Origin of the sequence: Streptomyces sp. (assembly GCF_019510245.1) — a bacterium.
Classification (GTDB): Bacteria; Actinomycetota; Actinomycetes; order Streptomycetales; family Streptomycetaceae; genus Streptomyces.
On sequence record NZ_JAEKKT010000134.1, the window covers coordinates 112810 to 219654 of the forward strand.

Genomic DNA, 106845 nt, shown 5'->3' on the forward strand with positions numbered 1-106845 from the left:
CCGGCGGCGACCCAGACCACGTTCGGGGAGGAGGACGCGGCCCAGACCACCAGCGGGTCGTCGCAGTTCGCCACGATGACGGCCTTCGACCCGGCCAGCCCCTCCCGCCAGTTCTCGGCGAGCATGCGGGTCTCGGCGGCGCGGTCGAGCTGGTCCCGGGAGAGGTTGAGCAGGGCGATGCACTTCGGGTCGGTGTCCCGGGCCACCCCGGCCAGGTACTTCTCGTCGACCTCGATCACACCGAACTTGGACTCCGAGCCGCCCGCCAGGGCCGAGGTGATACCGGCCGGCATGTTGGCGCCCAGCGCGTTGGAGACGACCGGCCCCGCGGCCTTCAGGGCCTCGGCGATCAGCCTGGTGGTCGTCGTCTTGCCGTTCGTCGCCGAGACGAGGGTCACGTCCAGGTTCTGGGCGAGCCGGGCGAGTAGGTCGGGGTCGAGTTTGAGCGCCACCCGGCCACCGATCACGGATCCGCTGCCGCGCCCCGCCGCCCGGGACGCCGCCGCGACCGCCTTGCCCGCGGTCACGGCCAGCTTGGCCCGCGGCGTGAGCGGGTCCGAGTTGCCTGCCATCAGTTCTCGATCCTCCTTGCGTACGCGCCGCGCCTCAGCCATCCGGCAACGTGGTGTGCACCTCAGCCTATCGAGATCCATTCGCACACCCGAATTCCGGCCCATGCCTGCGCGGCGAGCAGGGGCCCACCCGAACCGTACCCTTGCGGCCATGCGACACGGTTCCATTCCGGGCGCCCACGGGCGGGTCCGGCCCCTCACCCTGCTCGGCGACCCCGTCCTGCACGCCCGCTGCGCGGAGGTCACCGACTACGGCCCCGAACTCTCCCGGCTGGTGGAGGACTTGTTCGCCACGATGTACGCGGCGGAGGGCGTGGGGCTGGCGGCGAACCAGGTGGGGGAGCCGCTGCGGGTGTTCGTCTTCGACTGCCCCGACGACGACGAGGTCCGCCACCTGGGCCACGTGGTGAACCCGCGCCTCGTGACGGCGGACGGCGTGACCCTCCGCGGCCCGGAGGGCTGCCTGTCCCTTCCGGGCCTGGAGGCGGGCACGGAACGGTACGACCACGCGGTGGTGGAGGGCTTCACGGCGACGGGGGAGCCGGTCACCATCCACGGAACCGGCTTCTTCGCCCGCTGCCTCCAGCACGAGACCGACCACCTGGACGGCCGCGTCTACGCCGACCACGTCACGGGCTGGCGCAAGCGCAGGCTGATGCGACAGGTGGCGAAGTCTTCTTGGCACCGGTGAGGTGACACACCCAGGGGCGCTGGGGGTGCCCCCGGCCGAAGGCTGGGGGAGGAACTGCGCGCTCACCCCCCAGGCGGTCAGCCGAAACTCAACCCATCAGAACCCCGGACCCCCCACCTTGTCCCCCGCGGCCGCCAGCCGCCCCCACAGGAGATCCGCCAAACTCTTCACCAGTTCCGCACGAGAACAGGGCCGTTCCCCCAGCCACCAGTCCCCTGCGGCATGCATCATCCCGACGATCCCGTGCCCCCACACCCGGGCCAGCTGCTGACTCGCGGGCCCCAGATCCAGCCGGTCCTCGATGACCTGCGCCAGCTCCTCGCCCATCCGCCGCAGCAGCGGAGCCGAGTGCTTCCCCACGTCGAACCCCTGGTCGGTCCCCGTGCTGCCCTCCGCGGGATGCATCAGGAACCGGTACACCTGGGGCCGTGCCTCGATCGCCGCGAGGTACGTGTCCAAGGTCGCCTCGACGCGCTCACGGCGCTCCGCGGGAGCGTCCAGCGCATCCCGCAACGAGTTCAGCAACGCGTCCGTGTGCCGCTTGGCCAGCGCCGCGTACAGCCCGCCCTTGTCGCCGAAGTGGCGGTAGAGGATGGGTTTGGTGATGCCCGCCTCCGCCGCGATGGCGTTCATGGAAGCCTGTGGGCCGTCGCGCAGCACCACCCGGTCGGCGGCCTCCAACAGCTCGCGCCGTCGGCGGTCGGCGGACCGTTGCTGTTCGGTCCGCTGCGTGGTGTCCATGTGCTCTCCCCACCCCGTGCTCTTTTCGGTGACGCCTGCGCAAACTAACACCTGACAGCCATCTGCTCTCGAACTGGCTGCCGATGTGACCTTGGGAGTTGACTTTTCCTACCGACGAGTAACAGACTCGAGTTACCGCTAGTAACACATTATGCGCCGCCGCTGGAGGGGTCATGGCCGAGTTCACCATGGAACTCAACGACGAACAGAAGGAGGTCCGGGACTGGCTGCACGGTTTCGCCGCAGACGTCATCCGTCCCGCGGCCGCCGAATGGGACGAGCGTGAGGAGACCCCCTGGCCGGTCATCCAGGAGGCCGCGAAGGTCGGCATCTACTCCCTCGACTTCTACGCCCAGCAGTACTTCGACCCCACCGGCCTCGGCATCCCGATGGCCATGGAGGAGCTGTTCTGGGGCGACGCGGGCATCGCCCTGTCCATCGTGGGCACGGGCCTCGCCGCCGTCGGCGTCCTCGCCAACGGCACCGAGGAGCAGATCGGCACCTGGATCCCCCAGATGTACGGCGACGCCAACGACGTCAAGGTCGCCGCGTTCTGCTCCTCCGAGCCCGACGCCGGCTCCGACGTGGGCTCCATGCGCACCCGGGCCGTCTACGACGAGGCCAAGGACGAGTGGGTGCTCAACGGCACGAAGACCTGGGCGACCAACGGCGGCATCGCCAACGTCCACGTCGTCGTCGCGGTCGTCGACCCGGAGCTCGGCTCCAAGGGCCATGCCTCCTTCATCGTCCCGCCGGGGACGCCCGGGCTGTCCCAGGGTCAGAAGTTCAAGAAGCACGGGATCCGCGCCTCGCACACCGCCGAGGTCGTGCTGGACAACGCCCGGGTGCCGGGGTCCTGCCTGCTCGGCGGCAAGGAGAAGCTGGACGAGCGGCTGGCCCGGGCCAGGGAGCGGGCGAAGTCGGGCGGCGAGCGCGTCAAGAACGCGGCGATGGCCACGTTCGAGGCGTCGCGGCCCGCCGTGGGTGCGATGGCCGTCGGTACGGCACGTGCCGCGTACGAGGTCGCCCTCGACTACGCCGTGACCCGTGAGCAGTTCGGGCGGCCGATCATCGACAACCAGGGGGTGGCGTTCCAGCTCGCGGACATGCGGACGTCCATCGACGCGGCCCGGCTGCTGGTGTGGCGGGCCTCCTGGATGGCGGTGAACGGGAAGCCGTTCACCGCGGCCGAGGGGTCGATGTCGAAGCTGTTCGCGAGCGAGACGGCGAAGAAGGTGACCGCCCAGGCGATCCAGATCCTGGGCGGGAACGGGTACACGCGGGAGTATCCGGTGGAACGGATGCACCGTGACGCGGCGATCTACACCATCTTCGAGGGGACGAGCGAGATCCAGCGGCTGGTGATCGCCCGTACCTTGTCGGGGGTGCCGATCCGGTAGCGCCGTTCGGGGTGCGGGTGCGGGTGCGGGTGCGGGTGCGTTGCGGGCCGGCCGTGCGTCGTGGCCGGCCGCGCAGTTCCTCCCCCAGCCTTCGGCTGGGGATACCCCCAGCGCCCCTGACGGGGCGCTCGACTCACCGGTGCTTCAAAGGTGTGAGTTGCTCGATGTCGTAGCGCTTGCGGAGGGCCTCGATCGCCTCGTGGTCCGGAGGGCCGCCGCTGCCGAGGATCTCCAGGAGCTCCTCGAAGTAGCGCTCGTGGTCGGGGGGCGGGGAGGCCTGGAAGAACATCCGCGCCGGGGTCTCGGTCGGGTTGGCGAAGGCGTGTGGGCAGCCGGGGGGCACGACGATCACCGTGCCGGGGGTCGCCCGTACCACCCTCTTGCCCGAGCTCGACTCCCACTTCTGCCAGTGGTCGGGGGTGCGGATGCGCGGCTCGAAGGCGAGGACGTCCAGTTCGCCTTCGAGGACGTAGAAAAGCTCCTCGCTGCGGGTGTGCACATGGGCGCCCACGTCGAAGCCCGGCGGGACCTCCACCTCGAAGGTGGAGGCCGCCCGCGAGTGCGTTCCGGTCACCTTGAAGGTGACCCGCTGGGCCGGCGTGTGGACGACGCGCCCGTGCCCCGGCGGCACGAGGAGTCCCTCGGTCCTGGTCATGGGCGGCTCCTCACCACGTCACCGGAAGTGCCTCGGGACCCCGGATCAAGGCGCCCTTCCTGAAGGGAACCTGTTCCGGAGGTACGGCGAGCCGCAGCCCGGGCAGCCGGTCGAGCAGGGCGTCGACGAGGAGTTCCTCCTCCAGCCTGCCGAGCTGGCCACCGGGGCAGTAGTGCGGGCCGAACCCGAAGGACACGTGCGGGTTGGGGCTGCGGGCGAAGTCGATCGTCTCGGGGTCCGGGAAGACGGCCGGGTCGCGGTTGGCGGCCAGGTACGAGATGTAGACCGCGTCGCCCGCTTGGATCCGGACGCCCTTGATCTCCACGTCCTGCGTGGCGATCCGGCACAGCCCGACAGCGCTGCGGTGCGGGATGTAACGCAGGAGCTCGTCGATCGCCCGGGGGCGGATCGCCGGCTCGGTGCGCAGCCGGTCGAGGAGGTCGGGGCGGGTCAGCAGCAGGTAGAACATCTGTCCGCTGTTGTTGGTGACCGCCTCGCCGCCGATCTGGAGGAGCACGGCCAGCCCGACGGCCTCCTCCAGAGCGACCTCGCCGCAGCCCACCGCGGCGCCCAGCAGCGAGCACACGTCCTCTCCCGTGCTGTTCGCCCGCAGCCCGATCAGGTCGGCGAAGTACGCGCGCATCTCGCGCTTGGCCTTCTCGCTGACCTCCTTGCCCTGGCGGGAGGACAGGATCAGCTGGGTCCAGATGTGCATGGTGTGCCGGTCGGCGGCCGGTACGCCCATCACCTCGCAGATCACCGCGATGGGGAACGGGCTGAGCACCGCCGCCGTGAGATCGGCGGGCGGGCCGTCCCGGACGAGCCCGTCGATGATCTCGTCCAGCATCAGGCGGGCCTTCTCCCGGACCCGCTCCACGCCCTTGGAGGTGAGCGCGGGGGCCACCGAGCGGCGCAGCCGCGTGTGGTCGGGCGGGTCCAGGAAGCCGACCGCGCCGCGGTCCGGGATGAAGTGCGGGGCGAGCCGGGTGACCGGCTGCTCCATCACCGCCTCACGGCTGAACCGGAGGTCGTTGGCCACCATCCGTACGTCGTCGTACCGGGTGACCAGCCACGCCCAGCCCTCGCCGTTGGGGAGCTGGATCCGGGTGACCGGCCCCTCCCGCATCAGCTCGGCCAGGGTGGGGTCGAAGTCCACCCCCGTCAGGTCCGGCACTTCCCAGTGCCGGACCGGACAGGTGGCCTCACCGGCGGCCTCCACGGCCACGGCCGCCCCGTCGGCGGGGTCGAGCGGTTCGGTGAGCGCCATCTCTATCGAGCCGCCTCTTCGCCCGAACGCCGCCAGCGACCCAGCGACATCTCCGCGGTGATACCGGGACCGAACCCGGCCAGCAGCCCGCGTGCCTGGTGCTCGGCACCGCCCTCGTCGAACATCCGGCGCAGTGCGTCCAGGACGACGGCGCTGGCGATGTTGCCGTACTCGGTGAGCGTGGACCGGCTGAACCGGAAGGCGTGCGGGTCGACCCGGAGGAACTTGCTCAGGTCGTCCAGGATGCGCGGCCCGCCCGCGTGGACTATGTAGAAGTCCAGGTCGGACGCGTCCCAGCCGTGCAGCCTCGCCAGGTCCTGGAGAGCCGGGGCCAGCGGCTCCATGGTCGCCGGGACCCGCTTGTCCAGCAGGAAGTGGAACCCGGTGGCCCGCACGTCGTACATGATCCACTCCTCGGTCTTCGGGATCAGGTACGAGCCGTTGCGTTCGAGTTCGACGCCCGTGCCGCCCTTGCCGCGGACCACGGCGGCGGCGATGCCGTCACCGAAGAGGCCGTTGGAGAGCAGCGAGCCGACGCCGAGGTCGGTCGGCTGGTAGCACAGCGAGCAGAACTCGCAGGCCACGATGAGGGCGTTGGCGTCCGGGTACGCCGAGCAGAAGTCGTGCGCCCGGTTGATCGCCGCTCCGCCGGCCGCGCAGCCGAGCTGCGCGATGGGGATCTGGCGGGTGGTGGAGTCGAAGTCCATCTCGTTGATCAGCCACGCGGTGAGCGAGGGCATCATGAAGCCCGTGCACGAGACGTAGATGATCACGTCGATGTCGGTGGTGAGCAGCTCGGCGTCGTCGAGCGCTCGCTGGATGACTGCGGGGACCCGGGCCTTGGCCTCGACCTCGTAGAGCTTGTTGCGGTCCTCGAAGCCGGGGTGCTTCAGGGTTTCCTCGATCGGCTGCACGATGTGCCGGGTGCGAACGCCCGTGTTCTCGATCAGTCTCAGCGCCAACGGCAGCTGCGGGTGGTTCTCGTGGTGGGAGCGCGCCAGTTCCAGCGTCTCCTCCATCGTGATCACGTACTCCGGGACCGACACTGAGGGTTTGCACAAAGTCGCCATGAACCGTGCCTGCTTTCAGCCTTCCGGCGGGTTTGCCCCGACCGGTCAGAGAGGTGGTTCACCTCAGGAGGTGGTCCCCTCACGATCACCCGAGAGGGCGACGATCTCGCGCCGGACTACTCCGAACCGGTGACCCCGTGTCAGGGTCGGATCAGCACAGAGGTATCCCGACGAGGAGGACGCGATGCCCGGCACGGCCGCGGAGATGCTGAGAAGGACCAGGTCAGAGCTGGCCCCGGACCCGAACGCCAATCCGCTGGTCCCCCTCGTCGCCGGCGGCCGGGCGAGCCGGGAGACCCTCGCCGTACTCGCCCTCGAACAACACCGGGTGATCCCCGCCGACCGGCGTGCGTTCCTGCATCTGGCGCAGCGCGCCGCCGAGGCCCCGGCGGCCGCAGGGTTCTTCACCATGCCGGCCGAGGGCGAGGAACTGGCGGCAGCGCGGCTGGGCGCGTTCGCCGAGGCGTGCGAGGTGGACGACGAGCGCAGGCAGGCGTACGAGCCCCTGCCGGGCTGCCAGGCGTACCCGGCGTACATCTCCTGGCTCGCTCTCAACGCCGATCCGGCGGACGCGGTCCTGGCCGTCACGGCCAACTTCGCGACGTGGGGGACGTACTGCGCGACCATCGCGCGTGGCCTGCGCGAGCACTACGGCTTCACCGACGAGGCCTGCGCCTTCTTCGACTTCTTCGCGGAACCGGCCCCGGAGCTGGACGCACAGGCGACGGCGGCGGTGGAGGCGGGACTGGAGTCAGGTCAGCTGGATGAGAGGCGGGTGTACACGTACGGCCGCCTGCTCCAGGCGTACGAGCAGATGTTCTGGACTTCGCTCAGCTGAACGCTTCCGGGGGCGCCGGGGGAGGAACTGCGCGACCAGCCCCCACTGCCCCGCACCCGCCGAACGACCGTCACTCCCCACTGCTGTGGGCGATACAAGCCACGTCGATCCGATCGGCGAGCTTCGCGAGCTCGATGGTCAGCGCGGCCACCGTGTCCTCGTCCAGCCCACCCTCGTCGGCCTCCACCAGACGCAGCCACCGTGCCCCCAACGTCCGCAACAACTTACTCACGTCGGCCGCGGCCACCTGCAAGGTCCCGCGGTTGTCGACGATCAGAGGCAGGGTCACTTCGCGGTTCACACTCGGGATCGTAGTCGTGCAACCCTCACGCACCCTGCCAAACGGTGGTGATGTTGCAGAACTCCCGGATTCCGTGCCCGGACAGCTCACGGCCGTACCCCGACCGCTTCACCCCGCCGAACGGAAACGCCGGGTGGGAGGCGGTCATGCCGTTGACGAACACGCCACCGGCCTCGAGGTCCCGTACGAACCGGTCCACCTCGGCGTCGTCCCGCGTCCACACGTTCGAACTCAGCCCGAAGGGCGAGTCGTTGGCGATGAGGATCGCCTCCTCCAGGTCCCCGGCCCGGTACAGCGTGGCCACCGGGCCGAACGCCTCCTCGCGGTGGATGCGCATGTCGCGGTGGATCCCGGCGAGGACGGTCGGCGGGTAGTACCAGCCCGGCCCGTCCGGCCGCTGCCCGCCGCACAGCACCTCCGCACCCGACCGCTTCGCGTCCTCGACCAGCTCCTCCAGGTCCTTGCGCCCCTGCTCGCTGGAGAGCGGCCCGACGTCCGTCTCCTCGTCCATCGGGTCGCCCGTCCGCAGCGCGGCCATGCCCGCCACGAACTTCTCGGCGAAGGCGTCGTAGACGTCGGTGTGCACGATGAACCGCTTCGCGGCGATGCACGACTGCCCGTTGTTCTGCACCCGCGCCGTCACCGCGATCTGCGCGGCCCGGTCGATGTCCGCCGAGGGCATCACCACGTAGGGGTCGCTGCCGCCCAGTTCCAGGACCGTCTTCTTGATCATCTCGCCGGCGGTGGCGGCGACCGCGCGTCCCGCGGGCTCGCTGCCGGTGAGCGTCGCCGCCCGCACCCGCTCGTCGCGCAGGATGTCGTCGACCGCGCCGGAGCCGATCAGCAGGGTCTGGAAGCAGCCCTCGGTGAAGCCGGCCCGGTGGAACAGGTCCTCCAGGTACAGGGCCGTCTGCGGGACGTTGGACGCGTGCTTGAGCAGTCCCACGTTGCCCGCCATCAGCGCGGGCGCGGCGAAGCGGACCACCTGCCAGAGCGGGAAGTTCCACGGCATCACGGCGAGCACCGGCCCCATGGGGCGGTAGCGCACCCGCACCCGGGAGGCGCCCGAGTCCTTCACGTCCGTCTCCGCCGGCTCCTCGTCGGCCAGCAGTTCCTCCGCGTGGTCGGCGTACCAGTGCATCGCCTTGGCGCACTTGGCGGCCTCCGCGCGGGCCTGCTTGACCGGCTTGCCCATCTCGGTGGTCATGGTGCGTGCGATGTCGTCCCGGTCCGCGTCCAGCAGGCCGGCGGCGGCGTGCAGCAGCCGGGCGCGCTCGGCGAAGGTGCTCGTGCGGTACGTGCGGAACGTCGCCTCGGCGAGTTCGAGCCGGCGTTCGAGCTCGTCCTCGTCCATGGCCTCGAAGGTTTCGAGTGTCTCGCCGTTCGCCGGGTTGACCGTCGCGATGGGCATGGCTGACCTCCCTGGGAGCGGGCTTGCTATGACCTTCCCGCGCGGCTCTCAGGACCGCAACGCGTAGGCACCTCTTCAGCCCGAGTGCTCCGCCAGCCGGTCGAGAAACGCGGCCTGTGCCTTGACGATCACCTCGCGGGCCCGGTCCGGGGTCAGCCAGGCCACCCGGTCCAGCTCCGGGAACTCCTGGATCCGGCCCGACCGCGGCGGCCACTCCATCACGAAGGTGCCGGGGTCGATGGCGGCCGGGTCCAGGTCCGCCTCGACCGCCCACGCCGTGACGATCTTGCCGTTGGTCTGCCGGACCTCGCCCAGCTCGATCGCCTCGCCGTCCGGGGGCGCCAGCCCCAGCTCCTCCTGGAACTCGCGGCGGGCCGCCTCCCAGGCCGGCTCGTCCGGCGCGTACTCGCCCTTGGGGACGGTCCAGGCGCCCGCGTCCTTCTTCGCGAAGAACGGCCCGCCCATATGGCCGAGCAACACCTCAAGACCTGCGCCGGTACGCCGGAACAACAGCAGTCCGGCGCTTCGCTTCGGCTCCGTCAACGCCGTACCTCCGGATGGGCGGCCAGCAGGGTCTCCACCGTATCGGCCTCCTCCGGCCGCTTGTCCTCGCGGTAGCGGACGACCCGCGCGAAGCGCAGGGTGACGCCGGCCGGGTAACGGGAGGAGCGTTGCAGGCCGTCGTAGGCGATCTCCACGACGAGTTCGGGGCGTACGGTCACCACCCAGCCGCTGTCCGAGACCTCCAGCTCCTTCAGCCGGGCGGTCTGCCACTCCAGCATCGCGTCGGTCATGCCCTTGAACGTCTTGCCGAGCATGGCGAAGGTGCCGTCCGGATTGCGGGCGCCGAGGTGGAGGTTGGAGAGCCTGCCGGTGCGGCGGCCGTGGCCCCACTCGGCGGCCAGCACGACCAGGTCCAGGGTGTGGACGGGCTTCACCTTCAGCCACGAGGCACCGCGGCGGCCGGCGCTGTAGGGGCCGTCCAGGGCCTTGACGACCACGCCCTCGTGACCCCGGGCGAGGGTGGCCGCGAGGAACTCCTCCGCGGCCGTCGCGTCGTCCGGCCCGGACACCAGCGCCCGGCGCACCCGCATCGGCTCGGGGACCAGCCGGGCCAGTTCCGCGTGCCGTTCGGTGAAGGGGAGGTCGAGCAGGTCGTGGCCGTCGACGGAGAGCGCGTCGAAGAAGACCGGGGAGACCGGGACCTCCCGGGCCGCCTTCGCCACGTCCGTCCGGGAGCCGACCCGGCCGGCCGTCTCCTGGAAGGAGCGGGGCCGGCCGTCCGCGTCGAAGGAGATCACCTCGCCGTCCAGGATGAAGCGGTCGCCGTTCAACCCGCGTGCGGCGGAGGTCACCTCGGGAAGGCGGTCGGCGATGTCGTCCAGGGTGCGGGTGAAGATCCGTACCGTGTCGCCGTCCCGGTGCACCTGGACCCGGATGCCGTCCAGCTTCTCCTCGACCGCCGAGCCGCCCAGTTTCGCCACCGCCTCGGCGACCGAGGAGGCGGTGTGCGCCAGCATGGGCAGCACCGGACGGCCGACGGTGAGCCGGAAACGGTCCAGGGCCGGCGGGCCGTCCGCCAGCAGCGCCTCGGCCACCGTCTGGAGGGAGCCGGCGAGCATCACCGCCCGGCGGACCGTGGCCGGTTCCGCCCCGGTCGCCTCTGCCAGGCCCTCGACGGCGACCGCGTCCAAGGCGCCCTGCCGTACCTCGCCGGTGATCAGCCCCAGCAGGAAGCGCTGCTCGTCCGCCGTCGCCGCGCCCATCAACTCGCCCACGATCCGCACCCGTTCGGCCTGCGAACCGGCCCCGGAGACCTTGCCGAGCTCGCTGAGCCGGGCGTCGACCTCGCGCACGGTGAGGGACGGTTCGCCGGCCGGCGGGACGGGCCGGCTCAGCACCTTCCAGCCGACGCCGAGGCGGCCCTGCGGGAGCCGGCCGGCCAGATACGGGATGACGACCGGTACGTCCTCGGGCGCCGTCTCCCGGAAGAGTTCGGCGAGCAGCGCCGTCTTGCGGGACCTGGCCGCGGTGGCGGCGACCTCCCGGGACACTTCGGCTAGCCGGGTCAGCAGCATGCAGCCATGGTGCAACGGGCGGGGCCGGACTACACCCGCACCGCCGCGTCCAGGTCTGCGAAGAGCAGCTCGCCGTTGATCGCCGCGCCGGCCCGGTAGCCGCGGCTCGCCGCGTTGATCACCTGCTCGGCGAATCCGCTCGCGTTGCCCGCCGCCCACAGTCCGGGCACGGTCGTCAGGCCCCGCTCGTCGATCACGGGGTAGGCGCCGAAGGGGGTCTCCGTCAGCTCCGCGCCCAGCCCGCGGAGCAGGTCGTTCTGCGGGACCGGGCGGGGGGCGACGAACAGCACCTCCCGCGCGTGCACGCTTCGGTCGGCGAGCCGTACACCCGTCAGCCGGTCGTCCTCGATCCGCAGCCCGGCGACCTCGCCCGGCACCACCCGCACCCCGGCCACGGCCAGCCGCCGCAGGTCGTCGTCGGTCAGCTCCGTCTCCTCCACCCGGTGCAGGAAGAGGGTCACGTCCTTGGACCACTGGGTGACCATCAGCGCCTGGTGCACGCTCATCGCCGTCGTGGCCAGCACCCCGAACGCCTGGTCGCGCACCTCCCAGCCGTGGCAGTACGGGCAGTGCAGCACGTCCCGGCCGAAGCGTTCTGCCGCTCCGGGGACGGGCGGCAGCTCGTCCCTCAGGCCGGTGGCGACGACCAGCTGCCTGGCCCGGACCGTGCGGCCGCCCGCCAGTGCCACCGTGAAGCCGTCCGCGCCGTCCTTCGCGGCGTCCACCGCCCGGTCCCGGACCAGCTCCACGCCGTACCGGGCGATCTCCTCCCGGCCCGCCGCCAGGAACTCCGCGGGCGGCATGCCGTCCCGGGACAGGAAGCCCTGCATGTGTGCCGCCGGGGCGTTGCGCGGCTCGCCCGCGTCGACGACCAGGGTGCGGCGCCGGGCCCGGCCCAGGACGAGGGCGGCGGACAGTCCGGCCGCGCCGCCTCCGACGACGACCACTTCGTACGCATCGGTCATGGTGACCACCTCCGCGGCCGAGGGTCGCCCGGCCGCTGCCGGATTGACAAACGTCTTTGCCGAAACTGCAATGCAGGCATGACTACGGACGACGTCCTCGCGGGCGTGGGACCCCGGCTGCGCCGACTCCGCAAGGAGCGGGAGGTCACCCTCGCCGCCCTCTCCGAGACCACCGGCATCTCGGTCAGCACCCTCTCCCGCCTGGAGTCCGGGCTGCGCAAGCCCAGCCTGGAGCTGCTGCTGCCGATCGCGCAGGCCCACCAGGTGCCCCTGGACGAACTGGTCGGCGCCCCGCCGGCCGACGACCCCCGGGTGCGGGCCAAACCGATGGAACGCCACGGCCGCACCTTCCTGCCGCTCACCCGGCAGCCGGGCGGCCTGCAGGCCTTCAAGGTGATCGAACCCAAGCGGAAACCCGAACCGGAACCGCGTACCCACGAGGGCTACGAGTGGTTGTACGTGCTGTCCGGGAAGCTGCGGCTGGTGCTCGGTGAGCACGACGTCGTGCTGGGGCCGGGGGAGGCGGCCGAGTTCGACACCCGGGTGCCGCACTGGTTCGGGTCGACGGGGGAGGGGCCGGTGGAGTTCCTCAGCCTGTTCGGGCCGCAGGGGGAGCGGATGCACGTGCGGGCGCGGCCGAAGCGGGCGTGACGAATCCGGCGTTCCCTCCGGGGGCTGTTCCCTCGATGGCAAGCGACCGCTTAGTATGCGGTGGACCCCGGTCAGACGACGCAGTCGACGCAGTCCCGTGGAGGCACCGCATGCAGGCATGGCAAGTGCACGAGAACGGCGAGCCGAGCGAGGTGATGCGGCTCCAGGAGGTGGAGCGGCCCACGCCCGGCGACGGCCAGGTGCTGCTCAGGGTGCGTGCCGCCAACATCAACTTCCCCGACGTCCTGATGTGCCGGGGGCACTACCAGGTGCGCCCGCCGCTGCCGTTCACCCCCGGGGTGGAGATCTGCGGCGAGACCGAGGACGGGCGCCGGGTGATCGCCAACCCCGCGCTGCCGTACGGGGGTTTCGCCGAGTACGCGGTCGCGGACGCCGCCGCGCTGCTGCCCGCCCCGGACTCGCTGGACGACGCCGAGGCCGCCGCACTGCACATCGGCTACCAGACGGGCTGGTTCGGACTGCACCGCCGGGCGGCCCTCCAGGCCGGCGAGACCCTGCTCGTGCACGCCGCCGCCGGCGGTGTCGGCAGCGCGGCCGTCCAGCTCGGCAAGGCGGCCGGGGCGCGGGTGATCGGCGTGGTCGGCGGCGCCGACAAGGCCGCCGTCGCCCGCGAGCAGGGCTGTGACGTCGTCGTCGACCGGCGTGCCGAGGACGTCGTCGCCGCCGTCAAGGAGGCCACCGGCGGCCGGGGTGCCGACGTGATCTACGACCCGGTCGGTGGCGAGGCCTACACGCAGTCCACCAAGGTCGTCGCCTTCGAGGGCCGGATCGTGGTCGTCGGCTTCGCCAGCGGCACCATCCCCAGCCCGGCGCTCAACCACGCCCTGGTCAAGAACTACTCCATCCAGGGCCTGCACTGGGGCCTGTACGCCACCAAGAACCCCGGGCTGATCCTGGACTGCCACCGGCAGCTCACCGAGCTGGCCGCCAAGGGCGCCATCAAGCCCCTGGTGAGCGAGCGGGTGCCGCTGTCCGAGGCAGCGGCGGCCGTGCAGCGGGTGGGCGACGGCGTCACCACCGGCCGGGTCACCGTCGTACCGAACGGAGCCGCAGCATGACCGACGCCGCCGAACTCACGCGCCGCACCGCCGAGTTGCTGGCCGCGTATCCGGTGGGAACCACCGATCGGCTCGACTTCCTCAAGGCCCGCTTCGACGCCGGCCTCGCCTGGGTGCACTACCCGGAGGGCCTCGGCGGCCTCGGCGCCCCGCGCTCCCTCCAGGCCGTCGTGGACGCCGGGCTGGAAGCCGCGGGCGCCCCCGACAACGACGCCCGCCGCAACGGCATCGGGCTGGGCATGGCCGCGCCGACCATCCTCAAGTACGGCACCGAGGAGCAGAAGCAGCGCTACCTGCGGCCGCTGTGGATCGGGGAGGAGGTCTGGTGCCAGCTGTTCAGCGAGCCGGGCGCCGGCTCCGACCTGGCCGCGCTGGGCACCCGCGCCGTCCGTGAGGGCGACGAATGGGTGGTGAACGGCCAGAAGGTGTGGACCTCCGGCGCGCACAACTCCCGCTGGGCCATCCTGATCGCCCGCACCGACCCGGACGTGCCCAAGCACGCCGGCATCACCTACTTCATCTGCGACATGACCGACCCGGGCGTGGACGTCCGCCCGCTGCGGCAGATCACCGGCGAGGCCGAGTTCAACGAGGTCTTCCTCACCGACGTCCGCATCCCCGACTCCCGCCGCCTCGGCGCGGTCGGCGACGGCTGGCGGGTCGCGCAGACCACCCTGAATAACGAGCGTGTCGCCATCGGCGGCATGCGGCTGCCCCGCGAGGGCGGCATGATCGGCCCGGTCGCGAAGACCTGGCGCGAACGCCCCGAGCTGCGCACCCACGACCTGCACCAGCGGCTGCTGAAGCTGTGGGTCGAGTCCGAGGCCGCCCGCCTCACCGCCGAGCGCCTGCGCCAGCAGCTCGTCGCCGGACAGCCCGGCCCCGAGGGCGCCGGCATGAAGCTCGCCTTCGCCCGCCTCAACCAGGAGATCAGCGGCCTGGAGGTCGAACTTCGCGGCGAGGAAGGCCTGTTGTACGACGACTGGACCATGCGCCGGCCCGAACTGGTGGACTTCACCGGCCGCGACGCCGGCTACCGCTACCTCCGTGCCAAGGGCAACAGCATCGAGGGCGGGACCAGCGAGGTCCTGCTGAACATCGTCGCCGAGCGCGTCCTGGGCCTGCCGGCCGAACCGCGCACCGACAAGGACGTCGCCTGGAAGGACCTTGCCCGATGAGCGCACAGCCCGATCTGCTGTACTCGGAGGAGGAAGAGGCGCTGCGGGCCGCGGTGCGGGACCTGCTCGCCGACCACTGCGACGCGCCGGGCGTGATCGCCCGCACCGAGTCGGACACCGCGCACGACGCGGCCGCCTGGAAGGCCCTCACCGAGGGCATGGGGCTCGCCGGGCTGCTGGTGCCCGAGGAGCTGGGCGGTCAGGGCGCCTCGCACCGCGAAGTCGCCGTCGTCCTGGAGGAGCTGGGGCGGGCCGTCGCGCCCGTGCCGTATCTGACCAGTGCCGTGGTGGCGACCGAGGCGCTGCTGGCCTGCGGCGACGGGCAGTTGCTCGGGAAGCTGGCCTCCGGGCGGACCGTCGGGGCGCTGGCGGTGGGGCTGCACGTCGCCCCGGGCGGCGCGTTCAGGACCGTACGCGTCGAAGACGGACTTCTGCACGGCGAGTTGACCGGGATCGCGGACGCGGTCGCGGCGGACGTGCTGCTGGTGCCCGGGGACGACGGCGGGCTGTACGCGGTCGAGGCGGGTGCCGTCACCGTCACCCCCCAGGTGTCCTTCGACCTGACCCGGCCGCTCGCCACCGTGACGCTGGACGGCGCGGCGGGGCGGCGCGTGGGCGACGCGGAGCCGGCGGTACGGCGTGCGCTGCGGGCCGGGGCCGGGCTGCTGGCCTCCGAGCAGTTCGGCGTCGCCGAGTGGGCCCTGACGGAGACCGTGCGGTACCTCAAGGAGCGCAAGCAGTTCAACCGGCCGGTCGGCGGGTTCCAGGCGATCAAGCACCGGCTGGCGCAGCTGTGGCTGGAGGTGGTGAACCTGCGAGCCGCTGCGCGGGGCGCCGCCGATGCGCTGGCCTCCGGCGAGGACGCCGACGTGTCGGTGGCCGTCGCGCAGGCCTACGCCGGGCCGGTCGCCGTGCACGCGGCCGAGGAGGCGCTGCAGTTGCATGCGGGGATCGGGATGACCTGGGAGCATCCCGTCCACCTTTATCTGAAGCGGGCCAAGTCCGATTCGATCGCCTTCGGTACGGCGGGGGCGCATCGGGAGGCCTTGGGCGCGCTGGTTGACTTGCAGGCGCCGTGAGGTAACGGGTTCGGGTGCGGGTGCGTGGGGGCTGGTCGCGCAGTTCCTCCCCCAGTCTTCGGCCGGGGGTGCCCCCCAGTCTTCGGCCGGGGTCCCCCCAGCGCCCCTTGCGGGGCGCCTGAAGTGAACCTGGGACGGCAGTCCAGCCAACTCCCCGTGGGGGTACACCAATTGGGCTCTGTTCGAACGCATACTCCCTTGGGTCACTCATGGCCCTACAAGGGAGGCAGAGCATGGCCCTCACCACCCGTCGCAGAGCCCTCACCGCCCTCGGTGCCGCCCTCGCCGGCGCCGTCGTACTGCCCGGCGCACAGGCCTGGGCGGGCGGCGGTCGCCGTGGCCGGCGGCCGCTGTGGCGTGCCCACGCCCACAACGACTACGAGCACACCCACCCGCTGTTCGACGCCCTCGGCCACCGCTTCGGGAGCGTCGAGGCCGACATCTTCCTCGTCGGCGACCAGCTCCTCATCGGCCACACCGAGGACGACCTCGATCCGAGCCGCACCCTCGAATCCCTCTACCTCGACCCGCTGGCCGCGATCGTCAAGGCCAACCACGGCTCCGTGTACCGGGGGTGGCGCAGGCCGCTGCAGCTGCTCATCGACATCAAGACCGAGGGTTCCTCGACCTATCTGGAGCTCGACCGGCATCTGCGGCGCTACCCGCACCTGTTCACCACCTACGCCCACGGCCGGGTGATCCCCGGTGCGGTCACCAACGTCATCTCCGGCGACCGTGCCGCCCGCACACCGATGGAGGCGCAGACCGCGCGCCGGGCCTTCTACGACGGCCGGCTCACCGACCTCGGCACCTCGGCGCCCGCCTCCTTCGTCCCGTTGATCAGCGACAACTGGCAGCTCAACTTCACCTGGCTGGGGGCGGGCGCGTTCCCGGACGCCGAGCGGCAGAAGCTGCGCGACATCATCGGCCAGGCGCACGCGCACGGCCAGACGGTGCGCTTCTGGAACACCCCCGACGCACCCGGCCCGGACCGTGACGCGCTGTGGGGCGAACTGCTCGCCGCCGGCATCGACTACTTCAACACCGACGACCTGGCAGGCCTGGAGACCTTCCTGGACGCCCGCGCGACGTCGTAACACCACTCGAACGGGGGCCGTGTCAACCGCACGGCCCCACCCTCCGCTACGCCACACTTGCGGCCGAACGCCCCGAAACGGGCGTGGCGGAGGAGGTTCGCGATGGCCGTTTCCATCTCTGTGGTGCTGCTGCTCCTGTTGCTGGCCGTGATCTTCATGCGCCAGGGCGCGCTGAAGATCTCGCACGCCCTGGTCTGCATGCTGTTCGGCTTCTTTCTGGCCAGCACCAGCATGGCGCCGACCATCACCAGCGGGCTCACCGCGACCGCCGACCTGGTCAGCAGTCTGCGGCCCTGAGCTGGCCGCTCAGGGGCCTCGTCAGGGTTTCCAGAAGACCCCGATCCCGTTCGCCACGGCACGCTCAGGGCTCTCGGTCGGGTGGTTGAGCACGCTCACCGTCTTCGCCCCCGCGGTGCGGGCCACCATCGTCGTGGAGCCGCCGCCGTCCAGGCTGAACGCGTCGACCGCCCCCAACTTCCGCATCTCGTCCGCCACTTCGGCGATGGTCAGGCCGCTGCGGTAGGCCACCGCGCCGTCCAGCGCGAGCAGCAGCAGTCTGCGTCCGCCGCTCGCGTAGCCCACGGCCGTGCGCACGGCCGCGGTGGTGGCGTTCAGCCCGGCCAGCGGCTCTCCGCCGCGCAGCACCGGGTAGCCGCCGACGGCGAAGCGGTACGGGATCCCGGAGGCGGACGCCACCAGGAACTCGCGTACGGCGACCCGTTCGCCCCTGGTGAGGGCGCGCAGTCTGTCCGCGCCCGCCTCCCGGCCCAGCAGGACGGTGGTGCCCGCGGTGATCGCACCGCTGCCCGGGGTGCCGGAAGTGGCGACGACCCTGCCACGGCGGATCCGCACCTCGTAGGTGTCCGTGCTGCACCCGGCGGCCCGGTTGGTGTCCGAGCCGCAGGTGGCGCGCTTGCGGGAGGCCGGGCCCCAGGCGGCGGTGTAGGCGCCGACGGAACCCTCCGCCAGTGCGTACTGGTTGAGCCCCCGCAGCGTGAGGGTGGCGTCCCGGGTGCGGACCGTGCCGGCGAGCGTCAGCCGGTCGAGCCGGGCCCGGCGGTCCATGCCGACGCCGAAGACGTCGGTGGTGTCGGTGCCGGGCGGCAGCGACGGGCCGAAGCGCTGGGCCGTCGGCACCGCCGACTTGAGCACCCCGCCGTGCGCGATCGCCGGGCCGACGCTCGCGCCGGTCGCCTCGACGCCCGGGTGCTGGGCCTCGGTGATGTTGAAGAAGTCGCCGTTCACGCCCGCGACCGCGCCCGCCGCGTCCGCCATCGCCGACACCGGCGACCGTGCGGCCACCGCGCCCGGCGAGAGCAGGTCCACATGGACGTGCGGGTCGGTCAGGTCGACGGTCAGCAGATGGGCGTGGGCGGTGCCCCTGGCCGTCGGGACGTCGAACTGCCGGTAGGTGACGCCGGACGCGATCCGGCCGGCGCCGGACGCGATCCGGCCGGCGCCGGACGTGATCCGGCCGGCGCCCGACGCGGCGCCGGCCGGTGCCGCCCCCGTGAGGGCCGCACCGGCCAGCACGCCGGTCGTGGTGAGAATCGTGCACAGAGTTCGGGTCTTCGCCGCAAGCCGTCTCCGACGATGCGTCACCGCACCCCCTGATGTCTCGTCAAGTTCTCCAGGACTCAGGGAAGTGCAGCAGACGGGAGTGACCGGCGGGGCGGCTAGCCGTCGACTACGCGAGAACGGGTGAGGAAACGCACCCCCTCGGGTGCCTCCAGCGAGAAACCGCTCCCCCGTCCGGGTACCACGTCCACGATCAGCCGGGTGTGGCTCCACACCTCGTACTGGCTGCGGGACATCCAGAAGGTGACCGGCTCCTCGACCCCGTCCACCGCCAGCTCGGCCAGCAGCACGTCCGAGCCGCCGGTGCGGAACTCGCCGTCCGGATAGCACATGGGCGCACTGCCGTCGCAGCAGCCGCCGGACTGGTGGAACATCAGCGGCCCGTGCTCGGCACGCAGCCGGCGCACCAGCTCGGCGGCGCTCGGGGTGAGTTCGACGCGCGCGGGCGCGGTCCTGTCGTCGTCCATGGGCACCGTCCTGGGCCGGGGGCGTCGGATCCCCTCAGTCTCACGCGGCGTCACAGGCGCGTCCAGGGTGCGGCGTCGACCGTTCGTGCGTCGTCTGTGGGTCGTCGACCGTTGCTCACGGTCGCGGCAGCAGGTCCTTGACGGTCCGTTCCAGGAAGGGCAGGGCGCGCTGGCTCCACACGGCCAGGGCGATCGAGGCGGCCACCGCGGTCAGGGCGACCGGGCCCAGCGGGGTGCAGCCGAAGAAGCGGCTGACTCCCGGGGTCTCGACGAGCGCGAGCAGGACGGCGGCCGAGCCGAGGGAGGCGAGGCGCACCAGTGCGCTGTCCCGGCGGTCCAGCAGGGTCTGGATGAGCTGGGTGCCGACCACCGCCATCAGCGCCATGGTGCTGGAGCGGCGGGCCGTGCCGGGGGTGCCGCGGCCGATGAGCCAGGCCATGAGCGCGCCGGCACTGGTCGTCAGCGCACGGTGCCGGATCTGCCGCAGGAGGGGGGCGCCGAGTACGTCCGAGGGCGACCCGGGGTCCGACTGCTCCGCCGTCCCCTTCGGGGTGACCGCCACCGCCATCGCCGGGAACAGGTCGGTGAAGAGGTTCACCAGCAGCATCTGACGGGTGGACAGCGGAGCCCTGCGGGACAGCAGGGTGCCGAGGACGCCGAAGCCGATCTCGCCCGCGTTGCCGCCGATGAGGATGGCGACGGCGTCCGCGACGCTGTGCCACAGCGACCGGCCCTCCCGGACGGCGTCGGCCAGTACCGTCAGGTCGTCGTCGGTGAGGACCAGGTCGGCGGCGTTGCGGGCGGCGGCGGAGCCGCGGGCGTTGATGCCCACGCCGATGTCGGCGGCGCGGATCGCCGCCGCGTCGTTGGCGCCGTCGCCGACCATGCCGACCACCCGGCCGGCGTCCCGCAGCGCCTCGACGACCTGGAGTTTCTGTTCCGGCGCCACCCGGGCCACGACACCCGCGTCCCGGAGCATCCGGGCCCTGCCCGTCCGGTCGGTACCGGCCAGCTCGTCGCCGGTCACCACGACGGTGTCGCCGGGCCAGCCCAGCTCGGCGGCGATCGACCGGGCGGTCTGCGGGTGGTCGCCGGTCAGCATCACCGGCCGGATGCCCTCCTCGTGCAGAGCCCGCACCAGCGTCCTGGAGGTCTCGCGCGGGGTGTCGGCGAAGCCGAGCAGGCCGAGGAACTCCAGGTGTTCCAGGGGGGCTTCGAGGACGCCGGAGGCCGTCCGGTCGTCGTCGTCCGTCCGGCGCCGGGCGACGGCCAGCACGCGCAGGCCCTCGGCCGCCAGTGTCCGCGCCGTCTCCGAGGCGGAGACGGCGGCGTCGGAGCAGGCGGGCAGTACGGTCTCCGGTGCTCCCTTCACCACCAGCAGGGGCGGTTCGTCGCCGGACCGGCCGACGGCCGCGGCGTATCCGCGGGCGGCCTCGAAGGCGAGACTCTCCGACTGCTCCCAGTCCGAGCCGGGTCCGGCCGCGGCGAGGACCGCCGCGTCGGTGGCGTGCTCCGGCGGGCCGTCACCGTCGTCGACCTGGGGGCAGGCCCGGGCCGCCACCCGCAGGATGCCGGCCGCCGCCTCGTCGTCCGGGGCATGGCCCTCCCCGTCGGCGTCGGCCACCGTCACCAGGCGCAGCGTGTTCTCGGTGAGGGTGCCCGTCTTGTCGAAGCAGACGGTGTCCATCCGGCCGAGCGCCTCCAGCGCACGGGGAGCCCTGACCAGCACACCGGCGCGGCTCAGCCGCCGGGCGGCGGCGAGCTGGGCCACCGTCGCCACCAGCGGCAGTCCCTCCGGCACCGCGGCGACGCCGACCGCGACACCACCGCTCACCGCCTCCCGGATGGGGGTTCCGCGCAGCAGTGCCAGGCCGGTGATCGCGGCGCCGCCGCCGAGCGTCAACGGCAGTGCCTTCGCGGTGAGTTCGTGCAACCGGGCCTGCACACCGGCGGCCGGGGGCGTCCGCGCGGCCAGGTGTACGGCGCGGGCCGCCTCGGTGCGCTCGCCGGTGTCCACCACGACCGCCCGTGCGTGACCGGCGGCCACCGTCGTGCCCTCGAAGACCATGGAGTGCCGGTCGGCCACCGGCACGTGCGGGGTGGCGGCGGTGTGCTTCTCGGTCGGCACCGACTCGCCGGTCAGCGCGGACTCGTCGACCTCCAGGCCGTCCTCGGAGAGCACCCGGGCATCGGCCGGCACCACGTCGTCGGTGTGCAGGTCGATCACGTCGCCGGGCGCCAGGCGTGCCGCGTCCACGGTGTGCGTGTCCGGTTCCTCGGTGGAGTCGGCCACCCGGGCCTGCCGTTTCTGTTCGGCGAGCAGCCCGGACACGGCCTGTTCGGCCCGCAGCCGCTGGATACCGCCGATCAGCGCGTTCAGGTCGAGCGCGCCGACCACCAGCAGGGCGTCCACGGCCGAGCCGACGATCGCGGACGCGGCCGAGCCGACCGCCAGCACCGGGGTCAGCGGGTCGTGCAGCTCGCTCCGGACGGCCTGGGCGAGCCGCCGCGTCCACCGCACCGGCACGAGCAGCGGGTTCCGCGACGGCTCGGCGGACCGCTCCGGCGCACCGGGCGGTTCGCTCTCCCGCTCGTGCTCCAGCCGCTCCAGGGTTTCCCGCGGCCCGAGTTCGTGCCAGTGCACCCGCGCCCTGGGCCGCGGGGGCTCGGTCCTCGCCACTCGCAGGGCCGCCACGGTCGCGGACAGCAGCGCGGTCGCGGCGGCGCCGTCCACCGGTGCGTGCCGCAGGCCGGGCAGCGCGATCCGTGCACCGCCGCGCGCGCTCCTCGACTCGCCCACGGCCACCAGCAGGCCGGAGAGCGCGGCACCCGACCTGGCCAGGGTCTGCGAGCGCCGGCCCACCCGGCGCGCGGCCGGTATCGCGGACAGCAGCCGCCACACGTCGGGCAGCCCGTGCAGGGCGAGGGCGTCGGCGCTCCAGACGACCGCGCTGCCGTCGTCGGTGAGCGCGAGCGCGATGTCCCCGGTGAGCAGCCCGGAGAGCACCCCGTTGTCCTTGCCCGACCACAGCCGGGCCACCGTGATCACCGCGCCCGAGTCCTCGGGCAGGGAGCACACGACGTCGTCCAACGGCCGCCGGGCGTCCACCACCTGGTCGGCGAGGCCGGTGAAGTCCTCCAGGGCCGGGTCGTCCACGAGCACCACCCGCAGCCCGGCGCGCCGGGCCGCGTCCAGCACCGGCTCGGTCCAGGGGTCGGGCTCCCCCTCGGCGGTACACACCGCGCTCGGATGCAGCACGATCGTGCCGGTGAGCTCCAGGGCCCGCAGCCTTTCCGGGGCGCGGACCAGCAGCCCCGAGCGGGCCAGGACGGCGCCGAGCACCGACTCGAAGGCGGTCGGTCCGTACCGGGCGGCCTTGGGGGAGCCCGCGAGCACCGCCTCCGCCGCCTCGGCGACGTCGTGCTTGACCAGCAGGGTGGCGGCCGCGCCCAGCACGCTGCCGGCGAAGGCGTGCGTGGCGTACTCCTGAGCCGGGGTGGTGCGCGGGGCCGGGCGGGGATGGCCGCCGTCGCCTACGCTCGGCCGGTCCGGGCTGCACAGTTCGTCGTGGAAGAGCTCGAAGGCGGCCGCCCGCGCCATGGTGTCGGCGAGTTGGCAGCCCCTCAGCCCCGCGTCGAGCAGCAGTGCGGCGGGCGTCTGCCCGGCCGCGTGAGCCGCCGCGTTAGCACAGGCCAGCAGCAGGTCCATGGCGTCGGCGCCCAGGCGGGCACGGATCACGCCGCGGACGCGGGGGTTCTCCCGGAGCACCGTCACCACCGCGGTGACCGCACGCGGGGACGGCGGCAGCCGCAGGGCGTACGCGGCGACGCCGACACCGGTGCCGACCAGGTCGACCGCGAAGGTCGCGAGAGCGGCCCGGATGCCGTCCGGATCGGCGGGATGCGTGACCTCCTCTGCGCCGTCGAGGTCCGCGACGAGACCGTGCCGGGCGGCGAGGTCGGCGGCGTGCCGGACCACCTCGTCGGTGACCGCCTCCTCGGCCGCGGCCACCACCAGGCGGCCGAGTCCCTCGTCCCAGTAGGCGAACAGGACGTCGGGGTGTTCCGTCAGCGCCTCGGCGACATGCCCGGCGATCCGCCGCAGGCCACCCGCGGCCCGCGCCTGCCCGGGGTCGGCCGCCTGCAGCGCGAGGTGCGCCCGGGCACCGGACCGCCACTGCCGCCGGTCGCCGACCAGTGCGGTGCGCGCCGCCCGCGTCATACGGGCGGCCGTGTCCAGGCTCCTGACGCCGGCCCGCGCGGTGCCGGCCGCCGCCCCCGCGACCGCACCGACTCCCGGCGCGGCCACCCGGGCGAGCAGCCGGGGCGCCTCGGACAGGACCGACGGCAACCCGAGCGCCATCGCGCGTCACCCCCGGCCGCTCAGCTGGTGGGCGGTGGGGGCGGATCGGCGAGCGGCGGTTCCTTGTCGCCGGGTGCCGAACCCGGGGCGGCGGGTGGCGCCATCGGGTCGGTGTGCGTCGCGTCCGGGCCGGCGGTCGGTGGCGTGGCCGGTGGGGCGGCCGGTGGGGTGGTGGGTGCGGCCGGGTCGGCGGCCGGTCCGGCGGACGGCGGGGCGATGGGTGTGTCCGGGTCGGCGGTCGGCCCGGCGGCCGGTGGAGTGGTGGGTGCGGCCGGACCCGTGGCCGGTGCTGCCGCCCCGCTCGGCCGTGTCCAGGCGCCGCCCGGCAACTCGTCCTCCAGCATCGGGCCGGGAGCGGCGGCGGCCTGGCCCGGGCCCGACGTGGCCGCGGCGTCGCCCATGGCCACGTAGGCGCCGTGGCCCGCAGCGCCGGTCATGTCACCACCGGCCGCCTCCGGGCGGGTGGTCTCCCCGTCGTGGTGCGGGCGTGGCTGGGTGAGCCAGGCCACCGCCGCACCGGTCAGCGCGACGGGCCACTCGACCAGTCCCGCCGCCCCGAGCACGCCCGCCCCTGCGTACACGGCCATCCGACGGCCCCGGGGCGAGACGGCCCCGATCCTGTCCAGGGTTTCCTCCGCGGCCTTCGTCACCGCTCCGGCGCCGGGCAGCTTGCGCACCGCCGAGGCAGCGTTCCGCAGGGGCGCGGCGAGGGCCGAGGACGACTTCTGCTCAGCCATGACAACTCCTCGTCAATGCCAGAACCACGTTGTCTGCCTAGCTGAGTGCCCCTCCACGAGAGGGCCATCCGGGATTTACCGGATAAATCGGAAAGTTGTCGCCCAAATCGGAAGGTGCCGTCGTGTGGTTCCCCGAACCCACCCCATTGACCGCAGGGCGTCCGCATCCATAGCCTCCATCTCCGTATGTAGATGGTTCTCGGCAGTAAGGACGCTCCTCCATGAGTCAGCCCGTCGTCACCCGCTTCTCCGTGTATCCGGTGGCAGGCCGGGACTCCATGCTGCTCAACCTCTCCGGCGCGCACGCCCCGTACTTCACCCGCAACGTCGTGGTCGTCGAGGACTCCGAGGGCCGCACCGGGCTCGGTGAGGTGCCCGGTGGGGAGGCGATCACCCGGACCCTGCGGGATGCCGCGTCCCTGGTCGTCGGCTCCCGGCCGGGGGACTACAAGCGGGTGCTGCGTGCCGTGGGCGAGGAGTTCGCGGGCCGGGACGCCGGCGGTCGCGGTGTGCAGACCTTCGACCTGCGCACCACCGTGCACGCCGTCACCGCCGTGGAGTCCGCGCTCCTCGACCTGCTCGGCCAGCACCTGGAGGTACCCGTCGCCGCCCTGCTCGGCGACGGCAAGCAGCGCGACTCGGTACGCGTCCTCGGCTATCTCTTCTACGTCGGCGACCCGGACCGCACCGACCTCGACTACCTCCGCGAACCCGACTCGGACGTGCCCTGGTACCGGATCCGCCGCGAGGAGGCCCTCACCCCGGAGGCGGTCGTCCGGCAGGCGGAGGCGGCCTACGACCGCTACGGCTTCCGTGACTTCAAGCTCAAGGGCGGTGTGCTGGAGGGGGCCGAGGAGGTCAGGGCCGTCCGGGCGCTGAAGGACCGCTTCCCGGAGGCGCGGATCACCCTCGACCCCAACGGCGCCTGGTCCCTGCGCGAGGCCGTCGAGCTGTGCCGCCCGCTGCTCGGCACACTCGCCTACGCCGAGGACCCCTGCGGGGCCGAGGGCGGCTACTCCGGGCGCGAGATCCTCGCCGAGTTCCGCCGGGCCACCGGGCTGCCCACCGCCACCAACATGATCGCCACCGACTGGCGGCAGCTCACCCACGCCCTCGCCCTGCAGTCGGTGTCGATCCCGCTGGCGGACCCGCACTTCTGGACCATGCAGGGTTCGGTGCGGGTGGCGCAGCTGTGCCATGAGACGGGGCTGACCTGGGGCTGCCACTCCAACAACCACTTCGACATCTCGCTCGCGATGATGGCGCACTGCGGTGCCGCGGCCCCCGGCGAGTACAACGCCCTGGACACCCACTGGATCTGGCAGGAGGGACAGGAGCGGCTCACGGTCGAGCCGCCGAGGATCTCCGGCGGGGAGGTCGCCGTCACCGACGCCCCAGGGCTCGGCGTCCGGCTCGACATGGACCGGCTGCTCGCGGCCCACGCCCGCCACGAGGAGCTGGACCTCGCGGCGGGCCGGGACGACGCGGCCGGGATGCAGTACCTCGTGGCGGGCTGGAGCTTCGACGCCAAACGGCCCTGCCTGGTGCGGTGAGCCGTCAGACGCCCTGCGCGGCCGAGGACTTCCCGGCCGTGGTGTGCCCGGCCGCCCGGAGCGTGCGCTGCTGCCTGGGTGCGCGCAGCAGGACCACCGCGACCAGGGCGGCCAGCAGCGTCAGGCTCCCCGCCGTGATCAGGCACAGGCGCATTCCGTCCAGGAAGGAGTCGCCGAGCGCGCCCATCGTCGGGCCGGTGCGGGCGCCCAGGTCCAGGTCGGCGACCGCGCCGAGGCCGTCGGTCTGCGCGGTCGTGACGATGCGCTCCTGCGCCGCGCCGGTGACGCCCGCGCCCGTGAGGTGACCGGGCAGCGCGTCGAGCGCCCGGCTGGTGAGCAGCGCGCCCAGGACCGCCGGGCCGAGGGCGCCGCCGACCTGCCGGAACGCGTTGTTGCCCGCGGCGGCCATGCCGGCCAGGTGGTACGGCACGGAGGCCACCGCGGTCGCGGTCATCGCGGTCATGACGAAGCCCATGCCGAGGCCCAGCAGGGCGAGCCGCCAGGCGGCCGAGCCGAACGAGGTGCCGGCGGCCAGACCGGTCAGCGCGAACAGGGCGGCGGTGACCACCAGCAGACCGCCGGTGATCATCACCCGGGGCGAAATCCGGTGCATCAGCCGCCCGGCCGGCCCGCCGGCCAGCAGGGACGCCCCGGTGACCATCAGCAGCCGCCACGCGGCCTGCATGGTGTCGAGTTGCTGCACCATGCCGAAGTAGAGGCTGAGCACGAAGAAGAACCCGATGAGCGCCAGGAAACTCGTGGTCGCGACCAGCGTGGTGGCGGTGAGGGCGGGGCTGCGGAACAGGGTCAGGTCCAGCATCGGGCTGTCGCTGCGCCGCTCCGCCAGCACGAAACCGGCGCCGGCGACCACGGCCGTGAACAGCGCCACCATCACCTTGACGTCGGTGAACGAGCTCGCCCCGCCCTCGATCACGCCGTAGACCAGCGCGGTGACCGCGAGCGTCGCGGTGAGCTGGCCGGGCCAGTCCAGACGGCGCCCGTGCGGTGCCCGCGAGTCGGCCAGCTGCCGGGTCGCGGCGGCGACGGTCAGGAGCGCGACGGGGACGGTCGGGAGGTAGATCCAGCGCCAGGAGAAGTGCTGGACGATCACACCGGCGAGCAGCGGGCCGACCGCCAGGGCCGCCGTCAGGCAGGTGGCCCAGATGCCGATGAACTTGCCGCGCTCCCGGTGGTCCGGCACCGCGTGGCTGATCAGGGCCAGCGTGGTGGGCAGCAGTGCGGCCGCGCCGACGCCGGCCAGGGCCTGTCCGGCCCAGACGGTTTCGACCGAGTGCGCGCACAGGGCGGTGACCGCGCCCGCAGCGGAGAACAGCAGGCCCGCCTGGAACACCTTCTTGCGCCCGTGGACGTCCCCGAAGACGCCCGCGGTCAGGATGAACGCGGCCATCGGCAGCACGAACGCGTCCTGCACCCACGACAGCTGGGCGGTCGAGGCGTTCAGCGCGGCCTGCAGGGCGGGCAGGCTCACGGCGACCGTGGTGACCGGAAGATAGGCGACGAAGACGCCCAGGCAGGCCATGACGATCGTGGCCGCCCGCCGCTCGACCGGCCCGCTCGCCGGTGTCGTGACGTTCACGGAGATACTCCTTCGCGGCGCACCGCACCGCGGTCGAGGGCCACCGGCGTCTCCGGTGGCCCGTGTCGAACGGGCTTCCGAGGGGAAACCCGCCGCCACAGCATCCGGTCCCATGCGCGCAACCACCAAGCGGACCCGCTCTCCGCCGCAGAATCCTCCAGATCACCGATATGCATGGCACACTTCCACCATGCTTGACGAGGTGGACCGAAAGATCCTCCGCGCCCTCCAGTGCGCGCCGCGGCTGCCCTTCCGGCGGATCGGGGAGGTGGCCGGAGTCTCCGAGCAGACCGCTGCCCGCCGTTACCAGGCGCTGCGCCGCGCCGGGGCGCTGCGGGTGGTGGGTCTGGTCAGTCCCCGGGTGTACGGGGCCGCGCAGTGGGTCACCCGCATCCGCTGCCGACCCGACCGGGTCGACCCGCTCGCCGACAGCCTCGCCCGGCGCCCCGACATCTCCTGGGCCCACCTGGCCTCGGGCGGCTCGGAGATCATCTGTGTCATGCGCTCACCGCTCGACGTGCCGCGCGAGGACGTGCTGCTCCGGCAACTGCCCAGGTCCGCCTCGGTCCTGGACGTCAGCATCGAGCTGATCATCCACGGCTACGACGCTCCCGGCACCGCCGACTGGACCGGTTACGGCGCCAGCCTCGACGCCGGGCAGGTCCGGCAGCTGACCTCGGAACGGCCGCCGCACGCCCCCGGGCCGCCGCCCCCGCCGGCCGCCGAGGACGCCCCGCTGCTCGACGCCCTCGCCCAGGACGGCCGTACCACGCACACCCGGCTCGCCGAACTGACCGGCTGGTCGCTGTCCCGGGTGGCCCGCCGGCTGGAGTCGCTGGAGGGCTCCGGAACCCTGGAGTACGAGGTCGAACTGCTCCCGGAGCGGCTGGGGTTCCGGCTCAACGCCATCCTCTGGCTGCGGGTCGCCCCCGCTCACCTGGAGCGGGTCGGCACGGAGACCGCCCGGCTCGGTCAGCGTCATCACCCGCGACCCCGAGGACTTCTACCGCTTCCTGACCACCCGCATCGCCGCGACCCCGGGCATCGACGGCTACGCCGTCAGCATCAGCCTCCGCCACCTCAAGAAGGCCGCATCCCTCATCTCCCGGGGCCGACTGGTACCGCCGGCTTCCGTCTAGGCGGCTTCTACGGCTTCTACGGCATCGCCGACATCCCCGGCGCCGCCACGCCCCCGGCCTCGGCCGGCGATCGCGGCGAGCGCCCGGGAGCACGGTCAGCGGTCGTGGTGGGCCCGGCGGGCCTCCAGCAGCAGCGGCAGCAGGGAGAGTACGACGACCGCGCCGACCAGCGGCAGCAGGTAGCGGTCGATGTGGGAGACCGAGGAGCCCAGGGCGTACCCGGCGAGGACGAAGGTCTGGGACCAGAGGACTCCGCCGACCGACTGCCAGACGGTGAACGGCCGTACCGGCACCCCGAGCGCCCCCGCCGCCGGGTGCAGCACCGACCGGAGCATCGGCACGAAACGGCCGATCACCAGCGCCTTGCCGTACCCGTAGCGGGCGAGCAGCTGCTCCGCCCGGGCGGCGCCCTCGCGTACCCGCGGCCGGGAGGTACGGGCGAGCAGCGGCCGCCCGCCGTGCCGGCCGATCAGATAACCCACCTGCCCTCCCGCCACCGCACCGACGGCCGCGCACACCAGCACCTGCCACAACTCCAGCCGGGGCCCCCGGTCCGCGGTGGCCGCGCACAGCACACCGGCCGGGAAGAGCAGCGTGTCGCCCGGCAGGAAGAAACCGACGACCAGCAGACCCGACTCGGCGAAGATCACCGCCAGGACGCCCAGCGCGCCGAAGGCAGCGAGCAGCGAGCCGCTGTCCGTCGGATTGACGGCGATCACCACGCTCGCCTCCCCGCCCCGCTCGCCGGCCGTCTCCCTCAAGTGTCGCGTGACGGCGGCCGCGGACCCGCCTGCAACACCGCGCGTCCGGACGCCTCCCCGCGGCGACCGGGCATCAGGCGTTCGGCGACCCGAGGAAGCCTCCGCCTCCGGTACGGCGATCCCGGCCGGGATCGCCGGCGGGACCTGGCGGTTCATCTGCCCCAGATTTTCCGGTAGGCCTCGCGATAGCCCGGTGGGTCCCAGGTCGTGGCCCCGGCGCTGTTGGCGGCCGTCGAGACGTGGGTGGGGGCGACATAGCCGCTGGCGGGACGGCCGGAGAAGGCGCGGTTGAACTCGTCGACGATCTGCCACCCCTGCTGAGACAGCGGCTCGGGAACGGTGGCGGCCTGGTACTGCCTGCTGTTGATGCGCTGGAAGGCGGACGGGTCGCCGTCCCCGGCCCCGATGTTGAAGGGCGGACCGGTCCCCTTGCGGCCGGCCGCGCGGAAGGCGGGGGCGGCGTCGGCGAAGTACAGGTCGTTGATGGCGACGGAGTGCGTCCACGTGTCCGGGAAGCGCGAGAGCAGCGAGGCGATCTCGCGCGGGGTGCGGCTGCCCGCGTCCGGGATCGGGATGTTCTCGGTCGCGAGCAGCCGCACCCCGGCGCAGGTGGCGAGTCCCGCCCTGATCAGGTCGGACTTCGTCCTCGCGAACGGGACCGAGGCGTCGGTGAACAGGACCACTCCGGCCCGGCCGCCGGAGTGCGCGATGATCCACTGCGCGCTGATGCCGGCCACGTCCTCGACCCGGGTGGTGACGTTGGTGAAGAGCGGGGGCCGTCTGCTGGGGCCCGGGGCGACGACCGCGTGCCAGCCGACGAGCGGGATGCCGGCCGCGTCCGCCTCGGCGACCTGCTGTGCGGTCGAGCCGGGGTCGAAGCCGCCGATGACGATGCCCGCGGGCCGCAGGGCCACGGCCTCGCTCATGGCCGCCTCGATGCCGGCGGGGCTGCCGGCTCCGTCGATCACCCGGACGTCCCAGCCGATGACGTGGCCGGCCTCCCGCAGACCGTTCGCGACGCCCGCGACGCCCGGATTCGTCATGGTCTCCGCGACGAAGACGACCGTCCTGCCGGACACCGCCCCGGGACCGGTGGTCGGTCCGTTCCAGGCGGGGGCGGTCCGCTCCGCCAGGGCGACGGCGGCCCCGGCCGAGACCTGGACGGCGGGACAGCCGCCGGGGCCGGTGGTGGAGACCGCGGGGCCTTTCGACGAGCCGCGCTCGCAGCCCGTCACGGCGGCTGCCGCGGCCAACAGCGCGAGGGCGGCGGCCCGGGCCACGCCGATCCGGGCAGCGGTGGCCTTCCGGGTGCGGGAGGCGCTCCTGGGGCTCATGGCGCGGTTCCGGCGGTGCCGCCCCCGGACGCCGCCGTCGGCGGGCCCGGCGCGGTGGCCGGTGCGTCGTGGGCCGCGCCGGCCCCGGTGCGCAGCCGGCGGGCGGAGTAGCCGGCCAGGCCCACGGCGAGCAGCAGCGTGCCGCCGTAGAACAGGGGGACCGTCCAGAACGCGGCGCCCAGCTGGCCGATGCCGGTGAGGCCGACGGCGAGCACGGCGACGGCGACGAGCGTGCCGAAGGCGTTGGGACGGCCGGGCCTGATCGCGGTGGAGCCGAGGAGCGCGCCGACGAACGCGGGCAGCAGGTAGTCGAGACCGACGCTGGGGTTGCCGATCTGCTGCTGAGCCGCCAGCAGCACCCCGGCGAAGCCGACGATCAGCCCCGAGGCGGCGAACGCGTCGACGGTGTACCTGCGGGTCGGAATGCCGACCAGTTCGGCGGCGCGCGGGTTGGCGCCGATGACGTACAGGAACCGGCCGAGCGGCAGCCGCTCCAGCAGCACCCAGAGGACGACGGCGAGGGCGAGGACGTAGAACGCGGGCAGCGGCAGGCCGAGGAGCGTGGAGTCGTAGAGGTCGGTGAAGCCGGCCGGCAGACCGGCCGGCCCCGGGACGATCCTGCCGCCACCGGTGACCCAGCCGGTCACGGCGTACAGCATGCTGCCGGTCCCGAGGGTGGCGATGAACGAGTCGATCCGGCCGAACTCCACGACCACGCCGTTGAGAACCCCCACCACTCCGCCGCCGGCGATCACCGCGAGGCAGGCCCAGGGCCAGGGCCAGGCGGCGTCGACGACGAGCCGCAGCACCATGACGTGGGCCAGGCCGAGACCGTAGCCGAGGGAGAGGTCGAAGGAGCCGGTCACGACGGGGACCATGGCGGCGAGCGCGAGCACGGCCGGGATCGACTGGGTGGACAGGACCGAGTCGAGGGTGTCCCGCGTGGGGAACGTGTGCGGCAGCGCGAGGGAGAAGACCACGACGAGCAGCGCGGTGAGGACCAGCAGACCGTAGGCGCCCGCGACATGCCGGGCCGAGGCCCGCCGGAGCGGCCGGGAGCGTGGGGCGGAGGGCGGGGGCGCGGCGGTCATGAGTCCGTGGTGGTTCCGGGGGCCGGCAGGGCCGAGGCCGCGCGGGCGAGCCCGGTGACCGTGAGGTCCGCGCCGCTCAGTTCGGTGGTCACGCGGCCGCGGACGAACACCAGGGCGCGTCGGCACACGCGGGCCACCTCCTCGAAGTCGGTCGAGACGAGCAGGACCGCGAGACCGCCGGCCAGCGCCTCGTCGAGCAGACGGTGGACCGCGGCCTTGGCTCCGACGTCCACGCTCGCGGTCGGCTCCTCCAGGACCAGCAGCCGCAGATCCACGCCGAGCCAGCGGCCGATCAGGACCTTCTGCTGGTTGCCGCCGGACAGGGTGGCGAGGGGAGCCTCGCCGTCGCGGGGCCGTACGGCGAACCGTTCGAGCAGCTCCGCGGCCCGGGCACGTTCGCGGCGCGGACCGCTCCAGCGCAGCGCGGGCAGCCCGGCCGCCCGGGGGTTGGCCAGCAGGTTCTCGCGCACGGTCAGCCCCATGGCACAGCCCTCACGCTGCCTGTCGCCGGGCACGAGGCCGACCCCGGCCGCCACGGCGTCCGCGACCGTGCGGGGCCAGTAGGGCCGCCCGCCCAGGAGGACCCGGCCGCCGAGGAAGGGCCGGGCGCCGGCCAGCGCGCGGCCCAGCTCCGGGTGCCCGGCGCCCGAGAGGCCGACCAGTCCCAGCGCCTCCCCGGCCCGCAGCTCCAGGTCGAGCGGCGCCGTGCCTGCGGTCCGGACGCCGTCGAGGACCAGGACGGCGGGGCCGCCCGCGGTGCCGCTCGGGGGAGTGGCGGCGTGGCCGGCGGCGGGGAGCGGGCGGCCCGGTTCGCCGCCCTTGACGCCGCTGGCCGGTTCCCCGCCCTCGATGCCGCTGGCCGGTTCCCCGCCCTCGATGCCGCTGGCCGGTTCCCCGCCCTCGATGCCGCGGGCCGGTTCCGCCCCGGCGGTACCGCGGGCCGGTTCTGGGCCGACGATGTCGCGGACCAGCCGGGCCGGGTCGTGGCCCGCCAGCCGGCCGTGACTGACCAGCCGGCCGTCGCGCAGGACGGCGAAGGCGTCAGCCACCCGGTACACCTCGTCCATGCGGTGGGTGACGTAGAGGATGCCGTGTCCCCGGTCCCGCATGGTGTGCAGCACGCGGAAGAGCCGGTCGCAGTCCGGGGCGGGCAGGCGGGCGGTCGGCTCGTCGAGCACGACGAGGCGCGCGTGGGCCGCCAGCGCCCGGCCGACGGCGACCAGCGAACGCTCCGCGGGACCGAGCCGCGCGACCGGCGTGTCCGGATCGAGGTGCCCGGCGATCGTCTCGAGGGCCTCGACGCAGCGCTCCCGGGTCCGCCGCCAGGAGATCAGTCCGGCGCGGCGCGGATATCCGGTCGTCAGGGCGATGTTCTCGGCGACGGTCATCCACTCCACGAGCCCGAGGTCCTGGTGGATGAAGGACATGGTGCGGGCGGCGGCCTGGCTTGCGAGCGGGTGCCCGGCCACCGTGACCGACCCCGCGTCGGCCTGATGGACCCCGGCGAGCACCTTGATGAGCGTGGACTTCCCGGCACCGTTGGGGCCGAGGAGGGCGAGGACGCTGCCGGCCCGGACGTCGAGATCGACCCCGTCCAGCGCGCGGGTCCCGCCGAACCGCTTGGCGAGCCCGCGGATCCGTAGCAGCGGGTCGGGAGGCTCGTGCACGGACAGCTCCGGGGGTCGGCCTGACGTCTTCTTCCCGACTCTCCCCGGTGATACTAGTGGGACAAATCGGTGTTACTCCTGATTTCCGCGCCGGAATGCCGGAGAGGATGCCGGATTCGAGGCCTGTGATGGGACCGACGGGTCAGGCACGTGGGCCCCGTCGGCGGCCCACGCGTCGACGGGCTCAGGCGGCCTCGAGCCCGCACTCGGCCCAGATGACCTTGCCCTGCCGGATGTAGCGGGTGCCCCAGCTCTGCGCCAGCTGGGCCACCAGGAACAGGCCGCGGCCGCCCTCGTCGGTGGTGGCCGCCCGGCGCAGGTGCGGGGCGGTGTTGCTGTGGTCGGAGACCTCGCAGATCAGGGTCCGGCCGTGCAGCAGGCGTACCCGGACCGGGCCGGAGCCGTGCCGGATGGCGTTGGTGACCAGTTCGCTCAGCACCAGCTCCGCGGCGAACCCGGCCTCCTCGAGACCCCAGTCGGCCAGCCGCCGCAGCGCCGAGGCGCGGACCTCGCTGACGAGGGAGGGGTCGGCGGGCAGGTCCCAGGTGGCGATCCGGTGCTCGGGCAGCGCGTGGGTACGGGCGACGAGCAGCGCGATGTCGTCGCAGGGGTGGACCGGGGCCACCGTGTCCAGAAGCGTCTCGCAGATCTCCTCGGGCGTGCGGTCCCGGTGCGCGAGGGAGCACCGCAGCCGGTCGAGGACCAGGTCCACGTCGCGGTCGCGGCCCTCGATGAGCCCGTCGGTGTAGAGGACCAGCCGGCTGTCCGCGGGGAGGTCGATGTCGACGGCTTCGAAGGGCAGGCCGCCGAGGCCCAGCGGGGGACCGGCGGGCAGGTCCGGGAGGGTGACCGTGCCGTCGGGGCGGACGAGCGCGGGAGGGGGATGCCCGGCGCGGGCCATGCTGCACTGCTGCGTGGTCGGGTCGTAGACGGCGTACAGGCAGGTCGCGCCGAAGATGCCCGTGTCGCCCGCGGCGGGTGCCTCCCGGTCGAGGCGTCCCACCAGGTTGTCCAGGTGGGTGAGGACCTCGTCCGGGGAGAAGTCGAGTTCGGCGAAGCTGCGGGCGGCGGTCCGCAGCCGTCCCATGGTGGCCGCCGAGAACATGCCGTGGCCCACGACGTCACCGACCAGGAGGCCGACCCGGGTGCCGGAGAGCGGGATGACGTCGTACCAGTCCCCGCCCACGTCCGACTCCGCGGGCAGGTAGCGGTGCGCCACGTCGACGGCGTCCTGGTCGGGCAGCCCCTGGGGCAGCAGGCTGCGCTGCAGGGTCAGGACCATGGTGCGCTCGCGCGTGTAGCGCCGGGCGTTGTCGATGGACAGGGCGGCGCGGCCGGCGAGTTCCTGGACCAGCGAGCGGTCGTCGTCGTCGAAGGGGGCGGGGTGCCGGCCGCGGTAGAACGCGGCGATGCCGAGGACGACGCCGCGGGCCACCAGCGGGACGGCGACGAGCGAGTGCACGTGGGCCAGCATCACCTCGGTGCGCGGTGGGTCGTGGGCGAGCCAGCCCATGGCGGCCCTCAGGTCCGGTTCCAGCACGGCCTGCCCGCTCGTCAGGCAGCGCAGGTGCGGCGTGGCCGGGCCGTAGTCGACGCGCTTGCCGACCGGGTGGAACGGACAGTCGTCGGCGATGCCGTGGACCACGGTGCGGTACAGGTCGGTGCAGGGATCGGCGGCCTCCTCGCCCCGCAGCACGGCCTCCGGCAGGTCGATCGTGACGTAGTCGGCCAGCCGTGGCACCGCCGTCTCGGCGAGTTCCTCGGCGGTGCGCCGCACGTCCAGGGTGGTCCCGATGCGCGTGCTGGCGTCGGTCAGCAGCTCCAGGCGACGGCGGGCGGCGAGGGCGTACCGCCCCACATGCGGCTCTCCCACCAGCACGAGCCCTCTGGCCGGGGGCTCCGCCGGGGGCGGCGAGCCGCTACGGCCGCCGGCCGCGGCGCCGGGGCGGGCTCCCGATCCGGCTCCGTCTCCCGTCCGGACGGAGCCGCCCGCTGTGCGGCGGTCCCCGTCCGTCGCGCCGCCCGGACCGTCCGTCCATGCGCCCGCGCCGCCCGTATCGGCTCGGAGGGGTACGAGGCCAGGGGCAGCGGTTCCCGGCACGGCCGCGGGCGCCACCGAGACGGGGAGCACCGCGGTCGGCGGGACGGCGAGGACGACGGACGTCGCCTGGACCACGGCGCCGGGCACGGCGGACGCGGCGGGTCCGGCGGACCCGCCGCTGCCGTGGGCGAAGTCGGGGGTGACGAGGGTGGGGCGCCGCGGCTCCTCGGCCGGCCACGGGCCGAGGAGCGGCTCGTGCGGTGCGGGGCCGGGCAGGACGGCCTCGATGACGAAGCCCTCCTCGCCGGTGGCGGTCGTCGTCGGGCGGCTGACCAGCGTGACCCGCCGGCCGTCGGACAGGGTCACGTGGACGGCGGCCCGCTGCGCCCAGGTGATCAGCTCGACGGCCTTCTCCATGAGGATCGCCCGGTCGCAGGGGCGCACTCCGAGGGCCGGCTCGCCGAGCCCCAGGCGGTGGTGCGGTCCGGCGGCGGCCTCGGCTCCGGTGTCCAGGTACGCCCGCAGCAGGGCCCGCTCGCGTTCGGAACTCTGTCCGAGCAGCCGCCTCTCGATGGCGTGGGCCGCCCGGCGGATCACGGTGGCCAGTGCCGGGTCCTCGGCGCTGCGCGGGTAGCCGAGGCACAGGACGCCCTCGATGCGGCCGCTGACCGGGTCGCGGACGGGCAGCGCCCGGCAGGCGTTGCCCTGCGCGCGCTCGGCGAAGTGCTCGGCTCCGTAGACCTGGACGAGCTGACGCTCCGCCAGTGCGAGCCCGATCCCGTTGGTGCCGGCGTACCGCTCGGCGAACACGAACCCGGGGACGCGCTGGAAGGCCGGGAGGCTTCTGGCCAGCGACGCCTCTCCGAAACGACGCAGCAGGACGGTCCCGTTGGCGTCCGCGACGGAGATGTTCATCCTGCTGCCCGCGAACCAGGACTGCAGCCGGTCGAGCACCGGGACGGCCGCGCGGACGATTCGGGCATCATGCTCGAAGTCGTCCCGGAAGGGGAGCCCGGGCTGGTCGGGGGAGAGCCCCAGGGCCCGGCAGCGCTGCCAGGAGTGCGAGATGGGAGGGCGTACGCCGGCCCCGACCGCCTCGCCCTGGAGGAAACGCTCACGCGAGCGGGCGGGCCCCTTGCCGTCCGTCGCACGCCCCGCCGCTGCCGCTTTCCCGCCGCCCCGAACCACGCTTCGCCTCACTCGCGTCCGCAGAGTCCGTGTCGCTACAACTTCGTCACTCGCTTCAACTTCGCTACACCAATTTTTACTACAACATTAGGATATACGTGAGATTACGGATATGTCGCACCCGACGTCAGAGGACGGCGACCGGGTTGACCGGCGAGCCCGTCCCGCCCGGGATGTTCAGCGGTGCCACCACGAGCAGGAACTCGTACCGCCCGGCCCGGGCCGTCGCGGCCGACAGGGCCTCCAGGTCGAGGTTGTCCAGCAGCGGCACCCCCATCGCCGCCACGACGAGGGCGTGGACGGGCGAGTGCACACCGTCCACCGGGGAGGGGCGCACGTCACTGTCGCCGTCACCGCCGAGCAGGGCGATGCCGCGCTCGGCCAGCACGGGTACGGCGTCCACGTGGAGGCCCGCGCAGGCCGTGCCCGGGTCCCAGGCGCCGAGTTCCCTGCTGCGGCGGGTCCGCCCCGAGCGCAGCAGCACCGCGTCCCCCTCGGCGATCCGCACGTCGAGTGCCCGCTCCGCGGCGCGGACGTCCTCCGCGTGCACCGCCACTCCCGGCTCCAGCCAGCGGACCCCGAACGCGGCGGGGAGGTCGAGGAGCACGCCCCGGGTGACGAGGGGGCCGAGCGCCGACACCGCTCCGAAACGCGCGCCCGCCGCGCCGACGGCGTCCTTCGCCGTCCGGCCGTCGTAGAGCCGCCCGCGGTAGGAGACGTGGCACAGGGCGTCGAGATGGGTGACTGCCTTGCCGTGGTAGTCGGCGGCGATGAAGTCCTTGTGGGTGGCGGGCTCCGGGCTCTCCACGTCGCCGAGATCGGTCATGTGGTGCAGGGCGGGCCTCGGGTTGTCGGGGCCGGGCACGGTGTTCCAGGGCAGCCCGAGCGGTACGACCCGGCCGGACCGCACGGCGGCCGCAGCCCCCCGTACCCGCTCCCCGGTCACCCGGTTCCAGGCGCCGCGGTCGGCCGGACTCCAGCGGCCCCAGGCACGGACCTCCTCGAAGAGCGCGTCGAAGTCCCGGCGGGAGACGGCGGGGCCGTTCCGGCCACCGGCGGCACCGGGGTCCGGGCCGTCCGCGGGGCTCGCGCTCATCCGTACTCACCGCTTTCCGCGTCGACACACCGAGCCGGCCCGGCGGCCGGGCAGCGCTCCGGCGGCCGTAGGCGTCGCACGGGCCCGGCGGCCCCTCGCGGGCCGGCCGCCCGGAATCCCAGCCTGGCACGGCCCGCGCCGACCCGCCGGGTGCACGCGTCCGGGCGCTGGGACAGGCCCACCGGCAGGGCGGCCCGGCCCGGTCCGCGGGGCCGCACGGCGGGCAGAGGCGCAGGGCGGACCGTAGATTGAGGTGGGAGCCGTTGAGGCGGGAAGGAGCGTCAGCGGTGGCATCGCGGGTTGATCACACGGCGCTGTTCGCCGCGACGCCGAGCCCGTATCTGGTGCTCGGTCCTGACCTGGTCATCGTCGATGTGAACCGGGCCTATCTGGCGGCCACCGGACGCACCCGGGAGGACCTGCTCGGGCGGCACATCTTCACCGCGTTCCCGGACAACCCCGCCGACCCGGACGCCGACGGGGTCCGCAACCTCGGCGCGTCCCTGCACCGGGTCCTCGCCTCCGGCCGGCCCGACACGATGGCGCTGCAGAAGTACGACATCCCCGTCGTCAGCCGTCCCGGGGTCTTCGAGGAGCGATGGTGGTCCCCGGTGAACACCCCCGTGCTCGGCCCGGAAGGAGAGGTGACGTACATCATCCACCGGGTGGAGGACGTCACCGCGTTCGTCATCGAGTACCGGGCCACCCACCCCCACGGCGCCCTGGAGGGGCAGCGGCTGAAGGAGGCGCAGGCTCTGGAGGCGGAACTGTACGCCCGGGCGCGGGAGTTGCAACGGCTGAACGAGGAACTGCGGCAGGCGCACACCCGCGAGCGCGAGGTCGCCGTCATCCTGCAGGAAGCCATGCTGCACGTCCCCGACCTGGCCCACCACCGCGACATCGCGGTGCGCTACCTGCCCGCCACCGGCTCGCTCAACGTCTGCGGCGACTGGTACGACGTCGTCGACATCGCGCCGGACCGGCTCGCCGTCGCGGTCGGCGACGTCATCGGCCACGGTCTGGAGGCGGCGGCCGTCATGGGCATGCTGCGCAGCGCCCTGTCCGCCGCCATCCGGGCCCTGGAGCGTCCCGCCCAGGCCCTGGAGGTGCTCGGCCTGTACGCCAGGTCCGTCGAGGGGGCCCTGGGCACCACCGTCGTCAAGGCGGTCGTCGACATGCGCAGCCGCCTGATCACCTACAGCAGCGCCGGCCACCCGCCGCCGATGCTCATCCACCCCGACGGCAGCTGCGAACTGCTGGACCAGGCCACCGACCCACCGCTCGGCGCCCGTCCGCAGCACGTCCCCCGACCGCAGGCGAGCCTGCCGTACCGGCCGGGCGACACCCTCGTCCTGTACACCGACGGGCTCATCGAGCGGCGGTACCAGGACATCGACGTCGGCCTGGGGCAACTGGCCGATATCCTCGGCGAGTTCATCAACCAGAACACCGAACAGCTCGCCGACACCGTGCTGGCCCGCCTGGGCGTCGCCAGCGGCGGCCGGGACGACATCGCGCTCATCGTCGTACGGCTCTGAGCCGCGCGCCGCCGCCGAGGGCCGGAACTCCCGGCCTCCGGAACTCCTAGCGGCCGGCGCGTACCCCGTCCAGGGCGATGCCGAGGACGCGGTCGCGCTGGGCGTCGTCCTCGAAGGCCGTCGCGGTGATGCCGGAGACCATGCGGAGCAGGTCGCCGATCTCCATGTCGGTGCGGACCACGCCCGCCTTCTGGGCCCGCTCCAGCAGCGGGCCGCCGGCCGCGTACATCGAGTCACGGCAGGCCTGGAAGATCTCCGACTCGTCGTTGAGGGCCTCGCGCACCGCCCGCTTGGTGACCATGTAGCCGGTGAAGCGGTCCAGCCACGAGGTCAGTGCCTCCCACGGCTCCAGTCCGGCCAGGTCCACGGCGGCCCGGCACAGCGCGTTGACCTCGTCCGCGTAGACGCTCTCGAAGAGGTCGCGGCGGGTCGGGAAGTTCCGGTAGAGGGTGCCGATCCCGACCCCCGCGCGGCGGGCGACGTCCTCCAGGGAGACGTCCGCGCCCCGCTCGGCGAACGCCTCGCGGGCGGCCGCGACCAGCGCGTCGTAGTTGCGGGCCGCGTCCTTACGGTGCGGTCTGCGGGACGCGACGATCTCACTGACGGGGAACGTACTGTCCGGCACTGCTGCCTCCCGTGCGACGAGGGTGAACCGGAGGGTTTCCTCGACTTCGGTTGAAGCGGAGGGTCGCCTCCAGTAGAGTGGAGGAGTACCTCCACTTTAGCAGTGCGGAGCGGTACCGCCATGGCCGGACGCGGCCCGGTCCCTCCTCCGCCCTCCCTCTCTTCCTGTCTTCCTCCTTTCCTTCCCTCCGTTCCGATTTCGGAGAGGCCCTTCATGCCCCGGAAGTCCACCCGCCTCACCTTCGCGGTCCTCGCGACCGGTGCCGGCGTGTTCTCCATGCTCCAGTCGCTGGTCGCCCCGGCCCTGCCGACCGTCCAGCACGCCCTGCACACCTCCCAGTCCACCGCGACCTGGGTGATGACGGCCTATCTGCTGTCCGCCTCGGTCTTCACCCCGATACTCGGCCGGGCCGGCGACCTGATCGGCAAGAAACGCACCCTCGTCGCCGTCCTGCTGGCCGTCCTCGCCGGCTGCCTGGTCGCCGCCCTCGCGCCGAACATCGGCGTGCTGATCATCGCCCGGGTCGTCCAGGGCATCGGCGGCGCTCTGTTCCCGCTCTCCTTCGGCATCATCCGCGACGAGTTCACCCCGGCCGAGGTCAGCGGCAGCATCAGCAACCTGTCCGCGGTGATCGCGGCCGGCGGGGGCGTCGGCATCGTGGCCGCGGGACCGATCGTCTCGGCGCTCGACTACCGCTGGCTGTTCTGGATCCCGGTCGGCGTGGTCGCGGCCACCGTCCTGATCGCCGCCCGCTACGTCCCCGAGTCGCCCAAGCGGGCCGAGGGCAGCGTCAGCTGGCTCGGTGCCGGGCTGCTCTCCGCCTGGCTGGTGGCGCTGCTGCTGCCGCTGAGCCAGGCCGGTCAGTGGGGCTGGGGCTCGGCCAGAGTGCTCGGTCTGTTCGGCACGGCCGTCGTCCTGTTCGCCGTCTGGCTGCTCACCGAGTCCCGCTCCGCCACCCCGCTCATCGACCTGCGCGTGATGCGGCTGCCCGCCGTCTGGACCACCAACACCGCCGCCCTCCTCTTCGGCGCCGGCATGTACGCGATCTGGTCCTTCCTGCCCGGCTTCGTCCAGACCCCCGCCTCGGCCGGCTACGGCTTCGGCGCCACCGTCACCGAGTCCGGCCTGCTCATGCTGCCGATGCTCATCGCCATGTTCCTCTCGGGCGTCGTCGGCGGCCGCCTCGAACCCCGCGTGGGCGCCAAGGCGCAGCTCACCGCGGGGGCCGCGCTCGGCGCGCTGGCCTGCGGCTTCCTCACCCTCTGGCACGACGCGCAGTGGCAGATCGGCGTCGTCGCGGGCCTGTTCGGCCTCGGCATCGGGCTGGCCTTCGCCTCGATGGCCAACCTCATCGTCGGCAGCGTGCCGCCCGAGCAGACCGGCGCCGCGACCGGCATGAACGCCAACATCCGCACCATCGGCGGCTCGATCGGCGCCGCGCTCACCAGCGTCCTGGTCACCGGCCGGCTCCAGCCCTCCGGACTGCCGTACGCCTCCGGCTACGCCCACGCCTGGGCCCTGCTCGCACTGTTCTGCCTGACCGCGGCCGGCGCCGCCCTCCTCGTCCCGGTCCGCCGGGCGAGCCGCGTCGCCGGCCCGGTCACGGAGCGGCCGGCGGCAGCACCCGTACGCGTGCGGTAGTGTTGACCTGCGTGATCACGCGGCATCCACCGCGTGACCCCGCAACGGGACGTGGCGCAGCTTGGTAGCGCACTTGACTGGGGGTCAAGGGGTCGCAGGTTCAAATCCTGTCGTCCCGACTTGCGAAAGTCGCAGCTCAGGGGCCGTTTCAGAGGAGATCTGAAACGGCCCCCGACCTTTTTGGGGCCCGCCTTGACTCGGTCAAGGTGGGCCGTACCACCCGCCATGGGCGTCGAGAACGGGTAGGCGAGCGTGCTGACCTGATCGGCCGTCAGGGCATCGGCATACACCTGGACGCCGCGCAAGGAACCGTTTGCCCGTCCGCCCTGCCCCTGTCCGAAAGGCGCGTTCCTTGTCCTCGACGCTCCATCGAGTGCGCGAGTCCTTTCCTGGCGCGGCGGCGCGCCAGCGCGGGCGCGGGCGATCGCGCACGCCCTGGCCGACGGGACCTCTGGCCCCACGCTCCGATGTCCCCGCGCTCCGATGGCTCAGCGGGCGGTGCCGAAGTCCTGGGTCCAGTAGCTGTCGGGCTGGGCGAGACCGACGCCGATCTCCTTGAACGTGCAGTTGAGGATGTTGGCCTTGTGGCCGGGGCTGGCCATCCAGGCCGCCATGACCTGCTCGGGAGAGGCGTAACCGTAGGCCACGTTCTCGCCGTAGGCGCTCCAGGTGTACCCGGCAGCGGTGATCCGGTCTCCGGGGGAGGAGCCGTCGGACCCGGTGTGTGACATGTTCCGGTGGAGAGCCATGTCCGCGCTGTGGGCCTGCGCGACCTTGGTCAGGGTCGAGTTCAGGGTCAGGGCCGAGCAGCCGACCTTGCCGCGCTCGGCATTGACGAGTTCCAGGATGCGAGCGACGACTCCGGACGCCGTGGCGGTGGCCTTCGGGCTGCTCGACGGCTTGGGGGCCGTGGAAGCGGCGGCGGTGGTGGTCTTGTGGGGGCTGGGCGACGCGGTGGTGCTGGGCCTGGGGGCGGTGGTGCGTGCGGTGTGCCAGGACGTCGAGGCCTTCGGCCTGGGCGCGGTCGTCTTCTTCGCGCTCGCAAGGGGAGTCTTCGTGGCGCCGGGCGCCGCCGTCGCCGTCCCCGAGGGCTCGCCGGCCTGGCCGGCGTCCCAGGGGCGGCCCCAGTTCGCGTCGTTCCACCAGCCCTTCTTGCTCCACGAGTCCTTCGTCGTGCTGCTCCCGGCGCTGTCGGACCGGTGTCCGCCGGTGCCGGGCCAGTTGGTACAGGCCATCGCGGCGGACGGTATCCCCACGGTGCCCACTGCGACGGCAGCGATGACTATCCGCCGGTAATGCGTGTTCTTACGATGCTTTGCCATGTGTAACCCGCTCCTGAGCTGCGGCGGCGTCCTGCGGGTCGTCATTCTTAGGACGTCTTCACATGGAGCGCAAAGGGCCTCGCTACTAGCTCGCTTCGTAGGATTTTGCGGCCCTCGCCAGGGGAGTGGGGTGCACCGGTCTGCTTTCCGTGACCGCTGGGGAGTTCTGGCGCCTCGTCAGATCCCGTATGTGCGAGCGCAACGGAGGAAAGCGCTCGCGGGGAGAGAGGGTGCGCATCCGAGCGCGACGCATGGGTGCCTTAAACAGGACAAATCCCATTTGTCGACTGAGGGGTCTCTACTATCCGGCACGCCTAGATCCGGAACCGTTGTGGCGGATGTCACGGAGTCGTGGTCCGGCCTGGCCGCGATGGGGCGCGCTTCGGCGGCGTCAGGCGACGCGACCGGCATGCATAGCTTGCGCCCCCGGGTACGGCGCCGGACCCCCCGCTCCGACGTAGCGTGAGCCCGTCGCCGTATGCCCGCCCCGCACCACCGGGAGTCCCAGGTGGCCCGCTCCGAAGCCCGCGTCCCCGCCGACCGCCCCGCCCGCTACGCCAAGCAGCTCGCCTCGCACCTGGGCCGCCGCTCGCAGACCAGCTGGGACGAGGAGACCGGCACCGGCGGCATCGTGTTCCAGAACGGCACCGGCACCCTCACCGCGGCCGAGGACGCCCTGCTGCTCACCGTGGAGACCGACCCCGAGAACCTCGAGGTCCTGGAGGGTGTCGTCGGCCGGCACCTGGTCCGCTTCGGCACCCGTGACGAACTCGTCGTCGCCTGGCACCGCGACAACGGCGAACCGGGCGCCGTCCAGCGCAACGCCGAGGATCCCGCCCCCCACGCCCACTGACCTAGTCGAACTGGCTCGGCAGCGGTGCCGGGGTCTTGCCGGACAGCACGTCCTTGAGGCGCGCGGCGCCGTTCTGCAGGGCCAGGGCGGTGCTGTCGTGGTCGACGCCCGAGAGGCCGCCGTTGGTGACCGCGGCTCCGGAGGCGCCGACGCGCAGCGCCGCGACGTCGAGGGTGGTCGTGGCGGGCTGCCCGTTCGAGGTGCCCTGGACGGTGACCGTGAGCGCCGCCAACTCGTCGCCCACCTTGGGTGGTTCCTTGTACTCGACGACCTGCACCGTCCGCTTGCTGCCGTCCGAGGCGGTGGCCGAGAACTGGTTGCACTCCGTGGGGAGGTTCTTCAGCCACTTGATGGTGGCCTCCATGGTCGCCTGGCCGTAGTCGCCGACCTGGTACAGCAGCCGGGAGTCCTCCGAGGTGAAGCCGCGCAGCCCGGAGGCGCCGGTGGCGCGGCCCAGCAGGGTGTCGGAGTAGAGGCCGTCCAGCAGCCGCTGGCAGTCGGCGGCGTCCGACTTGGCGCCGAGGAACTCGGCGACGTCGACCTTCCCGACCAGCATCTGGTTGCGCCAGGTGGCCGCGTCGTTGGCCAGCTGCCAGTCGTCCTCGATGTCGGCGGGTGTGATCAGCGCGGCCTGCGCCCCGGGGCCGGTGAGGGCGGGGGTCCGCGACGGGGTCGGGGAGCGTTCGGCGGCGAGCGAGACGGCCGCGGCCTCGGGGGAGCCGCTGCCGTCCGAACAGGCCGCCGTGGCGAGCAGGGTCCCCGCCGCCAGGGCCGTGGCGAGCACACGCGCGGGTCGGGACGGACGGGTCATCGCGACTGCCTCCTCGGGAACGCGGTACGTCACGCGGCGGACGGCGCCGGTGCGCCCCGTGCGCCGGACGACGCCGGACGACGTCGCTGCGTCCCTCCACGCCACCACCGGCCGCCTGCGCCGACCACCCGCACGTGGCCATTCGGGTGAGCGCCGTGATCATGTCGCCGTGATCCGCACCCGCCTGCTGCCGCAGCGTGGGCACACCGCGTCCGTGAGCGGCGACGGCACGGCCCGCCCGGCCTCGTCGACGTACTCCAGGGTGCTCTGCAGCTCCGGGTCGGCGAGCGGGTCGGTGAAGAACACCGCCTGGAAGGCCGCCGTCCAGGCGTGCCCGCACCGCCCGCAGCGGAAAGCGAAGGTCTCGGGCACGGCGCCCGGCACCGGCCCGGGACCCGGGGGCTCGGTCATCGGCTCCGGCTCCTGTCACTCGGCCTCCGCCACCAGCGCACCGCCCCGGCCGGCCGGCGGCAAGCCGGGGCCGGGTGTCCCAGGCGTGGACGCCCCCTTGACGCCGGACGGAGGCCGATCGACACTCCAGGTGGGAATCCTAGTGAAAAGGTAGGGAAAGATGGGTCGCCTGCGCACGCTCACCGGCAGACACCGCCGTGAGAGCCCCGCGCCCCGGACGGCGCCCCTGCTCACCTCCCGCCGCCACATCGACCTGCTGCGGATGTGCGGCGCCACCGGCCGCAGAGGCTGAGCGCGCCCGATCCCGGCCACAGGAGCCGGGCGCCCACCCGCCGGTCATCGCCACGGCCCTCATCGCCACGGCCCACCGCCGAACCACCGACGAACGCTTCCGCCGCGCGTACGTCCGCGCGCCCGCCCGCCCCCGGGGAGACGCATGTCCATCACACCACTCGCCGCCCTGCCGTCCGTCCGCACCGCCCCCGCCTTCCGGGGCCGCATCGGCCGCGACGCACGCAGCGGCCACTACGCCGTGCCGCGCCGCTACCGGCTGCACCTGTCCACCGCCTGTCCCGACGGCCTCCGGATCGCCGTCGGGCACAGCCTGCTGGCCCTGGACGACTGTTGTCCCGTCACCTTCCTGTCCGCCGTCCCGGACTGTCCCGACGGCAGCCACGCCGTGCTGCGCCCGTTGTACGAGGCCAGCGCGCACCGCTACTCGGGACCGGCCCTGGCGCCGGTGTTCAGCGACGGCTGGTCCGGCAGGATCGTCAGCACCCACGGCCGGGACATCCTGCGCGACCTGGACCGGCACTTCGGTGACGGCGTCGCCCGGCTCTACCCGTGCGGCGCCGAAGCCGAGATCGAGGCCGTCGAGCGGCTGTGCTCGGAGGGCATCGAGCAGGCCGCCCAGCATGCCGGGCGCGCCGGCGGCGACCCGGAGGCGCTGGAGGTGCTGCTCGCCACCCTGCACGAGCTGGAACTTCGGCTGACCGGGGTGGAGTTCCTGGTCGGCGGGCAACTCACGGCAGCCGACGTCGAGTTGTGGGTGGCCCTGGTGCAACTCGACACCGTGCACCGCAACCACCTGGACGCCGCCGCCGTGCACGCCGTCGCCGGCCATCCGGTGGTGTGGGCCTACGCCCGCCGGCTGGCCGCCCACCCGGCCTTCGGCGCCCACCTCGACCTCGACGGCATCGCCCGCCGCCACCACGGCCGTTGCCAGGGCCTGGAAGCCGCCGGCGCGGCCGTCCAGATCCTGGACTGGGCCGGCCACGCGGCAGACGCTCCCCGCGGTTCCCGCAGGTGAGAGCGGCCCGAACCGTTTCGCCAGTCGGACAGGCGTTGACATTCGTTCGGGCAACTGCGTTACTTACGGACCAGAACGGTCAAGAGCGTCAGCATCAAGCCCTGGCTTGCTGACCGGCAACCCTCGCATCGCGGTGGGGTGCCCCAGGTGACGACCGGACCGACGACGTTTCGGCAAGCGACGATTCGGTAAGCGCGAGTGCCCCTCGGGGCCGGCACGACAGTGACAGGTGACGGACATGTACGCAGCTTCCAGGACGGCCCAGCGCCGCGCCGACGGCTGCGTACGCCCGTACCCGAGCCCGCTCGTCGCCGACCGCGCCGTCGACCTGCTCCGTGTCAACAGCGCCCTGTGTAGCGCGTGTACCGCACCGGGCCGTGCCCGCTGTCGGGTCTGACCAGGCTTCTCCGCCGCCTCCCCGCAGCCTCGCACCCCAGCGTTCCCGTCGGCACACCGGCCGCCCGGTGTGCCGCCGTCCGCCCAGCCCCCGTGCCCGCGCGCCCCCGCGCACCGATCCGTGCCCGAACACGGCCCGGTGCGCGGCCCCCGCCGTGGGACACGTGGGTGTCCGACTCCGCCGGAGCCCGCCATGAGTGAACCCCCAGGCGCCACGATCGCCGCCCCCGAGGCACCACCCGCCGCCGACGAACCGTCAGAACCCCTCGCCGCACAGCGCGTTCTGCCGCTGCGCAGGCCGGGACGGCGGATCGCCACCGCCGTCGCCCTGGTCCTCGTCGCCCAGTTCGCCCACGGACTGGTGACCAACCCCTTCTACCAGTGGGACCGCTTCGGCTACTGGTTCCTGCGCCCGACCATCCTCGACGGACTGGTCATCACCCTCGAAGTCACCGCCTACAGCGCGGTCCTGGGCCTCCTCGGCGGCATCCTGCTCGCTCTGGCCCGGCTCTCGAAGAGCCCGGTCCTGCGCGCGGTGAGCTGGACCTACGTGTGGGCGCTGCGCTCCGTCCCGCTCATCGTGGTCCTGCTCTTCCTCTACAACTTCAGCGCCCTGTACAAGACGTTGAGCATCGGCGTCCCCTTCGGTCCCGCCTTCTTCTCCTTCGACGAGTCGAAGCTCGCCACCGACATGGCCGTCGCCGTCGTCGGCCTCAGCCTCAACGAGGCCGCCTACGCGGCCGAGGTGGTGCGCGGCGGCATCCTCTCCGTGGACCAGGGCCAGCACGAGGCCGCCGCCGCGCTCGGCCTGCCCAAGGGCTACCAGTTCCGGAAGATCGTGTTCCCGCAGGCCCTCCGGTCCATCACCCCGAACTACGTCAACCAGCTGATCGGCCTGATCAAGAGCACCTCGCTGGTCTTCTACGTCTCGCTGCTCGACCTGTTCGGCTCCGCGCAGAGCATGGGCTCCACCTACCCCGGCGACATCGTGCCGCTGCTCCTGGTGGTGACCGTCTGGTACCTGATCCTGACCAGCATCGTCTCCGTGATCCAGTTCTACGTCGAGCGGCACTACGCCCGCGGCGCCACCCGCACACTGCCCCCGACCCCCTTCCAGAAGCTGCGCACCGGCCTCACCGACCTGCGCGCCCGCATCCGCCGGGAGGCCGCGGTATGACCGTCACCGACACCCTGGAGACGGCGCCCGCCGCCCTGGAGATCCACGGCGTCCACAAGTGGTACGGCGCCCACCGCGTCCTCGGCGGCATCGACCTGACCATCCGTCCCGGCGAGGTCACCGTCGTCCTCGGCCCGTCCGGCTCCGGCAAGTCCACCCTCCTGCGGGTCATCAACCACCTGGAGAAGCCCGAGCGCGGGCACGTCAGCATCAACGGCGAGCCGATCGGCGTGAAGCGGCACGGGGAGCAGCTGAAGGAACTGAGCGAGCGCGCCATCCTGGCCCAGCGCGGCCGGATCGGCTTCGTCTTCCAGAACTTCAACCTCTTCCCGCACCTGACCGTGCTGGACAACGTGGCCGCCGCCCCGGTCGCCACCGGAAAGCTCACGAAGCCCGAGTCACAGGCCCTGGCCAAGGAACTCCTGGAACGGGTCGGCCTCGGCGAGCGCATCGGCGCCTACCCCCGGCAGCTCTCCGGCGGCCAGCAGCAGCGCGTCGCCATCGCCCGCGCCCTCGCCCTGCGCCCCGGCGTCATCCTCTTCGACGAGCCCACCTCCGCCCTGGACCCCGAACTCGTCGGTGAGGTCCTCGCCGTCATCAAGGACCTGGCGACCAGCGGCACCACCCTCGTCATCGTCACCCACGAGATCGGCTTCGCCCGCGAGATCGCCGACCGGGTCGTCTTCATCGACGGCGGCCGGATCGTCGAGCAGGGCCCGCCCTCCGAGGTCCTCGACAACCCGCAGCACGAGCGGACCAGGGACTTCCTCAGCAAGGTCCTCTGAACCCCTTTCACCCACCCCTTTCCCACCCCGTTCACGCAACACGAAGGATTACAGCCATGCCCACGCTCCTCACCCGACGCAGCCTGATCAGAGGCATCACCGCGGCGACCGCGGTCGCCACCCTCGCCACCGGGCTCGCCGCCTGCGGGGGCGACAGCGACGCGGCCACCACCACCTCCGCCGCGAAGAGCGGCGAGGTCGTCATAGGGCAGGTCTCCAACGGCGCCGCCACCCAGACCACGATCAAGGTCGCCGAGGTCAAGTCCATCAGCGCCGAACTGCCCGCCTCCGTCAAGAAGAGCGGCAAGCTGGTCATCGCCGAGGGCGCGCTGCCCGCCGGGTTCCCGCCGCTGGCCTTCGTGGGCAGCGACCAGAAGACCCTCACCGGCTCCGAGCCCGACCTCGGCCGTCTGGTCGCCGCGGTCTTCGGCCTCAAGCCCGAGATCAGGAACGCCACCTGGGAGAACATGTTCGTCGGTATCGACAGCGGCAAGGTCGACGTGGCCTTCTCCAACGTCACCGACACCGAAGAGCGCAAGAAGAAGTACGAGTTCGCCTCCTACCGGCAGGACAACCTCGCCTTCACCGTGCCGAAGAAGAGCACCTGGAACTTCGACGGCAACTACCAGAACCTGGCGGGCAAGACCGTCTCCGTGAGCGCCGGCACCAACCAGGAGAAGATCCTCCTGGAGTGGAAGAAGAAGCTGGAGAGCGAGGGCAAGAAGCTCACCGTCAAGTACTTCCAGGACAGCAACAGCGTCTACCTGGCCCTGTCCAGCGGCAAGATCGACGCCTACCTCGGCCCCAACCCCGGCATCGCGTACCACAACAAGCAGACCGCGGACACGCCCAACGCCACCCGCACCGCCGGCACCTCCTCCGGCGCCGGCGCGAGCCTGCAGGGCCTGATCGCGGCCACCGCGAAGAAGGACAGCGGGCTGGCCAAGCCGCTCGCCGACGCCATCAACTACCTGATCAAGAACGGCCAGTACGCCAAGTGGCTCAAGGCCTACAACCTCTCCAACGAAGCGGTCGCCAAGTCCGAGGTCAACCCGCCCGGACTGCCGCTCGACAACTCGTGACCACCCGCACCGGCACGCCCGTCGACCTGGGAAGGACTCCGCCTCCGTGACCGTCCAGACCGACTTCCGCGGAGGCGGAGCCCCTCTCACCCCCGACACCACCCCCCTCGACAACGCCGTCTGGTCCGCTCTCACCGGACCGCACGCCCGTCTCGCGGAGAGGTTCGGCCGAGCGGCCCGCTATCCCGACGACATCTACGCCTACGCGGCTCTCGCCGATGCCTCCGACCCGGCCGCCTGGGCCGACCTGCACACGCTCGTCGGCCCCGGGACGACGGTGAAGATCAAGCCCGTCGAACAGGCACCGCCGCCCGGCTGGGAGGTGGTCGGCGGCGGGACCGGCGTCCAGTTCGTCGACACGGCACTGCGGGCCGAGCCCGCCCCCGAGGCGGTTCGGCTCGGGCCGGACGACGTGCCCGAGATACTTGAGCTGGTCGCCCGCACCGAGCCCGGCCCGTTCCGCACCCGGACCGTCGAGATGGGCACCTATCTCGGCATCCGGCACCACGGCCGGCTGATCGCCATGGCCGGGGAGAGGTTGCGTGTTCCCGGCTGGACGGAGATCAGTGCCGTCTGCGCCGACCCGGAGTACCGGGGCAGGGGGCTTGCCACCCGCCTCGTCCGCGCGGTCGCCGCCGGTATCCGGGAGCGCGGCGACACCCCGTTCCTGCACGCGGCCCCCAGCAACGCGAACGCCATCCGGCTCTACGAGTCGATCGGCTTCACAGAACGGCTGCGCGGCCGGACCCTGCTGGTGCGCAGCCAGGGAACAACCACGGGCGCCGGTCTGTTGTGAGTCACGACGAGATGCACACCGAGCAGGCCGGGAGGTGCGGGACGTGACACGTGTCCTCAGCCCCGGCCGCCGTACCGTCCTGCACTCCCGGCCGCACATCGACCTGCTGCGCGTGGCCGGCGCGCTCTGTTGTTCCTGACTTTCCTCCGCCGCGCCCCATCCTCCGGCGCGCCCTCGTACGGACCTCAGGAAGGCACCACTGTGTCCTCATCTCCCGCTTCCCACCTGCACCTCGCCGTCGCCCTGGACGGCACCGGCTGGCACCCCGCCTCCTGGCGCGAGCCGGTGGCCCGCCCCGGCGACCTGCTCACCGCCGGCTACTGGGCCGACCTGGTGGCCGAGGCCGAGCGCGGCCTCATCGACTTCGTCACCATCGAGGACGGCCTCGGCCTGCAGTCCTCGCACTACGGCGAGCCGGACGGCCGCACCGACCAGGTCCGCGGCCGCCTCGACGCCGTCCTGATCGCGTCCCGTATCGCGCCCCTGACCAGCCACATCGGCCTGGTGCCGACGGTGATCGCCACCCACACCGAGCCGTTCCACATCTCGAAGGCGATCGCCACCCTGGACTACGTCAGCACCGGCCGGGCGGGACTGCGGGTGCAGATCTCGGCCCGCCCGAACGAGGCGGACCACTTCGGCCGGCGCACGTTCCCGCCGATCGACCTGGCGGGCCTGCGTTCCCCGGCCGGACAGGAGCGGCTCGCCGAGCACTTCGACGAGGCCGCCGACTACGTCGAGGTCGTGCGCAGGCTCTGGGACAGCTGGGAGGACGACGCCGAGATCCGGGACGCCGCCACCGGCCGCTTCATCGACCGCGACAAGCTGCACTACATCGACTTCGAGGGCAGCAGGTTCAGCGTCAAGGGCCCCTCCATCACCCCGCGCCCGCCGCAGGGACAGCCGCTGGTCACCGCGCTCGGTCACCAGACCGTGCCCTACCGGCTGATCGCCCGCCAGGCCGACGTCGGCTACGTCACCCCGCAGGACGGCGCCGACGCCCGCGCGATCCTCGCCGAGATCCGCGCCGAGCAGGCGGCCGCCGGACGGTCCGGTGACACCGTGCACGTCTTCGGCGACCTCGTGGTCCTCCTGGACGACGACGCGGCCACGGCCGAGGCCCGCAAGGACCGCCTCGACGCCCTCGACGGCGGCGCGCTGACGAGCGACGCCCGGATCTTCGCCGGTACGGCCGCCCGACTCGCGGATCTCCTCGAGGAGTTCGCGGCCGAGGGACTCACCGGTTTCCGGCTCCGACCCGCCGTCCTCGGTCACGACCTGCCGCGCATCACCCGGGACCTGGTCCCCGAACTCCAGCGCCGCGACCGCTTCCGCACCGCCTACGAGGCCGACACCCTGCGCGGTCTGCTCGGGCTCGCCCGCCCCGCCAACCGCTACGCCGCCACCGCCTGAGCCGGAAGGACCGCACCCCGTCATGAGCAAGCCGCTGAAGCAGATCCATCTGGCCGCCCACTTCCCGGGCGTCAACAACACCACGGTGTGGAGCGACCCGGCCGCCGGCAGCCACATCGAGTTCAGCTCCTTCGCACACTTCGCGCAGACCGCCGAACGCGCCAAGTTCGACTTCCTGTTCCTCGCCGAGGGTCTTCGCCTGCGCGAACAGGGCGGCAAGATATACGACCTGGACGTCGTCGGCCGCCCGGACACCTTCACGGTCCTCGCCGCCCTGGCCGCCGTCACCGAGCGCCTCGGGCTGACCGGCACCATCAACTCCACCTTCAACGAGCCCTACGAGGTGGCCCGCCAGTTCGCCAGCCTCGACCACCTCTCCGGCGGCCGGGCCGCGTGGAACGTGGTCACCTCCTGGGACGCCTTCACCAGCGAGAACTTCCGGCGCGGCGGCTTCCTGCCGCAGGACGAGCGCTACAGCCGCGCCAAGGAGTTCCTCGCCACCGCCAACGAGCTCTTCGACTCCTGGCACGGCGACGAGATCCTCGCCGACCAGGCGACCGGCGCCTTCCTCCGCGACGCGGGCGCGGGCTCCTTCGTGCACAAGGGCCCCCAGTTCGACATCCACGGCCAGTTCAACGTGCCGCGCTCCCCGCAGGGCCGTCCGGTGATCTTCCAGGCCGGCGAGTCCGACGAGGGCCGCGAGTTCGCCGCCTCCAGTGCCGACGCGATCTTCAGCCGGTACGCCACCCTCGACGCCGGCCAGGCCTTCTACACCGACGTGAAGTCCCGCCTCGCCAAGTACGGCCGCCGCCCCGAGGACCTGCTGATCCTGCCCGCCGCCAGCTTCGTCCTCGGCGACACCGACGCGGAGGCCGAGGAGATCGCCCACCAGGTGCGCCGCCAGCAGGTCAGCGGCGCGACCGCCATCAAGCACCTGGAGTTCGTCTGGAACCGGGACCTGTCGTCGTACGACCCGGAGGGCCCGCTCCCCGACGTCGACCCGCTGGTGACCGAGGAGCACATCTCCCGGGGCCGCGCCCAGGTGCGGATGTACCGCGACCCGGTCGCCATCGCCCAGGAGTGGCGCGAGCTCGCCGATGCCAACAAGTGGTCCATCCGCGACCTCGTGATCAACACGGGCAACCGGCAGACCTTCGTCGGCTCCCCCGCCACCGTCGCCCGCACCATCAACGACTTCGTGCAGGCCGACGTCTCCGACGGCTTCATCCTGGTCCCGCACATCACCCCCGGCGGCCTCGACACCTTCGCCGACACGGTCGTCCCGCTCCTCCAGGAACAGGGCGTCTTCCGCACCGAGTACGAGGGCACCACCCTGCGCGACCACCTCGGCCTCGCGCACCCCGACCAGCCACGTGGCGAGCGGGCCGCGTCGTGAAGTTCCTCGCGATCACCCTGATCGTGCACCGCCCGGACCCGGTCACGGGCCTCCACAAGTCCACGCACGACCGGTTCCGCGAGGTCCTCGACAACGCCGTGCTCGCCGAGGAGCTGGGCTTCGACGGCTTCGGGGTGGGGGAGCGGCACGAGCGCCCGTTCATCTCCTCCTCGCCGACCGTGGTGCTCAGCCATGTCGCCGCACTCACCCGGCGTATCCGGCTCTTCACCGCGGTGACCACGCTGAGCCTGCTGGACCCCGTCCGGGCGTACGAGGACTACGCGACCCTCGACCACCTCTCCGGGGGCCGCCTCGACCTGATCATCGGCAAGGGCAACGGCTCCGCCCAGCGCGAGTTGTTCCACGTCACGCCCGAGGACCAGTGGGACCGCAACGCCGAGAGCCACCAGGTGTTCCGGCAGCTGTGGCGGCAGGACAAGGTGACGGCGAAGACGCGGTTCCGGCCGGAGCTGACGGACGCCGAGGTCTGGCCGCGCCCCTACCAGCGGCCAGTCCGGGTCTGGCACGGCAGTGCCACCAGCAAGGAGTCCGTCGACCTCGCGGCCCGCCACGGCGACCCGCTGTTCTCCGCGAACGTCACCAACCCCATCGAGCCGTACGCCGAGTTGATCCGGTACTACCGGGAACGCTGGGAGCACTACGGCCACGACCCGGCGGACATCGCCGTCGGCGCCGGCTCGGCGGGCACCTGTGTCGCCCCCACCTCTCAGGAGGCGCTCGCCGCCTACCGCCCGGTCTTCGAATCCAACCTGGCCTTCTTCAACAAGGCCGGGCTGCCGGTGGTCTTCGAGACGCTGGAGGACTTCGTCGAGCGCAGCTCGGCCCTGATCGGCAGCCCACAGCAGGTCATCGACAAGGTGCACCGCTACCACGAGCAGTTCGGGCACACCGTGGTCCATCTGCACGCGGACGCAAGCGGCCTCACCGACACCCAGCACCGCGACTCCCTGGAACTCTTCCAGTCGGCGGTCGCCCCGACCCTGCGCAAGGACATCCCCGACCCGCCTTTCGACTGGGGCCCGGTCCTGCCCGCCGAGGAGGCGACCCGTGTCTGACATCCCCCTCGGCGTCCTCGGCCCCGTCCCGGTCTCCTCCGGTTCGACGGCCGCCGACGGGGCCCCACGTCCCCGGTTTCCGCAGCCCTCGCGGCGTGGTCGCGGCACGTATCCCTCCCCCGAAGGTTACGTGCCGCGACCGCTTCCCCCGGCGCCGGACAGTGGTCCGACCTCCGCGTCGCGGCCGTGCTGTCACCAGCACATGACCGCTGTCTCCCCCGACCCCCACGTGGAATGGAGACGGACGCGGACGGCATAGCGGCGGCCCTTGACGAGCCTGACCGTGATCCGGGTGTTGTGCGGGGTGCCTCCGTCGTCGTGGCCGGCGAGGTAGCGCGGTTCCCCGTCGCGCTCCTCGAAGACCACGACGACGGAGTCGCTCTGCCCGAAGGTGCCCACGCTGTAGACGCGGGTCTCCGGCGGCTCCACGGCGAAGTCGGCCTGTCCGCCCGGCCCCAGGCTGAGCGGCGCCGAGCGGAACGGCACCAGCACGTCCGGCGGCTCGGCGGGCGGGTACCAGCGGAGCACGAACTCCTTGTCTGCCGGGGACAGCGACCCCGGCGGGTACAGGCCGTTGTGGTACTGCTCCGGCTCCAGGACCAGCCCCGGACCGAAGGGGAACTGCATCACGGACTGCGGGTCCCACACCGAACCGTTGGCCTCGGCCGGATCCAGCGTGCGCAGGATGTTGAAGTGGGTCCGGTCCCGGTTCCAGTGGTTCGGCGGTCCCGCGAGGCCGGCGTAGACCGCCTCGTCGTCCCAGTGGACGCCCGCGAACGGGCTCTGGTGCTCGTGCTGCATCCCGAGCGCGTGCCCGATCTCGTGCAGCGCCGTCCAGCGCCCGTCGGACCCGGTCAGGTCCCAGCCCAGGTTCATGGTGCGCTCGCCCGCGCCCACCGAGAGCGCGTCCCGGCCCACCGCCGACCAGGACCCGTCCCCCGGCTGGAAGCCGATCCGCAGCTCCGCCTCGCACCGGTCGAAGACCTCGGCGAAGGTCACCCCGATGCCCAGGTCCTGCCATTCCCGGAAGCACTCGCGGACCACGTCCCGCTGCTCCTTGGCACCGGTCCACGGCACCCGGCGGGTCTCCCCGGTCCCCGGGACCGGGATCACCGAGGCGTCCGTGTCGGCGTCGAAGAAGTAGTAGTGCAGAGCCGTGCCGTTGACCCACATCCGCCGCCCGCCGACGAGCGCGCCGAGCCGCTCGGCGGCCAGTCCCGGCGCGAACGCCGGGGCCGACTGCTGCGGAAGCGAGCAGTAGCGTCGGGTCATGCGCCCAGACTGCCGTTCGACCCGGCCGCACGCCTGAGTCGGGAGCTACTCAAGTCCCCCTGTATCAGAGCTGAGTAACGCGACTCATACTCACGTGACGACTTACGAACGGGATGCGCGAACCCTCGAACTGCCCTGGCCCTTCACCGGCAGGGAGGACGAACTGGAGCTGGTCAGGCGGTCGTCGGTGGCCGGACGGCAGGGCGTCGTGGTGACCGGCCCGGCCGGCATCGGCAAGACCCGGCTGATCACCGAGGCCGTCCGGGGCACCGACTGCGTCCGGGTCACCGGCACCCCCGAGACCAGCGCCCTCCCGTTCGCGGCCTTCGCCCACCTGCTCTCCGACGGCGTCTCCCTGCCCCGCGCGGTCCGGCACCTGTCCGGGGTGCGGCTGCTGGTCGTCGACGACGCCCACCTCCTCGACGAGGCCTCGGCCGCCCTCGTCCACCAGCTCGCCGTGCACGGCCGCACCCGGCTGGTGGTGGCCGCCACCGCCACCGGCACCGCACCCGTCCCCGGCGCGGTCGCCCGGCTGTGGACCGGGGAACTCCTCACCCACCTCGCGCTGGAACCGCTGCCGTACGACGAGACGGCCGCGCTGCTCGCCGGCGGCGGCCTGGAACCGCTCACCGTGCGCCGGCTGCACCGGGTGTGCCGGGGTGATCTGCGGCTGCTGCGCGACCTGCTCGGCGCGCTGCGCGAGTCCGGCCCGCTGAGCCGGGTCCCGGACACCGGCGAGTGGGCCTGGCGCGGTCCGCTGCCCCTCACCGCGACGGTACGGGACCGGATCGCCCCCCTGCTGGACCGTCAGGGCCCGCAGGAGCGCGACACGCTCGAACGCCTCGCCTTCGCCGAGCCGTTGCCGCTCCACCTCGACGACGACCTGGACCTGGCCGCTCTCGAACGGCTGGAGACCGACGGCCTCGTCCACGTCGACGACCGGGGCGCCGTCCGTCTCGCCCACCCCCTGCACGGACCCGCGCTGCGCGCCTCGGCGGGCCGCCTGCGGGCCCGGCGCCTGGCCCGCACCCCCGAGCAGTGCGCGCCCGCCCTGCAGGACGAACAGGAACGACTCGTGGAACGCATCGAGCAGTTGGACGTACGGGAGGTGCCGGCCCCGGTGGGGGAGTGGCTGGCAGCGGGAGACCTGCCCGTACCGGCCGGGTACGCGGCCGTGCGTGCCCGGTACTCGTGGCTTCGGGGGGAGCTGCGAGAGGCGGCGGCGTGGGCGAGGGAGGGACTGCGGGCGGCGCCGGGGGACGCCTCCTGCCGTACCGAACTCGCCCGTGCCGCCGCCGAGTGGGGGGAGGGCGCCGTAGTGCGCGGGGACGGGGGTCTCGCGCACTACGGCGCCGTACGGCCAGGGGATCCGGAGCGCGTCGCGGGGCGGCTGGACGGCGTGCTCGCCCAGCACGCGGAGGCGCTCGTCCGCGGTGACGGGCCCGCCCTGGACCGGGCGGCCGAGGCGCTGGCGGCGCGCGGCCTGCTGCTGTTCGCGGCCGAGGCCCACGCCCACGCGGCCCGCGCCCACCGCGACCCGCGCGCCGCCCGGACGTCCCGCACCCGCGCGGTCGCCCTCGCCCGCCGCTGCCAGGGCGCCCGCACCCGGGCCCTGTCCGGCCTCGTCCTCGGCGAACTCACCGCCCGCCAGCGCCAGATCGTCGGCCTCGCCGCCGCGGGCCTCAGCAACCGGCAGATCGCCGAGCAACTCACCCTGTCCGTGCGGACGGTGGGCAACCACCTCTACAGCGCCTACACCCGCCTCGGTGCGAACGACCGCACGGCGCTCCCGTGGCTGGTGACACAGCCGGACCGGCAGTCGGCCTAGCAGGGACCGTCGGTCGAGGAACCCGCTCGCGGCGGTGAGGCTGCCCCAGAGGGCGGCCTCGCCGTGGGAGGCGAGAGCGGTGATGACCGCCGGGGAGACGGCGAGGCCGAAGCCCGTTGACAGCTGGAAGCGGGCCAGGGCGCGTCCCACGGCATGGGCCGGGGCGAGGGTCGCCACGAGCGCGGTGGCGCTGCCGACGTAGATGATCTCGCCGACGCGGCCGATCTGCCGGCGCTGGGGGCCGATTTGCCGGCGGCCGTACTGCGCTGAGCGGCTTCGCCGGCCCCGGCGCCCCGTTCAGGCCGCCCCGAACGCGGCGAACGCCCAGCCCGTCGCCTGGTGGAGCGCGTCGTTCGGCAGGGCGGCCCGGGCGTCGCGCAGCGCCTCCGCCAGCGACAGCCCTGCGCCCAGCCCCTTGTGCAGGGCCAGCATCAGCGGGACCACGGCCGCGTCGTTGACAGGGGCGCTGCTCGCCACCACCCCGGCCGTGCCCAGCGGCAGCAACGCGGTGACCAGGCCGAGAAGTTCGTCGGCACCGACCGAGGCGAGCCGGGCCGTGTCGCAGCTGGAGAGGATGATCCGGTAGGGGCTGCGGGCGAGGCGCTCGAAGTCGTGCACGATCAGCGGGCCGTCCGCCATCCGCAGCGAGGAGAAGAGCGGGCTGTCCGCGCGGAACGTGCCGTGCGCGGCGATGTGGGCGAGCGCGGCGCCGTCCAACTCCTCCAGCACCCTGGGGACCTGGGCCTCGTCGTGCTCCAGGATCCGCGCCGCCGCGTACCGCCCCGCCACCTCGGGCACCTCCGCGCCCCCGGTCGCCAGCCCCGGCCCCCGGACCAGTACATGGCGGCCGCCCGGCGGCGGCTCGGTCTCCCGGGCCCGCAGCCAGCTCGACGCCGACGGCGACACGCTGAGCACCCGCTCCCGGAGGGAGGGCAGCAGGGCCCAGGGCACCCGGTGCAGCGCACCCGGCGGGACGATCACCACCGGCCCGGAGCCGAGCTGGTCCGCGGCCGCGCCCAGGAGCAGCTCCTCAAGGCGCCGCCCGGCGGCCTCCACCACCGGCAGCCGCGCCTCCGCCCCGGGGTGGGCGAGCCGCCGCAGCCCCGCCTGGACGTGCTCCGCCTCGGCGACCGCCTCCGCCAGCAGGCCGCCCGCGAACCGCCGCACCCGGCCCTGACCGCACAGCAGGATGTGCACCCGGCCGTCCAGGACGGCGAGTTCGACCAGCCGGGCCTCACCGAGCCGCTCCAGGAGCCGCGCCGGGTCGAAACGGTCGCCGCCGCCGGGGGCGTCGCCGCGCGTGTGGTGGGTGCGGGCGCGGATCTCCCGTTCCAGGCGCCGCTGTTCCCGCTCCAGGGCGGGCACCGGACGCCTCTCCCGGCGGGCCTCCTCCGCGCGGGAGGCGATCTCCCGGAACGCGGTGAGCGAAGCCAGCAGAGCGGGGTCGGCGGGCGGCCGGGTCGGGGGAGTGGACAGCACCGTGGCCCGCCAGCGCTCGCTCCACTCCAGGAGCCGGCGCGGGCCGCCGTGCGCGAGGCTCGCCTGCTGGGCCAGCGCGGCCAGTTCGGCTCCCTGTGCGGTGGCGCGGGCCCGCAGCTCCGAGGCGCCGAGGGTCATCCGGTGGTCGTCCAGGACGTCGAGGCCGCGCCGGCAGGCCTCCAGGACGCCACGGCGCGAACCGGCCGCCCGGGCCCGCAGCGCCTGTGCGGCCCAGCCGGTCATCCGGGCCAGCGGCGGTCCGACGTGCCTGCTGCGCGCGGCCACCGCCAGATGCCGCTCCGCGTCCGCCGTCCAGCCCAGCGCCAGCGCGATCCGCCCGGCGAGCAGCGAGGCCTCCGGCGCGGCCGGCGCACCGAAGGAGGCCAGCCGGTCGGCGACCGCCGCCGCGTCCTGCACCAGCCGCCCCGACGCGGCCCCGCCCGCCACCCGCGCCTCGATCAGCGCCAGCCGCGCATGCGTCTCCCACCAGCTCCGCCGCTGCCCCGAGAACAGCCGTACGGCGACGGCGGCCCGGGCGATCGCGGTCTGCGGGTCCCCGGTCGACAGCGCCGACCGGGCGGCGGTGAGCAGCAGTTCGGCCTTGCGGGTGGACTGCCCGCCGATCCGGTCCAGGGCCGCGATCGCCGCGTCCGCCTCGGCCAGCGCCTCCGGGGCCAGTCCGGCCGCCATCAGAACGTCGCAGCGCGCGATGTACAGCATGAACGAGGGCGTGCCCAGCCCGTCGTACCGCTCCTTGGCCTCGGCCAGCAGCCGCAGCGCCGCCGGGATGTCCCCGGACCGGTACGCGGCCAGGCCCCGGTTCTCCACGGCGACCGCCTTGTCGTGCTCCTGGCCCGTCGTCTCCCACAGCAGCTCCGCCGCCGTGAAGTCCGCGTCGGCCCGCTCCACCGCGCCCATCGCCAGATGCACGGTGGCCCGCACGCTCAGGGCCCGCGCGGTCCAGATGACGTCGTCGGCCTGCCGCAGCACCGGTATCGCCCGACGCAGGTCCTCCAGGGCCTCCTTGTGCCGGCCCAGCACCCACCCGGCGAACGCCCGCCGGTACAGCACCCGCGCCCGCGTGTGCCCGTTGCCCCGGGCCACCCCGCGGTCCAGCGCGGCCAGTCCCTGCCGGGTGCGCCCCGCGTGCACCAGGGCGACCCCGAGGGTGGCGAGAACGTCCGCCTCCCGGTCCGCCGAGTCCGCGCGCGCCGCCCAGTCCCGGGCGCGCCGCAGATGGTCGAGGGCCACGGCCAGGTCCCCGAAGTCCCGCTGCCAGATGCCGATGACCTGGTGCGCGACGGACGCGTCGAGCGGCGACGGATCGGACCGAAGGACGCTCTCCGCCCGCGCCAGGGCCTCGCCGGGGGCGGCGAACACCATCGGCAGGAGCTCCGTAACCGAATCGCTTCGCGCAGTCACCCCTCGGATGGTAGTGGCCTGGGCATACATGCCCCACAGGTTTGACGCTGTATCAAGCGGAGGCCTGGCGAGTCTGACTGAAGAACGCCGTTTTCTGGGGGAGGAGACAGGCCATGGCACCTCAGCGATTCCATGAGCAGTTCGATCAGATCCAGCGCTCCATGCCGGACGTTCCACTGGCGATGGGGCCCGACGACGCGGCCGAGTTCCTGTACGAGAAGGGGGTCGTCCTCGCCCGCGACGGCGCGGAGGCCCGGGTCGTCGAGGACACCGTGCGCGCCCACTTCACCGCCACCGCCGGCCTGGTCGCCGACCACGTGCGCAGGGCGGGACCGGAGACCAACCGCACCGGGGTCACCCGCATCCGGGTCGGCGACCCGAACCACGGCGACCGCACCGGCGACCGGGCCGTCGGCCACGCGCTGCGCGCCCTGCGGGAGGCGGAGGGCCGCGCCGGGCGCCGCCTGGTCAGCCGCAACCACATCGTGTCCACCACCGGGAACGCCAACTCCTGCAACCCCTGTGAACCGCTCCCCGCGCTGCTCACCCAGTCCCCCAACCCGCAGGCCGTGGAGGGGAGCTACGACCCGGACACCGCCGTCAGCGTCCTGGTGATGGACACCGGTCTGGTGCACGACTACCGCTCCTACCCGCTCCTCGCCCGCGTCCAGGGCGACCTGCAGATCGCCGAGACCGACGCCGAGGGCATCCTCCAGCAGTACGTGGGCCACGGCACGTTCATCGCCGGACTGATCGCCGCCCTCGCCCCCAACGCCGACATCACCGTCACCAACACCCTCAACGACGCGGGCGCCATCCTGGAGTCCGAGTTCGGAGCCAAGCTCTTCGAGGCGGTCGACCAGCACGGCTGGCCCGACATCATCAGCCTCTCCGCCGGCACCTCCAACGGCAGCGCGGACGGACTGCTCGCCGTCGAGGCCTTCATGGACGCCCTGCGCGACCAGTCCACGCTGCTCGTCGCCGCCGCCGGCAACAACGGCAGCGCCACCCAGTTCTGGCCCGCCGCCTGCGCCGACCTGACCGGCTACGAGGACACGGTCCTCTCGGTCGGCGCGCTGCGCAGCGACGGCGAGTACGGCGCCTGCTTCACCAACCACGGCAGCTGGGTCAAGGTCTACGCCCCCGGGGAGCAGCTCATCGGGGCCATGGCCGGCTTCGACGCACCCGTGCCGTACGTGTACCAGCACACCACCTATGACGCCTGCCGGTTCGGCTTCACCTACGCCTGCACCTGCCAGTACCCGCGCCACACCGGCGTGTTGACCGACACCGGGACGACCGGCCCCGGCAAACCCGACCAAGTGATGTTCGAAGGGTTCGCACAGTGGAGCGGAACATCGTTCGCCACCCCCATCGTGGCCGGCCTCGTCGCCGACCGGATGACCACGCTCAAGGAGACCGACCCGCGCACGGCGCGCGCACAACTCCTGGCGACCATCACGGAGTACGCCGAGGTGCGCGGAGCCCACGTACCGGCGCTCCGCCCGGCCACCTGGCAGCCGGTCCCGGTCGTCAGGCCGGCCGCGACGGCCTGAGTTCCGGAACACTCCCCTCCACGGCGTACCATGACTTGCCGTACACGAGGGGTGGGACCGTGGACCGAGCAGAGGTCGGTGCGCTGGTCCGGGCCGCCGTCGACGGTGACGCCGCGGCCTGGAAGGCGCTCGTGGAAGGGCTGAGCCCACTGGTGTGGTCCGTGGTGCGCGCGCACCGGCTCTCCGACGCCGACGGGCACGAGGTGTACCAGACCGTGTGGTTCCGGTTCGCCCAGCACCTGGGCCGCATCCGGGAGCCCGACAAGGCGGGCTCCTGGCTGGCCAGCACGGCACGCAACGAGTGCCTGAAGGTGATCCGGGGGCTGACCCGGCTGCTGCCGACGGACGATCCCCAGGTCCTGGACCGGATCAGCGAGGACCGCACGCCCGAACAGTCCCTGATCGACGCGGAGGACCAGGCGGACGAGGCCGAACGGATCCGCCTGCTGTGGCAGGAGTTCGAGGAACTCGGCGACCGCTGCAGGCAGTTGCTGCGCGTCCTGATGGCCTCGCCGCCGCCCAGCTACGTCGAGGTGTCCGTCGCGCTGGGCATCGCCGTGGGCAGCATCGGTCCGCTGCGCCAGCGCTGTCTGCGCCGGCTGCGGGCCCGGCTCGACGCGAGGGGTGCGGTGTGAGCGACGACGAGTTCCCGGCCGGCGAGACTTTCGACGAGACGGTGGGCGACGCCGTGGGCGACACCTCGGGGGACGCCGGCTTCGACGCGGACCTCCTGGAGGAGGAACTGCGCGGCGCGGCCGCCGTCCTCGACCCGCTCCCGGCCGAGCTGCTCCAACTGGCCATGGACGCCTATCTGCTGCACGACCTGGACGCCCGGGTCGCCGAGCTGACCTTCGACTCCCTGGTCGACGCGATCCCGGTCAGGGGTGTCGAGGACCCGCCCCGGATGCTGACCTTCCAGGCGGGCGAGCTGACCGTGGACGTCGAGGTCACCGACGACGGACTGCTCGGCCAGCTGCTGCCCCCGCAGCCGGCGCGCATCGAGGTGCTCGGCGGGCCGGCCACGGCGCATCCGCTCACGGTCGACGCCATGGGCCGCTTCACCGGCGACACCCCGCCCACCGGCCCGTTCGCGCTCCGGCTGCGGACGGGCGGGGACGTGATCGTCACGGAGTGGCTGCGGGCCTGAGGCAGGGTGCCCGCGTCACCAGGTGACGGGCAGCGTCCGCGGCCCCCGGATCATCGTCTTCCGCCGCCACTCCACTCCCTCGGCCGGCACCGCGAGCCGTAGCCCCGGCAGCCGGTCGAGGAGGGTGCCGACCAGCAGCTCGGTCTGCAGCCGGGCCAGGACCGCGCCCGTGCAGTAGTGCGCACCGTTGCCGAAGGCGAGGTGTGGGTTGGGCGCGCGGTCCGGGAGGATGCGGTCCGGGTCGGGGAAGACGGCCGGGTCGCGGTTGGCGGCGAGGTAGGAGACGTACACCGGGTCGCCGGACGCGATCCGGGTGCCGCCGCCGAGCTCGACGTCCTCCAGGGCGATCCGGGCGAGCCCGACCGTGCTGCGGTGCGGGATCCAGCGCAGCAGCTCGTCCAGGACCGGGCCGCGCTCCGCCGGCCGCTCCCGCATCCGCGCCATCAGCTCCGGCCGGGTCAGCATCAGGAACAGCATCTGCCCGCAGTTGTGGGTGACCGCCTCACCGCCGATCTGCAGCGGACCGGCCAGCCCCACGGCCTCCTCCTCGCCGACCTCGCCTCGGGCCACGGCCGCTCCGAGCAGCGAGTACACGTCCTGGCCCGAGCTGCCGGCCCGCGCGCGTACCGTCTCGGTGATCCAGCCGTACAGCCCCTGCTTGGCCGCGTCGGCGGCCTCGGCCCCGCCCGAGGTGGAGATGATCTGCCGGGTCCACGCGTGCACCCGCTCCCGGTCCGCCTCCGGCACCCCCATCACCTCGCTGACCACGGTGATCGGGAACGGCTCCAGCACCCGCTCGACCAGGTCGGCGGGCGGCCCGTCCCGCACCACCCCGTCGACCAGCCCGTCGAGGATCTCCTGCGCCCGGGGCCGCAGCTCCTTCATCGCGCCGACCGTGAAGGCACCGGCGAGCGGCTTGCGCAGCCGGTTGTGGTCGGGCTGGTCGGCCCAGGCCAGCGAGCCCGGACGGGGCTGGAAGTGCGGGGCCAGCCGGGTCACCTGGCGCCGGGTGACCTCGGCGCGGCTGAACCGCGGGTCGTTGGTGACGGTCCTGACGTCCTCGTACCGGGTCGCGAGCCACGCCCAGCCCTCACCGTGGGGCAGCCGGATCCGGGCCACCGGCCCTTCGGCCATCAGGGCGGCGAGGACCGGGTCGAAGTCCGTGCCCTCCAGTTCGAGCGCGGGCCAGTCCCGCACCGGCGGCGCGGTCTCGCGGACGGGCGGCAGCGGCCCCGTCGTCGGGGGCGGCTCCGTGGTCGTGGTGGGCGCGGTGGTCTCCGTGGTCATGCCTCCACGCTCGTACGGCCCTCACCCCGTGTCCTGCCGGGATGCTCCAGCCGGAGGGGCTCCGGGGGCCCGGGGATCAACGGCCGGCGGCCTCCACGAGCGCGGCGAGGGCGGTGGCGAGCCGGTCCGCTCCCGGGCCCGCCGGACCGCCGGGCTCGGTCATGTAGAGGTCCCGCCGGATCTCGACCATCAGCGCGGCGACCCGGGCGTCCGTCCCGTAGAACTCCAGCGGCACGTAGGTCCCGCCGAACGGGCTGTCCAGCCCCGTCTCCCCGCACCCCGCGAAGGCCTTGCGGGCCGCCTCCGTCAGCTCCGCCGGGGTGTGGAAGGCGTCCGTGCCCAGACACACCGGCGGCCGCGGCCCGGCCCCGTGCAGCTCGTACGGCAGCGCCCGGCTCGGGTAGGAGTGCACGTCGATCACCACGGCCCGCCCGGTCGCGGCCAGCCGTCCGGCGACGGCCTCCGTCATCGCCCGCGCGTAGGGCCGGAAGTACCGCTCGACCAGCGGCCCGGGGTCGAACGCCTCGTCCCGCAGCTCACCCCGGTGCGTGGTCCGCGTGTACACGGCTCCCATGCCGACGGCGAGCATCTCCTCCCGCTCGTCGGGGAACCGTTCCGGATCCACCACCAGGCGTGACAGCCGGTTGACGAACCGCCAGGGGGCCACCCCGGCGAGCCTCGCCGCCGCCTCCGCCAACTCGGCGGTGTGCGCGTCCGTGATGTGGTCCAGCTCCCGTTCCAGGGTGGCGTCGTCGAGCACGATCCCGGCCCGCACCACCGCCGGGATCGCCCGCGCCGAGTGCGGCACGTGCAGGATCACCGGCGACTCGGCGGCGCCGGGCAGGAGGTCGTACGACGGCTGGGACACGGGCGGCTCCCGGGGGGTCTGCGGTGGCAGGGTGCAGGATCACGGTAGTACCGGGAGCGGTGGGTTCTCGGGCCGGCGGTTCCCGTACCAGCGCGCCCACCTGTTCCGTCTCGATCAGGAAGCCGTCGTGGCCGTACGGCGACTCGATCACCCGGAGCCGGTCGGCGGACGGGATCAGCGCCGCCGGCTCCGCCTGCTGCGCCGGGGGACAGAGACGGTCCGAGTCCACGCCGTCCACCAGGGCGCGGGCCGTGACCCGGCCGAGGGCGGCGCGCACCCCGGCAGGTGACGTGGGCGATCCGGCGGGCCGGGCCGGGCATGGCTCCGCCCCGGCGGGCGGGGTGCCTGCCGGGGCGGAGACTTCGGGACTTCAGGAGCCGGCTGCGGCTCAGAGGGCCGCGAGCACCGCGTTCCAGGTGGCCGACGGGCGCATGACCGCGTCCGCCTTGGCCTTCTCGGGCTGGTAGTAGCCGCCGATGTCGGCCGGGGAGCCCTGGACGGCGAGCAGTTCGTCGACGATCTGCTGCTCGCTCGCGGTGAGCGTCTCGGCGAGCGAGGCGAACGCCTTGGCGAGCTCGGCGTCGTCGGTCTGCTTCGCCAGCTCCTGCGCCCAGTACAGCGACAGGTAGAAGTGGCTGCCGCGGTTGTCGATGCCGCCGACGCGACGGGTCGGGGACTTGTCCTCGTTGAGGAAGGTCGCCGTGGCGCGGTCGAGGGTGTCGGCCAGCACCTTGGCGCGGGCGTTGCCGGTGAAGTCGGCGTACTGCTCGAAGGCGGGCACGAGCGCGAAGAACTCACCGAGGGAGTCCCAGCGCAGGTAGTTCTCCTTGACCAGCTGCTGGACGTGCTTCGGCGCGGAGCCGCCGGCGCCCGTCTCGAACAGGCCGCCGCCCGCCATCAGCGGGACGACCGACAGCATCTTGGCGCTGGTGCCCAGCTCCAGGATCGGGAACAGGTCGGTCAGGTAGTCACGGAGCACGTTGCCGGTGACGGAGATGGTGTTCTCGCCGCGGCGGATGCGCTCCACGGAGAACTTGGTCGCCTCGACGGGGGAGAGGATCCGGATGTCCAGGCCCTCGGTGTCGTGCTCGGTCAGGTACTGGTTGACTTTGGCGATCAGCTGCGCGTCGTGGGCGCGGCCCTCGTCCAGCCAGAAGACGGCCGGGTCGCCGGTGGCGCGGGCACGGGTGACGGCCAGCTTCACCCAGTCCTTGATCGGCGCGTCCTTGGTCTGGCAGGCGCGGAAGATGTCACCGGCGGCGACCGGCTGCTCGATCACGACGTTGCCGGCGGCGTCGACCAGGCGGACCGTGCCGGCGGTGGCGATCTCGAAGGTCTTGTCGTGGGAGCCGTACTCCTCGGCCTTCTGCGCCATCAGGCCCACGTTCGGGACCGAGCCCATGGTGGACGGGTCGAAGGCGCCGTGGGCGCGGCAGTCCTCGATCACGGCCTGGTAGACACCGGCGTAGGAGGAGTCCGGGATGACCGCGAGGGTGTCGGCCTCCTGGCCGTCCGGGCCCCACATGTGGCCGGAGGTGCGGATCATGGCCGGCATCGAGGCGTCGATGATGACGTCGGAGGGCACGTGCAGGTTGGTGATGCCCTTGTCGGAGTCGACCATCGCGAGGGCCGGGCCCTCGGCGATCTCGGCGTCGAAGGAGGCCTTGATCTCGGCGCCCTCGGACAGGTTCTCCAGGCCCTTGAGGATGCCGCCCAGACCGTCGTTCGGGGACAGGCCGGCCGCCTTGAGCGTCTCGCCGTACTTCGCGAAGGTCTTCGGGAAGAAGACGCGCACCACGTGACCGAAGATGATCGGGTCGGAGACCTTCATCATCGTGGCCTTGAGGTGGACCGAGAAGAGCACGCCCTCTTCCTTGGCACGCGCGATCTGCGCCGCCAGGAAGTCGTTGAGCTGCGCGACGTGCAGCACGGAGGCGTCCACGACCTCGCCCGCGAGGACCGGTACGGACTCCTTGAGGACCGTGGTGGTGCCGTCCTCGGCGACCAGCTCGATCTTCAGCTTGCCGGCCTCGGCGATCACCGCGGACTTCTCGGTGGAACGGAAGTCGTTCTCGCCCATCGTCGCCACGTTGGTCTTGGACTCGGGGGTCCAGGCGCCCATGCGGTGCGGGTGGGTCTTGGCGTAGTTCTTCACCGAGGCGGGGGCGCGGCGGTCCGAGTTGCCCTCGCGCAGGACCGGGTTCACGGCGGAACCCTTGACCTTGTCGTAGCGGGCGCGGATGTCGCGCTCCTCGTCGTTCTTCGGGTCGTCCGGGTAGTCCGGCAGCGCGTAGCCCTTGCCCTGGAGCTCGGCGACGGCGGCCTTCAGCTGCGGGATCGACGCCGAGATGTTCGGCAGCTTGACGATGTTGGCCTCGGGCGTCTTGGCCAGCTCGCCGAGCTCGGCGAGCGCGTCCGGGACGCGCTGGTCCTCGTTCAGGTACTCCGGGAAGACGGCGATGATGCGCCCGGCCAGCGAGATGTCGCGGGTGTCCACGGCGACACCGGCCTGCGAGGCGTACGCCTGGATCACCGGCAGGAACGAGTGCGTCGCGAGGGCCGGGGCCTCGTCTGTGTAGGTGTAGATGATGGTCGAGTCAGTCACCGGGTGCTCCGCTCCACGTCTGCAACATTGCTCGACATCAAGATATCTCGTGATCGACCCACGTTCGACAGGGGTCCGCGACTCGGAAGATCCGTTCGTCCGGTTGTCATACGGAAGGCAACCGGATCGGCCGAAAGGGTGGTCAGGAGGAACGAGCCACCATCGGCCGGCGGCCGGACCGACCAACCGGGCGCCCGAGCGAAAGCGGACCATGAGATATCGCACCCGAGTGCCCCCGGCCGCCCTGCTCGGTACGGCGACCGTACTGGCCACGGGGCCCTGGCCCTCGCGCGTCCCTTCTCCGCGGGGGAGAAAAGCGGCGCCGAGGGGGCCGGGGGCAGGACGCACACCCGGGTACCCGCAGCCGGACTCCGTGCACGAGGTCTTCCCGTGCAACGACCACCGTCCCTTGAGACCGGGCGGGCGTCAGCCCGGCCAGCCGCACGCCCCGAACCGTCTTGGGCGCACTGGTCCCCGGCGTCCTCGACCCCGGGGCAGCGACACGGATCCCGTCCGTGGTCCGATCCCGGGAGGCCGGCACGGGCTGCTGACCCGTACCGAGAACCTGCCGGGCGACCGTACGGCGTACTCGGTCGAGCGCACCTTCCTGGGCCGCTTCCGGCGCCGCTCGGCCTCCGCGGAGGACTGCATCGCGGTGGCCACCGAGGTCACCGGCCAGGACCGGTCGGGTTTCCTCCGCGACTGGCTCTACGGCACCACGGCCCCCGCGGATGCCCGGTCACCCCGACTGGACGGTCACCCCGGTCACCCCGGCCCCGGCTGCCCCGCACAGCCTGCGGGGCGGCCATCACCACGACAACTCGGCCACGCTCTAGCCGCGAGGGGCAGGGGGCCAGTCGGTGACCGGCGCGTCCTCGGCGGTGCGCTGGTGCGGGATCACCACGGCCCCCTGCTGGAGCGCCACCGTGCGGGCCGGCGCCGGTATCCGGATGCCCTCCTCGCGGTAGCGGCGGTGCAGGCGCTTGATGAACTCGTGCTTGATGCGGAACTGGTCGCTGAACTCGCCGACCCCGAGGATCACCGTGAACCCGATCCGTGAGTCGCCGAAGGTGTGGAAGCGGATGGCGGGTTCGTGGTCCGCAACCGCGCCGGTGATCTCGGTCATGGTCTCGGCGATGACCTTGTGCGTGACCCGCTCGACGTGGTCGAGGTCGCTGTCGTAGCCGACACCCACCTGCACCAGGATCGTCAACTGCTGCTCGGGCCGCGTGTAGTTGGTCATGTTGGTCTTCGCCAGCTGGCCGTTGGGGATGACCACCAGGTTGTTCGAGAGCTGCCGGACGGTCGTCTGGCGCCAGTTGATGTCCACGACGTAGCCCTCCTCGCCGCTGCTCAGCTGGATGTAGTCGCCCGGCTGGACGGTCCTGGAGGCGAGGATGTGGACGCCCGCGAAGAGGTTGGCGAGGGTGTCCTGGAGGGCGAGCGCGACCGCCAGACCGCCCACGCCCAGGGCGGTGAGCAGGGGCGCTATGGAGATGCCCAGGGTCTGGAGCATCACCAGGAAGCCGATCGCCAGGACCAGCACCCGCGTGATGTTCACGAAGATCGTGGCCGAGCCGGCGACCCCGGAGCGGGACTGGGTGACCGTCTGCACGAGCCCGGCGATCACCCGGGCCGCCGACACCGACACCGCGAAGATGAGCAGCACCTGGAGGCACTGGTTCGTGTGGTGCTGGACGGTCCTGGTCAGCGGCAGCACCGCCGCCGCGGACGCCGCCCCGCCCGCGAGCGCCGCCCACGGGACCACCGTGCGCAGCGCGTCCACGATGACGTCGTCACCGCTCCAGCGGGTCCGCTTCGCATGTCTGGCCAGCCAGCGCAGCATCCCGCGCGACAGAAAGGCCAGCAACAGGCCCGCCGCGAGGGCGATTCCGGCCAGGACCAGGTCATCGACGGTGAGCGCTCGGTTCACCGGTTACCTCCCATTCGGTTGTGCAACCGCTCATCCTGCCGTATCCGCAGGGAGGTTCGGACCGGCCGAACCCATGTGCGCTTGTGCTGCCCGGTACGCCTGCGGCAGGCTGTCGCGCAGTGATCGTCGGGGAGGTTCGATGACAGGTCCGGTGCTCGCAGTCGACCAGGGCACGTCCGGCACCAAGGCCCTGGTGATCTGTCCCGAACGGGGCGTCATCGGCACCGGATTCGTCGCCGTCCGGCCCCGGCACCTGCCCGGCGGCCGGGTGGAGTCCGACCCCGTGGAGCTGTACGAGTCGGTGCTCGTCGCCGGCCGCCGGGCGCTTGCCGAGGCCGGTGAACCGGTGACCGCGCTCGGCCTGGCCAACCAGGGCGAGACCGTCCTCGCCTGGGACCCCGGCACCGGGCGTCCGCTCACCGGCGCCGTCGGCCGGCAGGACCGCCGGGCCCAACCGGTCTGCGCCGAACTCGCCGACCACGCCGAGGAGTTACGCGCCCTTACCGGCCTCCCGCTCGACCCCTGCTTCGCCGCGCCCAAGATGGCCTGGATCCGCCGGCACCTCACCACCGAGGGAGTCGTCACCACCACCGACGCCTGGCTGGTCCACCGGCTCACCGGCGCCTTCGTCACCGACGCCGCCACCGCGAGCCGCACCCATCTCCTCGACCTGGACCGTGTGCAGTGGTCCGCCCGCGCCCTCGACCTCTACGGGCTGTCCGCCGAGCGCCTCCCCGAGATCGTCGACAACGCCCGGCTCGTGGGCACGACGAAGGAGTTCGGGGACAAGATCCCGCTCACCGGCCTCGCCGTCGACCAGCAGGCCGCCCTCCTCGCCCAGCGCATCACCGGCCCCGGCGCCGCCAAGTGCAGCTACGGCAGCGGGGCGTTCCTGCTGGCGCACACCGGCGACACCCCCCGGCGCAGCCGCTCCGGACTGGTCGGCCGCGTCGCCTGGCGCCTCGCCGGAGAGGCCGCCTACTGCCTGGACGGCCAGGTGTACACCGCCGCCTCCGCCGTGCGCTGGCTCACCGACCTCGGCGTGATCTCGGGCCCCGCCGACCTGGACCGGGTGGGCGGCGCCGTCCCCGACTCCGGCGGGGTCACCTTCGTCCCCGCGCTGGCCGGGCTCGCGGCACCCTGGTGGCGCGGCGAACTGCGCGGCTCCCTCACCGGGCTCGGCCTCGACACCGGCCCAGGGCAGCTGGTGCGGGCCCTGTGCGAGGGCCTGGCCGCCCAGGTGGTGGAGCTCGCCGAAGCCGCCGAGACCGACCTCGGCACCCCGCTGACCGCCCTGTGCGTCGAGGGCGGTCTGGCTCGCTCGGCCCTGCTCATGCAGACCCAGGCCGACCTGCTGCAACGCCCCGTCGAGGTGTCCGCGCTGCCCGACGCCACCGCCCTCGGCGTGGGCGCGCTGGCCCACCTCGGCAGCGACCCCGTCGACTTCCTGCCCGACGGCTGCCCCTCGGCCGTCTACGAGCCGCGCGTCTCCGCCGCCGAGGCCGCCGACCGCCTCGGGGTCTTCCGCGCCGCCGTCGCCGCCCTGCTGGACGGGCCGGTGGCCGGAGCCGGATCGGGACTGCCCCGGTGACGGTCACCGCCGCAGGACCCCTGCCCGGCGTCCCGTACGACGTGACGGTCGTCGGCGCCGGGGTCGTCGGCAGCGCGATCGCCCGCCGACTCGCCCGCCCCTGGACCAGGCCGTGGCCGGGACCGGACGTCAGTGCCGCGATCCGGGCGGGGGGCCGAGGCGGGCCGGGCGGTGCCGGAGTGACTGGTCAGTCGCCGGTGAAGGAGCCGTGCCGGCCCGCGCCCGCCGCGAACCGCGCCGCGCCTTCCAGGCCCTCCGCCAGTACGGCCATGCCGTGACGGGTCTCGGTGGTCAGCGCCGTCGGCTCGTCCAGCCCCTCCTGGTCCAGCACCGACGCACGGTCGCTGCGCAGGCAGGCCTGGGGGAAAGCCGCGAGGGACGCGGCCAGTTCCTCGGCCGCTGCGCGCGAGCGGCCGGCCGGGACGAGCCGGTTGACCAGGCCCATCCCGTAGGCCTCGGGGGCCGGGACCGGGCGGCCGGTGAGGATCAGGTCCAGCGCCCGGCTGGTGCCGATCAGCCGGGGCAGCCGTACCGTGCCGCCGTCGATCAGGGGCACGCCCCAGCGGCGGCAGAAGACGCCGAGCACCGCGTCCTCCTCGGCGACCCGCAGATCGCACCACAGGGCCAGCTCCAGGCCGCCGGCCACGGCGTGCCCGGCGATCGCGGCGATCACGGGCTTGGACAGGCGCAGCCGGGTCGGGCCCATCGGGCCGTCACCGTCCGCCGCCACCCGGTTCCCGTGCCCGGCGCCCATCGCCTTGAGGTCGGCGCCCGCGCAGAACGTGCCGCCCTCGCCCCACAGCACCGCCACCCGGGCCTCGTCGTCCGCCTCGAACTCACGGAAGGCGGAGGCCAGTTCGGCCGCCGTCGGCCCGTCGACCGCGTTGCGCACCGCGGGCCGGGAGAGGACGACCGTGGTGACGGGACCCGTGCGTTCGAGGCGGACCGGCATGCGTTTCCCTCCCGGGGGAAGGTCACCCCGCGTCGGATGACCCTCGTCAGATGACCTTCAGTCGTACCAGCGCTCCCAGTGTCAGGGCTCCTGGCAGCAACGGCACCCACACGGTGATGATCCGGTACGCGAGGACGACGGCCGTGGCCACCGCGACCGGACCGCCGGCCGCCACCAGCGCCACGATCAGCGCCGCCTCCACCGAACCCAGGCCGCCCGGCGTGGGGATCAGGGCGACGGCGACCGTGGCCGCCAGGTACGCCAGCGCCATGTGCGCGGGCGGCACGTCGAGGCCGAGCGCCCGCCCCACCGCCACCAGACCGGCCGCCTGGAGCGCGGGGAAGGCGAGCGAGCCGCCCCACAGCGCCAGCGCCCGGGACGGACGCGTGTGCACCGAGCGGGCCTCGCCCAGGGCACCGCGCACGAAGCGGAACACCGGCTCGCGCACCCGTCGTACGAGGAACAGCGCGGCCAGCGCCACGGCCACCAGGGCGCCGGCGACGGCCAGGACCGGTCCGACGTCCCCGTCGGGGAGCAGGCCGTCGAGCCGCAGGGCGTCGGGGAAGGCGACGAAGAACACGGCCGTCAGGCCCACGCGGGCGATCGACTCGGCGAGCAGATAGAGGGCCAGCGCGGCGGAGGAGGTGGCGAGCGGCACCCCGCACACGGTCATGAACCGCAGGTTGACCGCGCCCGAGCCGAGGCCCGTGGGCAGCAGGTGGTTCGCCGAGCCCGCGGCGAGCTGGGTGGCCAGCAGCCGCCAGCGGGGCAGCGGCTGGATCACGGCACCCTGCCGGGTGAAGGCGGCGGCCACCCAGGTCAGGCAGGTGGCACCGCCGGCCGCCAGCAGCCAGGGCCAGGAGGCGTCGCGCAGGTGGCCGAAGCCCTCGACGAGGACCGGCCAGTGCTGCACCGCGATGACCGCGACCAGCAGGAGCGGGATGAGCGTGAGGATGTGCCGCCAGGGGATACGACGGGCGAGCCGGGGGAGACGGCTCTCACGGAAGCCGGGGATTCTTACCGCTGTCACACCGGGAGAGGTTTTCCGCGCCGCCCCAACTGCGGGTGGCGGAAGAGGAGACGCCGGATGACGGCCGGGAAGCAGGTGGGGGCGCATCGGGTCCTTCGTACGGGGGGACGGCGAGCGGACATTGACCTCAACGATGCTTGAGGTCCTACGTTCTCCTTCATGAGTATGGAGACCACCGCCTGGACGCAGCTCCACAGCGTCATGACCGCCCAGCAGGAGCGGCGCCCGTTCGAACGGGCCACGCTTCGCCGTATCGCCGCCTTCGCCCGCCCGCACCGGGCCGGCATAGTCCGTTTCGTCCTCCTCGGGGTGCTGACCGCCCTGCTCGCCGTCGCCACCCCGGTCCTTGCCGGCCATGTCGTCGACGCGATCGTGTCGGGCCACGACACCGGCACGGTCGTACGGCTGTCGCTCCTGATCGCGCTGGTCGCGGTCGTGGAGGCGGCGCTCGGGGTGCTCGGGCGGCGGCTCTCGGCGGCGCTCGGGGAGGGCCTCATCCTCGACCTGCGCACGGCTGTGTTCGATCATGTGCAGCGGATGCCCGTCGCGTTCTTCACGCGTACCCGTACGGGAGCGCTGGTCAGTCGTCTCAACAACGACGTGATCGGCGCCCAGCGGGCCTTCGCCAACACCCTCTCCGGTGTGGTCAGCAACCTGGTCACACTGCTCCTCACGCTCGCGGTGATGCTCACCCTGTCCTGGCAGATCACCCTGCTCGCGCTGGTGCTGCTGCCGCTGTTCGTGGTGCCCGCCCGCCGGATGGGCGGCCGGATGGCCCGGATGCAGCGGGAGGCCGCCACGCTCAACGCGGCCATGGGCACCCGGATGACCGAGCGGTTCTCGGCGCCGGGCGCCACCCTGATCAAGCTCTTCGGCCGCCCCGAGGAGGAGTCGGCGGAGTTCGCCGCGCGCGCCGCCCGGGTCCGGGACATCGGGGTGCGCACCGCCACCGCCCAGTCGGTGTTCATGACCGCGCTGACCCTGGTCTCCTCCCTCGCCCTCGCCCTGGTCTACGGCCTCGGCGGCTGGTTCGCCCTGCGCGGCACCCTGGAGCCGGGCGCGGTGGTCTCCCTCGCCCTGCTGCTGACCCGCCTCTACGCCCCGCTGACCTCCCTCGCCGGGGCCCGTGTCGAGGTGATGAGCGCGCTGGTCAGCTTCGAGCGGGTCTTCGAAGTGCTCGACCTGAAGCCGCTGATCGAGGAGAAACCGGACGCCCGCGAGGTCCCCGAGGGCCCGGTGGCCGTCGAGTTCGAGGACGTCCGCTTCGCCTACCCGGCCGCCGACCAGGTCTCCCTCGCCTCCCTCGAGGAGGTCGCGGTCCTCGACTCGCGCGGCGGCAGCGAGGTCCTGCACGGCATCTCCTTCCGCGCCGAACCCGGCCAGACGATCGCCCTCGTCGGCACCTCCGGCGCCGGCAAGTCCACCATCGCCCAGCTGCTGCCGCGCCTGTACGACGTCGACGAGGGCACCGTCCGCATCGGCGGCACCGACGTCCGCGACCTGACCGCCGGCTCGCTGCGGGCCACCCTCGGCATGGTCACCCAGGACGGCCACCTCTTCCACGACACCGTCCGCGCCAACCTGCTGCTCGCCCGCCCGGCCGCCACCGACGAGGAGCTGTGGGACGCCCTCGGCCGCGCGAGGCTCGGCGAGGTCGTACGGTCGCTGCCGGATGGCCTGGACACGGTGGTCGGTGAGCGCGGCTACCGCCTCTCCGGGGGTGAGCGCCAGCGCATGACCATCGCACGGCTGCTGCTGGCCCGGCAGCGGGTGGTCATCCTGGACGAGGCCACGGCCCATCTCGACAACACCTCGGAGGCCGCCGTCCAGGAGGCTCTGGCCGAGGCGCTGGAGGGGCGCACGGCCGTGGTCATCGCCCACCGGCTGTCCACGGTGCGGGCCGCCGACCAGATTCTGGTGGTCGAGGCGGGGGAGATCGTGGAGCGCGGCACCCACGACTCGCTGCTGGCGGCGGAGGGGCGGTATGCGGAGCTGTACCGGACGCAGTTCGCGGAGGTGCGGTCCGTCTGAGGGACCCCGTAGAGGGTGCGGGCCGTTTCCGGGCGTGGGTTCGATGTGGCTGGTCGCGCAGTTCCGCCCCCAGCCTTCGGCCGGGGGTGCCCCCAGCGCCCTTCGGGCGCGGTCCTTGCGGGGTCCATTGGCTCCGCACCCCTTGACGCCGGTGGTCCGGACCTTTAGTTTCACGCCTTAAACAAAGCCTCACGGATGTGCTCAACGCCCAGCGGCAACACGGGCGTTGAGTACAAACCGTGCTGCATCCCCCCGCGTGAAAGGCCACCCCCCGCAAATGGCCAGAACTCTCCCCACGGCTGTCTCCCTAGCCGCTCTGACCCTGTCCGCAGGTCTGCTCACCGCTTCCCCCGCTCAGGCCGCCACCGGCACCATCACCGGCCTCGCCGGCAAGTGCCTCGACGTCGCCGGCGCCAACTCCGCCGACGGCACGGCCGTACAGCTCTACGACTGCAACGGCACCTCGGCCCAGCAGTGGACCGTCGGCAGCGACGGCACCATCCGCGCCCTCGGCAAGTGTCTCGACGTGACCGGCAATGCCACGGCCGACGGCGCCAAGCTGCAGCTGTGGACATGTACCGGCGGCGCGAACCAGAAGTGGACCGTGTCGTCCGCGCACGACATCGTCAACCCCCAGGCGAACAAGTGCATGGACGTCACCGACAACAACTCCGCCAACGGCACCCGGATACAGATCTGGACCTGCGCGGGCACCGCCAACCAGAAGTGGACGGCCCCGGCGTCCGGCGGCGGCACCACCCCGTCCTCGCCGATGGCCGTGGCGCCCTACCTCTACAACGGGTGGGGCGACCCGCCGAGCCCGACCACCATCACCAACGCGACCGGCGTGAAGTACTACACGCTCGCGTTCGTCCTCAGCAACGGCTACTGCAACCCGCAGTGGGACGGCAGCCGGGCGCTGACCGGCGGAGTCGACCAGCAGACCGTCAACACCGTGCGCGCCAACGGCGGTGACGTGATCCCGTCCTTCGGCGGCTACAGCGGCAACAAGCTGGAGAGCTCCTGCTCCAGCGCGGGCGAGCTGGCGGCGGCCTACCAGAAGGTCATCGACGCCTACGGCGGTCTGAAGGCCATCGACATCGACCTCGAAGCCGACGCCTACAGCAACGGGACCGTGCAGCAGCGGGTCGTGGACGCGCTGAAGACGGTGAAGGCCAACAACCCCGGCCTGAAGGTGTACATCACCATCGGCACCGGTCAGAGCGGTCCGGACACCAGCCTGATCAACCGGGCCGCGTCCTCCGGGCTGACCGTCGACGCCTGGGCGATCATGCCGTTCGACTTCGGCGGCGCCGGCCAGAACATGGGCAACCTCACCACCCAGGCGGCCGAGGGGCTCAAGAACGCGCTGAAGGCCGCGTACGGCTACAGCGACGACACCGCCTACCGGGACATGGGCATCTCGTCCATGAACGGCATCACCGACAACAACGAGACGGTGACCGTGAACGACTTCCGGACCATCCTCGCCTACGCCCAGCAGCACCACCTGGCCCGGCTCACCTTCTGGTCCGCCAACCGCGACCGACCCTGCACCGGCGGCTCCGCCGACAGCTGCTCGGGTGTGAGCCAGTCGAACTGGGACTACACCCGCGTCTTCGCCGGGTACACCGGCTGATCCCCTTCGCAGGTCGCGTTCGCAGCTCCCCTTCGTCAACCGCCAAGGAGATCAGGTGCTTCCCCTTCCCCGGCGCCGCAGAGCAACGGCCGCCGCAGCGGTGGCCGTTGTCGCCGCCTCCCTGCTGACCGCGGCGGGCGCCTCCTCGCCCGCGTCCGCCGCCACCCTGCCCACCGGCAACGTCACCCTGCTCGACGCGGCGAGCGGCAAGTGCGTGGACGCCAAGGCGGCCGCCACCGCCGACGGCACCGTCGTCCAGCAGTACACCTGCAACAACACCACCGCCCAGCAGTGGAGCCTCACCTCCACCAGCGGCGGCTACGTCCGCATCAACAACGCCAACAACACCAACGAGGTCCTGGACGTCACCAACGTCTCGACGGCCGACAGCGCGCCCGTCCAGATGTGGACCTACGGCGGCGGCAACAACCAGCAGTGGCTGCCGGTCGACGACGGCGGCGGCGCCTACCACTTCGTCAACCGCAACAGCGGCAAGTGCCTCGACGACCCCGGCGCCTCGACCGCGGACAGCGTGCAGTTCGTCCAGTACACCTGCAACGGCACGCAGGCCCAGCGGTTCCAGGTCGTCCCCGTGACCCAGTCGGGCAACCCGGACCTCGGCCCCAACGTGGTCGTCTTCGACCCGTCGATGTCCGCGTCGACCATCCAGAGCAAGCTGAACTCGATCTTCCAGCAGCAGGAGACCAACCAGTTCGGCTCCCAGCGCTACGCCGTGCTGTTCAAGCCCGGCGCCTACAGCGCCGACGTGAACGTGGGCTTCTACACCCAGGTCCTCGGCCTCGGCCTGTCGCCCGACGCGGTCTCGATCAACGGCGCGGTCCACGCGGAGGCCGACTGGTTCCAGGGCAACGCCACGCAGAACTTCTGGCGCGGCGCCGAGAACCTCTCGGTCGACCCGGCCGGCGGCAGCGACCGCTGGGCGGTCTCGCAGGCGTCCGCCTACCGCCGGGTGCATCTGCGCGGCAACCTCGCCCTGGACGACGGCGGCTGGTCCAGCGGCGGCCTGATCGCCGACAGCCAGATCAACGGGCAGGTCAACTCCGGCTCCCAGCAACAGTGGCTGACCCGCAACTCCCAGCTCGGCAGCTGGACCGGCTCCAACTGGAACATGGTCTTCACCGGCAGCACCGGTGTCCCCGCCACCAGCTTCCCCAGCCCGCCGTACACGACGGTGGCCCAGAGCCCGGTGACCCGTGAGAAGCCGTTCCTGTACGTCGACGGCTCCGGCAACTACCAGGTGTTCGTCCCGTCCACCCGCACCAACTCCACCGGCACCAGCTGGAGTTCGGGTTCCGCGGCCGGTACGTCCCGCTCGCTCGACAGCTTCTACGTCGTGAAGCCGGGCGCCACCGCGTCCCAGATCAACGCGGCCCTGGCGGCGGGCAAGGACCTCCTGGTCACCCCGGGTGTCTACCATCTCGACCAGACGCTGCAGATCAACCGCGCCGACACCGTCGTCCTGGGCCTCGGCCTCGCCACCTTCGTCCCGGACAACGGCATCACCGCCATGAAGGTCGCCGACGTCGACGGCGTCGACATCGCCGGCCTGCTCTTCGACGCCGGCACCACCAACTCCGCCACCCTGGTGGAGGTCGGCCCCAGCGGCTCCTCCGCCTCGCACGCGAGCGACCCGACCTCTCTGCACGACGTGTACTTCCGCATCGGCGGCGCGGGCGTCGGCAAGGCCACCACGAGCCTGGTCGTCAACAGCGACAACGTCATCGGCGACCACATGTGGATCTGGCGCGCCGACCACGGCAGCGGAGTCGGCTGGACCACCAACACCGCCGACACCGGACTCGTCGTCAACGGCGACAACGTGACCATGTACGGCCTGTTCGTCGAGCACTTCCAGAAGTACCAGACCGTCTGGAACGGCAACGGCGGCCGCACGTACTTCTACCAGAACGAGATGCCCTACGACCCGCCGAACCAGTCCTCGTGGATGAACGGCTCGACCAGGGGTTACGCGGCCTACAAGGTCGCCGACTCGGTCACCAGCCACCAGGCGTACGGCCTCGGCAGCTACTGCTACTTCAGCACCAACCCCGGCGTCGTCGCCGACCACGCGATCGAGGCACCGACCAGCTCGAACGTCAGGTTCACCAGCATGGTGACGGTCTCCCTCGGCGGCACCGGCACCATCACCCACGTCATCGACAACAGCGGCGGACCGTCGAACTCGTCGACCAACGTCGCCGACCTCAGCTCGTATCCGTGACCGTCGCCCGGTGAACGGTTCGTGGGTGACCCGGCGTGCCCGCCGGGTCACCCACGGCCGTCCCCGCCGTCGGCACGTGTGGGACGGCGTGACCTGGATACCCGGACCGAACGGCAGCACGGCCCGTCCGGAAGCAGGCACGCCATGGGCAGTGAGATCCAGCGCTCCGAGATCACCCTCCGGGTCAACGGGAAGCCCCACACCCTGCTCCTGGACCACCGGCGGGTCCTCCTGGACGTGCTCCGCGAGGACCTCGACCTGACCGGCGCGAAGAAGGGCTGCGACCACGGCCAGTGCGGCGCCTGCACCGTGTTGGCCGACGGCCGCCGGGTGAACAGCTGCCTGCTGCTCGCCGTCGCCCTGGACGGCAGCGAGATCACCACGATCGAGGGCCTGGCCGCCGACGGCGAGGCCCCCCACCCGCTGCAGCGGGCCTTCCTCGACCGGGACGCCTTCCAGTGCGGCTACTGCACCCCCGGCCAGATCTGCTCCGCCGTCGGCGCGCTCGCCGAGGCCGCCGCCGGACATCCGTCCCAGGTCACCGACCCCGCGCTGCCCTCCGGCCGGCCGGTCCCGCTGGACCGGCCCGAGATCCGTGAGCGGCTCAGCGGCAACCTGTGCCGGTGCGGGGCCTACCCGCGCATCGTCGAGGCGGTGGAGGACGTGATCCCGTGAGGTCCTTCGACTACGTCCGCGCCCGCACCCCCGAGGAGGCCGTCGAGGCCTTCGCCGCCCGCCCCGGCGCCCACTACCTGGCCGGCGGCACCAACCTCGTCGACCTCATGAAACTCGGCGTCGAACAGCCCACCGCGCTGATCGACGTCAGCGGCCTCCCGCTGGACGGGCTGGAAGAGCTGCCCGACGGCTCGCTGCGCGTCGGCGCCACCGTACGCAACAGCGACCTCGCGGCCCACCCCCTGGTCCGCGACCGCTACCCGGTGCTCTCCCAGGCCCTGCTCGCCGGCGCGTCCGGCCAGCTCCGCAACGTCGCGACGACCGGCGGCAACCTGCTCCAGCGCACCCGATGCACCTACTTCCAGGACCCGGGCAAGCCCTGCAACAAACGCGAACCCGGCAGCGGCTGCGGCGCCCTCGACGGTGTCCACCGCGACCACGCGGTCCTCGGCCGCTCCCCGCTCTGCGTCGCCACCCACCCCTCCGACATGGCCGTGGCCCTCGCCGCCCTCGACGCCCGGGTCGAGCTGTACGGCCCTGACGGCGCCCGGACCGTGGACCTGACCGACTTCCACCGGCTGCCCGAGGACCACCCCGAGCGGGACACCGAGATCCGCCCCGGCGAGCTGATCACCGGGGTGCTGCTGCCCGCCGCCACGGCCGGCGCGCCCTCCGCCTACCGCAAGGCCCGCGACCGGGCGTCGTACGCCTTCGCCCTCGCGTCCGCCGCCGTCGCCCTGCGCGTCGCCGACGGCATGGTCACCCAGGTGGGGCTGGCCTTCGGCGGGCTCGCCCACCGCCCGTGGCGGGCCCGGGTCGCGGAGGCAGCCCTGCTCGGCGAGGCGGCCACCCCCGCCGTCTTCGCCAGCGCCGTCGACCTGGAACTCGCCGCCGCCCGCCCGCTGCCGGACAACGCGTACAAGGTGCCCCTCGCCCGCAACCTCGCCCTCGACGTCCTGGCCCGGCTCGCCCCTGCGCCGGCCCCGCTCTGACCCTGGAGGTCCCCATGGCCCGCACCGCCGCCCTCGGCGCCCCGGCCGAGCGCCGGGAAGGGCCCGCCAAGGTCACCGGCGCCGCCCGCTACGCCGCCGAGCACCCGCTGCCCGGCCGCGTCCACGCCCGCGCCGTCCCCGCCACCGTGGCCCGCGGCCGGATCACCGGCATCGACACCGGCCCGGCCCGCGCCGTCCCCGGCGTCCTCACCGTCCTCACCTACGAGAACGCCCCCCGCCTCGCCGAACCCGAGGACGCCACCCTCGCCCTGCTCCAGGACTCCGACGTGCCGCACCGCGGCTGGTGCGTCGCCCTGGTCGTCGCCGAGACCCCGGAGGCGGCCCGCGCCGGAGCCGGAGCCGTACGGATCACGTACGACACCGTCGGCCACGACGCCGTCCTCACGCCCGGCCACCCGGGCGCCCACGAGCCCGAGGAGGTCAACGGCGGCCAGCCCGCCCGCTGCCGGCGCGGCGACCCGGAGACCGCCTTCGCCGCCGCCCCCGTCCGCGTGGACGTCACCTACCGCACCCCGCCCCTGCACAACCACCCGATGGAACCCCACGCCAGCACCGCCTGCTGGGAACGCGGCCGGCTCACGGTGTACACCTCCAGCCAGGGCACCAGTGACGTCCGCGGCGTGCTCGCCGGGCTGTTCGCCCTGCCCGTCGACCGGATCACCGTGCGCGCCGAACACGTCGGCGGCGGCTTCGGGTCCAAGGGCTCACCGCGCCCGGACGTGGTCCTCGCCGCCATGGCGGCCCGGTACACCGGCCGGCCGGTCACCCTCGCCTACCCGCGCCGCCACCTGCCCACGGTCGTCGGCCACCGTGCCCCCACCCTCAACCGGATGCGGCTCGGCGCGACCTCGGACGGCCGGCTCACCGCCCTCCTGCACGACGTGACCACCCACACCTCGCCGGTCCGGTCGTTCGTGGAGGCGGCCGGCACGATCTCCGGAGTCATGTACGCCACCCCGAACCTGTCATTCGTGCACCATGTCGTGCCGCTCGACGTGCCCAGCCCCTCCTGGATGCGCGCGCCCGGCGAGGCGACCGGCATGTACGCCCTGGAGTCGGCGATGGACGAGCTGGCCGACGCACTCGGCACGGACCCCGTCGAACTGCGGATCCGCAACGAACCCGAGCGTGAACCCGCGGGTGACCTGCCCTTCAGCAGCCGGCACCTCGTCGAGTGCCTGCGCGAGGGCGCCCGCCGGTTCGCATGGACCCACCGGGTGCGGCGCGCCGAGGGCCCGCTGCTGATCGGCGCCGGGGTGGCCGCCGCGACCTACCCGGTCATGGCCTCCCCGTGCACGGCCGCCGCCGAGGCCCGGCCGGACGGCACCTTCCTGATCCGGGTGAACGCCTCCGACATCGGCACCGGCGCCCGTACCGTCCTCGCCCAGATCGCCGCCGACGCGCTCGGGGCACCCCTGGACCGGGTCCGCACCGAGATCGGCGACAGCGACCTGCCCCCGGCCCCGGTCGCGGGCGGCTCCTCCGGGACCGCGTCGTGGGGGTGGGTGGTGTACGAGGCCTGCGCCCGGCTGCTGAACCGGCTCGCCGACCACACCGGTCCGCTGCCCGAGCGGGGCATCGGCGTCCGCGCGGACACCAGCGGGCGCGCGGACGCCGACAGCCCCTACGCCCGCCACGCGTTCGGCGCCCACTTCGCCGAGGTCGCCGTCGACACCGTCACCGGCGAGGTGCGGGTGCGCCGGCTGCTCGGTGTCTACGCGGCCGGGCACATCCTCAACTCCCGTACCGCGCGTTCCCAGTTCGTCGGCGGCATGACGATGGGCCTGGGCATGGCCCTGACCGAGGGCAGCACGGTGGACGCGGCGTACGGCGACTTCGCGGAGGCCGACCTGGCGTCGTACCACGTGCCAGCGCACGCCGACGTCCCCGACATCGAGGCGCACTGGATCGACGAGGACGACCCGCACCTGAACCCCATGGGCAGCAAGGGCATCGGGGAGATCGGCGTGGTGGGCACCCCCGCCGCCATCGGCAACGCCGTCCACCACGCCACGGGCATCCGCTTCCGCACCCTGCCGCTGACCCCGGACCGGATCCTCACCGCTCTGAACGCACGGTGACCTTCGCGGCGGGCGCGGGGCGTTCCCCGCCGGGACGGTGGCCGCCGCGCAGGGCGGAGGCCACCGCCGAGACCAGGGCCATGCCGGCGGCCACGCCGAAGACGATGCCCAGGCCGTGGTGGAAGGGGCCGGAGACCAGCTGCGGGAAGAAGGTGTGCCCGGTCAGGGCCGACCGCTGGGCCCCGCTGACATGGTCCAGGACGCCCTCGGAGGCGAGCAGGTGCTCGATGGGGTTGTTGCCGAGGAACGTGGCGAACAGCGTGCTCACCGGGGGCAGCGACGCGGCGTGCGCGGCGGAGACGGCCGGCACGCCGTGCGCCATGAGGCCGCTCTTGAGGGCCGAGGGGAGCGAGGAGGCGAGCCCGGAGACCATCAGGGAGAAGAAGACCCCGATGGACAGCGCCGTACCCGAGTTCTGGAAGGTCGAGCGCATGCCCGAGGCGACACCCCGGTACTCGGCCGGCACGCTGCCCATGATCGAGGACGTGTTGGGCGCCGAGAACATGCCCTGGCCGAGGCCGTTGACCAGCAGCAGCGCCGCGAACAGCCCGTAGTCGAAGTCGACGGGCAGGGCGAGCAGCCCCAGGAAGGACGCGGTGACGACGACCAGCCCCGCGGTGGAGAAGAACCGGGCGCCGAACCGGTCCGACAGGTACCCGGAGACTGGCCCCGCGATCAGGAAGCCCAGGGTCAGCGGGAGCATGAAGATGCCGGCCCACAGCGGGGTGTCCTCGAAGTCGTAGCCGTGCAGCGGCAGCCAGATGCCCTGCAGCCAGATGATGAGCATGAACTGCAGGCCGCCGCGCGCGATCGAGGTCAGCAGGGCCGCCACGTTGCCCGCCGCGAACGCCCGGTTCCTGAAGAGCGCCAGGTCGAACATGGGCTCGGCGACCCGCGTCTCGACGACGCAGAAGGCCAGCAGCAGGGCGACGCCGCCGATCAGGCCGGTCAGCACCCACGGGTTGCCCCAGCCGGTGGCGCTGTCGCCGTAGGGCTGGATCCCGTAGGTGATCCCGGCGAGCAGGATGCCCGCTCCGGCAGCGAAGGTGAGATTGCCGAGCCAGTCGATCCGGCCGGGGCGGCCCGCCGAGGTCTCGCGCAGGCTCAGGTACGACCAGATCGTGCCGGTGACGCTGACCGGGACGCTCACCCAGAACACCGCACGCCAGTCGACGACGGCGAGCAGACCGCCCGCGAGCAGACCGAGGAACTGGCCCGCGAGCGCGGTGATCTGGTTGATGCCGAGGGCCATGCCGCGCTGCCGGGCCGGGAAGGCGTCGGTGAGGATGGCGGCCGAGTTGGCCGTGAGCATGGACCCCCCGAAGGCCTGCACGATCCGCCACAGAATCAGCCACAGGGCCCCGGCCCCCGCGCGGAACGGATCGAGCGACAGCGCCACCGAGGCACACGCGAAGATCAGGAAGCCCAGGTTGTAGATCTTCACCCGGCCGAACATGTCGCCGAGCCGCCCGAGCACGACGACCAGGACGGCGGACACCAGCAGGTAGCCGAGGATCATCCAGAGCAGGTAGCCGATGTTGCCCGGCGCGAGCGGGTCGAGGCCGATGCCGCGGAAGATCGCCGGCAGCGAGATGATCACGATCGACGCGTCCATCGTGGCGATCAGCACGCCGAGCGTGGTGTTGGACAGCGCCACCCACTTGTAGCCGGGCCCGGCCGGGGTGTCCTTGCGGCGGGCCGAGCGCAGGGCCGCGGACCACCCGCGCCCGCTCACAGCCGCTCCGCCAGCCGGCCGAGGAGCGGCAGGGCGGCTCCGAGCGTCGCGCGCTCCTGCTCGGAGAACGTGTCGAGAACGGCCGCGAGCCGCTGGACCGACTCGGAGCGCCGCTCGGCGAGCACCGCCCGCCCCTCCTCGGTGACGGCCACGATGCTCCGCCGCCCGTCCGCGGCGTCGGGGGTACGACGGACCAGACCGCGCTGTTCGAGCTGGGCGAGGGTGCTCGCCATGGCCTGCGGGCGTACCCGCTCCGTCCCGGCGAGGGAGGTGGGGGAGTCCGGGCCCTCGGCCGCGAGCCGTGCAAGGACGGACACGCCCGACAGCGACAGATCCCCCACGGCGTGCGCCTGCCGCAGCCGCCGCGTCACCCGGCCCACCGAGAGCCGGAGATCCGACGCGAGCCGGGTGGCGTCGCTCAGGTCGCGTATACCGCCGCCGTCGGCGGCCATGTCTGCCTTCACATGTACTGACACTAGGTTTATCAGTCTGAACTGCTCAACCATTCGTTAGTAAACATGACGGCCGGCGGGTGGTGTCAGCGGGCGATGCGGTGATGCCGTCCGCCGTGCCGCAGGCGCACCCCCGCGTGGACGAGGGCGGCGAGGAGCACGACGGCGCCGATGATCAGCAGGTAGAACAGGCCGTGGACGGCGAATCCGACGATGCCCAGGACGAGGGCCACGAGGATCAGGAGCAAGAACAGACTCATCGTCTCTCCCGGACGGGCTCGGTGGGTCAGCGGCGGGCCAGGCGGTGCTCGCCGCCCGCGCCCGGGACGTAGTCGAGTTCGTAGTGCGCGAAGACCGCGGGTTCCCCGGCGGCCGGCAACTCGCCGTCGGTGTCGATGGACGGAGCTTTCTTGACCACGTCCTTGCGGTACGTGACCTTCAGGTAGTCCGGACCGACGGTCGCCTCGGCGAGCGGGACGAAGACCAGGCGCCGGCGCGTGGGCAGCCCGACCGTCACGGTGGCGAAGCAGGGCCTGTCGGTCGTGGTGTCCACGTAGACCGACTCCAGGACGCCGATCCTGTGCCCCTCGGCGTCGACCACGTCATGACCGCGCCACTCTCGGATGTCGGTTGCTTCGAACATCGGGCACCTCCGCAGCCCGGGTACCCGGCGCGGAGGCCCGCAGTCATGGAGCCACGCGGATGCCCACGACGCAGGTGTCGTCGTCCGTGTCGGACTTGCTGTGGGTCAGCAGGCGGTCCACCTGCTGGTCCAGGGCCGGGGGCACCATGCGGGCGGCCTTCAGCAGCTGGGCGAGGGACTCCTCCACGGACCGGTCACGGCGTTCGACCAGCCCGTCCGTGTACATCAGCAGGGTGTCGTCGACCGCGAGCTGCACCTCGTGCTCCTGGTACTCGGCCTCCGGCACGGCGCCCAGCAGCAGGCCCCGGACCAGGGGCAGCGGCGCCGCCTCGCCCCCGCGCACCAGCACGGGCGGCAGATGCCCGGCCCGGGCCCAGCGCAGGGTGTGGCGGTCGGGGTCGTAGAGACCGCACACCGCGGTCGCGGTGACGGAACCGGTCAGGTGGTGCGTCACCATGTTGAGCCAGGACAGCAACTGCCCTGGCCCGGCACCGGTCACCGCGAGCCCGCGCAGCGCGTTGCGCAGGACGACCATGCTGGTGGCCGCGTCGATACCGTGCCCGGCGACGTCCCCCACGCACAGCAGCACCAGCCCGGACGGCAGCACGACCGCGTCGTACCAGTCGCCGCCGACCAGATGCTGGGTCTCCGCCGGCCGGTAGCGCACGGCGAGGTCCAGCCCGGGCACCGCCAGCGAGGTCTGCGCGGGCGGCATGATGGCGTGCTACAGCTGGAGGGTCAGCCGGTTGCGCTCGCTGGCCTGCTGCTCGGTGTGGGCGAGCTGGTCGCGGGTGGCCGCGAGGGCGACCTCGGTCCAGTGCTGGGCGGAGATGTCCTGGTAGGCGCCGCGTACCACGTACAGCTGGCCGTCGGAGTCGAGGACCGGTTCGGCCACCACCCGGATGTGCCGGGTGACCCCGTCCGGCCGCTGGAGGCGGAACGCGGTGGACGCCGTCCGGCGGTGGTGCAGCAGGGTGCAGCAGGAACCGCCCGATGGCCACGGCGTCGTCCGGATGGGCGTGCGCGGGCAGGTCCTCCAGCGCCACCGGGACGCTGGAGGGGGGTCTGCCGTAGAGCTCGTACAGCTGCCCGTTCCAGGTGATCTCGGCGGTGAGCAGGTTCTCCTCGAAGCCGCCGATGCGGCCCAGGCGCTGGGCGTGCTGGAGCAGGCTGGCCAGCCGGGCCGTCTCGTCCTCGATGCGCCAGACGAGCAGCACACTGCTCCCGTGCCGGCTGATGTTGATGTCGGCGACCGCTGCCAGCGGTACCTCGTCGACCAGGGCGGTCAGCCGCATGCGGTGGGCGCGGTAGGGCTCGCCGGTGGCGTGGACGCGCTCTATCCGCTCGAAGAGCTCGCTTTGACCGGCGGCCACCGGGTACGTCTCCAGCAGCAGGGCCCCGTTGACGACTCCCCGGGGGCGGCCGGCCGGGTCCAGGAAGCGGCTGTTCACGTGGTGGATGCGGAAGTCGGCGAGTTCCCCGTCGGCGTCCAGCACCGGGACGAGCACCAGGGCCGGGTCGTGGAGCCCGTCGGCCAGGTCCATCAGCTCCGTCACGTCCGGCAGCACGCGCGGGCTCCCGGCATCGTCCGGGTGGTGCCTGCCGTAGGTCTCCAGGGTGTGCGCGCACAGCTCGGCCAGCGCCTCGATCTGGCGGACGACGGGCGGGGGAGGGGGGTCCAGCGGGGTGGGCCAGGCGATCTCCAGGACACCGTGGATCCGTCCGCCGGTCCCGGCCGGTACGGCGCACCGGCCGCCCTCCGGATGGTGGTGCTGGCCGATGGAGGGCGTCCCCGTCTCGGCCAGGCTGCGGATCCAGTGGCCCGATCGCTCGGCGAGCCCCCGGCGGGCCACGGTCGTCACACCGGGAGGCACATGCCGCCAGCGCCCGGCCTCGGCGGCGGGGAACCCCGCGCTGCCGGCCAGGGCGAGCGAGCCGTCGGTGCCCAGGGCCCAGATGGCCACCGCATCGGCGCCGAGGGGTGTCAGGGCGTGTTCCAGCAGGGAGTCGGCGACGGCCTGGGTGTCGTGGGCGGCCAGCGCGCCGCTCTCGGCGGCCCGCAGCCGGACGGCCGAGGAGTGGCCGTCCGTCGGCTCCGCGGGCCGGGCGTCGGCCGTGGTGGCCGCCAGGAAGGCCGCGGTCACCTCCGAGACCCGGTCGCGGGCCGCCTGGTTGATGACGTCGACCGCGAACTCCAGCGGTGTCACCCCCGCCTGTCCGGCCAGCTCGGCCAGCTGCCGCGCCGCCTGCGCGGGGCCGCAGCGCAGGCGTTCGACCAGGATGCCCTTCGCCAGCTCGATCAGGGCGCGTCCGTCGGCCTCCGCCTGCGCCGCCCGCACCTCGCGGCGCAGCCGCTCCACGGTCGCGGTGAGCCTGCCGACGGGCGACGGCCTGCGGGCCTCGGCGGCGTCGGCGGTGGCAACGGCGGCGCTGTCGGCGGGGGCGTCGGCCGCACCGGGGGCGACATCGGCCGTACCGGCAGGGGCCGGGGCCGTGCCGCCGGGGGGAGCCTGGCCGGCGGTGGCGCCGGCCGGTCCGATGCCTGCCGTGCCGCGCTCTCCCGTCGTGGGCCCGTCGCCCGCAGGGAGTTGCGGGCTCTGTGGATCGGGGGGGTGGTGTAGGTCACTCACGGTCAGTCTGTTCCTCGGCTGGGACGCCCCGCGGCGTCACGCGGTCGGCTGGTGGACGGTGCGGCCGTGCCGTGCGGTCACCCGGGCAGCCACCGTCGGACGCGGCCGATGAGGTCCCCCGTGTCCACCGGTTTGGTGACGTAGTCGTTGGCACCCGAGGCGAGGCTCTTCTCCTGGTCGCCCGGCATGGCCTTCGCGGTGACGGCGATGATGGGCAGCTCCGCGTACTGGGGCATGGCGCGGATCTCCGTGGTGGCGGCGTAGCCGTCCATCTCCGGCATCATCACGTCCATCAGGACCAGGCAGATGTCGGGGTGCGCGAGCAGCATCTCGATGCCCTTGCGGCCGTTGTCGGCGTGCAGGACCTGGAAGCCGTGCAGCTCCAGCACCCCGCTGAGCGCGAAGAGGTTGCGGGCGTCGTCGTCGACCACCAGGATCGTCCGGCCCTGGAAGGTGTCGTCCACGACCTGCGCGGCCGGCTGCTGCGGCTCCTCGGCACGCACCAGCGACAGCACGTCACCGGGCTGCTCGGCCGACAGGTGGAGCGTGATGCGCTCGCGCAGCTCGTCCAGGCTGGCCAGGAAGTCCAGCGGCCGGTCACCGGCGAGGGCCCGCAGTCCCTGCTCCTGGGCCAGGTCCACCCGGTGCCCGGTGTGCACCAGGACGGGTACGCTGGCCAGCGCCGAGTCACCGCGCATGGCCTCCAGGAAGCCCGCGCCCTCCTGGCCGGGCATGCCGAGTTCCAGGACGACGCAGTGGCAGGCCTGCGCCGCCAGGGTGCTCGCGGCCTCCTGCGCCCCGACCGCGGTGATGATGTCGATCGCCCCGTGCGGATCGTCGGGGCGCTGCGCGATGTCCGCCACGGCCCGCTCGGCGACCAGCGTGAGCAGCCCGCGCGGCCGTTCCTCGATCACCAGCAGCCGGCGCCTGCGCGGTTCGGCGGCCGCCGCCGGAGCGGACAGCGCACGCGGCACCGTCAGTTCCTCGGCGCCGGCCTCGTCGTGGGCCTGCTCCACCGGCCGGCCCCCGGCCTCCAGGAGTTCCTCGAAGTCGGCACGGGCGACCGGCAGATACAGCGTGAACGTGCTGCCCTGGCCGGGGGTGCTGTCGACCGTGACCGCACCGCCGAGCAGGTGGGCGATCTCCCGGGTGATGGACAGGCCGAGCCCCGTGCCGCCGTACTTGCGGCTGGTGGTGCCGTCGGCCTGCTGGAACGCTCCGAAGATCGTCTCCAGTTGCTGCTGCGGGATGCCGATGCCGGTGTCGACGACCCGGAAGGCCACCACCGGACCCCCGCGGTGCACCCCCGGCGGCACCTCCGCGTCGGCCGCCGGTTCGATCCGCAGCCGCACACCGCCCTCCTCGGTGAACTTCACCGCGTTCGACAGCAGGTTGCGCAGGATCTGGCGCAGCCGGGAGTCGTCGGTGAGCAGGTCGGCAGGGGTTCCCGGGGCTGTGGCCACCGCGAAGTCGAGACTCTTCTGGGACGTCATCGGCCGGAACGTCGCCTCGACGTACTCCAGCAGCTGGCGCAGCGGGACCCGCTCGGGAGCGACGTCCATCTTGCCGGCCTCCACCTTTGACAGGTCGAGGATGTCGTTGATCAGCTGGAGCAGGTCCGAGCCGGCCGAGTGGATGATGCCCGCGTACTCGACCTGCTTGGGCGTCAGGTTGCGCGACGGGTTCTGCGCGAGCAACTGGGCGAGGATCAGCAGGCTGTTGAGCGGTGTGCGCAGCTCGTGGCTCATGTTGGCAAGGAACTCCGACTTGTACTTGGAGGCCAGCGCCAGCTGCTGCGCCCGGGTCTCCAGCTCCTGCCGGGCCTGCTCGATCTGGAGGTTCTTCGCCTCGATGTCGCGGTTCTGGTCGACCAGCAGGGACGCCTTCTCCTCCAGCTCCGCGTTGGAGCGCTGCAGTTCCTCCTGCTGGACCTGCAACTCCTCCGACCGGGACTGCAGTTCGGCGGTCAGGCGCTGGGACTCCTCCAGCAGCTCGTCGGTGCGGGCGTTGGCCACGATGGTGTTGAGGTTGACGCCGATGGTCGGCATCAGCTGGGTCAGGAAGTCCTGGTGGATCTGGGTGAAGCCGGTCAGCGAGGCCAGTTCGATGACGCCGAGGACCTGCTCCTCGACCACGATGGGCAGCACCATCAGGGCCCTGGGCACCGCCTGTCCGAGACCGGAGGAGATGGTCACGTAGCCCTGGGGCAGCTCCTCCACGGTGATGGGCCGCCGGTTGCGCGCGACCTGCCCGACGAGGGACCGTCCGACGGGGAAGCGGGTGGGCCGCTCCGCGTCGTCCGGGTAGCCGTACGACCCCACCAGCCGCAGTTCGTGACCGCGCGGGGTGTCCTCCGCGAGGTAGAACGCGCCGTAATGGGCCGCCGCCAGGGGCGTGAGCTCGTCCATGATCAGCTCGGCCACGACCGGCAGGTCGCGATGGCCCTGCATCAGGCCGGAGATGCGGGCGAGGTTGGTCTTGAGCCAGTCCTGTTCCTGGTTGGCGCGGGTGGTCTCGCGCAGGGACCCCACCATGGAGTTGATGTTGTCCTTGAGTTCGGCGACCTCACCGGAGGCCTCCACCGTGATCGAGCGGGTCAGATCACCCTCGGCGACGGCGCTGGCGACCTCGGCGATCGCGCGGACCTGCCGGGTGAGGTTCCCGGCCAGTTCGTTGACGTTCTCCGTCAGCCGCTTCCAGGTGCCCTCGACGCCCTCCACCTCGGCCTGCCCGCCGAGCCGGCCCTCGCTGCCCACCTCGCGGGCGACGCGGGTGACCTCGGCGGCGAACGACGACAGCTGGTCGACCATCGTGTTGATGGTGGTCTTCAGCTCCAGGATCTCGCCGCGGGCGTCGACGTCGATCTTCTTCGACAGGTCGCCGTTGGCCACGGCGGTCGTCACCAGGGCGATGTTGCGGACCTGGCCGGTGAGGTTGTTGGCCATGGAGTTGACGTTGTCCGTCAGGTCCTTCCAGGTGCCGGCCACGTTCGGCACGTGCGCCTGGCCGCCCAGGCGCCCCTCGGTGCCGACCTCGCGGGCGACGCGGGTGACCTCGTCGGCGAACGCCGAAAGCGTGTCGACCATCGTGTTGATGACGTCCGCCAGCGCGGCGACCTCGCCCTTGGCCTCCACGGTGATCTTCTGCGAGAGGTCGCCGCGCGCCACCGCCGTGGCGACCTGGGCGATGGAGCGGACCTGCCCGGTCAGGTTGGACGCCATCACGTTGACGTTGTCCGTGAGGTCCTTCCAGGTCCCCGACACGCCCCGCACGATCGCCTGGCCGCCGAGGTTCCCCTCGGTGCCGACCTCGCGGGCGACGCGGGTGACCTCGTCGGCGAAGGCGGACAGCTGGTCGACCATCGTGTTGATGGTGTCCTTGAGCTCGAGGATCTCGCCGCGGGCGTCCACGGTGATCTTCTGGGAGAGGTCGCCCTGGGCCACCGCGGTGGCGACCTGGGCGATGGAGCGGACCTGCCCGGTGAGGTTGCCCCCCATGAAGTTCACGGAGTCCGTCAGGTCGCGCCAGGTGCCCTTGACGCCCTTGACGTCGGCCTGGCCGCCGAGCCTGCCTTCGGTGCCGACCTCGCGGGCGACGCGGGTGACCTCGTCGGCGAACGCGGACAGCTGGTCGACCATCGTGTTGATGGTGTTCTTCAGCTCCAGGATCTCGCCCCGGGCGTCCACCGTGATCTTCTGCGACAGGTCGCCCTGCGCCACGGCGGTCGTCACCTGGGCGATGTTGCGGACCTGGGAGGTGAGGTTTCCGGCCATGAAATTGACCGAATCGGTCAGGTCCCGCCAGACACCGCCGACGCCGGGCACCTGCGCCTGACCGCCGAGGCGTCCCTCGCTGCCGACCTCGCGGGCGACGCGGGTGACCTCGTCGGCGAACGCGGACAGCTGGTCGACCATCGTGTTGACGGTCTCCTTCAGCTGCAGGATCTCCCCGCGGGCCGGCACGTCGATCTTCTGGGACAGATCGCCCCTGGCCACCGCGGTCGCCACCTGGGCGATGTCGCGTACCTGCGTGGTCAGGTTGCCCGCCATGGCGTTGACCGAGTCGGTGAGGTCGGCCCAGGTGCCGGAGACACCGGGCACCTCCGCCTGACCGCCCAGGGTGCCCTCGGTGCCCACCTCGCGGGCCACCCGCGTCACCTCCGAGGTGAACAGGGACAACTGGTCGACCATGCCGTTGAACACCGTGGCGATGTCGCCGAGCAGACCCGTCCCGTCGGACGGCAGCCGGGTACCGAAGTCACCGTCGCGTACCGCCGTCAGCCCGGCGAGCAGCTGCCGCAGTTCCTGCTCGCCCGGGCCCCGCACCTGGGCGTCCATCGAAGTGCCGGCCATGCCCACCCTCGTTCCGCTTCGCAGGATCCCCACCCCGAGGACCCGGAACCAGGCCGGCGCCGTCCAGCCCCACCATCAGGGGCGACGCCGCGTTCGACGGCTCCGGCCGACGGGAAATCGATCGCAGACTAACTCAGTTGTCGTGCAGCAACAAAAGGCCGCCGAGAAAGCCGTGGGCCAGAAAAAAAGACGGGAAACACGCGGCATGACAAGGCCGTTCCGGGGAACCCGGTCCTGTTCCACCGTCGCCGGATCGGGCCCCCGCCGCAACGGCTGTGGCTCCGCTCGCGAGCCCCGGGATGTCACGCCGCGAGGGCCGCCGCGACGGTCGGGTGACAGGGGGCGACGGCGTCGAGGCCCACCAGCTGCACGGTGCGCAGTACCGGGCCGTGGGCACCCGCCAGGCGCAGCCATCCCTGCGCGGCCGTGGTGGCGTGGTGGGCGGCGACGAGCGCGTTGACGCCGCTGGAATCCATGAAGGTGACCTCGCTGAGGTCGACGACGAGCCGGGGGCCGGTGGTGGGGTCGGCCGGAGGCATCGCCCGCGTCAGCGCGCCCACACTGTGGTAGTCGATCTCCCCGCGGACACCGAGCACGGCGACGCCGTCGACGTCGGCGCGCACGACGGCCAACTGGCCGGGTTCCACTGCTTCCTGGTTCTCTGCCACTTCCGTCCTCTGAGCCCTCGGTACGGGTCGAGCCCCCTTCCTGTAGCCAACGCTGCCCAGGATCCCGGCGGTGATGCACGCGATGTCCCGACCGACTGCGCGGTGCGCAGGAATACCGCCGGCAAGTCCGGGTAGACGCGCGCCCATGAACGGGGTTTCGCAAGTCAGTGGCAGGGAGGAGTCCGTCCCGCGCGAGGAGAGTTCCCGGATGCCGGATGCCGCACCCGCCGATGTGACCATCGCCCTGGACGGGGCGGACGGCTGTATCGCCCGCGCGCGGCACCGGACGTCGGAGTTCCTGGCCGCAGCCCAGTCCGAGCACGGACTGCCGGTCACCTCCCGCACGATGGACCTGGCACAGCTGGTGGTCAGCGAACTGGTCACCAACGCGCTGAAGTACGCGCCCGGGCCGGTGCTGCTGCACCTGCGCGTCGTCGACGGCATGGTGGAGATCGAGATCTGGGACACCGATCCCACGCTGCCGCTGGCCCGGGCCGCGGACGCCGGACGGGTGGGCCAGCACGGCCTGGAGATCGTGCTGGCCGTGGTGCAGGGCTTCGAGGCCCGCCGTGAGCCCGTGGGCAAGTGCGTCACCGCCCGGCTCGCGCTCTTCGACGACCCCCTGCTGGGACTGGGGCGGCCGGCTCGTGGCGGCGGCCGGACGGCCGGGCGGCGAGAGCCGCCGAAGGCGGAGGGCCGGGAATGAAGTGCGGTGATCGGGGCAGTCGGGGCGCTGCACGATCCGTGCGAACTGTTGACAGGCAGGAGGCTTGTGATGCTCATGGCACACCCCGCCGTACTGACGGACCTGATCGAGCAGTACGAGACGCTGCGCGCGCTCCATGCGGACGAGGGTCACGAGGCCGTACGCCGGCGGATGGCGGACATCGCCTACACGCTGTGTGTGGCGACCGGTACCAGTGACATCGACGCCGCCCTCGTGGTGGCCCGGTACCGCCTGCCCGGTGCCCGCGTCGAGGACGACTCCCTGCTCTCCGCCTGACCCCGGTCGACCGAGGACCGGCCCGCGCGGCGACTCGTGCAGATGCTGTGGAGGCCGGGAGGACGGAGGAGTGGCGGGGCGTGTTCGGCCGTCGGTCGGGTATCGCGAGAGAACAAAGGTGGCACCTGCATGGACAGGCGATGTCTGAAAGCGATACCTCGTGACTGGTCTCAGCGGCTCCGGGGACAGCGGACCGAGCGGGCCGCAGGACGGCCTCATGGCGCTGGCCGTGTCGATGGCCGACGCCGTGGAGGGGCTCACGACCCTGTGGTCGGTCGCGGCGCAGGGCGCCCGTGCGCGGCTGTCGCCGCACCAGTTGCGCGCCCTTCGGATAATGGACGGGGAACCAGGGCTCAACCTCACCGCGCTGGCCGTGCGGATGGACCTCGGGCTGCCCGCCGCCAGCCGGCTGTGCGACCGGCTGGAGGCGGCGGGCATGCTGGAGCGGGAGATGCATCCGCGCAACCGGCGAGCGGTGCGACTGCATGCGACGAGGCAGGGCCGGCAGGCGCTCGAGGAGGTGGCGTACCGCAGATCGCGGAGACTGGCCCTCGCACTCGGTGCCATGGAGCCGGCCGAGGCCGAGGCCCTCGGGCGGGGGCTCCGGGGGTTCCTGGCCGCGCTGGACGGCAGAACGGGCGGCGGCGAGGACGCGACCGACTTCTGAAGTCCCAGGGGGTGCGAGCGGGGACGTACACGCGAGATCGCGACGTCGCCCCACGGCGGACCCGGTGACACCACTCCGCAGCGGATTCCCACCCCCGGCCTCCCCCGCCGGGTTCCGCCCCCGCCCCCGGCCTCTACTCCCGGACTCCGCCGTAGGCCGGGCCGTCCCCCGGCCGGGGGACGGTAGCCGGGCGTCGGGGACGCGAACGTCGTGACAGGTCATGACCGTCAGGACGGCACGAGATCAGGACGGCTTCCGTCCTCGCCAGTCCAGGCAGACGACCAACGCGTCGTCGTCCGCCACGACGGCATCGCCGCGATGACCCGCCAGTTCGCGCAGGAGGGCGCGCGGCACCTCGGCGGCGGGCAGCAGCCGCGTGGACTGGATGGCCCGGGCGAGCGCCCGCTCGCCGTACGTCTCACCCTTGGGCGAGTGCACCGCGTGGACGCCGTCGCTGACGAAGATGAGCCGGTCTCCGGGCTCGACGGCGAACTCCTGCGCCACGTAGTCCGTCTCCTCGAACATGCCCAGCGGCAGCTGCGCCTCGAAGGGCACGCGCTCCACCGCGCCGGCACGCAGCCGCAGCAGCTGGGGGGAGCCGGCGTCCACCACGCTGGCCCGGCCGGTCGCCAGGTCGAAGTCCAGCATCAGGACGGACAGGTACCGGCGGCCCCGGTAGTGGGCGTAGACGGCCTGGTCGGCCAGGGCCGCCTGGTCCTCGATGTCGATACCGGCGCGCCGCGCGTTGCGCAGGGCGTTGACGGCGAGGTTGGTCAGCAGGGCCGCCTCTATGCCCTCGCCCATGCCGTTCGTGACGTACAGCATCAGCTGGTCGGACGTGGCGGACCAGTCGAAGTTGTCCCCGTAGACGGCGTAGGCCGGTTCCAGCTGGCAGGCCAGGTCGTACTCGGGCCGGGAGCAGGAGCGGCCGGGCAGCAGGTGCCACTGCATCTCCGCGGCCAGCGTGAGCCGGTCCTTGCGCCGGGCCTGGAGGTACAGGTCCGTGTCGCGCTCGGCCACGACCACCTCGTGCGCCAGCGCGTCGGCGATCTCGGCGAGCTCCGGGACGCAGTCGGACGCCGTCTCGCCGTTCCGCATCGTCACGGACAGCACGCCGAGCCGGTCGCCCCGCACGCTCACCGGCAGGTGGATCCTGGTCGGCCGGCCCCGGCCGTCCTCGCGGTAGGGCGCCTGGGAGCCGAAGGCCCGGCCGGCCGGGCTGCCGTGCACCGGGACCGGCTCCAGGTTGTGCGGCGCCACCGACACCGGCTGCAGCACCGTCAGACCGTAGTCGGCCATGAACAGCTCGACGTCCGCCGCGCCGTATCGCTCGGTCAGCACGACGCGGACGGCGTCCAGCAGTTCGTGGGGAGCCGCTGTGCGCAGAGCGCGTTCAGCGGTTTCGAATCTGTTCACGATGAGGGGTGCACCATTCTTTCTCCTGACAACGTGCGGGCCCGGCGTCGGCGCCGGGCTCCGCGAAGAGCCGCGTCTGTCGTCCCGAGGTCCGTTGCCGGTGGCGGCTGCTAGTACGCTGAGAGGCGCCCCAGTGCCTGCGAGAGTGTGACCGTGACTGCCTTCCGCCGCCGCCCAGAGCCCGAAGAGGTCGCACGCGTGACCACGCGGGCCGTCGAGCTGCTGGAGGTTGTCTGGGGGCGGGCCTCGACCGCGCCCACCTCGGCCTCCCAGTTGCGCGTGCTGCACATCCTCGAGCACCACGACGGCATCAACCTGCGCACCCTCGCCGAGTTCCTCGCCTCCACTCCGCCGTCGACGAGCCGGCTCTGCGACCGGCTGCAGGCCGCGGGGTTCGTCGAGCGCGTGGTGAGCCCGGAGGACCGGCGCGAGGTACGGCTCCACCTCAGCGGCCGGGGGCGCTTCTTCCTCGCCGATCTGCGCGCCCGCCGGGAGAGCGAGTTGCAGACGGTGCTGGCCGACATGCCCGCGGCCAAGCGGGTCGCCCTGCTGGAGGGCCTGGAGGCGTTCTGCGCCACCGCGGCCACGCAGATACACGACGAGGCTCCGGACTCCGACAGCCGGACCGCCTGAAGAACCTTCACGGCACCCGTGCCACCACCGCTTCACGACGATGGCGGGCGGTGCCCGGAGCGGTCTCCGTCCACCGGATCATTCCAGGTCCTTCCCCGTGTACGTCCGACGCGGCTACTCTGTTGCCTCATGGCTATTGTTGTCAAACGGCAACTGTTCTTCCGATTCCCCTCACATCTCTCGGCCACCTTTCACGGGCACGATCCGGGGCGACCGTGCGGCAGGTCTCGGACACCGGGGGCTCGCAGGTGATCGGAAGCACGTCCAGGCACGTGACCTGGGCGCGGGGTGCCGGCGGCAGCCGTCTTTCGGCGGCGGTCGCGTCGGCCCCGCACGCACCGCCTTCGCGGGGTCGTGTTCACCTGCCGGCGAACCCGGCAGTCATTCGTGTACCCGCGGAGAGGGACCGCATGACGATCGTCGCCCCGTCCGTGGCGACTTCTGGGGGAAGCGGCCCGGCCGTCCGGCCCGGCCCCACCCGTCCCACTGGGACCGCCGACGTGAGGATGGCGCCATGCACCCCGCTTGCGATCTGAGTGTGCGGATCAACCGCCGTGAGCAGATCTTCGTGCTCACCGTGCGGGGCGAGGTCGACTACGACGACGCCGGTGACTTCGAACGTGCCTGGGAGGCGGCCGACCGGGCGGCGATGCCCGTCACGGCGGTGGACCTCGCGGAGGTCACCTTCGCCGACAGCACGCTGCTCAACGCGCTCATCCGGGCCCGCCACCGCCATCAGGCCGACGGCAGGGCCCTGGTGCTGGTCGGCCCCCTCCGGGCGGCCGTCAGCCGGCTCCTGGAGATCAGCGGCACCACGGAGCTGTTCACCGTCACCGACGCCCGGCCAGGCTGAGGCGACGCGGATCCGGGCGGAGGCGGTGCGAATCCGTGCGGAGGCGGCGCGGACCTCGCAGGTCCAGTTGGTGCGCGGAGCGAGCCAGGCGTCGCCCTCGTGTCACACGCGCCGCGGCGGCCGTGAGTGACCGCGACGGCTTCCTTCACGACGGGTCCGGGCCGCCTCCGTACGGATCCGGAGCCTCCGTACGGAAGGCTGACCGACCTGACGGCGTTGCGCTGGGGCGCCCCTGGTCCGGACGGACGAGGGGCTGGCAGGGCGACGGCAAGGAGGCGCCGCCACCGCCCTCCGAGCCCGGGACCTCCCTCGCCTTCCGGGTCGGCCTGTACCCGACCGTCGTACTGCTGACGCTCGCGCTGTCCCCCTGCACCTGCCGCTCTGGATCGGCCTGCTCGTGGGCAACCTGCTCGCCTGGCCTCCGGACCGGTCAAGTGGGTGCTCCCTGAGGCGCCTACGCCGTTCATGTCCTGGGGGCAGCGGGCTGCGATCCTGAAGCGCCAAGAACCCCACCGCGGCCAAGCTCTACCTCAACTGGCGGCTGTCCACCGGGGAGCAGCAGGCCGCCACCAACGGGTCGGTCCGTACGGACGTGGTTCCGCCGGCGGGCCTGAAGCCCGTCTGGCAGTACCCGAACGGCAACCTCGACGGATTCCCCCGTTTCATGGCCGACCGCGCCGGGGTCGAGCGCTGGAAGCAGACGTTCGCTCTGTACTTCGGAGAGGTCAGGGGAGGCCCGTCGCCGGGCTGGCTCGGACTGCGCCCGGGCGCCTGACCCCGACTCCCGCCGCGGCCGGGCAGGCCGTCCTCCGGACGAGGGCCGCCTGCCCGAGCGGCCACCGGCTGCTCCGGCACTCCCCTTGCGGCGACCGCAGCGCGGCCGACCGCGGCCGAGGGGCGTCCGCCGTGCAGGTGCGGTCCGGCGGCCTATGCGGAGGCCGGGCCGGTTCGGGCGAGGCGGACCATGGCGCGGAACAGGGTGGCGGGTGCCGGGGCGTCGGGCACCGCGGGGATCGGCGCGTCGGGGGCGGCGTAGGAACGGAGCATGTGCCCGACGAGGCGGCGCCAGGTGTCGGGCGCGGCGGCGAAGGGTCGGTGTTGAGCCACTCGGCGAACTTCAGGGCCTCGGGTATGTGCTTGGCGCCCTGGAGGACAGCCGTGGAGGAACCTCCCCAGTTCGCGGACACGTTCGAGCCCCCGGTCCACTGCGGCATGGGTGCGACCGCCCACTTGCCGGTGGTCTGAGGGGCGTTCCCGCTGATGATGGCGTCGCCCCACTGGGCACTGACGCACGAGGTGATGGCGCCGGTCTGCAGGTCCTTGTACCAGCCGTTGGTGAAGTCGGGTTCGGTCTTGATCACTCCCTTGCTGCGCAGCTTGTCCCAGAAGGCGGCGACGTTCAGGGTCTGCGGGGAAGCGATGTTCACCGACCAGGTGTCGCCGTTCACGCCGAACCACTTGGCGCCGGCCTGCCACGCGAGTGCCGTGAACCAGGCGGAGTTGCCGGCGGGGAAGGTGCTGATGTAGGCCTTCGGGTCGGCGCTGTGGATCTTCTGCGCCGCCTGGGCGAACTCGTCCCAGGTGGCGGGCGGCTTGATGCCCCACTTCTTGAACAGGTCGGAGCGGTAGAAACAGGCCCCACTGCCATTCCACGAACTTCGACTTGTCCTTGTCCGCGCCGTACCGGGACAGGTTCACCAGGCCGTTCTCCAGCAGGAACGAGGGGATCTCCTGGTATTCCACCTGTGCCAGGTCGGGCGCGTTGCCGCTCTGGAGCGCGGCGCGCATCTTCGCGTAGCCGCCGCTGCTGCCCGCCGGGATCTTCTCCAGTTTCACGTGGATGTCCGGGTGGGTGGCGTTCCGCCTGGCGACGGCCTTGTCGACACCGGGAACCCACGACCAGAAGCGCAGGTCGACCTTCTGGCCGGGCTTGACGGGTGCCTGGACCGCGGGGTCCTTCGAACCGGTCGAACCCCCGCAGGCGGAGATCGCCAGGGAGGCGGCTGCAAGGGTCAGTGCGAGGGCGCCCCGGCTTCTGCGGCGGGGTGTGGTGCGGCTCATGGGAGGAGGTCCTTCCTGGTTTCGTACTGAAGGTGCCTGTGGCATGCAGGTCAGTTTCGGAAGGGCATCGTCACGCCGTCCAGATATATTCATAATTAATTGAAACAGCTATGGTGGGCGCATAGGCAGTCACGAGGGGAGACACACGCGATGACGCAGTGCCGCAGGATGGACGGACGGGTGGCGGTGATCACCGGCGCCGCCCACGGGATCGGCGCGGCCACGGCGCACCGACTCGCGTCCGAGGGGGCCCTGGTGGTGGTCACGGACGTGGACGACACCGCGGGCAAGGAGGTCGCGGCCGCCGTCGCCGGCCGGGGAGGTCGCGCGGAGTACGTGCGCTGCGACGTCACCTCGGCCGCCGACTGGGAGCAGCTGGCCCGCCACGTCGGCGAACGTCACGGGCGGCTGGATGTGTTGCACAGCAACGCCTTCGCCCAGCTCAACAAGCCCGCCCACGAACTGAGCGAGGCCGAGTGGGACGGTCAGATGGCCGTGCTGCTCAAGCCGGCCTGGCGGGCGATGAAGACGTTCGCGGCGATGCTGCGCGAGGCCCGGGGCTGCGTCGTCCTCACCTCCTCGGTGCACGCGGTCATCGGCCTGCCCGGGCATGCCGCCTACGCCGCCGCGAAGGGTGCGCTGTGCTCGCTGGGGCGGCAGTTGGCCGTCGAGTACGGTCCGGAGATCCGGGTCAACACGGTGTTGCCCGGCCCCATCCTCACCGCCGCCTGGGACGGCATCCCGGAGCCCGAACGGGCGCGCAGTGTGGCGGCCACGGCGGCCAGGCGGTTCGGGCAGCCGGAGGAGGTGGCCGCCGCCGTCGCCTTCCTGGCATCCGCGGACGCCTCCTACGTGACCGGAGCCAGCCTGGTGGTCGACGGAGGGTGGAGTGTCATGAAGGAGTCCTCGTGAGCAGTGCGCACAGAACTTCGGGGCCTGAACGGAGACGGAGAACGTGGTGACCCATCCCGGCAGGGGGCTGCACGGCCAGGCGGTGGAGGAACTGGGCCGGCGCATCATCCGCGGCGACTACCCCCCGGGCTCCGTCGTGGACCCGGCCAACTTCGAAGCGGAGCTCGGCGTCAGCAAGACCGTGGTGCGCGAGGCCCTGCGCGTGCTGGCCTCCAAGGGCCTGCTGGAGTCGAAGCAGAAACGCGGTACGACCATCCGGCCCCGCGCCGACTGGAACCTGCTCGACAGCGACCTGCTGCGCTGGCAGGGCAGCAGCGCGCCCACCGACGGCTTCCTCGGGGACCTCGCCGAGGTCCGCGCGATAGTGGAGCCCGCCGGAGCCCGGCTCGCCGCCGCCCGCCGCACCGCGGCCGACCTGCACGCGATGCGGCAGGCACTGACGGCGATGGCGGCGGCGGACAAGGACGCGGAAGCCATGGTCGAGGCGGACCTGGCTTTCCACCGCGCCCTGCTGGACGCCGCGCACAACGAACTGCTCAGCCGCATGGAGGTCGTCATCGAGGCCGGTCTGCGGGTGCGCGACCGGATCGTGCACGGAGCGCGGCACTTCTCCGACTCCATCCCCGTGCACCAGGAACTGCTGGACGCGGTCGAGGCGGGCGATCCGGACGCCGCCGTGGCCGCCGTGGAATCCCTCCTGGCCCAGGCCTCCGACGACCTCGCGGCCGTATGCGCGAGCCAGGACACAGCCGGCGCCGACCCGCTTCCGAAGGAAGTGCCTTGAAGATAACCACACTTGAGACCTTCCTGGTGGCTCCGCGCTGGCTGTTCCTGCGCGTCGCCACCGACGAGGGCATCACCGGCTGGGGCGAGCCCGTGATCGAGGGCCGCGCGGAAACCGTGCGTGCCGCCGTCCACGAACTGGCCGACCATCTCGTCGGCCGGGACCCGCTGCGCATCGAGGACCACTGGCAGGTGCTCACCAAGGGCGGCTTCTACCGGGGCGGCCCCATACTCTCCAGCGCCGTCGCCGGCATCGACCAGGCCCTTTGGGACATCGCCGGCAAGACCTACGGCGTCCCCGTCCACCGCCTCCTCGGCGGCCCGGTGCGCGACCGGGTCCGCATGTACGCCTGGATCGGCGGCGACCGCCCCGGCGACGTGGCCGAACTCGCCGAGGAACAGAGGGAGGCGGGCTTCACCGCCGTCAAGATGAACGCCTCCGCCGAACTCGCTCCGGTCGACACCCCGGCCCGCACCGCCGAGGTCGTCGAACGCGTCGCGGCCGTCCGCGAGGTGCTGGGCGACGAGCGGGACATCGCCGTCGACTTCCACGGCCGGGCCTCCACCGCCATGTCCCGCCGCCTGCTGCCCCAACTGGAGCCGCTGCACCCACTGTTCGTCGAAGAGCCCGTCCGGCCGGAACACTCGGGCAACCTGCGCAGCCTGGTGGAGTCCACGAGCATCCCCCTCGCCACCGGCGAACGCCTGTATTCGCGCTGGGACTTCCGCGAGGTCATGGCCAGTGGCATCGCCGTCGCCCAGCCCGACCTCTCGCACGCCGGCGGCATCTCCGAGGTCCGCCGCATCGCCGCCATGGCCGAGACGTACGACGTCGCCCTGGCCCCGCACTGCCCGCTCGGCCCGATCGCCCTGGCCGCGAGCCTGCAGATCGCCTTCTCCGTCCCGAACTTCCTCATCCAGGAACAGAGCATGGGCATCCACTACAACGAGCAGTGCGACCTGCTGGAGTACGTGATGGACCCCGAACCGTTCCGCTTCCAGGACGGACACGCCGTCGCGAGCCCCCGGCCGGGGCTGGGCGTCGACATCGACGAGCAGGCCGTCCGCCGGGCCGCCGAGACCGGACACCGCTGGCGCAACCCCGTCTGGCGCGGCCCCGACGGCGCGTTCACCGAATGGTGACGGCCGTGCAGCCGCCGCCCCTGAACCGAACCCGCAGAGAGAGCCCGCTTTCGTGAACCTGGTGGAAACCCTCCGGCACCACCGCGTGCTGGCGATCGTCCGGGGCAAGGACCCCGTCGCCGCCCTGCGCACCGTACGCACCCTCGTGGACGAGGGCATCGCCGCCGTCGAGATATCCCTGACCACCGCCGACGCCCTGACCGTCATCAGGCAGGCCCGCGCCGCGCTCGGCCCCGACGCCTACCTCGGCGCCGGCACGGTGCGCTCCACGGCGGACGCGGCCCGCGCGGTCGACGCCGGGGCGTCGTACCTCGTCACCCCGGCCCTGGTCGACGATCTGGCGCCGTTCGGCGTGCCCGTGCTGATGGGCGCCCTGACGCCGACCGAGATCGAGGCCGCCCTCGCACGCGGTGCCGACGCGGTCAAACTCTTCCCCTCCTCCCTCGGCGGCCCCGGCTATCTGCGGGCCCTGCGCGACCCGTTCCCCGAGGTGCCCTTCGTGCCCGTCGGGGGAGTGGACGCCCAGGCCGCCCGCGACCACCTGGCCCGGGGCGCCCTCGCCGTCGGCGTCGGCTCACCGCTCGTCGGCGACGCCGCCGACGGCGGCGACCTGGACCGACTGCGCGCCCGGGCCGCCGAGTTCCGCGCGGTGGCCGCCGGGGGCACGTCGTGAGCGCGGACCGCCAGGGGCCGCCCGAGGTGGTGACCTTCGGCGAGACGATGGCGGCGCTGCGCGCCCCCGGCCCCCTGCGGATGGGCGGCAGCCTCGGCCTCTCCGTGGCGGGAGCCGAGTCCAACGTCGCCATCGGCCTCGCCCGGCTCGGACACCGGGTGCGCTGGGCAGGCCGGGTCGGCGCGGACGAACTCGGCGCCCTGGTCCTGCGCACCCTGCGCGCCGAGGGGATCGACATCGGCCACGCGGCCACCGACGACGCCGGACGGCCCACGGGACTGCTGCTGACCGAACCCCGCCTGGGCACACTGACCCGCGTCAGCTACTACCGCGCCGGTTCGGCGGGTTCGGCCGTCACACCGGCCGACGTACTGCCCGCGCTGGCCTCCGGATCCCGCGTCCTGCACCTGACCGGCATCACCCCGGCGCTCAGTGCGTCGGCGGCCGAGACCGTCCTGGCCGCCGCCACGGCCGCCCGTGACGCCGGCATCACCGTATGCCTCGACGTCAACTACCGCTCCAGGCTGTGGACAGCCGATCGCGCCCGCGCCGCCCTCCGGCCGCTGCTCGCCCACACCGACCTGCTCGTCGCCTCCGAGGACGAGTTGCCGCTGGTGCTGCAACAGCCCGACGCAGGTGAATCGGCGGCCGTGAAGAGTCTGCTGGACGCCGGCATCCAAGAGGTGATCGTCAAACGCGGCGCACACGGCGCGACGGTCGTCACCGCCGACGCGACAGCCGACCGCGCCGCACGGCAGGTCGACGCCGTCGACCTGGTCGGCGCGGGCGACGCCTTCGTGGCGGGGTACCTGTCGGGACTCCTGGACGGCGCGGACCTCCACGCCCGGCTGGACCGGGCGGTCACCACGGCAGCCTTCGCCGTCGCCACCCGGGGCGACTGGGAAGGGCTCCCCACCCGCGACGAACTCGCCCTGTTCGACGAACCCGACGGCACAACGGTCCGCTGAAACCGAACGGAGGCGGCTCATGACCCGAAGCAGGACGGAACTGGCGTATTTTCAGAGGCTGAAGACGAGTTCGGCCTGGTCGCGCCTGGTGGTGTGCAGGTCCCAGTAGACGGGGGAGATCTCCTCGGGCTGGGCCGTCGGGAAACCGGGAACGGCCGGGGTGCCGATCGAGACGTCGATGCCGACGTGGGCGGCCTGGATCCCGGTGCCGTCCAGCTCCTTGTGCAGGTTGACGGCCCAGTTGCGGAGCGCCGCTGCGGCGGCGTTGACGTTGCCGACCTGGGGGACGGGGTCGATGGAACCGGCGCCGGTGGTGTAGAGCAGGGTTCCCGCCCCGGCCTCGCGCATCGCGGGCAGCACCGCCTGGGTGGCGGTGATGGCGCCGTAGAGCTGGAACTCGATCTCATGCTGTACGTGAGCCGGTTCGGTCTGGGCGGGAGTGGTCATGACGGTGCTGAGCCCGGCGACGGGGGAGTACTCCAGGACGTCGATGCCGCCGAACTGCGCGGCGGCATCCTGGAGCGCCTTGCCGAGGGCGTCACGGTCGAGGACGTCCGCGGGGAAGGCGGCGGCCTTGATGTCCTCCGTGGCGAGCTGTGCCACGAGGGTGTCGAGCTTCCCGCGGTGGCGGGAGACCAGGGCGACGTCGAAGCCCTGGGAGCCGAAGGTGCGAGCGATGGCCAGGCCGAGCTGGGGGCCGGCCCCGATGATGGCGATGCTGGTCACGGTGGGTCCTTTTCGTAAGGCGGACATGGAAGCGGAGTATCCGGTAAGTCCTATCCGGTTCAAGATCCGGATAGGGCCTTCCGTTTCGCTGCGTCCCCCACGGTACCACTCAAACTGGATAGGGCAATCCGGTTGCTAGGCTGGCCGGTATGACTCGTGGCGACCAGCATCCCGACGCCCCTGCCGCTCAGCCGTTGCGCAGTGACGCCGAGCGCAACCGGGAACGGATCATCGCCGCCGCGCGCACGGTCTTCGCGCGGGACGGCCTCAATGCCTCCATGGCGTCCGTGGCACGCGAGGCGGGGGTGGGGATCGCCACCATGTTCCGGCGCTTCCCCACCAAGGCGGAGCTGGTCGACGCCGTCTTCATCGACCGCATGACCGCCTACGCCGACGCGGTCACCGCCGCCCTCGGCGACCCGGACCCCTGGCACGGCTTCGTCGGCTACGTCGAGACCGTCTGCGCCATGCAGGCCGCCGACTACGGCTTCGCCGACGTGCTGACCACGACGTTCCCCGCCGCCAAGGCCCTGGAGCACCGTCGCAACGCAGCGTACGAGGGCATGGTCGAGCTCATCGGCCGCGCCAAGGCGACCGGCCGCCTGCGAGCCGACTTCGACCCTTCGGACCTGCTGCTGGTGCACATGGCCAACGCCGGCGTCGTCAACGCCACCGGCGACGCGGCACCCGACGCCTGGCGGCGCGTCGTCGCCCTGCTGATCCAGTCCTTCGAAGCCCCGGCCCGCGGCCCGCTGCCCGCCTCGCCCGAACACGACGCCCTCTACCAGGCAATGCTCCGTCCAGGCCCGGCGGGCGTCGCAGCGTCCGAGTCGGGCGGTTGACCGAGGAGAGGCGCCGGTCCGCACGGTGACGTGACGCCGCGCGTATCGGGGCGATGCCGTGGTGGCGGCAGTTGTACGTCCAGGTGCTGGTGGCGATCGTGATCGGCATCGTGCTGGGCCGGCGCCGGCCGGATCTCGCCACCGACATGGAGCCGATCGGCACGACGTTCATCACCGCGATGAAGATGCTGACCGGCCCGATCGTCTTCCTCACGATCATCGGTGGCATCGCCGGAGTCGCGGACCTGAAGAAGGTCGGCCGTACCGGCGTCAAGGCGCCCGCCTACTTCCAGGCCGGCACGCTGGTCGCGCTGCGGACCGGACCAGGGATGCCGGCAGGACTGTCGTGTTGCGTCGGGTCACCGACGCGGGAGGGGCGATCGCTGTCACGGCGCGATGTTGTGCCTTGTGTTAGCCTTACGCATTTGCGTGGTCGTCGCGGTGAGCGAGTCGCCAGTTCGTCCGCTTGTGCGTGGGCTGTTCGATCCTGCCGGGCCTTCCTCGGTTCGTCCCTCTCCGGAAGGCTGTTCATGAAGCATCCCGATGACTCCGGCATCGCTCACGGCGGTCCCGCCCAGCCCGAGGCCAGGACCCCGGCGCTGCCCCCGGCCGTCTCCTTCGCCGGTCTGAAACTGCCGGTGGAGGTGGTGCGGACACTGGCCGGACTCGGGGTGCGCGAACCCTTTCCGATCCAGGCCGCGACACTGCCCGATGCCCT

General features: G+C 72.8%; 88 protein-coding genes, 1 tRNA gene, 9 pseudogenes and 1 riboswitch (1 of these 99 only partly in view). Of the genes and pseudogenes, 50 read left to right on the forward strand and 48 right to left on the reverse strand.

Translation table 11 applies throughout. The features are described 5' to 3' along the window. Positions 1 to 572, reverse strand: the start of a protein-coding gene (locus tag JF597_RS19620; RefSeq protein WP_046729966.1) for a MurT ligase domain-containing protein. Its footprint begins 667 nt before the window's first position; 572 of the gene's 1239 nt are visible here — the first part of the coding sequence; it begins with the start codon at positions 570 to 572; its stop codon lies off the left edge, out of view. Between the two features lie 151 nt (positions 573 to 723). Here JF597_RS19620 and def point away from each other — a divergent pair, with 151 nt between their 5' ends. Further along, on the forward strand, positions 724 to 1263 hold the full coding sequence (gene def, locus JF597_RS19625) for a peptide deformylase (RefSeq protein WP_293996362.1): 540 nt from the start codon (positions 724 to 726) through the stop codon (positions 1261 to 1263). A 96-nt stretch (positions 1264 to 1359) separates the two neighbouring features. Here def and JF597_RS19630 read toward each other — a convergent pair whose 3' ends face one another. Beyond that, positions 1360 to 2004, reverse strand: coding sequence for a TetR family transcriptional regulator (locus tag JF597_RS19630; protein ID WP_293996364.1), 645 nt, complete (start codon positions 2002 to 2004; stop codon positions 1360 to 1362). A 173-nt stretch (positions 2005 to 2177) separates the two neighbouring features. Between JF597_RS19630 and JF597_RS19635 the strand changes: the two genes are divergently transcribed. Beyond that, complete coding sequence (locus JF597_RS19635; protein WP_293996366.1) at positions 2178 to 3404, forward strand: acyl-CoA dehydrogenase family protein; 1227 nt, start codon at positions 2178 to 2180, stop codon at positions 3402 to 3404. 133 nt (positions 3405 to 3537) lie between these two features. Here the strand turns inward: JF597_RS19635 and JF597_RS19640 are convergent, their stop codons facing one another. From JF597_RS19640 to JF597_RS19650, 3 genes are read right to left on the reverse strand one after another with little or no spacing between them, the layout of a single operon-like run. Beyond that, positions 3538 to 4059: a cupin domain-containing protein gene (locus JF597_RS19640; protein ID WP_293996368.1), complete on the reverse strand. Its 522-nt coding sequence runs from the start codon at positions 4057 to 4059 to the stop codon at positions 3538 to 3540. A 10-nt stretch (positions 4060 to 4069) separates the two neighbouring features. Beyond that, positions 4070 to 5326 (reverse strand): cytochrome P450, encoded by a 1257-nt coding sequence (locus tag JF597_RS19645; protein WP_293996370.1) that lies wholly within the window; start codon positions 5324 to 5326, stop codon positions 4070 to 4072. Positions 5327 to 5328: 2 nt separating this feature from the next. Next, positions 5329 to 6396: a type III polyketide synthase gene (locus tag JF597_RS19650; protein WP_293996372.1), complete on the reverse strand. Its 1068-nt coding sequence runs from the start codon at positions 6394 to 6396 to the stop codon at positions 5329 to 5331. Positions 6397 to 6580: 184 nt separating this feature from the next. Between JF597_RS19650 and JF597_RS19655 the strand changes: the two genes are divergently transcribed. After that, positions 6581 to 7234, forward strand: coding sequence for a transcriptional regulator (locus JF597_RS19655; protein ID WP_293996374.1), 654 nt, complete (start codon positions 6581 to 6583; stop codon positions 7232 to 7234). Positions 7235 to 7304: 70 nt separating this feature from the next. Here the strand turns inward: JF597_RS19655 and JF597_RS19660 are convergent, their stop codons facing one another. From JF597_RS19660 to JF597_RS19680, 5 genes are all read right to left on the reverse strand, one after another. Beyond that, positions 7305 to 7535 carry a DUF6213 family protein gene (locus JF597_RS19660; protein ID WP_293996376.1) on the reverse strand — a complete coding sequence of 77 codons (231 nt, stop codon included), beginning with the start codon at positions 7533 to 7535 and terminating at the stop codon, positions 7305 to 7307. Between the two features lie 25 nt (positions 7536 to 7560). Then, positions 7561 to 8946 carry an NADP-dependent succinic semialdehyde dehydrogenase gene (locus tag JF597_RS19665; protein WP_293996378.1) on the reverse strand — a complete coding sequence of 462 codons (1386 nt, stop codon included), beginning with the start codon at positions 8944 to 8946 and terminating at the stop codon, positions 7561 to 7563. Positions 8947 to 9021: 75 nt separating this feature from the next. Beyond that, positions 9022 to 9489 (reverse strand): NUDIX domain-containing protein, encoded by a 468-nt coding sequence (locus JF597_RS19670; RefSeq protein ID WP_293996380.1) that lies wholly within the window; start codon positions 9487 to 9489, stop codon positions 9022 to 9024. Then, positions 9486 to 11024 (reverse strand): ATP-dependent DNA ligase, encoded by a 1539-nt coding sequence (locus tag JF597_RS19675; RefSeq protein WP_293996382.1) that lies wholly within the window; start codon positions 11022 to 11024, stop codon positions 9486 to 9488. The genes JF597_RS19670 and JF597_RS19675 overlap by 4 nt, the downstream gene beginning before the upstream one ends. A gap of 29 nt (positions 11025 to 11053) precedes the next feature. Next, the gene (locus JF597_RS19680; protein WP_293996384.1) at positions 11054 to 11989 is read right to left on the reverse strand and encodes an NAD(P)/FAD-dependent oxidoreductase; all 936 of its coding nucleotides are present in this window, start codon (positions 11987 to 11989) and stop codon (positions 11054 to 11056) included. A gap of 78 nt (positions 11990 to 12067) precedes the next feature. On the opposite strand from JF597_RS19680, the gene JF597_RS19685 reads away from it, so the two are divergent. The 6 genes from JF597_RS19685 to JF597_RS19710 all read left to right on the forward strand — a co-directional run bounded on the left by JF597_RS19685 (position 12068) and on the right by JF597_RS19710 (position 17370). After that, complete coding sequence (locus JF597_RS19685) at positions 12068 to 12640, forward strand: helix-turn-helix domain-containing protein (protein ID WP_293996386.1); 573 nt, start codon at positions 12068 to 12070, stop codon at positions 12638 to 12640. Positions 12641 to 12750: 110 nt separating this feature from the next. After that, positions 12751 to 13719 (forward strand): NADPH:quinone oxidoreductase family protein, encoded by a 969-nt coding sequence (locus JF597_RS19690; protein WP_293996388.1) that lies wholly within the window; start codon positions 12751 to 12753, stop codon positions 13717 to 13719. Then, entirely contained in the window at positions 13716 to 14897 is a 1182-nt protein-coding gene (locus JF597_RS19695; protein ID WP_293996390.1) for an acyl-CoA dehydrogenase family protein, read from the forward strand. Before JF597_RS19690 ends, JF597_RS19695 begins: the two co-directional genes overlap by 4 nt. Next, positions 14894 to 15976: an acyl-CoA dehydrogenase family protein gene (locus JF597_RS19700; protein ID WP_293996392.1), complete on the forward strand. Its 1083-nt coding sequence runs from the start codon at positions 14894 to 14896 to the stop codon at positions 15974 to 15976. Before JF597_RS19695 ends, JF597_RS19700 begins: the two co-directional genes overlap by 4 nt. A gap of 233 nt (positions 15977 to 16209) precedes the next feature. Next, a complete protein-coding gene (locus JF597_RS19705) occupies positions 16210 to 17073 on the forward strand; it encodes a phosphatidylinositol-specific phospholipase C/glycerophosphodiester phosphodiesterase family protein (RefSeq protein ID WP_293996394.1) in 864 nt (287 codons plus the stop codon). A 102-nt stretch (positions 17074 to 17175) separates the two neighbouring features. Next, positions 17176 to 17370, forward strand: a complete 195-nt coding sequence (locus JF597_RS19710; RefSeq protein WP_093505948.1) for a hypothetical protein — start codon at positions 17176 to 17178, stop codon at positions 17368 to 17370. A gap of 21 nt (positions 17371 to 17391) precedes the next feature. Here the strand turns inward: JF597_RS19710 and JF597_RS19715 are convergent, their stop codons facing one another. The 4 genes and pseudogenes from JF597_RS19715 to JF597_RS19730 form a co-directional block, all read right to left on the reverse strand. After that, positions 17392 to 18675 (reverse strand): phosphodiester glycosidase family protein, encoded by a 1284-nt coding sequence (locus JF597_RS19715; RefSeq protein ID WP_293996397.1) that lies wholly within the window; start codon positions 18673 to 18675, stop codon positions 17392 to 17394. A 74-nt stretch (positions 18676 to 18749) separates the two neighbouring features. Then, on the reverse strand, positions 18750 to 19118 hold the full coding sequence (locus tag JF597_RS19720; protein WP_293996399.1) for a DUF779 domain-containing protein: 369 nt from the start codon (positions 19116 to 19118) through the stop codon (positions 18750 to 18752). Positions 19119 to 19233: 115 nt separating this feature from the next. Further along, a complete protein-coding gene (locus tag JF597_RS19725) occupies positions 19234 to 23481 on the reverse strand; it encodes a cation-translocating P-type ATPase (protein WP_293996401.1) in 4248 nt (1415 codons plus the stop codon). A gap of 482 nt (positions 23482 to 23963) precedes the next feature. Continuing rightward, positions 23964 to 24218 (reverse strand): annotated as a pseudogene (locus JF597_RS19730) (hypothetical protein); the annotation flags it as partial. Between the two features lie 221 nt (positions 24219 to 24439). On the opposite strand from JF597_RS19730, the gene JF597_RS19735 reads away from it, so the two are divergent. Beyond that, complete coding sequence (locus JF597_RS19735) at positions 24440 to 25771, forward strand: enolase C-terminal domain-like protein (RefSeq protein WP_293996403.1); 1332 nt, start codon at positions 24440 to 24442, stop codon at positions 25769 to 25771. 4 nt (positions 25772 to 25775) lie between these two features. Here the strand turns inward: JF597_RS19735 and JF597_RS19740 are convergent, their stop codons facing one another. Next, positions 25776 to 27368 (reverse strand): MFS transporter, encoded by a 1593-nt coding sequence (locus tag JF597_RS19740; RefSeq protein ID WP_293996405.1) that lies wholly within the window; start codon positions 27366 to 27368, stop codon positions 25776 to 25778. A 190-nt stretch (positions 27369 to 27558) separates the two neighbouring features. Between JF597_RS19740 and JF597_RS55590 the strand changes: the two are divergent. Further along, positions 27559 to 27636: pseudogene (locus tag JF597_RS55590) on the forward strand (AsnC family transcriptional regulator); the annotation flags it as partial. A gap of 35 nt (positions 27637 to 27671) precedes the next feature. On the opposite strand, the gene JF597_RS55595 reads toward JF597_RS55590, so the two are convergent. Continuing rightward, positions 27672 to 27869, reverse strand: a complete 198-nt coding sequence (locus JF597_RS55595; RefSeq protein ID WP_366916423.1) for a hypothetical protein — start codon at positions 27867 to 27869, stop codon at positions 27672 to 27674. On the opposite strand from JF597_RS55595, the pseudogene JF597_RS55600 reads away from it, so the two are divergent. Beyond that, positions 27868 to 28167, forward strand: a pseudogene (locus tag JF597_RS55600) (Lrp/AsnC family transcriptional regulator); the annotation flags it as partial. The gene JF597_RS55595 and the pseudogene JF597_RS55600 overlap by 2 nt on opposite strands. A 435-nt stretch (positions 28168 to 28602) precedes the next feature. On the opposite strand, the gene JF597_RS19750 reads toward JF597_RS55600, so the two are convergent. The 6 genes from JF597_RS19750 to JF597_RS19775 form a co-directional block, all read right to left on the reverse strand. Continuing rightward, positions 28603 to 29226: a DedA family protein gene (locus JF597_RS19750; protein WP_293996524.1), complete on the reverse strand. Its 624-nt coding sequence runs from the start codon at positions 29224 to 29226 to the stop codon at positions 28603 to 28605. A 194-nt stretch (positions 29227 to 29420) separates the two neighbouring features. Beyond that, on the reverse strand, positions 29421 to 30602 hold the full coding sequence (locus tag JF597_RS19755; RefSeq protein WP_293996407.1) for a substrate-binding domain-containing protein: 1182 nt from the start codon (positions 30600 to 30602) through the stop codon (positions 29421 to 29423). Further along, positions 30599 to 31693 carry an ABC transporter permease gene (locus JF597_RS19760; protein ID WP_293996409.1) on the reverse strand — a complete coding sequence of 365 codons (1095 nt, stop codon included), beginning with the start codon at positions 31691 to 31693 and terminating at the stop codon, positions 30599 to 30601. The genes JF597_RS19755 and JF597_RS19760 overlap by 4 nt, the downstream gene beginning before the upstream one ends. Then, positions 31690 to 33360, reverse strand: coding sequence for a sugar ABC transporter ATP-binding protein (locus tag JF597_RS19765; RefSeq protein ID WP_293996411.1), 1671 nt, complete (start codon positions 33358 to 33360; stop codon positions 31690 to 31692). Before JF597_RS19765 ends, JF597_RS19760 begins: the two co-directional genes overlap by 4 nt. 184 nt (positions 33361 to 33544) lie before the next feature. Continuing rightward, positions 33545 to 36589 carry a SpoIIE family protein phosphatase gene (locus JF597_RS19770; protein ID WP_293996412.1) on the reverse strand — a complete coding sequence of 1015 codons (3045 nt, stop codon included), beginning with the start codon at positions 36587 to 36589 and terminating at the stop codon, positions 33545 to 33547. Positions 36590 to 36716: 127 nt separating this feature from the next. After that, on the reverse strand, positions 36717 to 37685 hold the full coding sequence (locus JF597_RS19775) for a cyclase family protein (protein ID WP_293996414.1): 969 nt from the start codon (positions 37683 to 37685) through the stop codon (positions 36717 to 36719). 287 nt (positions 37686 to 37972) lie between these two features. Here JF597_RS19775 and JF597_RS19780 point away from each other — a divergent pair, with 287 nt between their 5' ends. Continuing rightward, the gene (locus JF597_RS19780) at positions 37973 to 39223 is read left to right on the forward strand and encodes a SpoIIE family protein phosphatase (protein WP_293996416.1); all 1251 of its coding nucleotides are present in this window, start codon (positions 37973 to 37975) and stop codon (positions 39221 to 39223) included. A 46-nt stretch (positions 39224 to 39269) separates the two neighbouring features. Here the strand turns inward: JF597_RS19780 and JF597_RS19785 are convergent, their stop codons facing one another. Continuing rightward, positions 39270 to 39848 carry a TetR/AcrR family transcriptional regulator gene (locus tag JF597_RS19785; protein WP_293996418.1) on the reverse strand — a complete coding sequence of 193 codons (579 nt, stop codon included), beginning with the start codon at positions 39846 to 39848 and terminating at the stop codon, positions 39270 to 39272. 213 nt (positions 39849 to 40061) lie between these two features. Here JF597_RS19785 and JF597_RS19790 point away from each other — a divergent pair, with 213 nt between their 5' ends. Then, positions 40062 to 41489 (forward strand): MFS transporter, encoded by a 1428-nt coding sequence (locus tag JF597_RS19790; protein ID WP_293996420.1) that lies wholly within the window; start codon positions 40062 to 40064, stop codon positions 41487 to 41489. Positions 41490 to 41534: 45 nt separating this feature from the next. Next, a tRNA-Pro gene (locus tag JF597_RS19795) sits at positions 41535 to 41608 on the forward strand. A 369-nt stretch (positions 41609 to 41977) separates the two neighbouring features. On the opposite strand, the gene JF597_RS19800 is transcribed toward JF597_RS19795, so the two are convergent. Then, complete coding sequence (locus JF597_RS19800; protein WP_293996422.1) at positions 41978 to 42811, reverse strand: CAP domain-containing protein; 834 nt, start codon at positions 42809 to 42811, stop codon at positions 41978 to 41980. Positions 42812 to 43289: 478 nt separating this feature from the next. On the opposite strand from JF597_RS19800, the gene JF597_RS19805 reads away from it, so the two are divergent. Beyond that, on the forward strand, positions 43290 to 43664 hold the full coding sequence (locus tag JF597_RS19805; protein ID WP_293996424.1) for a DUF2218 domain-containing protein: 375 nt from the start codon (positions 43290 to 43292) through the stop codon (positions 43662 to 43664). Between the two features lies 1 nt (position 43665). Here the strand turns inward: JF597_RS19805 and JF597_RS19810 are convergent, their stop codons facing one another. Further along, the gene (locus JF597_RS19810) at positions 43666 to 44475 is read right to left on the reverse strand and encodes a hypothetical protein (RefSeq protein ID WP_293996426.1); all 810 of its coding nucleotides are present in this window, start codon (positions 44473 to 44475) and stop codon (positions 43666 to 43668) included. Positions 44476 to 44634: 159 nt separating this feature from the next. Continuing rightward, positions 44635 to 44886, reverse strand: a complete 252-nt coding sequence (locus tag JF597_RS19815; RefSeq protein WP_293996428.1) for a hypothetical protein — start codon at positions 44884 to 44886, stop codon at positions 44635 to 44637. A 160-nt stretch (positions 44887 to 45046) separates the two neighbouring features. Between JF597_RS19815 and JF597_RS19820 the strand changes: the two genes are divergently transcribed. From JF597_RS19820 to JF597_RS19860, 10 genes are all read left to right on the forward strand, one after another. Then, the gene (locus JF597_RS19820; protein ID WP_293996430.1) at positions 45047 to 45178 is read left to right on the forward strand and encodes a hypothetical protein; all 132 of its coding nucleotides are present in this window, start codon (positions 45047 to 45049) and stop codon (positions 45176 to 45178) included. A 144-nt stretch (positions 45179 to 45322) separates the two neighbouring features. Continuing rightward, positions 45323 to 46195, forward strand: coding sequence for a glutathione S-transferase C-terminal domain-containing protein (locus JF597_RS19825; protein ID WP_293996432.1), 873 nt, complete (start codon positions 45323 to 45325; stop codon positions 46193 to 46195). 77 nt (positions 46196 to 46272) lie between these two features. After that, a riboswitch (SAM riboswitch) is annotated at positions 46273 to 46396 on the forward strand. Positions 46397 to 46784: 388 nt separating this feature from the next. Further along, on the forward strand, positions 46785 to 47768 hold the full coding sequence (locus JF597_RS19830; protein WP_293996434.1) for an amino acid ABC transporter permease: 984 nt from the start codon (positions 46785 to 46787) through the stop codon (positions 47766 to 47768). Next, positions 47765 to 48553, forward strand: coding sequence for an amino acid ABC transporter ATP-binding protein (locus JF597_RS19835; protein WP_293996436.1), 789 nt, complete (start codon positions 47765 to 47767; stop codon positions 48551 to 48553). The genes JF597_RS19830 and JF597_RS19835 overlap by 4 nt, the downstream gene beginning before the upstream one ends. A 56-nt stretch (positions 48554 to 48609) precedes the next feature. Beyond that, positions 48610 to 49635 (forward strand): ABC transporter substrate-binding protein, encoded by a 1026-nt coding sequence (locus tag JF597_RS19840; RefSeq protein WP_293996438.1) that lies wholly within the window; start codon positions 48610 to 48612, stop codon positions 49633 to 49635. Between the two features lie 46 nt (positions 49636 to 49681). Continuing rightward, the gene (locus JF597_RS19845) at positions 49682 to 50431 is read left to right on the forward strand and encodes a GNAT family N-acetyltransferase (RefSeq protein ID WP_293996440.1); all 750 of its coding nucleotides are present in this window, start codon (positions 49682 to 49684) and stop codon (positions 50429 to 50431) included. Between the two features lie 43 nt (positions 50432 to 50474). Then, positions 50475 to 50570 (forward strand): putative leader peptide, encoded by a 96-nt coding sequence (locus JF597_RS55605; RefSeq protein ID WP_366916424.1) that lies wholly within the window; start codon positions 50475 to 50477, stop codon positions 50568 to 50570. Positions 50571 to 50632: 62 nt separating this feature from the next. Beyond that, positions 50633 to 51844 carry an LLM class flavin-dependent oxidoreductase gene (locus tag JF597_RS19850; protein WP_293996442.1) on the forward strand — a complete coding sequence of 404 codons (1212 nt, stop codon included), beginning with the start codon at positions 50633 to 50635 and terminating at the stop codon, positions 51842 to 51844. Positions 51845 to 51866: 22 nt separating this feature from the next. Further along, entirely contained in the window at positions 51867 to 53240 is a 1374-nt protein-coding gene (locus tag JF597_RS19855) for an NtaA/DmoA family FMN-dependent monooxygenase (protein WP_293996444.1), read from the forward strand. Then, the gene (locus JF597_RS19860; RefSeq protein ID WP_293996446.1) at positions 53237 to 54316 is read left to right on the forward strand and encodes an LLM class flavin-dependent oxidoreductase; all 1080 of its coding nucleotides are present in this window, start codon (positions 53237 to 53239) and stop codon (positions 54314 to 54316) included. The genes JF597_RS19855 and JF597_RS19860 overlap by 4 nt, the downstream gene beginning before the upstream one ends. A 192-nt stretch (positions 54317 to 54508) precedes the next feature. Here the strand turns inward: JF597_RS19860 and JF597_RS19865 are convergent, their stop codons facing one another. Further along, positions 54509 to 55588, reverse strand: a complete 1080-nt coding sequence (locus JF597_RS19865) for a M12 family metallopeptidase (protein WP_293996448.1) — start codon at positions 55586 to 55588, stop codon at positions 54509 to 54511. Positions 55589 to 55682: 94 nt separating this feature from the next. On the opposite strand from JF597_RS19865, the gene JF597_RS19870 reads away from it, so the two are divergent. Further along, entirely contained in the window at positions 55683 to 57416 is a 1734-nt protein-coding gene (locus JF597_RS19870; protein ID WP_293996450.1) for a LuxR C-terminal-related transcriptional regulator, read from the forward strand. A 24-nt stretch (positions 57417 to 57440) separates the two neighbouring features. Here JF597_RS19870 and JF597_RS19875 read toward each other — a convergent pair. Beyond that, positions 57441 to 57632: pseudogene (locus JF597_RS19875) on the reverse strand (MFS transporter); the annotation flags it as partial. 81 nt (positions 57633 to 57713) lie between these two features. After that, positions 57714 to 60278: a CHAT domain-containing tetratricopeptide repeat protein gene (locus JF597_RS19880; RefSeq protein ID WP_293996452.1), complete on the reverse strand. Its 2565-nt coding sequence runs from the start codon at positions 60276 to 60278 to the stop codon at positions 57714 to 57716. Between the two features lie 152 nt (positions 60279 to 60430). Between JF597_RS19880 and JF597_RS19885 the strand changes: the two genes are divergently transcribed. The 3 genes from JF597_RS19885 to JF597_RS19895 are packed head-to-tail and all read left to right on the forward strand — an operon-like array spanning position 60431 to position 63020. Beyond that, positions 60431 to 61873: a S8/S53 family peptidase gene (locus tag JF597_RS19885; RefSeq protein ID WP_293996454.1), complete on the forward strand. Its 1443-nt coding sequence runs from the start codon at positions 60431 to 60433 to the stop codon at positions 61871 to 61873. Continuing rightward, complete coding sequence (locus JF597_RS19890) at positions 61870 to 62508, forward strand: sigma-70 family RNA polymerase sigma factor (RefSeq protein ID WP_293996526.1); 639 nt, start codon at positions 61870 to 61872, stop codon at positions 62506 to 62508. The genes JF597_RS19885 and JF597_RS19890 overlap by 4 nt, the downstream gene beginning before the upstream one ends. Positions 62509 to 62549: 41 nt before the next feature. Next, a complete protein-coding gene (locus tag JF597_RS19895) occupies positions 62550 to 63020 on the forward strand; it encodes a hypothetical protein (protein WP_293996528.1) in 471 nt (156 codons plus the stop codon). Positions 63021 to 63035: 15 nt separating this feature from the next. On the opposite strand, the gene JF597_RS19900 is transcribed toward JF597_RS19895, so the two are convergent. From JF597_RS19900 to JF597_RS19925, 5 genes and pseudogenes are all read right to left on the reverse strand, one after another. Then, the gene (locus JF597_RS19900) at positions 63036 to 64307 is read right to left on the reverse strand and encodes a cytochrome P450 (RefSeq protein WP_293996456.1); all 1272 of its coding nucleotides are present in this window, start codon (positions 64305 to 64307) and stop codon (positions 63036 to 63038) included. A gap of 76 nt (positions 64308 to 64383) precedes the next feature. Next, positions 64384 to 65175 carry an N-formylglutamate amidohydrolase gene (locus JF597_RS19905; protein ID WP_293996458.1) on the reverse strand — a complete coding sequence of 264 codons (792 nt, stop codon included), beginning with the start codon at positions 65173 to 65175 and terminating at the stop codon, positions 64384 to 64386. 79 nt (positions 65176 to 65254) lie between these two features. Then, positions 65255 to 65455 (reverse strand): annotated as a pseudogene (locus tag JF597_RS19910) (homoserine O-acetyltransferase); the annotation flags it as partial. A 108-nt stretch (positions 65456 to 65563) separates the two neighbouring features. Next, positions 65564 to 67780, reverse strand: coding sequence for an NADP-dependent isocitrate dehydrogenase (locus tag JF597_RS19915; protein ID WP_293996460.1), 2217 nt, complete (start codon positions 67778 to 67780; stop codon positions 65564 to 65566). Between the two features lie 832 nt (positions 67781 to 68612). Further along, on the reverse strand, positions 68613 to 69713 hold the full coding sequence (locus JF597_RS19925) for a mechanosensitive ion channel family protein (RefSeq protein ID WP_293996462.1): 1101 nt from the start codon (positions 69711 to 69713) through the stop codon (positions 68613 to 68615). A 139-nt stretch (positions 69714 to 69852) separates the two neighbouring features. On the opposite strand from JF597_RS19925, the gene JF597_RS19930 reads away from it, so the two are divergent. Further along, positions 69853 to 71304 carry an FGGY family carbohydrate kinase gene (locus JF597_RS19930; RefSeq protein WP_293996464.1) on the forward strand — a complete coding sequence of 484 codons (1452 nt, stop codon included), beginning with the start codon at positions 69853 to 69855 and terminating at the stop codon, positions 71302 to 71304. A 187-nt stretch (positions 71305 to 71491) separates the two neighbouring features. On the opposite strand, the gene JF597_RS19935 is transcribed toward JF597_RS19930, so the two are convergent. After that, entirely contained in the window at positions 71492 to 72256 is a 765-nt protein-coding gene (locus tag JF597_RS19935; protein WP_293996466.1) for a crotonase/enoyl-CoA hydratase family protein, read from the reverse strand. A 46-nt stretch (positions 72257 to 72302) separates the two neighbouring features. After that, positions 72303 to 73286, reverse strand: a complete 984-nt coding sequence (locus JF597_RS19940; RefSeq protein WP_293996468.1) for a lysylphosphatidylglycerol synthase transmembrane domain-containing protein — start codon at positions 73284 to 73286, stop codon at positions 72303 to 72305. 165 nt (positions 73287 to 73451) lie between these two features. Between JF597_RS19940 and JF597_RS19945 the strand changes: the two genes are divergently transcribed. From JF597_RS19945 to JF597_RS19970, 6 genes are all read left to right on the forward strand, one after another. After that, on the forward strand, positions 73452 to 75317 hold the full coding sequence (locus tag JF597_RS19945) for an ABC transporter ATP-binding protein (protein ID WP_293996530.1): 1866 nt from the start codon (positions 73452 to 73454) through the stop codon (positions 75315 to 75317). A gap of 277 nt (positions 75318 to 75594) precedes the next feature. Next, positions 75595 to 76956 carry a lectin gene (locus JF597_RS19950; RefSeq protein ID WP_293996470.1) on the forward strand — a complete coding sequence of 454 codons (1362 nt, stop codon included), beginning with the start codon at positions 75595 to 75597 and terminating at the stop codon, positions 76954 to 76956. A 55-nt stretch (positions 76957 to 77011) separates the two neighbouring features. After that, a complete protein-coding gene (locus JF597_RS19955) occupies positions 77012 to 79198 on the forward strand; it encodes an RICIN domain-containing protein (protein WP_293996471.1) in 2187 nt (728 codons plus the stop codon). Between the two features lie 144 nt (positions 79199 to 79342). Continuing rightward, a complete protein-coding gene (locus tag JF597_RS19960) occupies positions 79343 to 79873 on the forward strand; it encodes a 2Fe-2S iron-sulfur cluster-binding protein (RefSeq protein ID WP_293996473.1) in 531 nt (176 codons plus the stop codon). Continuing rightward, positions 79870 to 80865, forward strand: coding sequence for a xanthine dehydrogenase family protein subunit M (locus JF597_RS19965; RefSeq protein ID WP_293996475.1), 996 nt, complete (start codon positions 79870 to 79872; stop codon positions 80863 to 80865). The genes JF597_RS19960 and JF597_RS19965 overlap by 4 nt, the downstream gene beginning before the upstream one ends. Before the next feature lie 14 nt (positions 80866 to 80879). Continuing rightward, the gene (locus tag JF597_RS19970) at positions 80880 to 82967 is read left to right on the forward strand and encodes a xanthine dehydrogenase family protein molybdopterin-binding subunit (RefSeq protein ID WP_293996477.1); all 2088 of its coding nucleotides are present in this window, start codon (positions 80880 to 80882) and stop codon (positions 82965 to 82967) included. Here the strand turns inward: JF597_RS19970 and JF597_RS19975 are convergent. The 7 genes and pseudogenes from JF597_RS19975 to JF597_RS20005 form a co-directional block, all read right to left on the reverse strand. After that, on the reverse strand, positions 82945 to 84624 hold the full coding sequence (locus JF597_RS19975) for an MFS transporter (RefSeq protein WP_293996532.1): 1680 nt from the start codon (positions 84622 to 84624) through the stop codon (positions 82945 to 82947). The genes JF597_RS19970 and JF597_RS19975 overlap by 23 nt on opposite strands. Before the next feature lie 74 nt (positions 84625 to 84698). Further along, positions 84699 to 85166: a MarR family transcriptional regulator gene (locus JF597_RS19980; protein WP_293996479.1), complete on the reverse strand. Its 468-nt coding sequence runs from the start codon at positions 85164 to 85166 to the stop codon at positions 84699 to 84701. 74 nt (positions 85167 to 85240) lie between these two features. After that, a complete protein-coding gene (locus JF597_RS19985) occupies positions 85241 to 85414 on the reverse strand; it encodes a hypothetical protein (protein WP_293996481.1) in 174 nt (57 codons plus the stop codon). A gap of 26 nt (positions 85415 to 85440) precedes the next feature. Then, on the reverse strand, positions 85441 to 85797 hold the full coding sequence (locus JF597_RS19990; RefSeq protein WP_293996483.1) for a PRC-barrel domain-containing protein: 357 nt from the start codon (positions 85795 to 85797) through the stop codon (positions 85441 to 85443). Positions 85798 to 85840: 43 nt separating this feature from the next. After that, a pseudogene (locus JF597_RS19995) lies at positions 85841 to 88337 on the reverse strand (SpoIIE family protein phosphatase). A 167-nt stretch (positions 88338 to 88504) separates the two neighbouring features. Beyond that, positions 88505 to 92779 (reverse strand): HAMP domain-containing protein, encoded by a 4275-nt coding sequence (locus tag JF597_RS20000; RefSeq protein WP_293996485.1) that lies wholly within the window; start codon positions 92777 to 92779, stop codon positions 88505 to 88507. 302 nt (positions 92780 to 93081) lie between these two features. Continuing rightward, positions 93082 to 93447, reverse strand: coding sequence for an STAS domain-containing protein (locus tag JF597_RS20005; protein WP_293996487.1), 366 nt, complete (start codon positions 93445 to 93447; stop codon positions 93082 to 93084). 208 nt (positions 93448 to 93655) lie between these two features. Between JF597_RS20005 and JF597_RS20010 the strand changes: the two genes are divergently transcribed. From JF597_RS20010 to JF597_RS20020, 3 genes are all read left to right on the forward strand, one after another. Continuing rightward, positions 93656 to 94153, forward strand: a complete 498-nt coding sequence (locus tag JF597_RS20010; RefSeq protein WP_293996489.1) for an ATP-binding protein — start codon at positions 93656 to 93658, stop codon at positions 94151 to 94153. 69 nt (positions 94154 to 94222) lie between these two features. Further along, on the forward strand, positions 94223 to 94450 hold the full coding sequence (locus tag JF597_RS20015) for a DUF5133 domain-containing protein (RefSeq protein ID WP_293996491.1): 228 nt from the start codon (positions 94223 to 94225) through the stop codon (positions 94448 to 94450). A gap of 160 nt (positions 94451 to 94610) precedes the next feature. Then, complete coding sequence (locus JF597_RS20020) at positions 94611 to 95117, forward strand: MarR family transcriptional regulator (protein WP_293996493.1); 507 nt, start codon at positions 94611 to 94613, stop codon at positions 95115 to 95117. A 243-nt stretch (positions 95118 to 95360) separates the two neighbouring features. Here the strand turns inward: JF597_RS20020 and JF597_RS20025 are convergent, their stop codons facing one another. After that, positions 95361 to 96533, reverse strand: a complete 1173-nt coding sequence (locus JF597_RS20025; RefSeq protein WP_293996495.1) for a PP2C family protein-serine/threonine phosphatase — start codon at positions 96531 to 96533, stop codon at positions 95361 to 95363. Positions 96534 to 96731: 198 nt separating this feature from the next. Between JF597_RS20025 and JF597_RS20030 the strand changes: the two genes are divergently transcribed. The 3 genes and pseudogenes from JF597_RS20030 to JF597_RS20040 all read left to right on the forward strand — a co-directional run. Then, complete coding sequence (locus tag JF597_RS20030) at positions 96732 to 97166, forward strand: MarR family transcriptional regulator (RefSeq protein ID WP_293996497.1); 435 nt, start codon at positions 96732 to 96734, stop codon at positions 97164 to 97166. Positions 97167 to 97680: 514 nt separating this feature from the next. Continuing rightward, the gene (locus JF597_RS20035; protein ID WP_293996498.1) at positions 97681 to 98019 is read left to right on the forward strand and encodes an STAS domain-containing protein; all 339 of its coding nucleotides are present in this window, start codon (positions 97681 to 97683) and stop codon (positions 98017 to 98019) included. 414 nt (positions 98020 to 98433) lie between these two features. Next, positions 98434 to 98794, forward strand: a pseudogene (locus tag JF597_RS20040) (ABC transporter substrate-binding protein); the annotation flags it as partial. Positions 98795 to 98946: 152 nt separating this feature from the next. On the opposite strand, the gene JF597_RS20045 reads toward JF597_RS20040, so the two are convergent. From JF597_RS20045 to JF597_RS20055, 3 genes and pseudogenes are all read right to left on the reverse strand, one after another. Then, positions 98947 to 99126, reverse strand: a complete 180-nt coding sequence (locus tag JF597_RS20045) for a hypothetical protein (protein ID WP_293996536.1) — start codon at positions 99124 to 99126, stop codon at positions 98947 to 98949. Between the two features lie 44 nt (positions 99127 to 99170). Continuing rightward, positions 99171 to 99635: pseudogene (locus JF597_RS20050) on the reverse strand (extracellular solute-binding protein); the annotation flags it as partial. Positions 99636 to 99744: 109 nt separating this feature from the next. Continuing rightward, positions 99745 to 100173, reverse strand: a pseudogene (locus tag JF597_RS20055) (hypothetical protein); the annotation flags it as partial. Between the two features lie 57 nt (positions 100174 to 100230). Between JF597_RS20055 and JF597_RS20060 the strand changes: the two are divergent. The 5 genes from JF597_RS20060 to JF597_RS20080 are packed head-to-tail and all read left to right on the forward strand — an operon-like array spanning position 100231 to position 104559. Beyond that, positions 100231 to 100992: an SDR family oxidoreductase gene (locus tag JF597_RS20060; RefSeq protein ID WP_293996500.1), complete on the forward strand. Its 762-nt coding sequence runs from the start codon at positions 100231 to 100233 to the stop codon at positions 100990 to 100992. A gap of 43 nt (positions 100993 to 101035) precedes the next feature. Continuing rightward, positions 101036 to 101776 carry a FadR/GntR family transcriptional regulator gene (locus tag JF597_RS20065; protein WP_293996502.1) on the forward strand — a complete coding sequence of 247 codons (741 nt, stop codon included), beginning with the start codon at positions 101036 to 101038 and terminating at the stop codon, positions 101774 to 101776. Beyond that, positions 101773 to 102918 (forward strand): galactonate dehydratase, encoded by a 1146-nt coding sequence (gene dgoD, locus JF597_RS20070; protein ID WP_293996504.1) that lies wholly within the window; start codon positions 101773 to 101775, stop codon positions 102916 to 102918. The genes JF597_RS20065 and dgoD overlap by 4 nt, the downstream gene beginning before the upstream one ends. A gap of 52 nt (positions 102919 to 102970) precedes the next feature. After that, on the forward strand, positions 102971 to 103591 hold the full coding sequence (locus tag JF597_RS20075) for a bifunctional 4-hydroxy-2-oxoglutarate aldolase/2-dehydro-3-deoxy-phosphogluconate aldolase (protein ID WP_293996506.1): 621 nt from the start codon (positions 102971 to 102973) through the stop codon (positions 103589 to 103591). 47 nt (positions 103592 to 103638) lie between these two features. After that, positions 103639 to 104559 carry a sugar kinase gene (locus tag JF597_RS20080; RefSeq protein ID WP_293996534.1) on the forward strand — a complete coding sequence of 307 codons (921 nt, stop codon included), beginning with the start codon at positions 103639 to 103641 and terminating at the stop codon, positions 104557 to 104559. A gap of 51 nt (positions 104560 to 104610) precedes the next feature. Here the strand turns inward: JF597_RS20080 and JF597_RS20085 are convergent, their stop codons facing one another. Beyond that, positions 104611 to 105285, reverse strand: a complete 675-nt coding sequence (locus tag JF597_RS20085) for an SDR family NAD(P)-dependent oxidoreductase (protein ID WP_293996508.1) — start codon at positions 105283 to 105285, stop codon at positions 104611 to 104613. 149 nt (positions 105286 to 105434) lie between these two features. On the opposite strand from JF597_RS20085, the gene JF597_RS20090 reads away from it, so the two are divergent. Together JF597_RS20090 and JF597_RS20095 are read left to right on the forward strand one after the other, a co-directional pair. Then, entirely contained in the window at positions 105435 to 106127 is a 693-nt protein-coding gene (locus tag JF597_RS20090) for a TetR/AcrR family transcriptional regulator (RefSeq protein ID WP_293996510.1), read from the forward strand. 71 nt (positions 106128 to 106198) lie between these two features. Continuing rightward, on the forward strand, positions 106199 to 106845 hold a 647-nt coding region (locus JF597_RS20095; protein WP_293996512.1), incomplete at its 3' end, for a cation:dicarboxylase symporter family transporter.

Coding starts and splice junctions, on each gene's coding strand:
- JF597_RS19630 (WP_293996364.1), bottom strand. CDS start 2,004: ATGGACACCACGCAGCGGACCGAACAGCAACGGTCCGCCGACCGCCGA.
- JF597_RS19760 (WP_293996409.1), bottom strand. CDS start 31,693: ATGACCGCCGCGCCCCCGCCCTCCGCCCCACGCTCCCGGCCGCTCCGG.
- JF597_RS19690 (WP_293996388.1), top strand. CDS start 12,751: ATGCAGGCATGGCAAGTGCACGAGAACGGCGAGCCGAGCGAGGTGATG.
- JF597_RS55595 (WP_366916423.1), bottom strand. CDS start 27,869: ATGACACAGATGATCTCCGAGCCGCCCGAGGCCAGGTGGGCCCAGGAG.
- JF597_RS19655 (WP_293996374.1), top strand. CDS start 6,581: ATGCCCGGCACGGCCGCGGAGATGCTGAGAAGGACCAGGTCAGAGCTG.
- JF597_RS19640 (WP_293996368.1), bottom strand. CDS start 4,059: ATGACCAGGACCGAGGGACTCCTCGTGCCGCCGGGGCACGGGCGCGTC.
- JF597_RS19735 (WP_293996403.1), top strand. CDS start 24,440: ATGAGTCAGCCCGTCGTCACCCGCTTCTCCGTGTATCCGGTGGCAGGC.
- JF597_RS19680 (WP_293996384.1), bottom strand. CDS start 11,989: ATGACCGATGCGTACGAAGTGGTCGTCGTCGGAGGCGGCGCGGCCGGA.
- JF597_RS19985 (WP_293996481.1), bottom strand. CDS start 85,414: ATGAGTCTGTTCTTGCTCCTGATCCTCGTGGCCCTCGTCCTGGGCATC.
- JF597_RS19675 (WP_293996382.1), bottom strand. CDS start 11,024: ATGCTGCTGACCCGGCTAGCCGAAGTGTCCCGGGAGGTCGCCGCCACC.
- JF597_RS19960 (WP_293996473.1), top strand. CDS start 79,343: ATGGGCAGTGAGATCCAGCGCTCCGAGATCACCCTCCGGGTCAACGGG.
- JF597_RS19650 (WP_293996372.1), bottom strand. CDS start 6,396: ATGGCGACTTTGTGCAAACCCTCAGTGTCGGTCCCGGAGTACGTGATC.
- JF597_RS19840 (WP_293996438.1), top strand. CDS start 48,610: ATGCCCACGCTCCTCACCCGACGCAGCCTGATCAGAGGCATCACCGCG.
- JF597_RS19705 (WP_293996394.1), top strand. CDS start 16,210: ATGGCCCTCACCACCCGTCGCAGAGCCCTCACCGCCCTCGGTGCCGCC.
- JF597_RS19800 (WP_293996422.1), bottom strand. CDS start 42,811: ATGGCAAAGCATCGTAAGAACACGCATTACCGGCGGATAGTCATCGCT.
- JF597_RS19970 (WP_293996477.1), top strand. CDS start 80,880: ATGGCCCGCACCGCCGCCCTCGGCGCCCCGGCCGAGCGCCGGGAAGGG.
- JF597_RS19930 (WP_293996464.1), top strand. CDS start 69,853: ATGACAGGTCCGGTGCTCGCAGTCGACCAGGGCACGTCCGGCACCAAG.
- JF597_RS19665 (WP_293996378.1), bottom strand. CDS start 8,946: ATGCCCATCGCGACGGTCAACCCGGCGAACGGCGAGACACTCGAAACC.
- JF597_RS20090 (WP_293996510.1), top strand. CDS start 105,435: ATGACTCGTGGCGACCAGCATCCCGACGCCCCTGCCGCTCAGCCGTTG.
- JF597_RS19990 (WP_293996483.1), bottom strand. CDS start 85,797: ATGTTCGAAGCAACCGACATCCGAGAGTGGCGCGGTCATGACGTGGTC.
- JF597_RS19810 (WP_293996426.1), bottom strand. CDS start 44,475: ATGACCCGTCCGTCCCGACCCGCGCGTGTGCTCGCCACGGCCCTGGCG.
- JF597_RS19855 (WP_293996444.1), top strand. CDS start 51,867: ATGAGCAAGCCGCTGAAGCAGATCCATCTGGCCGCCCACTTCCCGGGC.
- JF597_RS19790 (WP_293996420.1), top strand. CDS start 40,062: ATGCCCCGGAAGTCCACCCGCCTCACCTTCGCGGTCCTCGCGACCGGT.
- JF597_RS19950 (WP_293996470.1), top strand. CDS start 75,595: ATGGCCAGAACTCTCCCCACGGCTGTCTCCCTAGCCGCTCTGACCCTG.
- JF597_RS19865 (WP_293996448.1), bottom strand. CDS start 55,588: ATGACCCGACGCTACTGCTCGCTTCCGCAGCAGTCGGCCCCGGCGTTC.
- JF597_RS20015 (WP_293996491.1), top strand. CDS start 94,223: ATGCTCATGGCACACCCCGCCGTACTGACGGACCTGATCGAGCAGTAC.
- JF597_RS19825 (WP_293996432.1), top strand. CDS start 45,323: ATGTCCATCACACCACTCGCCGCCCTGCCGTCCGTCCGCACCGCCCCC.
- JF597_RS19945 (WP_293996530.1), top strand. CDS start 73,452: ATGGAGACCACCGCCTGGACGCAGCTCCACAGCGTCATGACCGCCCAG.
- JF597_RS19885 (WP_293996454.1), top strand. CDS start 60,431: ATGGCACCTCAGCGATTCCATGAGCAGTTCGATCAGATCCAGCGCTCC.
- JF597_RS19645 (WP_293996370.1), bottom strand. CDS start 5,326: ATGGCGCTCACCGAACCGCTCGACCCCGCCGACGGGGCGGCCGTGGCC.
- JF597_RS19805 (WP_293996424.1), top strand. CDS start 43,290: ATGCCCGCCCCGCACCACCGGGAGTCCCAGGTGGCCCGCTCCGAAGCC.
- JF597_RS20035 (WP_293996498.1), top strand. CDS start 97,681: ATGCACCCCGCTTGCGATCTGAGTGTGCGGATCAACCGCCGTGAGCAG.
- JF597_RS20060 (WP_293996500.1), top strand. CDS start 100,231: ATGACGCAGTGCCGCAGGATGGACGGACGGGTGGCGGTGATCACCGGC.
- JF597_RS19935 (WP_293996466.1), bottom strand. CDS start 72,256: ATGCCGGTCCGCCTCGAACGCACGGGTCCCGTCACCACGGTCGTCCTC.
- JF597_RS19700 (WP_293996392.1), top strand. CDS start 14,894: ATGAGCGCACAGCCCGATCTGCTGTACTCGGAGGAGGAAGAGGCGCTG.
- JF597_RS20000 (WP_293996485.1), bottom strand. CDS start 92,779: ATGGCCGGCACTTCGATGGACGCCCAGGTGCGGGGCCCGGGCGAGCAG.
- JF597_RS19835 (WP_293996436.1), top strand. CDS start 47,765: ATGACCGTCACCGACACCCTGGAGACGGCGCCCGCCGCCCTGGAGATC.
- JF597_RS19880 (WP_293996452.1), bottom strand. CDS start 60,278: ATGGTGTTCGCCGCCCCCGGCGAGGCCCTGGCGCGGGCGGAGAGCGTC.
- JF597_RS19815 (WP_293996428.1), bottom strand. CDS start 44,886: ATGACCGAGCCCCCGGGTCCCGGGCCGGTGCCGGGCGCCGTGCCCGAG.
- JF597_RS20080 (WP_293996534.1), top strand. CDS start 103,639: ATGGCGGCGCTGCGCGCCCCCGGCCCCCTGCGGATGGGCGGCAGCCTC.
- JF597_RS20010 (WP_293996489.1), top strand. CDS start 93,656: ATGCCGGATGCCGCACCCGCCGATGTGACCATCGCCCTGGACGGGGCG.
- JF597_RS19725 (WP_293996401.1), bottom strand. CDS start 23,481: ATGGCGCTCGGGTTGCCGTCGGTCCTGTCCGAGGCGCCCCGGCTGCTC.
- JF597_RS19830 (WP_293996434.1), top strand. CDS start 46,785: ATGAGTGAACCCCCAGGCGCCACGATCGCCGCCCCCGAGGCACCACCC.
- JF597_RS19820 (WP_293996430.1), top strand. CDS start 45,047: ATGGGTCGCCTGCGCACGCTCACCGGCAGACACCGCCGTGAGAGCCCC.
- JF597_RS19685 (WP_293996386.1), top strand. CDS start 12,068: ATGACTACGGACGACGTCCTCGCGGGCGTGGGACCCCGGCTGCGCCGA.
- JF597_RS19635 (WP_293996366.1), top strand. CDS start 2,178: ATGGCCGAGTTCACCATGGAACTCAACGACGAACAGAAGGAGGTCCGG.
- JF597_RS19710 (WP_093505948.1), top strand. CDS start 17,176: ATGGCCGTTTCCATCTCTGTGGTGCTGCTGCTCCTGTTGCTGGCCGTG.
- JF597_RS19900 (WP_293996456.1), bottom strand. CDS start 64,307: ATGACCACGGAGACCACCGCGCCCACCACGACCACGGAGCCGCCCCCG.
- JF597_RS19720 (WP_293996399.1), bottom strand. CDS start 19,118: ATGGACGACGACAGGACCGCGCCCGCGCGCGTCGAACTCACCCCGAGC.
- JF597_RS19695 (WP_293996390.1), top strand. CDS start 13,716: ATGACCGACGCCGCCGAACTCACGCGCCGCACCGCCGAGTTGCTGGCC.
- def (WP_293996362.1), top strand. CDS start 724: ATGCGACACGGTTCCATTCCGGGCGCCCACGGGCGGGTCCGGCCCCTC.
- JF597_RS19775 (WP_293996414.1), bottom strand. CDS start 37,685: ATGAGCGCGAGCCCCGCGGACGGCCCGGACCCCGGTGCCGCCGGTGGC.
- JF597_RS19755 (WP_293996407.1), bottom strand. CDS start 30,602: ATGAGCCCCAGGAGCGCCTCCCGCACCCGGAAGGCCACCGCTGCCCGG.